Below are 92,978 nucleotides of genomic sequence, written 5' to 3'. Positions count from 1 at the left end.
TTGAATTGCATTTAGATTGATAGCTGTTACCGCAAGAATTGCCTAGGTTTTGAGATCAAAACAGTTACAAAGCTTTGACGAGTGAGCGTATGGCGCTCTGTTTTTGAAGCCGCTGGCTGCGGCAAGGGTGATGACATGCAGTTGCAAGACATTCTTTATTCCCAAGGTTTCGGTATTCGCCGTGTCTGCTCAGGGCTGGTTCAGCAAGGCTGGGTACAGGTGTACGAAGACGGTGCGGCAGAGCCCGTGCAAGTGACCGATTCGACCCAGGAATACGAGCCTGAAGGCTTGCGTTTTCGCGTACAGGGTGTGGATTGGGAATATCACGAAAAAGGCTATGCATTGTTGTACAAGCCTGCTGGCACAGAGTGCTCGCAAAAGCCGTCGGCCCATCCCAGCATTTATACGTTGTTGCCTGCACCATTGCGCCAGCGTCCTAACAAAGGGGCGGTGCAAGGTCTGCAAGCGGTGGGACGATTGGATCAAGACACCACGGGTTTTTTGCTGCTCAGCGATGACGGCCAGTTCATTCACCGTATGAGCTCACCCAAAAAACATGTGCCCAAGGTGTACCGCGTGACAACCAAGCACCCTGTCACGCAGAGCATGGTGGACAAGTTGCTGGCGGGCGTGGTGTTGGATGATGACCCCAAGCCGGTCAAGGCTGCAGCATGCGAAATCGTGGAGGAATGTGTGCTGGATTTGACGCTGACCGAGGGCAAGTACCACCAAGTCAAGCGCATGCTGGCGGCAGTGAGCAACCGGGTGGAGAGCTTGCATCGCTGGAAAATCGGTAGCTTGGCATTGCCCGAAGACATGAAGCCGGGTGAGTGGCGTTGGCTCAGCGCACAGGATTTGGAGAAGCTACGCTAAGCGCGTCGTAGGTCACCCCAGATGGCATCCAAAGAAAAAGCCAAGTTTGGTTTCCAAGCTTGGCTTTTTCGTGTTGGGGAGTGGGCGGCTGGCTGCTATGCAGCAGGTGCTGCGCCACTTTGGAGGGAGTGTTGTAAATCAAACAGTACGCCGTGGCGTAAGGCCCCTTGGGCAATGCGCATATGCTGCAGTTGGAAGGTGTCAAACACTGCGCACATCACGCTCACACCGCCAGCAATGACTGGACGCAACTCTTCACGCAAACCTTGCAGCGGCAGCCGGTCAATGTGGCCTGCGAGAATGAGTTGCTGCTGCAATTGGAAAAGGGTGGGGCGTGTGATTTCGCCAGCGAGGTAACCGGCTTGGTGCAGGGCCTTGCTGATGGCGCCTGCGGTGCCGGAAGAGCCCCATACCTGTTCCCAAGTGGCGTTGTTCCAATCCGCCATATGTGTTCGCAACAGTGCTTGGGCGTGGGTGTGCGCTGCAGCAAAACGGTTAGCATGCAAAACGCCATCCCCGAAAAAGCGCTGGGCGCAAGCAACGCTGCCAATGGGGCATGAAATGGCCTTTTCGAGGTGGCTGCCTTGGCCAAGACAAATTTCGGTTGAGCGACCGCCGATGTCTACCACCAACCTGCGCTCTGGCGAGGCAGGAAGCAAGCTGCTGACACCTTGGTAGATTAGTGCGGCTTCACGTTCACCAGAAATTAATTCCACCGAACAGCCCAAAATAGCTTGAGCTTGGTGCAAAAAGGCATCACGGTTGCGTGCTTCGCGCAGGGTCTGTGTGGCAACTACCCGGCGATGCACAGGGGGGATGTGGGCGATGAGTGCGGCATAACGGCGCAAACATTCCAAACCTCGTTCCATGGCCGAGGGCTCCAGATTGCGTTCACTATCCAGTGCGCCGCCTAGTCGGATGGTTTCTTTGCGTTGTAGCTCGGTGTGCAGTTTGCCATTGATGACGCGACCGACAAGCAGTAAAACGCTGTTAGAGCCGATGTCGATACTGGCGAGCAATGGAGCTTTCATGGTGCACAAGGAAATACGCAGCCCGTCAGATTACCATTAGAGTCGCTTCATTCCAGTCGTTTGCAGGTTCTGGGTGCATGAAACAGTCACAGTGCTGTCATCGTTTCGTCACATGGCTTGGGGATACTGGAGAGGCTACGCCAAAGAGTTTTCATGTATCCAAAGACAGAACCATTCATTGCAACGCCTCCTGCATTTAGGGCACTGCCGCAAGATGCGGTGCCAGTGCCGGAGCAGGTTGCTTTGACGGCGGCGCAAACATCCACTGCCCCCCTGACTTTGCTGCCGCGTGACCACTGTATCTTGGCTTTCAACGAGCGCGTGATGGCATGGGCGCGGCGCGAAGATGTTCCCCTGCTGGAGCGCTTGCGCTATCTGTGCATTGTTTCCTCCAACCTCGATGAATTTTTTGAGGTGCGCTCTGCCCCGCACATCGTGGCCGTCAATGCCCAAACGCAGGGCGTCTACAACATGGCCGATGGCCTGTCCTTGCTGCGCAAAGCGCAAGAGCTGGTGGCGCGCCAGTACGCGCTCTACAACGACGCTTTGGTGCCAGCATTTGCCTCGGCGGGCATTCGCATCGTCCATCACCAGGCACGCACAGCGGCGCAGCGCCGCTGGGTGTACCGGCACTTTCAGAAGGCCGTCAAGCCTTTGCTGGTGCCCGTGGCACTGGATCCGGCGCATCCATTCCCGCAGGTGGCCAATAAATCTCTGAATATGGTGGTGCGCCTTAAAGGTGGCGATGCTTTTGGTCGCGCCAATGAGGTGGCGATTGTGAAGCTGTCGCGTGCCTTGCCGCGTTTGATGGAGATGCCGGCCAGTATTTGTGGCAAACAGCGGTTGTTTGTCAGCCTCTCCAGCATGGTGCGTGCCCACATTTCGGAGCTGTTCGATGGCCGCGAAGTGATAGAGACGGTGCAATTTCGTGTCACGCGCAATACCGAGTTGCTGGTGGAAGAAGACGAGGTGGATGATTTGCGCACGGCGCTGCGCGAAGAGTTGGCTTACCGCCAGTTTGGCCAAGCGGTACGTCTGGAGGTGAGTAGCCACTGTTCGGAATTCTTGGCCACCACCTTGCTGCAAGAGTTTGATCTGCCGCGGCAGGCGCTGTTTCGCGTGCATGGGCCGGTGAATTTGGTGCGCTTGGCAGAGTTGATTGATTTGGTCAACGAACCCTCCATGCTATTCAAGCCGTGGCAAGGCAGCTGGCCTAGGCAGCTCAAACCTGCGGTCAAGGTGATGGCGCAAATGCGCAAGCAAGATGTGCTGATTCACCAGCCGTTTGAGCAGTTTGATGCGGTGCTGGAGTTGCTGCGCGAAGCGGTGCACGATCCGGCCGTAGTGGCCATCAAGCAAACCATTTACCGCACCGGGGTGAAGTCGGAGTTGATGGATTTGCTGGCCAAGGCGGTGCGGCTGGGCAAAGAAGTGATGGCCGTGGTGGAGTTGAAGGCGCGCTTTGACGAAGAAGCCAACATCAACTGGGCTGATGCGCTGGAAGCTGTGGGCGCGCAGGTGGTATATGGCGTGGTGGGGTTGAAAACCCACGGCAAGATGCTGCTGGTTACGCGCAGAGAGGGCAGGGGATTGCGCCGCTATGGCCACCTGTCTACCGGCAACTACAACCCCAAAACGGCGCGCATGTACACCGACTTGAGTTATCTGACGTGCGACCCGGTGATGACGGCTGATATGGATGCGGTGTTTCGCCACCTGGCCAGCCCCAACGTCAAACCCAAGCTGGACAAGTTGGTGATGGCGCCGTTTGCGCTGCAGCAGACCATGCTGGCGCACTTGCAGTCCTGCAAGCAAGCCGCGCTAGAGGGCCAATATGCCCGCGTGGTGGTCAAAAGCAATGCCATGACCGATGAGGTGCTGATGCATGCGCTGGTCGAGGCAGGCCAGGCTGGCGTGCGCATTGACTTGATTGTGCGCGGCGCCTGCATGCTGCCACCGCAGGTGCCTGGCCTGACGGACAACATCCGTGTGCGCTCCATCATCGGGCGGTTGCTGGAGCATTCGCGCGTGTTTTACTTTGCCTGGGGCGAGGAACAAGAGCACGTGTACCTGTCCAGTGCCGACTGGATGCGCCGCAATATGACGCGCCGCGTTGAACTGGCCTGGCCTGTGCAAGAGCCCAAGCTGCGCCAGCGTGTGATTGACGAGTGTTTGGTGGCCTATTTGCACGACGACCGCGATGCGTGGACGCAGCAGCCCGATGGCAGCTATCTGCCAGCTGCGCATCCGCATGATGGCCATGGCGCGCAAAACGCGTTGATGCAGCTGTACGGCGCGCCCGCCTAGGTGCGGTGAATGTGCAGTTTCCAAGGATGCTGAGGCATCTTTTTTTGGGTGGAGCGATTTAAAAATAAGAGCTGCTAGCGCTTGACGTTCAACACTTTCAGATAGATAAGTATCTGAAAGTGTTTATTAAAAAGCGCTAGCAGCTATATTTTTTGCTTGTTAATCCATTTGCAGTGCGAGCTGCCAGTCTGTCTTGCTGATGGCTTCGGCCTCTTCACGCAGCAATTGCGCGCTCAGCGGAAAGCGTTGTGCCCAGCCTGCAGGTGTTTGCAGCAGCAGTTGCTGCGGGCCTTGGCGCTGCAGTTGCAGGCCCTGCATATCTGGCGCGCGGCGGCTGTTGCACAGCACCACCGCCAGCCGCAGGCACAGCAGTTGTAAGGCATGGGCGGGCATGTGCATGAATGCCTCCACCTTCTTCAGCTTGCCGCGGTGGCCCAGTACCAGTTGACCCAGATTGGCCAGCTCAGCCGGGGTAAAGCCCGGTGCGTTGCTGTGTTCCAGCACATAGGCGCTGTGGCGGTGGTAGTTGCTGCGCGAGATGCGGCAGCCCACTTCGTGCAGCAAGCCGGCCCATGCCAGCATGGCGGGTGCATGGGGCTCTGCAGGGTGTAATTGCTGCCACAGCTGCTGGGCGGTTTCTGCCACATGGCGGGCGTGCAGGGTGTTGACGCCAAACCGCTGCATCAGGCCCAGCACAGTGGCGGAGTGGATATCGCCCACTTGTTCATCGTCCACCAGACCGTAGAGCACCCCCATGCGCAGTGCGCCCTGGGCAACTTCCATGCGCTCCAGGCCCAGCAGGTCGAACACGGCACGCAGCACGCTCAGGCCGCCCGCAACCACGGGGCGGCGGTCTTCTTTTAAACCGTCCAGCTTGACGCGATCAATGTGCTTGGCTTGCAACAGTTGCTGCTGCAACCAGTCGAGTCCGGCGCGGGTAATCATGCCCTGACCTTGGCCGTTGGCAGCCAGCGTGTCGCCCACGGCATTGGCAGTGCCTGCAGAGGCGTAAGCGATGTCCCAGCTGCCGGGGCTGAAGGTGTCCAGCGCCTCATCCAGCACCGCGCGCGCGGCAATTTCTGCGGTTCTGAAGGCTTCAGGCGTCAGCTCTCCCTGCGGGAAGTAGCGCGCTGTCCATGCCACGCTGCCAATGCGGTAGGAGGCAACGGACTGCGCCACACTGTTTTGGCCGAGCACAAATTCGGTAGAGCGGCCGCCAATATCAATCACCAGACGGTGTTCATCCGATGCGGGCAGCTGGCTGATTACGCCGCGGTAAATCAGCGCGGCCTCTTCTTCGCCCGAGATGACTTCAATCGGAAAGCCCAGCAGCTCGCTGGCGCGGTCAATGAACACGTCGCGGTTGCGCGCTTCGCGCAGTGTTTGGGTGGCCACGGCGCGCACATGCGCTGGGTCAAAGCCGCGCAGCCGTTCACCAAAGCGTGCTAAGCAGGCCCAGCCACGCTCCATGGATTCTTGGGTGAGGTTGCGGCTGCTGTCCAAGCCACTGCCTTGACGCACGGTTTCTTTGAGGTATTCCACGCGGTGGATTTGGTGGTGTTCATAACTACCAATCTCAAGGCGGAAACTGTTGGAGCCGAGGTCTACGGCAGCAAGGGCAATCGCATCATTCATTTGAAATGTCAGCTAGCGGCGCAAAAGGCGCAGCTTATCAGTCCTCACACAGCGCGGCGATGAAAAAACTGGCAAGGCCAAGTGTGGAGCAGGGTTGAGAGGCTAGCGCGCGGGTATGACGCAACGATGACATTTTTTTGAAATGGACTGGCTGTGGTTTTTGCGCCGTAAAACCTTAATTTTTTAATGTCACAGACATGTCACAAACGCTTTTTACATTCACGTCATCGAGTTTTCTTCGACCTTGTTTTTTGACCAAGAGAGGTGCTTCCATGAAGATGTCCATGATGCGTGTTTTGGTAACCGGTGCCTTGATCTCCGGCGGCTTGATGAATGTGGCAGCCGCGCAAGAAGCCACCGGCGCAGGCGCCAGCTTTCCTGCCCCTTTGTATTCCAAGTGGGCCGCTGACTACAACAAGGCGACTGGCGTAAAGATCAATTACCAGTCGGTTGGCTCCAGCGCAGGCCTCAAGCAAATTGAAGCCAAAACCGTAGACTTTGGCGCTTCTGACGAACCTTTGAAGGACGCGGACCTGCAAGCCAAGGGTCTGGTGCAGTTTCCTACCGTGATCGGCGGTATCGTGCCTGTGGTCAACATTCAAGGCATTCAACCTGGCCAGCTCAAGCTCAACGGCCAAGTACTGGGTGACATCTACCTGGGCAAGATTACCCACTGGAACGACCCCGCCATCACCGCGCTCAACCCCGGTGTGAATCTGCCCAACGCCAAGATCACTCCCGTGCGCCGCGCTGATGGCTCGGGCACCACTTTTGGTTTTACCAACTACCTGAGCAAGGTGAATGCCGAGTGGAAGGAAAAAGTGGGTGAAGGTAAGGCAGTGAACTGGCCTACCGGTGCAGGTGGCAAGGGCAACGAAGGCGTGGCTGCATTTGTCGGACGTCTGGCGAACTCCATTGGTTATGTGGAATACGCCTATGTCAAGCAAAACAAGTTGACATTTGCACAGCTGCAAAACAATGAGGGCAAGTTTGTCTCGCCCAACGAAGCCTCGTTCAAGGCCGCAGCAGCTGGTGCAGACTGGAGCAAGAGCTTCTACCAGATCCTGACTGCCCAGCCCGGTGCAGAAGCATGGCCAATCACCAGCGCAACGTTCATCTTGATGCACAAGGCGCAAGACAAGCCTGCACAAGCAGCGACTACGCTGAAGTTCTTTGACTGGGCGTATAAGAGCGGTGACGCTACCGCCAGCAGCTTGGACTACGTGCCTATGCCTGACTCGGTCAAGGCGCAAGTGTTCAAGGCCTGGGCAGATATCAAAGATGGTGCTGGCAAGCCAGTATCTTGGAAGTAATCGGCTGATTTGACAGTCACATCCTGCCCGGCGCGTGTGCGCCTGGCAGGTCTAGTTGTTTGTAAAGAGGTGACACCCGTGTCCTCATCCCTATCTTCAGCGAATGCAACGGCCCCGCAGCAGACAAGCGCCGGCCGTGCACAACCTCCACGACGCACGAGGTGGTTCACCGCCAGCTTGGCGGATCGTTTGTTTGCCTGGTTGGCCAAAGGTGCCGCGTTGGTCACGCTGGGCTTGTTGTTGGCCATCATGGGGTCGCTGTTGGTGGGCGCTTGGCCCGCTATCCATGAATATGGGTTGGGCTTTTTCACCCGTACCGAGTGGGATCCTGTGCAGGACCAATACGGTGGCTTGGTGATGATTTATGGCACTTTGATGACTTCGCTGATTGCCCTGGTCATCGCCGTGCCTGTGAGCTTTGGGATTGCCCTGTTCCTGACGGAGCTGTCGCCCAACTGGCTGCGCCGCCCGCTGGGCACGGCCATTGAATTGCTGGCTGCTGTGCCTTCAATTGTGTACGGCATGTGGGGCCTGATGGTGTTTGGCCCGGTGCTGGCCACCTATGTGCAGCAGCCACTGCAAAGTTTGTTTGATGGCGTGCCCTATTTGGGTGCACTGGTGTCTGGCCCGCCGGTTGGTATCGGTATTTTGTCTGCAGGCATCATCTTGGCCATCATGATCATTCCCTTCATTGCCTCGGTGATGCGGGATGTGTTTGAAGTGACACCGGCCCTGCTTAAAGAGTCGGCCTATGGCCTGGGTGCGACCACCTGGGAAGTGGTCTGGAAGGTGGTGCTGCCGTATACCAAGGCTGGTGTGCTGGGCGGCATCATGCTGGGCCTGGGGCGTGCGCTGGGTGAGACCATGGCCGTGACCTTTGTGATCGGCAATATGAACCAGCTCAATTCGGTGTCGATGTTTGAAGCGGCCAACAGCATTACCTCGGCGCTGGCCAATGAGTTTGCCGAGGCGGGCGAAGGTTTGCACCAGGCATCGTTGATTTATCTGGGCTTGGCACTGTTCTTCATCACCTTTGTGGTGCTGTCGCTGTCCAAGCTGCTGCTCAACCGCCTGCAAAAGAACGAAGGGGCACGCACATGAGCACCTCAAGCCAACAACTGATTGTTGCCGAAAAACTCCAGGCACAGCGCCAGGCGCGCTACGCTGCGCGCAAGCGCTTAAACCAGGTCGCGCTGACGCTGTCGCTGGCCGCCATGGCCTTTGGGGTGTTCTGGCTGATCTGGATCTTGTGGGAAACCATCCGTTTGGGCATTGGTGGGCTGAGCTTTTCACTGTTCAGCGACATGACCCCGCCGCCCAATGAAATGGGTGGTTTGGCGAATGCCATTTTCGGCTCTTTTGTGATGGTGACGCTGGCCACGTGTGTGGGCACGCCGATTGGTGTGATGGCGGGTGTGTACCTGGCCGAATATGACAAAAAAAGCTGGCTGGCGGCCACGACACGTTTTGTTAACGACATTTTGCTGTCCGCCCCCTCCATCGTCATCGGCTTGTTTGTGTATGCGGTGGTGGTGGCCAAGTTCAAGAGTTTTTCTGCCTATGCCGGGATTGTGGCGTTGGCGCTGATCGTGATTCCCGTGGTGATTCGCACCACAGAAAACATGCTCACGCTGGTGCCTGCGGCCTTGCGCGAAGCCGCGTATGCACTGGGAACCCCGAAGTGGAAAGTGATTTTGGCCATCACGCTGCGTGCGGCACGCGCTGGCGTGATCACTGGGGTGTTGTTGGCGGTGGCACGCATTGCGGGCGAAACCGCACCGCTGCTGTTTACGGCGTTGAACAACCAATTCTGGAATGGTGACTTGGCCAAACCCATGGCCAGCTTGCCCGTGACGATTTTTAAGTTCGCCATGAGCCCCTACGAAAACTGGCAACAGCTGGCGTGGGCGGGCGTGTTCCTGATTACGGTGGCCGTGTTGGCCCTGAATATCTTGGCCCGTGTACTCACGCGCCAGAAATAAATTTGCAAGGATTTGACGATGTCTACTGCAACATTGACGGCACCCGCGATTGCACCTATCAGCGGTCGGTCCAAACTCTCGGTGCGGGATTTGAACTTCTACTATGGCAAGTTCCACGCGCTCAAGAACATCAATCTGGAAATCCCGGAAAAGAAAGTCACTGCCTTCATCGGCCCTTCGGGCTGCGGCAAGTCCACGCTGCTGCGCACTTTCAACCGCATGTATGAGCTCTACCCCGAGCAGCGCGCAGAAGGGGAAATCTTGTTGGATGGCGAGAACCTGCTGACCAGCAAGCAGGACGTGGCGCTGATCCGTGCCAAGGTGGGCATGGTGTTCCAAAAGCCCACGCCGTTTCCCATGTCCATCTACGACAACATCGCTTTTGGGGTGAAGCTGTTTGAAAGCCTGGACGGCGCAGACATGGATGAGCGCGTAGAGTGGGCGCTGCGCAAAGCCGCGCTGTGGACCGAGGTGAAAGACAAGTTGCACCAAAGCGGCTCGAGCCTGTCGGGCGGCCAGCAGCAACGCTTGTGCATTGCCCGCGGCATTGCGATCAAGCCCGAAGTGCTGTTGCTGGACGAGCCTTGCTCTGCGCTCGACCCCATCTCTACCGCCAAGGTGGAAGAGTTGATTGCCGAGCTGAAGAACGACTACACCGTGGTGATTGTTACGCACAACATGCAGCAAGCAGCCCGCTGTAGCGACTACACCGCCTACATGTATTTGGGCGATCTGGTGGAGTTTGGAGAAACCGAACAATTGTTCTTCAAGCCCCAGCGCCGCGAGACCGAAGACTACATCACAGGCCGATTTGGCTAATCCAGAAGGAAACAGACATGCCCGATAAGCATTTGTCGACCCAATTTGACAGCGAACTCAATCGTATTTCTTCGCGTGTGATGGAACTGGGCGGTCTGGTAGAACGCCAGATCAGCCAGGCCATCTACGCATTGACCCAGTTCAATCTGGAGGCGGTGCAGCAAGTGGCCGCACTGGAAGAGCGTGTGAATGCCATGGAGGTGGAGATTGATTACGAGCTGACTTCCATCATCGGCCGCCGCCAGCCCACAGCGCGCGATTTGCGCATGCTGATGGCTTTTTCCAAAGTGACTGCCAATCTGGAGCGCATGGGCGATGAAGCGCACAAGATGGCCCGCATGGTCAAGTCCATCATCGAAAGCGGTGCAGCACGCAATCTGCCCTCCAGCGAGTTGCGGGTGGCGGCCGAGATGGCTTCTGCACTGCTACGCAAGGCACTGGATGCCTTGGCGCGCTTGGACACCAAGGCCGCGCTGGGTATCTTGAAAGAAGATGATCTGATTGACGATGAGTTTGATGGCTTTGTGCGCAAACTCATCACGTACATGATGGAAGACCCGCGCACCATCTCGGCCAGCTTGGACCTGCTGTTCCTGGCCAAGGCCATCGAGCGCATTGGCGATCACTCCAAGAACGTGGCGGAGCTGATCATCTACCTGGTCGAAGGCAAAGATATTCGTCACCTGTCGATGGATGTGATTGAGTCCACCGTGCGTTAAACGAGCTTAGGTAAGAAGCATGAAGAAATTGCCGCAAGTACTGATCGTGGAAGACGAGCCAGCGATTGCAGAGCTGATCGCTGTGAATCTGCGCCACAACGGCTTTGCTCCTTTGTGGGCCGAAGATGGCGTGAGTGCGCAGCGTGAACTGGATGCTGCCTTGCCCGATGTGATCTTGCTGGACTGGATGTTGCCTGGGGGCTCCAGCGGTTTGAATCTGGCGCGCAAATGGCGGGCTGACCCACGCACCAAGCAAGTTCCCATTTTGATGCTGACGGCGCGTGGCGATGAGCCCGACAAAATTGCGGGGCTGGACGCGGGTGCGGACGACTACATCACCAAACCCTTCTCCACCCAAGAGCTGCTGGCTCGAATTCGCGCAGTATTGCGCCGGCGCACGCCAGAGCAGGCGGGCGAGCGCGTGCAGGTGGGTGCTTTGGTGCTCGATAGCGACACGCACCGCGTGACCTTTCAGGATCAGTTGCTCAAGCTGGGGCCTACCGAGTTCAAACTGCTCAGTCACCTGATGCACAACCCCGAGCGCGTGCACAGCCGTGCGCAGTTGCTGGACAAGGTGTGGGGCGATCACGTCTATATTGAAGAGCGCACCGTTGACGTGCACATCAAACGCTTGCGCGAAGCGCTGGGTGAGGCCGGCGCTTTGGTGGAAACCGTGCGTGGCGCAGGCTATCGTTTGTCGACCAACGCTTAAGGATGAGTGATGGTGGCTTGGCGCTGGATGGAGTTGTTGCTTTTGCAGGCCGTGCTGGGTGGCGCTGCTGCTTGGCTGTGGGGTGTGTGGGCGGCTTTTGCGGGCATGGCGGTGGCTGCTTGGCTGTGGATGGCATGGGATAACTGGCAGGTGCGCCGCTTGCGGCAGTGGCTGATGCAAGGGGAGCTGACGGCGGCCTCGCCGCTGCAAGGTATCTGGGGGATGCTGGCCACTTATGTGCGACGTGCCGTGCGTTCGCGTGAGCAGGCCGTGGTGGCCGCAGAGCAGCGGGTCCAAGATATTTTGGCGGCGTTGCAGGCCAGCCCCAATGGCCTGGTGCTGCTGGATGCGCAGGGCCACATTGAGTGGTGCAACCGCATGGCGGAGCGCCACTTCGGTTTTGATGCACAGCGCGATATCCAGCAAACCATTGGCAATTTGGTGCGCGACCCGGCTTTTAGCAGCTATTGGTCCAGCCAAGACTTTACGCACCCGGTGCTGATGGTGGGGCGCGACAGCACACCATCACGGCCGGTGATGTTGTCGGTGCATATCTATCCGTACGGCGATGGCCGCCACTTGCTCTTGGCGCGCGACATTACGGCACTGGAGCAGGCAGAAGCCATGCGCCGTGACTTTGTGGCCAACGTCTCGCATGAAATTCGCACACCGCTGACCGTGTTGGTGGGGTTTGTTGAGACGCTGCAAACCTTGGAGTTGTCGCCCCAAGAGCACAAACACTATCTGGCATTGATGGCCCAGCAAGCAAGCCGCATGCAGAACTTGGTGCAGGATCTGCTCACGCTGTCACGCTTGGAAGGCAGCCCGCTGCCCGGTTTGAGTGACTGGTTTCCCGTGTCGGCCATGCTGCGCCAGTGTGCGATAGAGGCACAGGCGCTGTCCAAGTTGCTGACCAAGGGCGCTGGTGCGGTGCACGCCATCACATTTCCGGCGGCCGATGCACCGGGCATGGATTGGGAAATTGCAGGCACGCAGGCCGAGTTGATCAGTGCTTTTTCCAACCTGATCAGCAATGCACTGCGCTACACGCCAGCAGGCGGGAGTGTGCAGGTGCGCTGGGAGGTGCAGCCCGATGGCAGCGCATGTTTCTCGGTCAAAGACTCGGGGCCAGGCATTGACCCCGCGCACATTGGCCGGTTGACGGAGCGTTTTTACCGGGTGGACCGCAGCCGCTCCAGAGATACGGGCGGAACTGGGCTGGGACTGGCGATTGTGAAGCACTCCTTGCAGCGTCACGATGCCAAGCTGGAAATTCACAGCCAGCTGGGCGCGGGTGCCACGTTCAGTGCACTGTTTCCAGCCAATCGCCTGCGCAGTGCGCGCCATGCGCAACCAGTGGTTGATGTGGAGCCCAAGTAGGCAGTCTGATCGCAGCAGCGAGGCTGCTACAGACCCAAGAAAAAAGGTGGCCTCCAGCCTAATGCCGGTCAGTTAAGAACTGACTGGCATTTTTTGTTGCGAATTTGCTGGGGTTTCGCTGGACCGCTCTGGGGTATGAACGCGCCAAGCGCCGCTCGGGAATCACGAACCAATGGGCTGGATCAAAGAGCAGCGCTAAATGCCTGGGCAGCGTAGCGGCTGACGCCAGGGGCAAAGCGCAGCACATTGATGATGGCCATGGCGCCCGCATCAAAGCCCATGCGCGAAGGTGCGGGCCAGCGTTGGCGATAGCGCGGTGTGCAACCCAACGCATGCAAGTAAAAAGGGGACGGTTGAATACGTCCCCTTTTTACTTGCATGCTTGCGACTGGCTGAACTGACTGGCATTAGGCCTCCAGCCACCTTTTTTATTTGTGTGCCAGCAGCACTTTGCGTAGCAAGAAAACAAAAAGAATAGCTACTAGCGCAAGTGCAATAGCACTTCCAATCCAAAAAGGTGTTGGATTCGTTGACCAGTAAGCGCTGGTAGCTTCATTTTTATAAGCAAGCCAATAGCCGCCGCCCAAGCCGCCGCCCCATAGCAAGCTGCAATACACCACCAGCGGCGCGACCGTGACGCGCCAGCAGCGCAGCAAGAAAATGCATACGCACTGGATGCTGTCCGCAGCGTGGTACAGCGCCACCCACAGCAGCAATGCAGAGGTGAGGGCGATCACGCCGGGGTCGGCGGTGTAGACATGGGGTATGGCATGGCGCGCAACCAGCAAGCTGCCGCTGAGCACTAAGCCGCTGACGAGCGCAATTTTGACGCCCAACCATGCCAGCGCTTGCGCCTGTGCCTCGTTGCCTGCACCGCGCCACCAACTCACGCGCGCGCTGATGGCAATCCCCAGTGACAGCGGCACCATGTAGCACACGGCAGCCAAATTGGCCGCAATTTGATGGCTGGCTGCAGCCAGTGCCCCTTGGCGGGCAACAAACAAAGCCACCAGGGTGAAGGAAGTGACTTCAACCAAGATAGACAGCCCCGCAGGCACGCCCAAGCGTAAAAAAGCACCCAAACGGCGCCAATCAGGGGCTTCCATGCGTTGCCAAAGCTGCAGCGGAGCGTAGAGCTTTTGGCAGCGCATCAAAATCACCGCCAAGATGGCAATCGCGTAATCCACCAGCAAAGTGGCCCAGGCACAGCCGGCAGCGCCTTGGGCTTCAATGCCCCAGCCACCAAAAGTGAACCAGATCGACAGCGGCACTTTCAGCACTAGGGCGCCGACTTGCAACCACGTCACCAGTTGGGGGTGCCCCAGTGCCTGGTTGAGTGTGGTGTATAGAGGCGGAAAAACATGGCCGATGGCAACGCCCAGCCCACAATCATCAAGTAGGCGCGCACATCGGCTTGCATGCTTTCAGGCACTTCGGTCCAGGCCAGCAGGGTGTCAGGAAAGACCAGCACCAGCATGCCCAAGGCCGTAAAACCGAAGGCGAGGTAGAGCGACTGGCGGAAAGAGGCGCCAATCGCTGTGGTCTCCCCCTTGCCGTGCTGCTCTGCCCAGATGGGCAGCAGGGCCTGCAAAACGCCCATGAGTGAAACGTAGACGCTCACAAACACCGCCGATGCGACGGACAAGGCAGCCAGCGCATCGGAGGAAAAGCGCCCTGCGACAATGGTGTCCGTCACGCCAAAGGCCATGACAGCCAATTGCCCGGCAAGCACGGTGCCTGCATGCCGCGCGATGGTGGCAAGTTCACGCATCCATCACTCCCGCTTTAAGGCGCGCGGCGCAGCACCAGCAAGTGATCGCGGCGGTCGGTAGGGCGTGCCACTTGCTCCACCAACTGCCATTGCGCAGCGATGGCGCTGTCCATGGCAGACCAAGCGGCGGGGGTGGCAATCAGCCAGTTGCAAGTGGTGCCTGTGCCGGTGTTCAAGCCGCTTTCTAGCTTCCATGGCGTGTGAAAGCGAAATGCGGTGGTGAGCGCGGCGTTAAAGCCCAGGGTGTGTACGCACTGCACATGCTTGGGCATGACTTGGGCAACCGCATTCACATGGGGCGCATAGCTGCGGCCATAGTCCAGCATGGGCAGCCACAGCGTCATCAACAGCACCCAGCCCAGCACGGTGCCGCCAGCGGGCACGGCCAAGCTCTTCCAGATGGCTGCGCGATGGCGGCGCGTACGCCACGCCACCAGCAGTAGCCAAGCAACGGTGGCTGCCAGCGCCACCAAGAAGGGAAAGAGGGCAAATGAAGGCTCAAAACCAATCGCCAGGCGTTGTACGTTCTCTGCGGGCTTGGCTGGAAAGCCAGTTTGCACGGAAATCCATACCACCCAGATCGTGATGGCCGAGATGGAAAAGAAGAACAGCGTCAGCCAATCGATTAACGCCGCCAAGCTGCGTTTGAAGGTGGGCAGTGCAAATGCAGCCAAGGCGGCAATGGCAGGCAGTGCCAGAATCAAGGCGCGGTCACCGTCCTGGGTGAAGATGGTGCAAAACAGTGCCGTGGCCCATAGCCACAACGGCCATGCCACATGGGGGTTGTGCGCAGGGCGTTGCAGCTGCCAGCGCCAGCGCCACATGGCCCACAGCGACAAAGGCCAGGCGGGCCAGCTGAACCACATCAGCAAACGAGTAAGGCTTTGCCAGTCTTTGCCCTTTACCCAGGGGTTAATCAGGCGGTACTCCCACAGGCCCAAGGCCGAGGCGGTAGCCGCGGCGACGCCGATTGACAGCAACCACCATGCCGCCCAGCTATAGCGCTGGGGCAGTTTAGGAGTTTGAATGCACAGCGCCATGGCAGTGGCACCTGCGCCCAGAACGGCCGCCATAGATGGTGCGCCTGCCAATGTGAGCGCCAGCGTGCCGAGTAACGCAGCCACTGCTGATAACTTGGGTTGCCACCACATGGAGGCCGCCGCAAAAAAGATGGCGCTGACGGCGCTCAATTGCACAAGCGTATGGCTGGTTTCGTGAGAGAGTTGGGTCAGGCCCAGGCAAGCCAACAATGCCAACAAGCCACCATCGGCTAGTGCACGTGCATAGTCGGTGGGAGAGGCTTCTCCGCCAAAAGCAAAAGCCACGGGCTGTGCACCCGGGCTGCGTGCCAAGTTAAACACCGCACGCCAAGTGCACAGCAGTGTGACAGCAAGTAGAAGTATGAAGGGCAGGCGCACTACCAAGTCTGCGGGCATGGCGGCTGGCAGCCACTGCAGCGCCCAAGCACCCAGCCAGTATTGCAGCAAGCCTGGTGCGCTGGGCACCATGCCATCCAGCTGTGGCTGCAGCCACGAACTCTCTCCCTGTGCCATGGCTTGCATATAGCCAAATGCCGTCATGTCTACTTCACGCCAAGGCTCTCTGCCTACAAAACCTGCGAGGATGTAGATGGTGCACAACAGCAACATGATCCAGCGAGGCAAGCTGCGGGCTGCATTGTGGGCAACGATGGCGGGTGAGGGCGGATTCATGAAAGCGTTCTCAGCAGGCCTGATACAAGCCGGGCGATGGATCAAAAATGAGATTGGGGCTAAGCATGCCACGACTGCAGTGAATGTGCTGCGATGTTGGCGTTGCAGGATGGCTGCCGCTTGCAAATGAAAAAAGGCAGCCTGGTCGCCCAGACTGCCTTTTGGCGAAGAGGTAAAAAATTACTTCTTGCCGAAGCGGTTGCGGAACTTTTCCACACGGCCGCCCATGTTGTCCACCGACTTTTGTGTGCCAGTGTAGAAGGGGTGCGATTCAGAAGAAGTATCCAGCTTGAACAGAGGATATTCCTTGCCTTCGAAAGTTTCTGTTTCTTTGGTGTTGACGCAAGAACGTGTTACGAACTTGAAGTCGTTGGACATGTCAACGAACAGAACTTCACGGTAATCGGGGTGGATGCCTTCTTTCATGATCTTCCTTTAGTCAAGTGCGGCAGCCGTGTCGAACCCGAAGCAACCTTTGCTCCGAAAATGCATTCCACATACTTACCGCAATAAAAGCCCTGCATTATAGCTTGAGGGGCCAAATTTCTGCCAAGCGCTTGGGCTATTTAGCCACCGCGACGCATCATGTCGAAGAACTCGACGTTGGTCTTGGTTTGCTTCATGTTTTTAAGCATGAGCTCCATCGATTCGATTTCGTCCATGTTGTACATGAACTGACGCAAGATGCGCGTCTTTTGCAGAATCTCAGGAGGCAATAGCAGCTCTTCGCGGCGGGTGCCCGATTTGGATAGATCGATTGCTGGGAACACGCGCTTTTCGTACAAGCGACGGCTCAGGTGGATTTCGCAGTTGCCGGTGCCCTTGAATTCTTCAAAGATCACTTCGTCCATACGCGAGCCGGTGTCCACCAGTGCGGTGGCAATGATGGTCAGCGAGCCGCCTTCTTCCACATTGCGTGCCGCGCCAAAGAAGCGCTTGGGGCGATGCAGTGCATTGGAGTCCACACCACCGGAGAGCACCTTGCCCGACGAAGGAACGACGTTGTTGTAAGCACGGGCCAAACGTGTGATCGAGTCCAGCAGGATCACCACATCTTTCTTGAGCTCAACCAAGCGCTTGGCGCGTTCAATCACCATCTCGGCCACGTGCACGTGGCGAGTGCCAGGCTCGTCAAAGGTCGAGGCGATGATTTCGCCCTTGACCGAGCGCTGCATTTCCGTCACTTCTTCTGGGCGCTCATCCACCAGCAGCACCATCAGGTGCACATCGGGATTGTTGGCCGTGATGGCGTGGGCAATGTGCTGCATCATCATGGTCTTGCCGCTCTTGGGAGGGGCAACGATCAGTGCGCGCTGGCCGCGGCCGATCGGGGCAATGATGTCAATGATGCGGCCGGTGATGTTCTCTTCGCTCTTGATGTCGCGCTCAAGCTTCATCTGTTCCTTGGGGAACAGGGGCGTCAAGTTCTCGAACATCACCTTGTGCTTGTTCGATTCGGGCGAATTGCCGTTGACCTTGTCCAGCTTGGTCAGTGCAAAGTAGCGTTCGCCATCCTTGGGCGTGCGCACTTCGCCTTCAATCATGTCGCCAGTGTGCAGGTTAAAACGGCGTACCTGGCTGGGCGAGATGTAGATGTCGTCGGTGCTGGCGGTGAAGTTGGTGTCGGGGCTGCGCAGAAAGCCAAAGCCATCGGGCAGAATTTCCAGCACGCCGTCAGCGAACACTTGCTCGCCGGCTTTGGCCCGCTTTTTGATGATGGCGAACATCAGCTCTTGCTTGCGCATGCGGCCAACGTTTTCAATATCAAGCGCTTCGGCCTGCTTCAACACTTCAGACACGTGCAGTGCCTTGAGTTCGTTAAGGTGCATCTGGAGTTACTCCTTGCAAGGAGTTCAAAGAAATCTGGGGATGTGGCGAATGCCAGAGTAATCGGCGAGGAGCGCAGTACGTCGATGGCTTGCCAAGATGATCAGAAGCGGCCGCCAATGCTTTGGGCCGTGATCAGGAATTGATTATGACAGGAAAAGAAAGCAAATTGCACACTAGTTTGTGTCTGGCAATTTGCAAAGATGTGGTGCGAGGCTGACACAGGCCTGCGTATGACTGCCAGAGCACGCTGCGCGCCTGCTCTGGCTTGGGGATTTAAGCGATCTGTTGATCGATGAATGCCGTCAACTGGGGCTTGGCCATGGCGCCTACCTTGGTCGCTACCAGTTCACCGTTCTTGAAGACCATCAGTGTGGGGATGCCGCGAATGCCGAACTTGGCGGGGATTTCGCGGTTTTCGTCCACGTTCATCTTGGCAATCGTGATCTTGCCTTCGTAGGTCTTGGCGACGTCGTCCAAAATGGGTGCAATCATCTTGCAAGGGCCGCACCATTCGGCCCAGTAGTCCACCAGCACGGTGCTGCCGGGTTGCAGCACGTCGGCCTCAAAGCTGGCATCGGTGACATGCTTGATGAGTTCGCTTGCCATGAAGTTATTTCCTTGTTGTGTAGTTGGGGCGGGTGCGCTCGCGCGCGCACGTTGGAAGTCCCAATAATTGTGACAGAAACGAATGTCCGGGCGTGCAGCATGGCTGCGCAAAATAGCTATGCCGCGTATAGCTGTGTGCAATGCTGCTAAGGGCGTGGGCAGGGCTGGGTCTTGGGCGAGGCGTTATGCTGCCTGCCCTTTGGTGTTGGGTCACCGTGTCATTGTGAAAGATTGGGTTGTCTATGTCTGCTGCCGCGCTACTGCCAGCTTTGAAATGTGATGTTGCGATTGTGGGGGCTGGCCCTGCAGGGTTGATGGCGGCAGAAGTGCTGTCGGCCCAAGGCGTGCAGGTGCATGTGTTTGATGGCAAGGCCTCGGTGGGGCGCAAGTTTTTGCTGGCTGGTAAAGGGGGCTTGAACCTCACCCACTCGGAAGCTTTTGAGCGGTTTGTGGAGCGCTACGGTGATGCGCAGCCCATGCTGCGGCCGCTGCTGAAAGAGTTTGGTGCAGACACGCTGCGTGCTTGGGCGCAGAGCCTGGGCGTTGGCACGTTTGTGGGCACCTCGGGCCGTGTGTTTCCCAGCGATATGAAGGCGGCGCCCTTGCTGCGCGCGTGGCTGGCGCGCTTGCGTGCACAAGGTGTGGTGTTTCATATGCGGCACTTATGGAAAGGCTGGAATGCCGATCAAGCCTTGCTGATGGATACCCAGGAAGGGGTGCTGCCTGTGCAGGCCAAGGCGACCTTGCTGGCGCTGGGCGGCGGAAGCTGGGCGCGCTTGGGCTCCGATGGCGCCTGGGTGCCGCTGCTGCAAGCCAAGGGGGTGGATGTGGCCAGCCTGCAATCGGCCAATTGCGGTTTTGATGTGGGCGAGCCTGCAGCGGTGACGCCAGATACAACAACCCACCGTGACTTCTTCAAAGAGCTGGTAGGGGCCAAGCCGCAGATTGCCAAGGGCTGGAGCGCGGTGTTTAGCGAGCGCTTTGCAGGCGCGCCGCTGAAGTCGGTGGCGATTCACTTTACTGACAGCCTGGGGCGTAGCTTTGAGCGCCGCGGAGAGTTTGTGGTCACTGCCACTGGCGTGGAGGGCAGTTTGATTTATGCCGTCTCCAACTTGCTGCGCGATGAAATCACGCGCACTGGCAGCGCCACTTTTGCGTTGAATTTGTTGCCCGCTTTCTCGCCAGAAAAGGTGTTGCAAGAAGTGCGTCACCCGCGTGGCGCGCGCAGTTTGTCGAGCCACCTCAAAGGGCGCTTGGGGTTGGACGGGGTGAAGGCTGGCTTGCTGTACGAAGTGCTCAGCAAAGAGACCATGCAAAACCCGGTCAAGCTGGCGCAGGCCATCCAATGTCTGCCGATCACCGTGGTGGCTGCGCGCCCGATGGATGAGGCCATCAGCACTGCGGGTGGGGTGACGTGGGCAGCGCTGGATGAGCAACTGATGTGCAAGGCGCTGCCTGGCGTGTTCTGTGCAGGCGAGATGGTGGACTGGGAGGCGCCTACGGGCGGCTATCTGCTCACCGCTTGCTTTGCCACGGGCGCACGCGCTGCACGTGGCATACAGTCGTATTTGCAGTCATAAATCAATAGCTGCTAGCGCTTGTGAATAAACGATTTCAGTTGGTTTATTTATTGAAATCTTTGATTGATAAGCGCAGCAAGCTATGGTTATTGAATATTTATTCTGTCGGTGATCTCTCATTTGCACATGTCTTTGCGTGATGTTTTAGAGCGCTGGCAGGCGCCTATCTATTTGGTAACTGTGGTGCTTGCGGCTGTTTCTGCCTGGCGGTTTGGTGGCATGCAGGTGCTGAAAGTGGCCATCAACCCGGCGCTGGCAATCATGCTGTACGTCACTTTTTTGCAAGTGCCGTGGACGGCATTGCGTGCGGTGTGGGTGCAAGGCCGTTTTTTGCTGGCGCTGCTGGTGACCAATTTTGTAGCGATTCCCTTGCTGGTGGGTGTGCTGAGCCTGATGCTGCCCAGCGACGAGCTGCTGCGCTTTGGCGTGTTGCTGGTGTTGCTGGCGCCTTGCATTGACTACGTGGTCACCTTCGCGCACATGGGCAAGGCGGATGCGCGGTTGCTTCTGGCTTGCACCCCTGTGTTGCTGGTGGTGCAAATGTTGCTGTTACCCTTTTATATAGAGGTCATGCTGGGTTCGCAGGCTGCAGACTGGGTGCAACTAGGGGCGTTTGCTGATGCCTTCATATGGCTGATTGTGGCGCCGCTGGCGCTAGCAGTGGCCACGCAACGGTGGGCGCAGCGCTCCAGTACAGGTCAGCGTTGGAGTGCTGTACTGGCTTTGCTGCCCGTGCCGGCCACGGCAGCGGTTTTGTTCGTGGTGATGGCTGCCGTGGTGCCGCAGCTGGGGGCTGCACCTGATGCAGTCAGGCAGGTGCTGCCGGTTTATGTGGCGTTTGCGGTGCTGGCACCTGCGGTAGCTTGGTGTGTGGCCCAGCTTTTCAAGCTGCCTGCACCTGCCGCGCGGGCAGTCGCTTTCAGCGGCAGTACGCGCAATTCATTGGTGGTGTTGCCACTGGCATTGGCAGTGCCTGGCGCTATGCCTGTGCTACCTGCCGTGATTGTGGCGCAGACCCTGGTGGAGCTGCTCAGTGAACTGGTGTACATCCAGCTCATGCCCAAGCTGCGTTAGATCAGCAGGTGAGCGTGCGCGAGCCTATGCACGATTGCGGCAGGGCAGCGCACAGCGCAATCAGCATGTTGAGATGGGATGGAGGGGCGAGTATTTCTTTGATTGCCAAAGATGCCCTGGAGAACAGTTGACAACCCTTACCTCGGCACTGGTTCCACAGTTAGGGCTGCTTGGTTCCCCACCTGACCCGGTTGGCCGCTTCCCCATGCGAGGGGGGCTGTCAGAATTGATTATAGGTGGGTTTGCGTCACGCAGAAGTGACGCACGCAGATAAACATGCCTACGCCAAGGATGTAAAGCCCGTAGCCCGTAGAATTCGCCCCTATGTCTTATCTCGTGCTCGCTCGTAAATACCGTCCTCGCAACTTCGCCGAAATGGTGGGGCAGGAGCACGTTGTGCAAGCTTTGGGCAATGCGCTCACGCAGCAGCGTTTGCACCATGCCTATTTGTTCACGGGAACACGTGGCGTGGGCAAGACCACGGTGTCGCGTATTTTTGCCAAGTCGGTGAACTGCACGGGCGCTGATGGTCAAGGTGGTATCACTGCCACGCCCTGTGGCGTATGCCCTGCATGTACTGAAATTGATAGCGGGCGCTTTCCAGACTATATCGAGCTGGATGCGGCTTCCAACCGTGGTGTGGATGAGGTGCAAAGCCTGCTGGAGCAGGCGGTGTACAAGCCGGTGCAAGGGCGCTTTAAGGTCTTCATGATCGACGAGGTGCACATGTTGACCAACACGGCCTTCAACGCGATGTTGAAGACGCTGGAGGAACCACCGGAGTATCTCAAATTTGTGCTGGCCACCACCGACCCACAGAAAGTGCCGGTGACGGTGCTTTCGCGTTGTTTGCAGTTCAATCTGCGCCCAATGGCGCCAGAGACAGTCTTTGAGCACCTGACCAAGGTGCTTGCCAAAGAGGCCATTCCGGCAGAACCGCAAGCACTCAAATTGTTGGCGCGTGGGGCGCGTGGCTCCATGCGCGATGCGTTGTCACTGACCGATCAGGCCATCGCTTTTGGCTGTGGGCAGTTGCAAGAAGACGCTGTGCGCCAGATGCTGGGAAGTGTGGATCGCAGCTATGTGTTTCGTCTGATTGCGGCCTTGGCCCAAGGCGATGGACGCACCGTGGTCGAAACCGTGGATGCATTGCGCTACAACGGGGTGTCTGCCGCTTCCACGCTGGAAGAAATGTCTTCTGTACTCCAGCGTATGGCGGTAATGCAGGTGGTGCCTGATATGACGGCAGCAGTGGATCTGGCTGACCCTGATGCCGCAGCTATGGCTGATTTGGCGCAAGTTATGCCTGCTGATGAGACACAGCTGCTCTACAGCATTTGCTTGCACGGGCGCCAAGAACTCGGTTTGGCGCCTGATGAGTATGCTGCGCTCACTATGGCGCTGTTGCGTCTGCTGGCGTTCAAGCCGCAAGCGGCCTCGCAAAAAGGTGCAACGGCATCTGCGGCAGAAAAAAAAACACTGAATCTGCCTGATTTGCCGGCTGCCAAGACTCAAGCTGAGCCACAGCAGCCACAGCAGCCACAGCAGCCACAGCAGCCACAGCAGCCACAGCAGCCACAGCAGCCACAGCAGCCACAGCAGCCACAGCAGCCACAGCAGCCACAGCAGCCACAGCAGCCACAGTCTGTGAAAGTGGTGCCAGCGCAAATTCCGATTGCTGTGCAAGAGCACGAGGCTTTAAACACCGCGGTGTTGGAGCAAGAGCGATCAGCGCAGGAGATGCCTCCGCCATGGGAGGAACTGCCCCTAGAGGCGATGGATACCGCGCCCGGCTATCTCGATGAGCAGCCCCCGGTATGGGACGATGTGCCGCTAGAAGCTTCGCTGCCGGCAGAAAGCGAAGCCGTGCAAGTGCCAGTAAAGGGCGTAGCGCAGGATGCAATTCAAGCGCTGGAGCCAACTCCCCTGGGAGATACATGGCATGCCATCGTGACGCAACTGGATGAGGCGCAGGCGATTGTTGCGCTGGTGCGTGAGCTGGCGATGCAGTCTCAGCTGATCGCGCAAGAAGGCCATGTGTGGACATTGCGCGTGCAGCGCACTTCGCTCAACCAGGCGATGCCACGTGAACGTTTGCTCAAGGCTTTGGCGCACATCACAGATTGCACCAGCTTGCATGTGGAAAATGGCAAGGTCTCCGATACGCCTGCGTTGCGCAACAAGGCGCGCGCTGAAGCACGGCAAAAACAAGCGGAAGCGATTGTGATGAACGACCCCAGCGTGCAGCACCTGCAGCAAAGTTTGGGCGCCACCATCGTGCCCGGTAGCATTCGCCCGGTATAAGTGAAACAACGTTCGGGGTGTGCCAAGTCGTGGCACTATTGGCACCATCTGATTTTTAAGTGACAAACAAAGGAAACCAACCATGTTCAACAAAGGACAACTCGCCGGTTTGATGAAGCAAGCGCAAGCCATGCAGGACAACCTGAAGAAGGCGCAAGACGAGCTGGGCAACGTCGAAGTAGAAGGCGAGTCGGGCGCAGGCTTGGTGAAGGTGGTGATGACTTGCAAGCACGACGTCAAGCGCGTCACTATTGACCCGAGTCTGCTGGGCGAGGACAAGGACATGCTGGAAGACTTGGTCGCTGCTGCTTTCAACGCTGCTGTGCGCAAGGCAGAAGAAACTTCCAACGAAAAAATGTCCAAGCTGACTGCTGGCATGCCTGGTCTGCCAGGTGGGATGAAGTTCCCCTTCTAAATTACAGGGGACCAGTTGATGCAAGGGAAAGCGTCTGCGCTTTCCCTTTTTTCTTGGTGTTTAGGTGTTAGTCATGTCAGATCTGCAGCCACTCGATCCACTCATTCAGGCATTGCGTCGCTTACCCGGAGTTGGGGTGAAGTCTGCGCAGCGCATGGCCTTTCACTTGATGCAGCGTGACCAAGAGGGTGCGCGCGTGCTCTCGCGTGCCTTGATGGAAGCGGTGGACTCTGTGCAGCACTGCACGCGCTGCAACACTTTTACGCACGATGTGGTGTGTCCTATTTGCCAGGATGCAGGGCGTGATGCTGCACGTTTGTGTGTGGTGGAGACGCCTGCCGATCTAGCAGCGATGGAGCGCACAGGCGCCTACAGTGGTTACTACTTTGTGCTGATGGGACGCATATCGCCCATGGATGGTGTGGGTGCCAAGGACATTGGCTTGCCACAGCTGCTGCAGCGGGTCGTGGATGGTGCTGTACAGGAGGTCATTTTGGCTACGAGCTTTACCACAGAGGGCGAAGCGACGGCGCATGCCGTGACGGAGTTGATGCAGGGGCGCAATATTCATGTGACGCGTTTGGCGCGCGGTGTCCCCGTGGGCAGTGAACTGGAGTACGTGGATCTGGGCACGATTGCGCATGCCTTGGTGGAGCGGCGCTAAAGAGCGGCTTTCATGCACACCAAAAAGCCCTGCAGTGCAGGGCTTTTTGGATGGTGACGCGCTACTAAGCGGCTGTGCAGTGCTTAGCGTTTTTTCTTGGTAGGCGTGCCGCCTTTGCTTTTTTGTGCCACTTTGGTGTCAGCTGCTTTCTTGGTGACAACTGTGGAGCGCACCTGTTTGCTTGGGGCTGACTTTTTGTTGTTAACGCCCGCAGCCTGAATTTTCACGGTTTTGTAGATGTCGAGTGACTGGCCTGCTGAGAGCTTGGCGGTGGTTTTGATGTCATTCCAGCGCGCCAAGTTGGCCACAGTCACGCCGTTGCGGCTGGCCACTTTGGCCATGGTGTCGCCCTTGCGAACCTTGACGGGAGTGCGGCGCGTGACTTCGGTGATTTCTGGAGCAAAGGCCAGCGTGCCGTGGTCTGCAATGTGCGAGGAGACATCGCTCAGGTGCTGTGATGTGCGCGGCACCATCAGCGCAGAGCCTGACTTGATCATCATGCGCGGGGGAATGCGGTTGACGCTGCGTAAGTCTGCTTCGCTCATGCCTACGCGTTGCGCGGCGTTGGCTACGGTCATGGTGCTGGGGGCAACCCATACGGTCCAGCTGGCATATTGGCCGTCGTTGTAGGCAGCAAAGTTGCGCTGAAAGACTTTGGCGTTGTCCCAGGGCAGCAGGATTTGCGTGGTGCCACCGGCAAAAATGGTGGGGCGGTGAAAAGAGGGGTTCAGTGCCTTGAAGTCTTCCAAGCGCACGTCAGCCAGGCGCGCAACCAACTCTACGTCCATATCGCGCTTGATGTCGACCGCTTGGAAGTAGGGGTGGTTTTCAATATTAGGCAGCTCAATATTGAACTTCTCGGGGTCAGCAATGATGTTTTTGACCGCCTGCAGTTTGGGTACGTAATTGCGGGTTTCGTTGGGCATGCTCAGCTCGACATAGCTGGTGCCTTGCCCCTGTTTCTCATTGCGCTTGATGGCACGGCCCACGCTGCCTTCGCCCCAGTTATATGCGGCCAGTGCCAAATGCCAGTCACCAAACATGCGGTGCAGTTTTTCAAGGTAGTCCAGCGCGGCCCTGGTGGATGCAAGCACATCACGGCGGTCGTCGCGAAAGGCATTTTGGGTCAGGTCAAAGTAAGAACCTGTAGCGGGCATGAATTGCCACATGCCTGCAGCCTTGGCGCTGGAGACGGCTTGAGGGTTGAACGCGCTTTCAATGTAGGGCAGCAATGCAAGCTCGGTGGGCATGTTGCGCTGCTCCAGCTCTTCTACGATGTGGTAGAGGTATTTGCTCGAACGCGTGGTCATGCGGTCGATGTAATCGGGGCGGCTGCCATACCACTGCTCTTGGGCGTCGACCAGATCGTGCTCCAGATCTGGAATTGCAAAGCCCTTGCGAATACGCTCCCACAGGTCATTGTTCGACTCCAGTGATGCAACTTTGGAAGTGCCGGTATGCGCGCGCGTGATGGGCTTGAGCGGTGCGTCGTAAGAGGCGGGTGATGTCGCGCAGCCAGCAAGCCATACGACGCTGAAGGCAATAAAAAGATGGCGCAGGTTCATCAGAATGCGTTTTTCCATTCACGCAGCGTGGCCAGCACGCTTGCGGGTTGTTCGGTTTGGGTGTTGGGGCGAAAGCGCAGTGCACTTTGCACTACCTGCTTAACGTCGCAACGCAAAAAAGGGTTGATCGCAAGCTCTTGCGCCAGCGTGGAAGGCAGCGTGGGGCGCTGCTGCTGGCGCAGTGCTTCACAATGCGCGCGGTATTGGAGCAACGCGGTGTTGCTTGGTTCCACCTCGCACGCAAATTTCAGATTGCTGACAGTGTATTCATGCGCACAAGCCACACGGGTGTTCTGCGGCAACTGGGCCAGTTGCTGTAGCGATGCATGCATTTGCTCGGCAGTGCCTTCAAACAGGCGACCACAGCCGCCAGAAAACAGGGTGTCGCCACAGAACAAAATCGGCGCTTGATCAGCAGGCTCGCAATACCACGCAATATGACCAGCGGTATGCCCGGGAACCTCCAGCACACGCCACGGCATGCCCAAGAGATGCAACTGGGTGGCTGCATCCACGCGCACCACGGGCTCAGGCAGCACTTCAAACGCGGGGCCGTATACCAAGGCGCCTGTGGCGTCGCGCAAGGCGTCAACGCCACCCACGTGGTCAGCATGGTGGTGGGTCACTAGAATGGCTTGGAGTTGCAGCTGGAGTGCTTGCAGCGCAGCTTGAACGGGCGCGGCGTCGCCGGGGTCGACCACCAGGGCTTGCTTGCCGTTGTGCAGCAGCCAGATGTAATTGTCAGAAAACGCGGGCAACGGCAAAAGGTTCATGAACGAGGCAAGTGAAAAAAGTCATCCGTGGATGGCAAAAGCTTTTGGGCGCTACTTGCTCGACTGGGAGCAGCAGCGCTGCGATGAGGCGGTGGCTGATATTTTCGGCTATCACAGCCTGCAACTGGGCTTGCCCATGTTGCACGCTCTGCGTCATAACCGCATGCCCCACCGATGGGTGGCATCGCCGACTCTCGATTTAAACCTTGATCGACCAGCTTGCCAAGACCCTGAGCAAGTTCAGCTGTTTTGTGCCCCTGAGGCCTTGCCTTTTGCCGAAGCCAGCATTGATCTGCTGGTGCTGCCGCACACCCTGGAGCTGTGCCAGGACCCGCATGCAGCCTTGCGCGAGGCGGTGCGGGTGCTGGTGCCAGAGGGGCGTCTTTTGCTGTTCGGACTCAACCCCTTTAGCTTGTGGGGACTTCAGCACGGCCTGGAGCGCACACAGGCGCCCAGCTTGAATGCCTGCAAAGGACTGCCTTATTGGCGCGTGCGTGACTGGCTGCAAGTGCTGGCGATGGATGTGGTGGCTGCGGATTTTGGCTGTCACGCCCCGGCTGTGGACAGTGAGGCTTGGCTGCAGCGCTGGCGTTGGATGGACAAGCTGGGCAACAAGGCGTGGCCCGTGCTGGGCGGTGCATACTGCGTGCTGGCTGTGAAAAAGGTGCACGGCATGCGGCTGATGGAGCCTGCATGGCGCTCTCGCAAAGCGACAGCGTCAGCTGCCACGGCGGCAGCGTGCCAGCAAGTGCCGCAAAGGAAAGAAATTTGAACCAGGTTGTGATTTATACGGACGGTGCCTGCAAAGGCAACCCCGGCCCCGGTGGCTGGGGGGTGTTGCTACAGGCGGGCCCCCACACCAAAGAACTGTTTGGTGGTGAGTTGGGCACCACCAATAACCGCATGGAGTTGCAGGCCGTGATTGAGGCGCTGCGTGCGCTTAAGCGCCCTTGTGATGTCCAGCTGTTTCTGGACAGTGAGTACGTGCGTAAAGGCATTACGGAGTGGATTCATGGCTGGAAAGCCAAAGGCTGGAAGACTGCATCCAAACAACCGGTAAAAAATGTCGAGCTGTGGCAGGAGCTGGATGCGTTGGTGGCCACCGCAGGGCACCGTATTGAGTGGCGCTGGGTCAAGGGCCATGCAGGTGACCCGGGCAATGAAAAGGCCGATGAGCTGGCCAACAAGGGCGTGGAGAAAGCTTTGGGAAGAATCTAAAGCTGAAGCTTTAAAAATAGTAGCCGCTAGCGCTCATATGGAAAGGACTTCAGATGGTTTTGTATCTGAAGTCCTTTGTTTTTAAGCGCTGCAAGCTCTGATTTATGCAGCGTTCTGCCCCGGTGCAGATGCACGTGGCAACTGCAACGTAGTGGCCAGCCCTGGGCTGACAAGCCGCCAAGTGATGCTGCCTTGGTGCAAGCGCGCAATAGCGCGCACGCTGGCAAGGCCGATGCCGTGACCAGCAAGCTGCTGGTGCGTGCTGGCGCGAAAAAAGTGCTGTCCCATGCGGACTAGTGCGTCTGCGGGAACGCCCCGGCCATGATCGCGCAGCTGCAAGGTTACGTGGTGTGCGCTGACTTGCAGCGCTATCTCCAGCGCAAAGCATGCTCCGTCGCCACCGTATTTGAGAAAGTTGTCCAGCAAGTTGGACAGTGCATTCGCTAGCAGGTGGGAGTCGCCCAGCACCCATGCATCGTCTTGCGCCTGGATCTGCAGTTGCACTTGGCGATCCACAAAAATGGGGTCATAAAACTCCAGCACCTCCTGCAGCACGCAGCGCAGGTTGAGCGGCGCAAAGCGTTGCTGGCCCAGGCCTGATTCCACTTCCGCCAGCAGCAGCATCTTGGCAAACAGGCGGTTGAGCTGTTGCAGCTCTTCTTGCACCAGCTCCAGCTGCGACTGGCGCTGGGCCTCGGGTGCATCCATGGCTAGCTGTACATGGTGCAAAGTGCGGCTCAGCGGTGTGCGCAGGTTGTGCGCGACCATATTCGATACATGGCGTATGCCGTGCACCAGCTGCTCCAACTGTTCCAACATGGTGTTGATGTCTTGCTCCAGCAGGCTGAATTCATCGCTGCGGCGGCTTTGGGGCAGTCGGAAATGCAAATTGCCTTGCCCCGCCTGGCGCATGGCGCGGCGCAGTGCTGCGGCGCGCTGGTCCATCAAATAGCGAAATGCCACGGCAGCCGCCAGCGACAGGCCCATGACCAAGGCCAGCGCGATGCCCGTGGCCTTGAAATAGCGGTCGCGAATGTCGCTCAGGGGTTGCAGATCACTGCCTGCCAGCAAGAAGCGGTCTTGGCCCAGGTCATGTACCTGCACGCGGCCCAGGAAGTGGCGGGCCTCTTGCTCCAGCATCACGTCTTGCAAACCGGGGCTGGCACGCACCTGTGCCATATCGGCCACGGCATTGCCTGCCCAGACCTGGCCTTGGCGGTTCTGAAAAATCAGCACCTCGCTTTGGCTGTCAATGCCGTCCCCGAGCAGCTGGGTGATTTCTGCCTGCAAGCCCGCATCGCCTTGCTGGCTGTGCGTGTGCAGCAGGCGTTTGCTGGTGCGCAGTGCGTAGTCATCGAGTTGCTGGCTGGCGGTGCCCACCATCTCCACGTAGTACACGGTAAAGGTGCCCGCCAAAATGGCCAGCACCAGCAGGCCAAAACACAACGCCAGCCGAAAGGAGCTGGACTGCCACGCTTGCCAGGCACGGGGCAGGGGGTTAAGGCGCGGGGGCATCGATGCTGTAACCCACGCCGCGGATGGTGCGAATCAAAGAGGGCGCCCCTTTTTCATCGATTTTCTGGCGCAAATGGCTGATGTGTACATCAATGATGTTGGTTTCTGGTTGAAAGTCATAATCCCAGACATTCTCCAGCACCATGGCACGTGTCACAGTTTGGCCTGCATTTTTAATAAGGTAAGCCAGTAGTTTGAATTCGCGAGGGTTGAGCAGAATTTTCTCTTTTTCGCGATATACCGTGTGCGTAATTAAATCCACATGCAGATTGCCTATTTGCATGGCATGGGATAAAGGTGCTTGTGAAAGGTTGCTGCGCCGCATCACTGCCTCCAAACGCGCTTCCAATTCATTGATGAAAAATGGTTTGGGCAAATAATCATCAGCGCCTGCTTTTAAGCACAGAATGCGCTCATCAATTTTTTCTAAGGCACTGACAATAATGACAGGTGTGCTATTGCCAAGCGCACGCAAGGCTTTGAGAATGTCTAGACCATCCACCTCAACAGGCAGCATGCGGTCTAACAAAATGCAGCTCCATGGTTGAGAGAGTGCAGTTTTTAAACCGTTGCTCGCTTCAGCTACGTGGGTAATATGGTAGTTGGATTTTTCTAGATTGCTGCAAATGTATTGGGCAATACCAGTATCATCTTCAATTAATAAAATATTTTTCATTGAGCAAATAATCCCTGGGCACAGAAGGTACCACAGGGATGATTTTAAAGAGCTGGCTTATCTATGCCGGAATGTGTCTTCTGCGCAGTGAGCGTTGCACAAACTTGAAGATTGTCCAGCCCAGCATGGCTACAGTGACTGCCAGCAAGGTGGCACTGATGGGACGATCGATAAAGATGATGGGGTCACCGCGCGAAAGCAGCAAAGCACGGCGCATGTTTTCTTCCACCATGGGGCCCAAAATGTAGCCCAGCAGCAGGGGGGCGGCCTCAAAGCGCAGCAGCATGAACAGGTAGCCCAGCACCCCGAGGATGGCCACCATATAGATATCAAAGCTGTTGTTGTTGACGCTGTACACCCCCAAGGCCACAAAGACCAAGATGGCAGGGTAAAGCCAGCTGAACGGAATGCGCAGCAGCGACACCCAAATGCCGATGGTGGGAATGTTCAGCAGCACCAGCATGATGTTGCCAATCGCAAAGCTCACAACCAAGCCCCAGAACATTTCAGGTTGCTCATTGATCAGCATTGGGCCCGGCTGAATGCCGTGGATGATGAGTGCCCCCAGCATGATGGCCATGACGGCATCGCCGGGAATTCCCAAGGATAAAGAGGGCACAAATGCGGTTTGCGCCGCTGCGTTGTTGGCGGATTCAGGGGCGGAAATGCCCTGAACGGCACCATGCCCAAATTCCTCTGGGTTTTTGGCAGTCTTTTTTTCCACGGCATACGCCATGAAGGCTGCAATCGAAGGGCCCACCCCCGGTAGCGCACCAAGCGCCGAGCCCAGCACCGAACCGCGAAACATGGCGGGGTAAGAACGCTTCATCTCCTGCTTGGAGGGCAGCATGGAGCGCAAGGTGATTTTTTCGACCTTTTGCGTATCGTCCTGACCGTGAATGCCGCGCACCACCTCTGAGACACCAAACAATCCCATGGCCAAGGCCACCAGGTTGATGCCGTCCATCAGCTCTGGAATGTCCAGGGTAAAGCGGGCTGCGCCAGAGTTGACGTCGGTGCCTACCATGCCCAGCAGCACACCCATGACCACCATCGCCAGCCCCTTGATGGGCGAGCCGCTGCCCATGGAAGAGGCGGCCACTAAACCCATCACCATCATGGCAAACAGCTCCGCGGGGCCAAATTTCAGGCCTACTTCTGCAATCGCAGGGGAAAAAAGCACCAGCAGCACCAAACCAAACATGGCGCCAAACAAGGAGGCGATGGTGGTGATGAACAAGGCAATACCAGCTTTACCGTTTTTGGCCATGGGATAGCCATCCAGACAGGTGACTGCTGCAGAGGGCCCTCCGGGCAAGTTCATCAAAATGGAGGCCGTGGAGCCACCATACTGTGCGCCGTAATAGACGCCCGCCAGCATCACAATCGCAGCAGTGGGCGACATGTGATAGGTCATTGGCAGCAGCAAAGAAATGGCTGCCAATGCGCCAATACCGGGGAGTACGCCCACTGCCGTGCCTAGAAATACGCCAAAAAAGCAATACCAAAGAATGGTGGGGTCAGAGGCTACTTGCAGACCCAGTAAAAGGTTATTCAGTAATTCCATGATTTACAGCGCTGGAAACAGGGAAACAGTCATATCCAATCCTGCAATAAAGATCAGGGAAGTGATAACCGCAATCGATATGGCCAATACACCACGCACGCCAAAATGCATACGTTTTGGCAAACTGGCAAGCAAAACAGCAATCACGCTGCTGAGAAAAACACCCAGTACATCTAGCGTAAATGCAAAAGTGATGAGTGCTGCCGTGGATGCGGCCAAGCTGTCCCAGTGCACTTCAATCTTCTCACCTTGGCGAAATAAGGCTGGCACCAAAATCAGCAAGCCAAGGATGCATAAAACCCATCCTAAAACGACTGGCATATAGCCCGGGCCCATGCGTGCTGCAGTGCCAAACGTGTAGTTGGTGCCGGCAATCGCAAAAAATAGGCCGACCATGCTGACAAAGCTGCCAGCGAGTATGTCTCTTAAATCTCTTTTGAGCATTGAACCTCCGATGGTTAGAGGTGTTGATTTTTATGGTTTAAATAGCATTCAGAGCTTGTGCATACTACGTATGAGATCTATTATTAAAAATATTTAATGTAAATGTTAAAAATATTTAATAAAAACTAATATTTGAGATGTTTTGATTTATAAGAATTAAATGTAGTTAACTTGGCATGCCCTATGTTTGGCTAGCGTGAAGAAAAAATAATTACAAAAAAGGCCCTGAATAGGGCCTTGGGGTGTGGTGGTGCAGTGTGCTCAGAGTGGATGCCGCAAGCCTTGGTGCGACGCTGTTTTGCCGTGTCGCTCATCTGTGCTGCCTATGGTTTCAGGCCTCGTCGCAGTCGCACATTGTTGATGGGCTGACGCGTTTGACCGGCGCTTAGATCGCAACGGGCAATTGCTCTTCGACGTCCTGCGTGGACAGGGGGCGCGTGGTGCGGCCAATTTCTTGGCCATTGCGCAGCACCACCAGCGTGGGCCAGAGCTTGACTTTGAAGTGGCGGCCAAGCTTGCGGCCGGGGCCGTCTTCGATTTTGATGTGCGTGATGTCGCGGCGCTCTTGCAGGGCTTCGCGCAAGAAGGGCTGGGCGCCTTGGCAGTGGGGGCACCAGTCCACGCCGAACTCCACAGCCACGGTGCCGGGCAGATCGGCCAAGTCTTCGGGTGATGGGGCTGGGTCGGTAAAAGCAGTTGCAAAAGCCATGGAGTCTCCTTGTGGGTTGTAGTGGGTAGCCGGGCGGTGCATGGTCTGCGGATGGGGCAATAGCGTCAATCCGCAGTGTTAGGCATTTTGTAGCGCTATCAACTCTTGCAGGGTATTGGCATTGGCAAAGGCTTGCACGTTGTCGCCGGGGGCATCAAAGGTGCACAGCGCTTGGGGGTGTTGGGCCGTCCACGCATCAATCTTGCGCCCACCTGCGGCTACAAAGGCTTGCAGGCTGGGTAGCACGCTACGGTGCAGCAAGGCAAACACGGGCTGGGGGCGGACCTGCAGCGTGCCATCGCGGCCAACTTCAGGCCCTGCTGCCAGCACGATGGTGGCGCTGGCTTGCTGGGCTGCAGCGGTCATGCGCTGGGCCAGATCCAGCGGAAAACAGGGGCTGTCGCACGGCACGGTCAGCAGCCATTCAGTGGTGCAGTGGCTCAGCCCGGTGAGAAAGCCTGCCAGTGGGCCGGCATAGTCTGGCAGCACATCAGGGTGCACTGGCGCACCAAAGCCTTGGTAGGTGTCTAAGCTGCGGTTGGCGTTGAGCATGCATTCGCCCACTTGCGGTTGCAAGCGCTGTAGCGCGTGCAAAGCCAGAGGCTGGCCTTTGAAAGGTTGCAGGCCTTTGTCGACACCGCCCATGCGGCTGCCGCGTCCACCGGCCAGGATGAGGCCGGTGATGTCTTGCGAAGAAATCATGCTTTTGTGTGCCACGTTGCTTGTAAAAAAGCCAAAGTATGGTGCCAGTAGCCAAGACTTAGCCGCCGATGTAGCTCATTTCTACACGTTTGCGGCCTTGGGCGGCTTCCGGTGGTAGATGGGCGCGCAGCTCGGAGTAGCGGTCATTGCGCTGCCCCCAGATATGGCCCAGCGCATTGCTGATGGTGGCGTCGTCGCTGCCGCCGCGCAGCAGCTCGCGCAAATCCCAGCCTTTATCGGCAAACAGGCACAGGTACATGCGGCCTTCGGTGGACAGGCGGGCGCGGTTGCAGTCTCCGCAAAAAGCCTGGGTCACGCTGCTGATGACGCCAATTTCGCCCAGTTGGGGATCGTGCTGGCCGTGGGCATCTGCATAGCCCCAGCGCTTGGCGGTTTCGCCGGGTGCAGTGGGGTCGAGCTGTACCAAGGGCATGTCGGCGTTGATAAGATTTACAACGTCTGCGGAAGGTAGTACCTCGTCCATGCACCAGCCGTTGGTAGCGCCCACGTCCATGTATTCAATAAAACGCAGCGTTACGCCGGTGCCGCGAAAGTGGCGCGCCATCGGCAAAATCTGCGACACGTTGGTGCTGCGCTTGACCACCATGTTGACCTTGATGTCTTGCAGGCCGGCTTCGCGGGCGGCTTCAATCCCATCCAGCACATCGGCGACGGGGAAGTCCACGTCGTTCATGCTGCGGAAGGTGGCGTCATCCAAGCCATCCAGGCTCACGGTCACGCGTTTGAGGCCTGCATCTTTGAGCAACTGGGCCTTGCGGCGCAGCAAAGAGCCGTTGGTGGTCAACGTGATATCCAGCGCATCGCCTTCGGGGGTGCGCAGCGCGGACAGCTGGGCAATCAACTGCTCCAGCCCTTTACGCAGCAGCGGCTCGCCGCCGGTGAGGCGGAATTTGCGCACGCCATGTGCGGTGAAGATGCGTGCCAGGCGCGTGATTTCTTCAAAGGTCAGCAGCGCCTTGTGCGGCAGGTAGGGATAGTCTTTGTCGAAGACGTCCTTGGGCATGCAGTAGGCACAGCGGAAATTGCAGCGGTCGGTCACGCTGATGCGCAGATCACGCAGCGGGCGCGCGCGCTGATCCAGCAATTGCCCGGAGGGGGCAATGTGCGGGGCATTCAAAGGGGCTTGGAGAAGTCCATACCTTTGCTCAACCAAAGGAATCACGCGATCAACCATATGCTGCAGATTGTGCCGCAAGGCTGTCAGTCGTGTTGGCCACAGGGTTTGCGCAGACTAGACTTTTTCTGCCTGCACGGGCGGCTGTGCAGCGCTTTTGCCTTCGGGAAAAATCCAGCCTACAAATTGCGGGTGATATTGGGCGACCGCAGGGCCGTTGAAGCTCCAGCCTGTACAGCGCCCCAGGTAGGCTGGAGGCTGGTCGGGTGCAGTATTAAAGGCCGACACAATGCTTTGAAAGGCGGCGGTGGCCATGTTTTGCAGCAACTCCCGCATATGGGTGCACCCGGCCACGCCTGCCAGGTTGGCATCGATGGATTTGCGCCAGCCACGCGCCATGCTGCAACCCACCATGCGCTGCATGGCGTCCAGGGCGGCGGGGCAGCCTTGTACCGGGTGGGCTTCCATCGACGCCTCGATGGCTTGCACCACCAGCTGGGTGTTGACAGTGACGCGGATGTGCATGTGGTGGATGGGGTCGCCCGCCTTGCGAATGCCTTCGCCGTTGGGGCGGGGCAGGTCAATGGCTTTGGTGTCCAGCAATTCGCCCTCGATGTCCCACAAGCCATCTGCACGTTCATAGCTGCGGAAATTGACCTGTCGGATGTGCTGGGGGGTGCGTGCCACCGTGGGGGTAGAAAGAGGCATTTTCTGTAATTTATATAGCTGCTAGCGCTTATCTATCAAGCGTTAGATGGCAATTTGACTGTGCATACAAGCCCAAGGCTTGAAATAACGGCATTCTGATGGCGGTCAAGCGCCATGTCAGTCACCCAAGCTACGTAAATTTGCATGAAATACGTGTTTTATTTAGGACTGATAAGCGCTGGTAGCTATCAAATATGGATGGTATTTGCCCTATGGACAGGGGCTGGTGCGGCGTTGACCATGGCAGGGTTTGGATCGTGGTTCGGAGACCGTCATGAAAACCTTGGTGGATCAACTCTCGCAATACGCGGACTATCACCGCGATGGACGCAACATCCTCACCCACTTTGTGGGCGTGCCCATGATTTTGTGGGCCGTGGTGATTTTGCTGTCGCGCCCGGCGTGGGTGCTGGAGGGCAGTGGTTTGGTGCTCAGCCCCGCAGTGCTGGCCGCGTTGGCGGCCTCGGTGTACTACGTGCTGCTGGATACGCGCTATGGCATCAGCTTGGCCATGGTGCTGGCGCTGATGCTGGCAGCCGGAGCCTGGCTGGCACAGCAGACGCTGTCGCTCTGGCTGGGCACAGGCGTAGGCCTGTTTGTGGTGGGCTGGATCATTCAGTTTGTTGGCCATTACTGGGAAGGGCGCAAACCCGCGTTCATGGATGACATTGTGGGCTTGCTGATTGGCCCGTTGTTTGTGCTGGCGGAAATGGGGTTTGCGCTGGGTTGGCGCAAAGAGGTGCAGCATGCGATTGAATTGCGCTCGGGGCCTGTGCGCCACACCCAGCAGGCCTTGCTGTAGTTGTCTGCTGCGCGGATATTCGAGGGTTTTGAAAGAAGCAAGCAAGGGCATGCATCTAAAATCAGCAAGTTTTCCCCGACTTGGGGAAGTTTTGTTTCATAACCTGACCAAGCATCATGTCCTTCGAAAAACTGACTCCCGGCAAGAATGCCCCTGAAACTTTCAATGTAGTGATCGAAATTGCTGCCAATTCCGATCCTGTCAAGTACGAAGTGGATAAGGAAACAGGCTGTGTGTTTGTGGACCGTTTCATGGGTACCGCCATGCACTATCCCGTGAACTACGGCTATGTGCCCCAAACGCTGGCAGGCGACGGCGACCCTGTGGACGTGCTGGTCATGACCCCCTTCCCGCTGCCTAGCGGTGTGGTGGTGCCTTGCCGCGCGATTGGCATTTTGCTGATGGAAGACGACGGTGGCGTGGACGGCAAGGTGCTGGCAGTACCCACCAAGAAGATCTTGCCTGCTTACGACAAGATCGAAACCTTGGCCGATGTGCACGAGCTGACGCTGAACCAGATCCAGCACTTCTTCGAGCACTACAAGGATCTGGAAAAGGGCAAGTGGGTGAAGATCCAAGGCTGGAAGGGCGTGGACGAAGCCAAAAAGGAAATCACGGACGGCATCGCCAACTACAACAAAGCCTAAGAGGCGTGCAGGCAAGCCTGCATTTCTTGAGACTTTTACCTCAAATACTGTAAATTTTTGTTAATGTGCGGACTCCAGTGCGGGGTCTGCACATTTTTTTTGCCCGGCCCCGCCAGACTTTCTTGGAGACGAAATGGTTTTGGCGAATATGCGCATGGCTGCAAAGTTGGGCTTGGGATTTGCGCTGGTTAGCTTTCTTACGTTGGCCTTGGGCAGTATTTCTTTGTGGCAAATGCGTCAGATGAACGCAAGCACACAGGCGGTGACACAACACGCGATGCCCAGTGTGGTGGATGTGGGTAGCATGCGCTCGCTATGGAATAGCCTGCGCCGCGCAGAAGCCGGTGTCTTGAATGTGAACAGCGTGGCAGAGGTGGAAGGCTACACCACACAAATCACCAAAGTCTTGGAGCAAATTCAAGCGCATGAACGCAGCTTTGAATCGCGCGAGCGCACAGCAGCCGAAAAAGAGCTGATGGCGCGCTATGTGGAGTTGCGCAAGCAATTTCTGCAAGGGCAGCAAAACTTCCTCCAGCTGGCCCGTGAAAAAGACTATGCCGAGCCAGAAGGCGATTTGCTGCTGGGCGATGCGGTGACGAACTTCTATGTGGGCTCCGCAGAGCCGGTGTTTGTGCAACTGGTGGATGTCTTGGTGCGTTTGGATACCTTGATCCGCGAATACGCCGAGGCCGCTGAAAAAGATGCTGCGCACAGTTTCCAGTTTGCGACGATCTGGGTGCTGGCTGGCATGGCGCTGAGTGCACTCAGCGCCGCAGTTTTGGGCTGGTTAATTACCCGGTCTGTGACCGTGCCCGTGGGGCAGGCCGTGCGTGCAGCACGCAGTATTTCGCAAGGTGATCTGACGCAGCACATTCCCGCCAGCGGAGGCGACGAAATGGGCAAGCTGTTGCAAGAGCTCGCCGCCATGCGCAACAACCTGGAGGGGGTGGTCAGCCATGTGCGTAGCAATGCCGATGGTGTGTCCACGTCGAGTGAACAAATTGCCATGGGCAACGCAGACCTGTCGAGCCGCACGGAAGAGCAAGCCAGCGCGCTGCAGCAAACGGCAGCTTCCATGGAGCAGATGGCTGCTACGGTGCGCCACAACGCAGACAGCGCGGCGCAAGCGAATCAGCTGGCAATCAACGCCTCGCAGGTGGCGGTGCGCGGGGGCGAGGTGGTGGGGCAGGTGGTGACCACCATGAAAGACATCGACACCAGCAGCCAAAAAATTGCCGACATCATTGGGGTTATTGATGGGATCGCGTTTCAGACCAACATCTTGGCGCTGAATGCTGCGGTGGAAGCGGCACGTGCTGGCGAGCAAGGCCGGGGTTTTGCGGTGGTGGCCAGCGAGGTGAGGGCCTTGGCCGGCCGCAGTGCGGAGGCTGCGAAAGAAATCAAGCAACTGATTGGCGAAAGCGTGGAGCGCGTGGAGCAGGGAAGCCACTTGGTCGCACAGGCGGGGACTACGATGGAAGAGGTCGTTACGGCCATTCGCCATGTGTCTGACTTGGTGGGAGAGATCAGCGCCGCCAGCAAAGAGCAAAGCCAAGGCGTCGGCCAAGTCAGCGAAGCGATTGCGCAAATGGATCAGGCCACCCAGCAAAATGCCGCTTTGGTCGAGCAAAGCGCAGCCGCTGCGGAAGGCCTGCAACGCCAAGCCAAGGATTTGGTGCAGGCCGTATCGAGCTTTAAGGTCAAGCTTTCCTTGACCGCGGCGACTGCCGTGCGCCAGAAGACCGTGGCAGCAGCTTCTTTATCTGTTGCGCATGCTCCTGGCATGGTCACCAAGGATGGGGGCTACCCCGCACCGGCCTTGCGCACAACGCAAGTGTCTGCAGCCACGCATGAAGGCGCCGCTGCAAAGGAAGAGTGGGAGCGTTTTAACGGCCAGTGAGCGTGTGGGCGCTGTTTGCGCCGTATTGCTCAGCAATACGGCTTTTTTCATTCAAACCCATACGGGTGGCGGGAAGCAGAGGGAGCGATAATTGCTCCTTTGCGCTTGCTGTGTGGACGGACTCATACAGGAGCGGCTGTCAGCGTTTAGGCCTGTTGCCTCCTTTTTCATGACCACTTCTATCTGCATCGCTCAGCTCAACTTTGTCGTTGGTGATTTCAGCGGTAATGCCCAAAAGATCATTGAAGCTGCTAAGCAAGCGCATACACAAGGTGCATCGCTGCTGGTGACGCCGGAGCTGGCCCTGTGTGGTTATGCCGCAGAGGACTTGCTGCTGCGCCCTTCGTTTCAGCAAGCCAGTGATGAGGCGTTGCAGAGCATTATTGCTGCAACGGCGGATTTGCCAGGCTTGGCACTGCTGCTGGGGCATACGCAGGCGGTGCCGGGTACTTTGCACCGTCACAACACAGCAAGCTTGATTGCCAATGGCCGCATCGTGTCCAGGTATGTCAAACAGGCGCTGCCGAACTATGGGGTGTTTGATGAATTACGTTATTTCACGCCCCAGTCCCAGCCTTGCTTGGTGGATGTGAATGGCATTCGGGCGGGGGTATTGATTTGCGAAGATGCATGGCTGCCAGCACCTGCTTGGGCGGCAAAGCAGGCCGGCGCACAGATGCTGATTGTGTTGAATGCATCGCCGTACCACCTGGGCAAGCAGACCGAGCGTGAAGCGGTTTTGGCGCAGCGCGCTCTGGAGACCGGGTTGCCTGTGGTCTATGCGCACATGGTGGGCGGGCAAGATGAGTTGGTGTTTGATGGCAGCAGCTTTGCCTTGCATGCAGATGGCTCTGTAGTTGCACGCGCGCCATCCTTTGAGACGGCACTGGTCACTGTGGCAGCGCAGCAGGCGTCGGGCCAAGTGCAACTGTCTGGCTTGGTAGAGCCTGTGCAAGAGGACAACGCCTATCTCTGGCGTGCTTTGGTGCTAGCAGTGCGTGATTACGTCAGCAAGAATGGTTTTCCGGGTGCTTTGCTGGGTTTGTCCGGTGGGATTGATTCCGCATTGGTACTGGCAATCGCCGTAGATGCCTTGGGCCAAGACAAGGTGCGCACCGTGATGATGCCTTCACCCTACACGGCAGACATCAGCTGGAAAGACGCTGAAGAGATGGCGAGCCGCGTAGGGGTGCGCCATGATGTGATTGACATTGCTCCACAATTTGAAGCGTTTAAGGCAGCGCTGGCAAGCCATTTCCACGGTTTGAAAGAAGATACCACCGAGGAAAATTTGCAGGCGCGTATTCGCGGAACCTTGCTCATGGCCATGTCCAACAAGTTTGGCGCGATTGTGCTGACCACCGGCAACAAGAGCGAATTGGCGACGGGCTACTGCACTTTGTATGGTGATATGGCGGGTGGGTTTGCAGTGATCAAAGACGTGCTGAAAACACGGGTGTTTGATTTGGCACGCTGGCGCAATGCCAATGACCCGTTTGGTACGGGCTTGAATCCCATTCCTGAGCGCATCATCACGCGGCCACCCAGTGCGGAATTGCGTCCCGATCAAAAAGACGAGGACAGTTTGCCGCCTTACTCCGTACTGGACGACATGATTCGCCGATATGTGGAAAATGATGAACCTATTGAAACCATCGTGGCCGCAGGTCATGACCGCGACAATGTAGAGCGCGTGGTTCGCCTGATCCGAATCAATGAATACAAGCGCAGACAAGCCCCTGTGGGGCCCCGCCTCTCCACGCGTAGCTTTGGCAAGGATTGGCGTAGCCCCATCACAAACGGCTTTAGACGCTAAGCCCTGACTCAGTCGCAATTGACCAAGTTTTAAATTCCATTGGAGCCCTCACCATGAAAATGATCACTGCCATCATCAAGCCCTTCAAATTAGAGGAGGTGCGTGAAGCCTTGGCGGAATGTGGCGTAACGGGCTTAACAGTGACGGAGGTAAAGGGGTTTGGCCGGCAAAAAGGACATACGGAGCTGTACCGGGGGGCAGAGTATGTGGTGGACTTTTTGCCCAAAGTAAAGATCGAAGTGGTGGTGGCCACCGAAGATGCAGACCGTTGCGTCGACGCGATCGTGACTGCCGCTCGCACTGGCAAGATTGGTGACGGCAAGATTTTTGTCACGCCTGTCGAAAAAGTTGTGCGTATTCGCACAGGTGACTTGGACAATGCGGCCGTGTGAGGCTGCAGACCCTAAAAAAAGCGATTTTGAAGATCGCTTTTTTTATGGGTGAAGCATAGGGGTCAGAGTACTTCGCGCAAATTCTTGCTTTGGGGCGAAGTGCCAGCAGCTTCTACCAAGAACTCCAACAAGTCGGGAATGTGGTCGCTGGAGCGAATTAAATCCATCTGCCAAGCACCCATAAAACCGTTGGATACCGTGGACTCTAAAAAGCCAAGCAGCTGACTGTAGTAGTGCTCAATATTCAGCAAGCCAATCGGTTTGTCGTGATAGCCCAGCTGGCGCCAGGTCCATACCTCAAAGAGTTCCTCAAAGGTACCAATCCCGCCAGGCAGCGCCAAGAAGGCGTTGCTACGCTCTGCCATCATGGCTTTGCGCTCATGCATATTGCCCACAATATGCAGCTCGTCACAGGCTTGGTTGGCAACCTCTTTATCGACCAGGGCTTGGGGAATCACGCCTACAACGCGCCCGCCTGCAGCTTTGGTGGCTTCGGCAACGATGCCCATTAAGCCCGTACGTCCGCCGCCATACACCAACTGACCTCCTCGTTGGCCGATCCATGCGCCTACTGCACGAGCTGCCTGTGCATAGACTGGGAGTTCACCTGGGCGCGAGCCACAGTACACGCAGATGGAAAAGCTAGGTGTGGAAGACATAAGGTTGTTTTCGAGGTGGAGGAGGCTGCAGGCGCGTTAAGCGCCCTGATTTCCCTGGGCAGTATCGATAAGGCGTGTGCCTGCTAAGACATCATGAAAAAACTGGCGCTGCGGATGGAAGCGACTCAGCAATGCCCACACCGCCACCCACCCGAAAGTCAGTACGGCGACTTCGGCAATGGGCAGGTGGAAAGGTGCCGCCATAGCCAGCGGTGGTAGCAGCCACAGCCAAGCCAAGGCATAGCGGGCAAGTGCGCGAATGCGAGTTAAGGGGCGCCCGTGTGTGTCGACCACTTGAATGTGCCAAGTTTTCATCGCAAGGGTTTGCCCCTTGCTCCAAAACCACGCGAAATACATGCCAAGTACCACAAAAAGCATGGCTTGAAGGGTTCGAGGAGAGAGGGGGGTGCCAAACAATGCGCCTGCAGCGCCTAAGACAATCCCGCCCACAAACACCACGCCAAATAACAGCAGACTTTCATAAAGCCAGCAGGCCATGCGGCGGCGCAGGCTTGGGGCAGGCAAAGATGGGGAGAGGAGAGTAGACGGTTGCATGCCAACGAGTGAAGTAAGCGAGGTGCCAGAGCGCGGGAGGAGGTGGTTGATTGTGCCTGTGTGCGCACAGGGTGCCGCGAACGTGGGTGCTTTTCGCGGGCAGTTTAGTGCTGTGGCGCTGCAGGAAGTGGAGGTAGATCAACACGCGGCATGGACTGCGGAACGGAAATGGGCTGGCTGGATGCGGCAGGCGGAGGCTGCATCGGAGGCAGATGCACTGTTGGTGCTGCTTGGGGTGTTTCCACAGGAAGTGTTTCAACCACTGCTGGAGCGGGAGGCGTGGGCGCGTTCTCCTTTTTCGGAGCTTCGACTTTGGGTGCCGGTACGGCGAGCCTGCGCTTTGCTTTTTTTGCTGCTTTGGCTTTGCGCGCTTGTTCCGCAAGGCGCTTTCGCTCCGCCTCACTCAAGGCCTGATATTCGTCCCATTTTTCTTGTAGTTCTTTGGCTGACAAGCGCTTTGTGCTCTCAAAATTGATGCGTGCTTGGTTGCGCTGTTGGGCGCTCAGGCTGGCCCAGGTGTTCATGCGGCTGACGAGCTTGTTGCGCTCGGATTCATCCATTTTGGGGTAGCGGTCTGCCAGCACCAGCCAGCGGCGCTTGGTGAGGGCCCCCATGCTGTCCCACCGGTCGCGCAGCGGCATCAAAACCTGGCGTTGTGCTTCGGTAATCTCGCGCCAGATGGGGCTAGAAGAGCTGATACGCAGTTGGGGTGCGTGTGTGCTGCTGCTCAGCGATGCATGTTCGCTGCCACCTTCAACCGCCATATAGGCAGGAACCGCACTTGGAACCATGGCGACTTGGTTCATGCTCCAGAGGCCACCAGCAGCAAGACACAGCAACAAAACGCTCGCCACGCTCGGGGCGAAGATAGGCGAATGCGGTTTTGTTGGTGTATCGGCTGTCAAGGGCATGTATTGCCAAGTGTAAATCTGCACGCAACCTTGAAAAGGAAAACGTGCGCAGGAGTTTAGGGGGTATCGGAAACAGTGGTCTGAAGGTACTGTTGAAAGCCGGGGTCTGTATAGGCCGCGGGTGGCAGTTCGCTGGTCAGCAGGGCTGCATCCACCTCCGCAACGTCCAGGGTGGCGCGGCTGTCTTGCTCCACCCCAATGAATGCCAGGCCTGCGGCCAGTGCAACCAGAGGGAGTGCTGTGAGCAGGCGGCGCACCCACAGCGGCGTGGTGTCTTCATGGCCAGGGCCGCCCAGAGATAGTGTGCCTTCGGCATTGTTGCCACCAAACAAAGAGCTGGCTGTTTCGGCTTGGTGCGCGCGCAAAGGGGTGCTGCTGCGCTTGCGGGCGGACAAGGCTTGCATGCGTGCGGCGCGCAGGCGCTCGGTGACCACGTACGGCAACTCCGCACTCGTCATGGACAAGCGCGCAGTCAGCTTTCGGGCAAATTGCTCGGCCGCAAGTTCATTGTGGTGTGAAGGTGTGGTCATAACTCAATTCCTTTGGCTTTGAGCGCTTTGCTCAGCGATTGGATGGCTCTGAAGCAGTGTGTTTTGACACTGCCTTCGGAGCAACCCATGGCAGCAGCGGTCTCTGCAACATCCATGTCTTCCCAGTAACGCAGCAAGAAAGCTTCGCGTTGACGCGCTGGCAAAGATTGAATTTCTTTTTCAATACTTTGCAGCAGTTGAGAGCGTTGAGTTAGGGTTTCCGCGCTCTGCGCAGTCTCATGGGTGTCATCGGCTGCGTAAGTTTGCATCCAATCAAAATCGCCGTCTTCGTTGTCATCTCCATGTGCGATGTCGCTCATGGTGGTAAAGACGGCGTTGCGCGTTTTTTGGCGCCGAAACCAGTCCAGAGTGCAGTTGGACAAGATGCGGTGAAACAGCATGGGCAGCTCTGCTGCGGGCTTATCACCGTAGTGCTGGGCCAGTTTAAGCATGCTGTCTTGAACAATATCTAGCGCGGCCTCTTCGTCGCGGACGTGGTAAACCGAGCGCTTAAACGCACGTTTTTCCACGCCTTTGAGGAAGTCGGATAGCTCTTGTTCGGTGGCCAAGACAGGGGTGCTCAGTAAGTCGGAATCTAACGAATCTGCTTACCGTAATTAGTAAAAGCAGTGCGCAGCAAAGACATCCATTATCGCATCGCGTTGGCAAGCCGCCTAAAAAGCGTTAGCCAAACCGTATGTTGCAGTGCCATAATCATCGCTTGCAATTAAACAAGGCAAACGGGTCAAGGTCCGGCGTACACCATTTCGCTCATGTCCTTTGGCCTTAAGTCCTGAACCGGTCCCACAAGGACTTGAGCGAGGGGCACCCAAGGTTTTTCGTTAGAGAAATTCACAAAGGTTGATCATGGAAATCTCCAAAGCAGAGCAAGCCAGTGCAGCGGCTGCTTCTACGCAAACAGCACCTCAAGATTTGATGGGTGCTGAAATTCTCGTCAAGGCGCTTCAAGCAGAAGGTGTGAAACACCTGTGGGGCTATCCTGGCGGTGCAGTGCTCTATATTTACGACGCACTCTACAAACAAGACAGTATCGAACATGTGTTGGTGCGCCATGAGCAGGCGGCCGTGCATGCAGCCGATGGCTTTGCCCGTGCAACGGGTGAAGTAGGCGTGGCGCTGGTGACATCCGGCCCCGGCCTGACCAATGCAGTAACAGGTATCGCTACTGCTTACACAGACTCCATTCCTTTGGTGGTGATCAGCGGCCAGACTTCGGTGGCGGCGATTGGCACCGATGCCTTCCAAGAGTGCGACACCGTGGGTATTACCCGCCCCATCGTCAAGCACAATTTCTTGGTCAAAGATGTGCGTGATCTGGCTGCCACCATGAAAAAAGCGTTTCATGTGGCCCGCACAGGTCGCCCCGGCCCGGTGGTGGTCGACATTCCTAAGGATGTGTCTTTTAAAAAGGCGACGTACAGCGGCTATCCACAGACCGTGGAAATGCGCTCGTACAACCCTGTGAAAAAGGGGCACTCAGGCCAAATCCGCAAAGCCCTGCAGCTGTTGCTGAGCGCCAAGCGCCCTTATATCTACACCGGTGGTGGTGTACTGCTGGCCAATGCCTGCCAAGAGCTGCGCACCTTGGTGGATATGCTGGGCTACCCCGTTACCCATACCTTGATGGGTCTGGGAGCTTACCCTGCCAGCGATAAGAAATACTTGGGCATGCTGGGCATGCACGGCACGATTGAAGCCAACAACGCCATGCAAAACTGCGATGTGTTGCTGGCCGTGGGTGCGCGTTTTGATGACCGGGTGGTTGGCAACCCCAAGCACTTTATGTCGGTGGAACGCAAGATCATCCATATTGACATTGACCCGTCTTCCATCTCCAAGCGTGTGAAGGTGGATGTGCCTATCGTGGGCGATGTCAAAGACGTGCTGACCGAGTTGATCGCCATGATCAAGGAGACCACCGCCCAGCCTGATGAAGGGGCACTGGCGCAGTGGTGGACGCAGATTGAAGCGTGGCGCAGTCGTGACTGCCTGCAGTTCAATCGCCACAACAAGGAAGTGATCAAGCCCCAGTATGTGGTCGATACCTTGTTCAACATGACCAAGGGCGAAGACGTGTACATCACGTCGGACGTGGGCCAGCACCAGATGTGGGCCGCGCAGTACTACCGCTTTGACGAGCCACGCCGCTGGATCAACTCCGGCGGGCTGGGCACCATGGGTGTGGGTTTGCCTTATGCCATGGGCATCAAGCTTGCCAAGCCGCAGGCGGAGGTCTTCTGCATCACGGGCGAAGGCTCGATTCAGATGAACATCCAGGAGCTGGCCACCTGCCGCCAGTACAACACCCCTGTCATCATCTGTGCGCTCAATAACCGCTACCTCGGTATGGTGCGTCAGTGGCAGCAGATTGAGTACTCGGGCCGTTACTCCAGCAGCTATATGGATTCGCTGCCCGACTTTGTGAAGTTGGCCGAGGCCTATGGCCACGCTGGCATCCTGATCGAAGACCCTTCGCAGGTTGAAGCCGCGTTGAAGGAAGCGCGCCGTATTGCTCGCGAAGAGAACAAGTGCGTGTTCCTGGACTTCCGCACCGACCCCACCGAGAACGTGTTCCCCATGGTGCAGGCGGGCAAAGGCATTACTGAAATGCTGCTGGGGCCTGACGACTTGTAAAAAAAGAAGCTGCCAGCGCTTGCTGGTGGCTGATTTCAAAGCCTTTTCGTGCGCAAATGCAGAATTAATCTGCGCTAAGCGCTCTCATTTTGACGAATCTATTGTCTGCCAAGCTGGTCACTTACCGGTGACCGGGGAGGGCAGCGAAAAGAGGAATCTGGACATGAAACACATCATTGCCGTACTGCTCGAAAACGAGCCCGGAGCCCTGTCACGCGTGGTGGGCCTGTTTTCGGCCCGTGGCTATAACATCGAGTCGCTGACCGTTGCCCCCACGGAAGATCCGTCCCTGTCGCGCATGACCATCCAAACCACGGGTTCGGACGATGTGATTGAGCAAATCACCAAGCACCTGAATCGCCTGATTGAAGTGGTGAAGGTGGTGGATTTGACCGAAGGTGCTTACACCGAGCGTGAGCTCATGATGGTCAAGGTGCGTGCGGTGGGCAAAGAGCGCGAAGAGATGAAGCGCATGGCGGACATCTTCCGTGGCCGCATCATTGACGTGACCGAGAAAAGCTACACCGTGGAGCTGACCGGCGACCAATCCAAGAACGATGCCTTCCTGCAAGCGCTGGATCGCACGGCTATTTTGGAAACCGTGCGCACTGGCGCCTCGGGCATTGGTCGCGGCGAGCGCATTTTGCGTGTGTGAAGGCGGCGCAGCCCCATTGCCACGTACACTGATTTTTGAACCAACTTTTACACACCCCATAAAAACACTGGGAACAACTGGAGCCAAGCATGAAAGTTTTCTACGACAAAGACTGTGACCTGAGCCTGATCAAGGGCAAAACCGTAGCCATCATCGGCTACGGCAGCCAAGGCCACGCCCATGCGCAAAACCTGAACGACAGCGGCGTGAAGGTCGTTGTTGGTCTGCGCAAGGGTGGCGCTTCGTGGGACAAGGTTGGCAAAGCTGGCCTGACCGTGATGGAAGTGGACGAAGCCGTGAAGGCCGCCGACGTCGTCATGATGCTGTTGCCTGATGAAAACATCCCTGATGTTTACAACAAGAACGTGGCCCCCAACATCAAGGCTGGTGCGGTGCTGGCATTTGCCCACGGCTTCAATGTGCACTACAACCAAGTGGTGCCCCGCGCTGACGTGGACGTGATCATGGTTGCCCCCAAGGGCCCTGGCCACACCGTGCGCTCCGAATACCTGAAGGGCGGTGGCGTGCCTTCCTTGATCGCCGTGTACCAAGACAAGTCCGGCAAGGCACGTGACATCGCTTTGTCCTATGCATCCGCCAACGGCGGCGGCAAGGGCGGCATCATTGAGACCAACTTCAAGGAAGAGACCGAGACCGACCTGTTCGGTGAGCAGGCTGTGCTGTGCGGCGGCGCCGTAGAGCTGGTGAAGATGGGCTTCGAGACACTGACCGAAGCTGGTTACGCCCCCGAAATGGCTTACTTCGAGTGCCTGCACGAGTTGAAGCTGATCGTGGACCTGATGTACGAAGGCGGTATCGCCAACATGAACTACTCCATCTCCAACAACGCGGAGTATGGTGAGTACGTGACCGGCCCTGAAGTCATCAATGAAGAATCCCGCAAGGCCATGCGCAATGCGCTCAAGCGTATCCAGAGCGGCGAATACGCCAAGATGTTCATCAGCGAAGGTCGCTTGAACTACCCCTCGATGACTGCACGCCGTCGCCAGAACGCCGAGCACGCCATTGAGCAAGTGGGTGGTCAGCTGCGTTCCATGATGCCTTGGATCGCCAAGAACAAGCTGGTGGACCAGACTCGCAACTAATGCGTTGATTGACAGGAGATTGTTCTCCTTAGACCAAGGCCACTGCTCGTGCAGTGGCCTTTTTCTTTGGCGGCTGCTGTGATGACGGCGATACACTGTTGTCAGGCCAGGCGCGAAAGCAGTCTGCGTAAAATACTATGGTTTTAATAGCTGCCTCCGCTTTGGAGAGGCAGTGCACTGGAGGTGCTTCATGCATGACAGCAACGACGCCCAAGTTGGCGATAACGGCGTAGTGATTCGGAAACGCCGCAAAGGGATTTACATCCTGCCGAACTTGTTCACGCTGGCAGCATTGTTTGGGGGCTTTTATGCCATCGTGATGGCCATGAATGGTCGCTTTGACCTGGCTGCTATCGGCGTTTTCTGTGCCATGGTGCTGGATGCTTTGGATGGCCGCGTGGCCCGCATGACCAATACCCAGAGCGCGTTTGGCGAACAGATGGATTCGCTGTGCGACATGGTGTCTTTTGGCGTGGCGCCTGCACTGGTGGCCTATGAGTGGGCGCTTAAAGGTCTGGGCCGCTGGGGCTGGATTGCGGCATTTGTGTATTGCTCGTGTGCAGCGCTGCGCTTGGCACGTTTTAACGTGAACACCGGCGTGGTGGATAAACGTTGGTTCCAGGGCTTGCCTTCTCCAGCGGCTGCGGCACTGGTGGTGGGCTTTATGTGGGTGCTGAACGACTACGGCGTGGTGCGCGGTGAAGATGGCGTGCTGACTTGGGGGCAGATGATGTGGATCATGTTCTTCCTGACGCTGTACTCAGGCCTGACGATGGTGACCAACGTGCCTTTCTACAGCTTCAAAGATTTGAACATGAAGCGCAGCGTGCCGTTCGCCGCCATCATCTTGATTGTTTTGGCCATTGCCATCATCAATATTCATACCCCTACCGTGCTGTTTGCTGTTTTTGCCATCTATGGCTTTAGCGGTTACGCCGTGTATGTGGTGCGCAAGACCAAGGGTCAGCAAACCAGTGTGATCAGCACGTCCAAGGACGAGCCTGAAGAACGCGGCTTGCACCACTAAGCAAAAATGCGGAAACACTCGTTCAAAAAAGTGTGCTAGAGTTGTCCGCATGCAAAACCTGTCGCTAGCCCTACTACTAACCATCATGTCCAACGGGCAGATTTAGTAGCGCGCGCGTACAACACCCTACTTCCACGGCCCGTAGCTTCCAGCGACGGGCCGTTTTGTTTTTTGGGGTTGCTGGAACCAGGTCGAATTTTCTTGAATCACGAAAGAGAGCTCCTATGTCGATGTTGCAGAACCCCGCTAGCAAATACCAGCCTTTTGTTCCTGTGCGCTTGAAGGATCGCACATGGCCCGACGCTGTGGTGTCCAAGCCTCCTGTCTGGTGCAGCGTTGACTTGCGCGACGGTAACCAGGCGCTGATTGAGCCGATGGACATCGAACGCAAAATTCGCATGTTTGAGCAGCTCGTCAAAATCGGCTTCAAGGAAATTGAAGTGGGTTTCCCCTCAGCTTCACAGATCGAATTCGACTTCCTGCGCAAGCTCATCGAGGAAAAACGCATTCCTGATGATGTGACGGTGCAGGTGCTGACGCAGGCGCGCGAACACCTCATTCGTCGTACGTTCGAGGCTTTGGAAGGTGTACCCCGCGCCATTGTTCACTTGTACAACGCGACTGCGCCAGTGATGCGCCGCGTCGTGCTGGGTATGAGCGAGGATGAAATAGTGGAGTTGGCACGCACGAATGCCCAACTGTTCAAGGAGATTGCGTCGGAGCACCCCAATACCGACTGGACGTTTGAATACTCTCCCGAGATGTACTCGGACACCGAGGTGGAGTTCTCCAAGCGCGTGATCGATGCCGTGACCGATGTCTGGCAGCCCACCCCCCAGAAGAAGTGCATCATCAACTTACCCACTACCGTGGAGCACTCCAGTCCCAACATCTTTGCTGACATGGTGGAGTGGACACACCGCAACTTGCAGCGCCGTGATTGCATCGTGCTGTCGGTACACCCGCACAATGACCGTGGCACCGGCACTGCGACGGCCGAAATGGCCTTGCTGGCGGGTGCTGACCGCCTGGAAGGCTGCTTGTTTGGCAATGGCGAGCGCACCGGCAATTTGGACATCGTCAACGTGGCGTTGAACATGTATATCAACGGTGTGAGCCCTGGTCTGGACTTCTCGGACATTGATGGCATTCGTGCCACGGTCGAATACTGCAATCAGTTGCCTGTGCACCCGCGTCATCCATATGTGGGCGAGTTGGTGTACACCTCGTTCTCGGGTTCGCACCAAGACGCCATCAAAAAAGCGTTCGCTGCACGCAAGGACGGCGATATCTGGGACATGCCTTACCTGCCGATTGACCCCAAGGATTTGGGGCGCAGCTATGAAGCGGTGATTCGCGTCAATAGCCAGTCGGGCAAGGGCGGTATTTCGTACCTGCTCGAGGCCGAGTACGGCCTGCAATTGCCTCGTCGTTTGCAAATTGAGTTTTCGCAAGTGGTGCAGCACGAAATGGATACGCTGGGCACTGAGTTTACGGCGGCAGACTTGTGGAGAATTTTCCGCAAGGAGTTCAGCATGGACATCTCTCAAGTGCCGCAGTACCGTATGGCCGAAGAAAATGGCGTGGTCACGATGAATGCCAAGCTCAACTGGGATGGCCAAGAGCGTGTGTTGGAAGGGCAGGGCAATGGTGCAATTGATGCGTTTGTTCAAGCCTTGTCCCAGTCGCTGGGACGATCTGTGCGCGTGATGAACTACGCTGAACACGCTGTGGGCGAAGGCGCGAACGCCCAGGCTGTGGCTTACGTGGAAGTGCGTGTGGACGATGGCCAAACCATGTTTGGCGTGGGCATGGATGCCAACATTGTGTCGGCCTCCATTCGCGCCATCATGTCTGGTTTGCGTCGGGCGGCGGCGCTGCAAACGGTGGCCGCTTAAGTCGTATTTCAGACGGCATTTGCAACGGTGGTGCAAGTGCTGTCTGGCGACGGTCTTGCCGTATTGTGAAATCTGCAAATGCGGCTCCAAAGGAGTTTCGGTTTGAGGTTGGTGCCGCTTATGTTGCGTGCTCTCAAATAATTGGAAATGTGTGCTAGTTACGTGCTACAACCGGTAGGTGCAGGCCTATAATTCGGCCAATTGCCCCAAAAAAACGTGTATTTACGTAAATTGCACGACTTTTTGCGTGGTAACCGGCACTCCCTTGTTGTTTTGCTCGGAGCACTTGCATGCACCACCGTTCCCCGTTTGCGTCTCATCGAATCGCCAAGGCCCTAGCTTTTTTGACTTTGAGTTGTGCGCTAGCTACACCTGCCGCTTACGCCGCCAAACAGGCACCGACCAAAAAGCAAGCAACTGCCTCTGCTTCTGCCAAGAAGAAGCAGCCTGCTCAGGCAGTTACCACCAAAAAAGTGGCGGCGCAAAAAAAGATCAAATCCTTGGCGGTGGCTCCTAGCCGCAAAGTACAAGCCAGCCGCACTACCCAAGCCAGTACCAAAGTTGCACGCAAAGCCACTGCGACACGTGCGGTTGCCGCTGCGGCAGCGGGTGCCGCAGCCGTAGCGGTTGCGCGACCTTCATTCGGCCAGATGGCTGGCTTGCACCAGGTGGCAGATCCGCTGGATTTGAAGTCCAGTGTGGCACTGGTGCTGGATCAAGACACCAAAGAAGTGCTGCTGAGCAAGAACGACCATGCTGTGCTGCCGATTGCCTCCATCACCAAGCTGATGACGGGGTTGCTGATTGCTGAGGCGCATTTGCCGATGGATGAGGTGCTCACCATCACGCAAGATGACGTGGACACGGAAAAACACAGCAGCTCGCGCTTGCGCGTAGGTACACAGCTGACGCGTGGCGAGATGCTGCATCTGGCACTGATGTCCAGCGAAAACCGCGCCGCCCATGCGCTGGGTCGCACCTATCCCGGTGGTTTGCAGCACTTTGTGCAGTTGATGAACAACAAGGCCAAGCTGCTGGGTATGACCGAAACCCAGTATGTAGAGCCTACGGGGCTGTCCAGCCGCAACCAATCCAGCGCGCACGATCTGGCTACGCTGGTGAATGTGGCGCATGGCAATACCTTGCTGCGCCAGCTGTCGACGTCGCCGAGCCATGAAGTGGCAGTCGGCAATCGCATGCTGCAGTTCAACAATACCAACAGCTTGGTCAAGAGTGACCGCTGGGATATTGGCTTGCAAAAGACGGGCTATATCTCTGAAGCTGGCCGCTGCTTGGTCATGCAAGCGGAAGTGGCGGGGCGCAAGCTGATCATGGTGTTCTTGGATTCCATGGGTAAATACAGCCGCCAAGGCGATGCAGAGCGTGTGCGCCACTGGGTAGAGAACTTGGGTGACAAGCACATGGTGGCTGCGAATAAGTAAGCTTTCACCGCCGGTCTTTCTTTAAAAAGAGAGCGGCTAGCGCAGGATTTTCAAGGTTTTTAGATAGAAAAGTATCTGAAACGATTGAAATAAAAGCGCTAGCCGCTCTCTTTTTTCATTAAAAGCAAGGATGCCAGACTGCATGCGCTATCTGCAGTAGGCAAGAAAAAAGCCGCATCCATCGCTGGTAGCGGCTTTTAAAGTATCTTGTGTGGCGCGGCGTACTGGAATCGAACCAGTGACCCACAGCTTAGAAGGCTGTTGCTCTATCCAACTGAGCTAACGCCACCACGTTGATTTGCAAGGGTTTCTTGCTTCATTAAGAGTAGCAGAATCTGGCGTATTTGCGGAGCGCTCCGCAAATTCAAAAAGCGCTTCCTAATGAGTGCCGGTTATTATGCAGCAAAACGGCCTGTCATTTGGTGGCCTGTACCTTGGCGCCACGGCGCAGGTAGTGGCGCTTGGTCGTGCTTACTGATGTGTGGCCGAGTTGGGTGGCTGCTGCTTGCTCGCCGCGTTCTTCGGCTACATCGTCGGCGGCTTTTGCGCGCAGGTCGTAGAACCAGAAGGCGCGTATTTCTGCGGCCAGTTGCGGGGTGCTTGCAGCTTCGGCGGCTTTTGCGCGGGCCTTTTCAAAGTGTCTGCGCAGTGTGATGGACGTGGCTGCGGTGCCTTGGGGGTTGGTCAGCAGGTTGAAGCTGTGCAGTTTTCTCCCGGCTTTGCGCTGTGCCAGTCGATCCAGCAGCGCGGCAAGCTCCCCCTCTATGACAAAGCGCAGCGGGGCGCCGGTCTTGCTTTGCTTGATGACCAGGCAGCCGTCTTGGATGTGGTGCTCGGTCAGCTCGCGCACGTCGCCTGGGCGCTGGCCGGTGAGGTAGGCCAGATCCATGGCGTCTTTGAGTAAGTCGCTGCCTTGCTCGTACACGGCGCGGTACACCGTGTCGGTGATGTACACCTCACGCTTGCCCAGCGCGTGGCCCTCGATGCCGGTGCAGGGGTTTTCTGCTTCTGTCCAGCCCCATGCGCGGGCGGTGTTGAACATGTGGCTAAAGGTGCGCTTCAAACGGTTGGCCGTGGTCGGTGTGCTTTTGGCCCATTGCAGCAGCTGGTAGATGTGCTTGGGCTTGATTTCATCCAGTGGTGCGGGCGTCGGGTTGCAGAAAAACTCACGCAGCTTTTTGATGTCGCCACGCTGGGTTTGCTGGGTGGATTTGGCTTTTGCGCTCACCACCTCGGCTTCGTACTTGTCGGCCAGATCTGCAAATGTCTCCATGGGCGCGGCCAGTGGCATGTTGGACAGCTCCAGCCACTTTTTGACGGCCTCGCGGTAGTCGCTGCCCAGGGGGATTTCTCGGCGCGGCTTGGCGCCGGTGTCGAAGTAGTAGTACACCTTGCCCGACTTTTGAGGACGGGCGCGAAAGCCTGGCATTGCATTAACCATTGGCGCGTGCTGGCTCCCACTTGGGGCGCGCAGCCTCCGTGTTGTGCTGCGTGCCGCCTTCGATCACTGCGCGCGATACGATGGGGCGGCCTGCTGCGTTGACATAGAAGGGGATTTTCATTGTGCGCAGGGCGGCGGCCTGTAGTTCCTCGCGCCGCTTTCCACGCTTGCCGGTGTTGATGCCGGTCAGCTCACGCACTTCATCGCATGTGAGAAATAGTGGGGTCATAGCTTTAGGCGTTAAAAAGCCCCGACTTAGCGGGGCTGGTTGTCTTGTTGGTCTTGCTGGTCTTTCCAGCGGTCGCGCTTGTCGCCGCGCTGGCGGGCTCGGCGGCTCATGTGCTTTGCTCCTTAGCTGCTATCCAAAACTGAGCGCACACCGCAGACTGCGCAGTGCCCCACACACCAAGCGCGCGGGCCAACGCTTCAAACGCTGGGTTGTCGTAGGGCTCGCCTTCTCGGAGGTTTTCTGGCAGTTGCACTGGTGCTTCAACCTGTTGATTAGTTTGAGATATGGGAATTCCCATATCGGCCTCTGGTGGCTGGGGCGCGGCGGCGGGTGAAGTCATTGGCGCGTTTTGCACCATCCGCTCATAGCTTTCCTTGCGCGCCCATTCTTCGTGCAGGCGGATTTCACCGGCCCCGCTCCAATATCCAGCGCGCAATTGCTCTTGTGTCGGACTGATTGGCACCAGCTTCCACCCCTGCGGCACTGGCACTGCTGGAGCGCGGCGCGCTGCTTGCCAATAGCGCCAGCAATCTGCCGTAGATGGGCTAAAGAACACCCAGCCCTTGGCTTCATACCACTGGTGCGCAGTGTCAAATCCTTCACGCTCTGCCATTTCAATGAAAGCGCGTAAGCTGGCGCGCTCTTGCTCTGTTGTGTGTGTCATCCCTGCTTCCCTGTGTGATGCCGTGCATGCGCTCTGCGAATTTCACGCCTTCTCTGAACGCCCATGGCTCGGGTCTGTCGTCTGGGTCGTCATTCACAGCGTTTCGGCCTTCTTTGATCTGAGCATCCGTCAACGGCTTGCTGGGCGCTGCTGCTAACGCGCACTGGATTGCAAGGCCCATGTCGCCAAAAGGCATGTAGGCTTCCTCTGCGGCTTCGATCATCTCGGGGGTGATGCTTGTGTGTGTCATGGCTTGCCTTCTCCGGCCATGGCGGCCACAAGATCATTCAATGGGTTGTGCGCTTCGTGACCAGCATCACCCAGCTTCTTTTGCCCGCACTTGCAGCGGTAGACACCGCGCACAGCAAACCCAATGCCGCGCCCGCCTGCCTGTGCATTGGTGGTGTTTTTGACAAACTGCCACTTGTGGCGAGCGCCAACAGTGCATTGCTTGGTTTTGCTGCTCATGGCTTGGGCTCTCCATGTGTTTTTGATGCCGCGCGCGCTGCCTGGGCTTCTTGAATCATCCCAGCGGCGGCTGTGGCTTCGTTGATAGATCGCGCCAGATCACCCGGCACCTTGCACGCTGCGCGCACAGATTTCAGCAGCGCTGCTTGCTTCAGTGCCAGCGCTTCTAAATACTCGATGCGCTTGCGCTGCTTGCGGCCTGTTGAATCAGCCATGCGCATCCTCCTTGGCTGCTTGGGTGGCGCGCTTGGACGATTCAATGCGCAGGCAATCCGATGCGGCGACTAAAAATGTGATCGTTGCATTTGCAAAATCTTTGTTTAGCAAGGCTCCAATAGACAGGCCAAGAACAAGGGCGGCGGAAAAGCCGGGGAGCTTTGGATATACGGTGATCATGGCTGCTCTCCCTGCTTGGCTGCTTGGGTGGCGCGCTTGGCTTTGATTTCTGCTTGTGCTTTCTTCCGTTTGGATGGCGGCAGCTCTAGCGTTGCCAGAATTTCGCGGTCAACAGTGATGCCAGGAATCATCTCCAAACCTTCGGCCATGTATTCGCGCCAGCCGGTGATCTTTCCAGTGTTCAAGTCCAGCATCCCGCCGCCATTGCTTTTTAAGTTTGTGACTGCGAAGTCCACGCGACGGGCTAATTCCATTGCAATGGCCTTCCAGTCTGTTGCTTCTGTAGTTGATTGCGGTTTCTCAGCCATTTGCTTGCTCTCCCTGCTTGGCTTGGGCTGCAAGGTTGCGTTGCCAAAAATCAAAAGCTGGGTGACTTGCGTTGTCCGCTTCTATCGCGCACATCAGCGCAATCAAAGCCATTCGTGTGCGGCTAGACCGGCCACCACCACCGCCGGGAGTACAGAATTCAATGTCCGCCACGCTTGTGCCATCGCAGATCGACACGTAAACGTCGTTGTCGGCATCAAGACCAACGCGGATAGAGCCATCGGGGCTCATATCGCCAAAACGCCCAACGTCGCGCGCCTTGGGCCATTTGATTGGCTGCTCCATCCCCTGCTGGGTGGGGTGGGTGGCCGCAATGGCGGCGCGGGCCTTCCATGCCAATGCAGCCACATGCTTGTGAAACCAAAGATCAGCAGCTTGAATGATTGAGTAGCTTTTAGGGTATGTTCCGTGCAACCAATTTACAAACGCTTCTCTCTCGTCGGTTATTGACTGCGGCACTCCATCTGCGGGGTGCGCTGGGGCGGCGTAAAGTGGCGTCAGGTTATGCAGCCCCCCATCGTCAACGGACCTGTTGAAGTCTGCTTGACGCTGTTCTGCGGATTCCTTGGTGTCGTGGTACTCAAAACGCGGTTTGCGGAATGCGGTGTTTGTGAGTCGCCACGCCACCGGCACGGCGGCCTGCACTGCCTGCGGTGCTGCCGGCTTGCGCATCGGCTCCACGCCACCGGCGCCGATGGCTTCCAGCTGGGATTCCAGCTCTGCAATGCGCGCGGCCTGCGCAGCCAGCAGGTCATCTTTGCTTGCGAACTGGCTCAAAGTTAAATCTGTCATGGTGGTTTTCTCCGTGGTCAATGCCCGCAAGGCAGGCCTTCGCCCTCGGCGGGCTCTTGGTGGACGGGTGCTCCGCAGCTTGCGCAGCGCTTTTGTGGCTCTTGCCGATTGGCCTTGTCGCGTTCAGTGGCGCGCCTGGCGGCCTGCAGGGCTTCTTTGGCTCTGCGCTCTTGCAGTTGGGTGGTGCTCATGTCGGGCTCCAAATAAAAAGCCCACGCGGTATGCTCCGGGTGGGCTGGATAGGGCGAGGCGTGAACTGCTTTGTTACCCTTGCATAAGCTTTGTTGCAGGCGCCGCTTTTACACTTGGTCATCTTTTAACTCCCACAAAGAAAATGAAAAAACTCATCGGTTTGGCTTTACTTGCCGCAGTGCTGACAGGTTGCGCGGTGTACACACCCAGCGGCTCGGTGGTGGTTGACCCCGGGCATGGCGGTGGTCATGGTGGTTTCTGCCCACCCGGTCAGGCCAAAAAAGGCAACTGCTGATTGGTACTGCGGTTTTTCTGCCCATCAACAAAAAGCCCGCATCAAGCGGGCTGGTGTGAGTAGTAGCCACCCATGGGCAGCGGTGGTGGGGCAGGCCTTGGATCGTTCCCCCACGGCTTTGATAGTTCTTCTTGCCGGATAACGGCTAGGAGTTCCAGCCTTGGAACGTCCTGGGCAAGCAATTGGTCAACCCGCTCACAGCGCCAGCGTATGTAGGCGGGGCTCATGTACGCAGCTTGAAAGTAAAAGGGCGGTTTGGCTTCGGCATGGATGGGTCTGCACCTTTGACGCCATGGGATACCCATAGCCGGTTCAGTGTCCTTGCTGCCTCAACGATGGCTTTCATGCTGTAGCTGGGCAGGATGCGCATTGCCAGCTCTGCAGCTGCTTGCAGCCCATTCACGTGGGCCAAGCCTACGGGCATGCCTTCGTGCAGACGCTGGATAACCACCATGGCGTGGATCAAAATGTGGCGGCGTGTGCGGTCAAGAGGGGCGTCCACTTCTTCGGCCTTTAAGGCAAGAATGAAGTCATTGGTCATTGCTTGCAGCATTTCAGTCTCCGCAGGCTTGCCCAGCGCATAAGCCATACGAAAGCGGTTGAGATCCATCTGCTCGACTGTGTGATCTACAAGTGCTTTTACTTTTTGCAGCTCGTCAATTGCGCGCTGGGCTCTTGCTTGTTCTTCTGCTTTGGCTTGTGCATCGCGCTGCAGCCCTTGTGTGTAGAGGGCTCCAGCAAGGCGAATAGGGTCAAGTTCTGTCTTAACGGGTGCGGGTGCGAATGCGAATGGCATAAGGCTTCCAATGTGGTTATTGACCTCGATAGCTCAGTGCGCCATTGGTGCGGTAGGTTCCCTTGGTGGTGGTGGCGCAGATGGGGGCGTAATCGGGAATCTCCTGCTTGTGGATAGTGATCTTGGTCTTGCTGGTGATGACGGGCTCAGCATTTTTCACGCTACAGCGCGCAGGGATGGGATCGGGGCGTACCTTGTTGTTGTCGGCAGAAACGATGTTCCAGGCGGCACCTGGAGAGATACCGACTATTTCAGCGATCGCGCGGCAGGTTTTGCCCTCACGGTGCAATGCGCGCGCTTGGGTCTTTTGTGCTGCAGTGATGGTTTGACCACCCATGGTGTGCTCCAGAAATAAAAAAGCCCGCGTGATGGCGGGCAGATTGATTAAATTAATAGCTGCTAGCGCTTGCTAGTAAATGATTTGCGCATTATTCAATGCTTATTTAATTGATGGGTAAGCGCTGATAGCTATCAAATTAGATGGAATCGGCGGCCAAAGACTTGGCAATAGCCGCGCGAATGGCGGGCACATCGGTGCGCTTATACAGGCGCGCATTGCGGTACTTGCGCCACTGGGCATCGGTGCAGCTGTCTTTGTCAATGTCCGCAGCAGTCATGGCAGTAAAGCCATGGTTTTGGAGCTGGGCTGCGTTGACGCTGCATGTGTCTTTGAGCGTTTCATTCAGCTCTGTGAGAGTGATCAGTTCTTCGTGCATGGTTCACCCTTGATTGATTTGTGGCGATGGGTAGGAGCGGCGTTGGCTTGCGACTGGTGGTGCTGGCTTGATGACTTTGGGTATGCAACTGATGTTGTCGCGGTGCACATAGCAGGTGGCATCCCCATCGCTTACTTTGGAGATACCGTTGTCCAGCGCGATATGGATGGACAACGATAAGTAGGCGGCCAAAAACGTGAGGTTGGCTATAGCCAAAGCAATGATGAATACCTGTAGCCAAGTTGTTTTGTTGGCAGTTTTTTCTGTAGTCATGGTGTTGTGCGGTTGATAGAAGGCAATCCAACAAGCGCACGCCCAGGGCATGCGCTTGGAGCATGGCTCTAGGGGTTAGCTGGGTGTGCCTCGGTGGATTGAGCGTCCTTGCCGTGGCCGATCATCTCCACCAGATCGGTGATGATTGACGACACAGCATCAACCTCCAGCGTGGCCTGTGAGTAGAAACTGACTTCTTCTTCGTCCTCGGAGTCAGTGTGCGAGCACTCGATGCCTTTGAGCTTGAAGTCGTGAGTCAGGCGGAATTCTGTTTCGCCGTCGTGGGTGAAGCCCATGGACATGACTTCAAACGACGCGGCCAGCGCTTCCTTGATGCCGGTTTCGGCGCCACGCAGTGAGCCCATCTTGATGTTGATCTTGCGTTCGCCTTGCTTCAGTGCCGCCTCTGCGCAGGGCTGGAACACGCCGAAGGCATCATCGTTGCCATTGGCCCACGCCTGCAGGCGCGTGGTCAGACCGTGCTTGACGTCGCTTACGTGGATGGTTTCGGTCTTCACGCTACCGGCGGCGTGCACCAAGGACGTCACGATGATGTCTGCCAGCTTCTTGCTGGTGGTGGGAACGATCAGATAGCCCGTGGTCTGCTGGTAGAAGCAGGTGATGATGGCGGTGCGTGGGAACGCCTGCTTGGCAAGCTCCATCAGCACCTCGTCTTTGATTTCCGCGCGTTCCTTCTTGCCGGGCGTGCGGTTGTCCAGCTCTTTGATGCGCTCTGCGGCTTCGTTAACCTTTTGGTTGATGACGCTGGCCGGTATCTGCTTTTCGTCAATGCGCACGCGGAATGCAAAGCCGTTTTTGAACGGCAGCACCAAGTGATCGCCATCAGCCACTGGAACAAAGCCCCAGCTTCGCATACGTGTTGGCGGGCACTCTTGGAAAACGCTGGCCTGCAGCTTATCGGCCAGTGCCTCTTGCTTGATGCCAAAGTCAGCTTTGTAAACGGTGGCGGATTTAATGATTTGCTTCATTGTGATGATTGGGCTGGTTAAAGAATCAAGCCGCATCGAGCGCGGCCTGCAGGGACAAAATTGCGAGGGCGACGGCAGCGGTGCCTACCCACCAAAGCGCTGTGGTTGCGATGGTTTTGAGCATTCAGGAACCTCCAGAAACAAAAAAACCGCCTCGGTGGGCGGTGGTTGGTTGGTGCAGGGCGCTTAGATCGCTTCGTACTGGTGCTCAGTCTCAGGCGGAGGCAGCTCGCGCACTACTTCCGGTTGCGCTGGTTCCGGGTAGGTGGGCGCTGGGGTGTGGCTGAATTCGGTTTCGGCTGGGCCTGGGTATAGATCGCACATGATGGAAATCATACTTTCACGGCCAGGACGCTACATGCAGGGCGGTGTGGGAAGCAGGCATCAGCCCAAGCGCGCGCTTCGCGGTTGTTGGGGAAGTCGATGTTAGGGACAACTTGCTTGCCAAACTTGACGATGAATCGCATGGTTGGTGTCTCCAGAAAAAGAAAAGCCCACGCGGTGGTGGGCACGGGAATAGTTGGCGGATCTGCTGCAACGCTTGCTAAGGCGCTCCAACACCATAGGTTTAAGAAGTAGCAGCCGCCACGACTGCCCCCTGTGGCCAAGGGGCAGGCATTGCGGTTACTTGAAGCCGACAAGAACTCCAGGTGGCATTGGTATTGCCATGCAGCCATGAATGGGGCGCCAAAGATGCAGGCAGTATGGGTGATTGCTTATCCATTCACTTTTTGGAGGGTGGAGCTGCATTACGCAATCCTCGTCATCCCAAAATAAAGCCTTCACTTTGCACATTTCTTCCCATGTTGGGCACCTGTGTGGAAGGCTTGCACTCACATGCTCCCATCCCATTTGATCGCTGGCTATCACAGTGAATGGGGTGTGGCCTGGGCGCGATGGAATTCTGAATGCGCCGTTGTTGCCGCAATCCGACGTTGATCCAAATGGCCCAGTCTTTAAACGTAGGCTCTCAGGGACGTGAAATGCCATATTTATTTCCAAGAAAAATCCCGCTGCACATTGCTGTACAGCGGGCAAAAAGTCCACGGAACGTGAACCCCACAGAAAAAGAAAGCCGGTGCCCGAAGGCGCGCAATGGGAAGTAAGAGAGGGAGGGAGGAGGCACACCCACTACCCGGCTGGAAAATGGTTGATGGCTGCTGTGTAAGCCCCAGCTTTATGCAGTCATGGAGGGACGGTCAACTTTCATGCCTTGCTGGGAGGCAAGCCCCAGTCACGATTTGCCATCAGGTCGCGCTTCTGTTCATGCTCAGGGCACTCTTGCGAATGCGTCGGAGGAACTAGGAGCACCGCCAGAAGCGCGGCTTGATGGCCCTGCTTAACGCCTGCAGGGGTTTGGCGGCGCGATGTGCTCGCGCGGGCCGCTTCAACGCATTTCAAAATCTCCGTCTATTGGGCTGCCAGCCAAGCCTCAGCATCTGCTTTGGCCTGCTGAACGGTGGTGCGCACTGTTTCGTGCGGTGCCAGTCCACACCCTTTAAACCAGCGGATCAATTTCACGTGAGATCCACAGTCGCGCACGGTGGCCCAGGTTTCGTTATTGAGGTGGCAATGCTCGGTCTTGTGCTTCGTTGTGAACCACTGCAGGGGTTGGGCTGGATTCTTCTTTGACATGGCTTTCTTGCTGTTGCTGTAGCTGGCTATTTTTGGCAGCCAGCCACTCTTTGTATTCCTCGGCGCGCTCTTGGTCTTTGATAAGCCGCCGTCTGGCTGCTGTCGGGCGCAATCTCCAGTTCATGGATGCCACTCATTGCCACCGGGCATAGCGAAGTCGATGTACTGAGGTGTGCCGCTTTCATCGACTTCATCCAGGCAACGCCCAAACTTGCTGTTGAACCACTCGCGTTTTGTCATGAGGCGGAACCCTTCTGGCATGTGGTCTTTCTCAAACTCTGCAAACTGGGCGCGCTGACTGGCTTCGTCGTGGTACCGGCCGGCCGGCATAGAGAAGGTGGCCACACCCATTTGTCCGGTGCTTTCGTTGATGACTGAGATTGCAAGCTGAACTTCGATGGGGGCTTGCAAGATCACTTCTTTGCTCATGACTTTCTCCTGTTCAAACAAAAACAGCCTCCTGGTGGAAGCTGCTTGTGTTTCCCCTCTGATACGCACAGAGGGCGGCGACTGGTGGTGCGTGCACACCAGTGGTTGGGCTTTTCTTTTCTTGGCATCCCCGAATGCCTCACCCCCGTACTTTTGACCCAGGGGCTGGTTCGCAGTGCGGTGGTCAATACGCCTGCTGACGGTTCAAGCCCGTCACGCATGCGCTGACCTATCTCGTTCGCGTTGCCTTACCCATCCGGGGACAGAGCGCTACTAGCCTTTGCACCGGCTGATTCACTTTGTCGCGTCAACCCGCGACGGCACTGATTTACCCAGACGTGCCCACTGCAAGAGTTGGTGTGCTGACCTCGATCGATTTGCACCCATCGCTTGGGTAGCACCTCCTGCTGCGCTCTCTGTGGAGCTAACCCCGCCTTTGCTTCCTGTCGGCTTCGGCCCCGGATCGCTGGGCCTTGGGTGTTTCGCGGTTTGGTGCTGCGATTGGTGTAATGTAAGTGCTCTAACAATATATTGTCAAGCATGCTTACATAATATTTTTAGAGTGCTAACATTTGATGTATGACCACACACCACACAGACGAAAAAAAGCCCGCTGGTGCGGGCGATGACAAGGTGACGCTGCTGGACTTCGATGCGTTGATCTTCAGGAAGGGAGGCGATGGCAGCATCTCCATCTCAACACTGGGTGCTGTTTACTCAGAGCTACCCAGGTGCTGCGATGTGGCTAAGGCTGCTGTAGATTGGGTTGCAGCTTTTCCAGAAAAGGATCTGGTGATTGACATTGCCCTCGAAAGAGGTAGAGAAAGCGAAGGCATTGAGCAGATATTTGCCTTCATAGACGCAATGGCATCTAGCTACTGGCGGCATTACAAGCCTGCCACGGTGATTGAAATCCCTGGGAAAGGGCGCTGGGTATTTCAGGCAGATACCGATGTGACAGAAAGCTGAGGGAGGTTATTGGCCCACTTTTGGATAACCTGCTCTAGGTCATCGCGATCACGACCCTTGCGCATCAAAAGGGAGCGTATAGCCTCAAACGCTCTGGCATTCTCCGGTGTGTTGAATGCTAGTGCATCCACAATAAAACGCTCCGCCTTGGCAACTTGCTCACGCGCAGCTTGTGCCTGCTTAAGCAACGCTTGGATCTGCCTAGTTTCTTGGCTCTGGACTTGGGCGATCTCCAGTGATTGGAGCCATGGAATGTGAGTGTAAGAGAGTGAATTCCGCAGTGCCGAATAGTCGGTCACCAGAGCCCCGGCGCCTCTGATACTTGCAACCAACATGCGTACCGCTGGGCGATTGTTCTGAATGTCAAACTCTGTGCGTGGCTTATCCGCCATAACACCGCCTCCTTGTTTGAGGCATATATCCAGCTGATGCCTAAAACTTAAGTGGCGACCAAAGCACTCATTAAAGAATGAAATTCCTTTGGCTGCAGTATCAAGCTGCAGAACCGCACTTTGGGCTTGCGAAAGTAATGCATCACGCTCTTGAAGCAATTGATCAGCCATTTTTCTGGCTAATGCCGCGTCTTCCGCTTTCTCAAATCTGGCGTGCAGCTCATCCCAATCAACATCAAATTCACGCTTACCGCATTGATGGCCGCAGTTGGTTTCTAGGCCAGATTTGGTGCGAATTATGAAGCCTCTTTTGTGTGGTCTGGTACAGCCGTTAAGACTGCAGGCAATCTCAAAAGGGAAAATGTATTTGCCTGATATCTTCTCCAGCTCCTCTGAGGCAATGCGCAAAGGACTGACATATGAGGGGCGAGATGTGAATTCTTCGACTGACTGGAAGTGAATTGGATCTTCATCAACGCTCACTGCAAACCCCTCTCTTTTGTTAGTAGAAGCCGTATAACGGTTTAAAACGTTCTTTCATTTCAGACACGCGCCATTTGCGGCGTTCTGCTTATGACTTCCAGTGGTACTCCATCAGAGTGCTGTTAACCATTCCCAAGCCGCCCACACCAAACCCACCACTACCCAGAAGGCGAATGCATAGGGAAGGGCGCGGCGTAGGGGGTGCATCAGCGTCTCCGAAACTTGCGACGGTGCTCAATCATGGTGCCGATTACTACGAGGTGGCGCTCATCGCTGCGCAGCACCGGGTAGTCGTTATTAAGTGGTACGAGCTCGAACACCTCATGGCCTGATTCATCAATGCCGCGCACGCGGTACTTCTTGAAAGTGGCTTCTTGCTTGGTATTTCGGGCAGCTACATAGTCCCCGGGGCGTGGCACTACATCAGGGTCAATCAGGACGCGATCACCAGGGCGAAAGTCTGGGAGCATGGAGTCGCCTTCTATTTCCAAGAAGAACGACCACTGTGATGCGTCGTCGTCGCCGTACTCCACATCAAATCCTTCACCTGGGCCATAAGGCACAGCAATCTCTTTTAGTGCGCCTGCCTGTACATGCGAAATCACAGGATATGGGCGCATGCCAAGGGGAGCTGGTTTGGCGTTTGCGTCAAACGGTGTTGCTCCGCTTTTTTCGGGGCCTACGCCTGTTGCAATCCACATCGCACTGAATCCAGTGGCAGCCGCGAGCTTCACTGCAGGCGCGGTCTTTAGGCTTTTGGTGGGGCCATCTTTCCACTGCGTCACAGCTGACGAAGAAACGCCCGCGATCTCAGCCAAGTCGCCAACTGTTTTTCCGGTCTCTGCCATTAGCTTGGCAATGCGTTCTTGAAGCGTCGTCATGTTAGAGAGCTTACTTGTAATGAATGTTAGAGTGCTTGCAATAATCTTGTAAGAGCGCTAACATTAAAGAATGACTAAAGACGAAGCCATCAATTTGCTCGGAGGCTCTGTGGCGAAGGCTGCGGAGGCCATCGGGATCAACTCCCAAGCTATTTCGCAGTGGCCGCGAGAGCTTCCTGCCAGGTTGGTAGATCGCGTCCAAGCTGCCCTCTATCGCAAGCAGCAAGCGGAAGCGACTGCGCCAGCCACCCCCACCACCCAAGAGGCCTGACTTATGTACGCAGACCCCGCCCACATTCGCAAGCACCGCGTGAATCTGTCGCTCAACGACGCGGAAGACCGCTTGGCAGAAGCCATGGCTGAGTTCAACGGCATGCAGAAGTCTGTGTTTCTGCGTGAGTTGGTGTTGGAAGGCTTGTCTCGTTTTCATGCCTCCGATTCTGCGCAGGCAGCTACGGAATTGCGAGCAGCAAATCAGTGACACATCAGTGCCGCTTCTGAAACTTTTGCGTAACGCAGAAATGAGCACCCGTGTCCATTCCACCTCAAAAAGACAGCGATGCCCTCGATCTGACGGATCAACAGGCGGCGCAACTCGACGCTTATGCGGCAGCGCATGGGCTTACCAGACAACAGGCGGTCACACAGCTGGCCCGGCAGACCTTGGACATGCGCTATCGGTTCAAACCGAAGCAAGGACAGGTTTTGCCATTACGGAGGAAGTGATGGCTTCTCAAGAACTTTTGCGTAACGCAAAACTGCGTTCTGCATGGGAAATATGGAAGAGAGCAAGCAGCTCTTTACAGATGAGTGAGGTAGGTGATGAGTAAGCAACTCCCATGGTTTCGTGCGTACACGCGCATGGTTGATGACGACAAGCTCAAGCTGCTGGCTTTTGAAGACCGCTGGCACTTTGTGGCGCTGCTTTGCTTGAAGGGCGAAGGTCTGCTGGACAAGGGTGATGTCCCGGGTCTGTTGATGCGCAAGGTGGCGGTCAAGCTGGGCTTGGACGTTCGCTCGCTGGAGGAGGTGGCGCGCCGCTTGGCGGAAGTTGGCCTTATCGACCAAGCAACCATGCAGCCTTTGAAGTGGGAAGGCCTGCAGATGCGCAGCGATACGGACACCACAGCAGCAGAACGCAAGAAGCGTCAGCGTGCACGTGAAAAAGCCTCCAAAGCCGCGCCCAGCAACGATGTCACGCAAGATCACGAACAGGTCACGGATGCGTCACGCGTGACTGGTACGGATGTCACGCGTACAGATATAGATACAGATATAGATACAGATACCAAAGTAGATAAGACAGAGGTAGAACTAGAAACTGTTGGTGGCCCTGCCGTGCCACCGAGCAACACACCAGCCCCGCAAGCGACACCCAAAGCCAAGCGCCTGACAGCCGACTGGGTTTTGCCGAAGAAATGGGGCGATTGGGCTTTGGCTGAGCGGCCAGAGCTCACAGCCAATGAGGTGCGCAAGCAGGCGGACATGTTCCGTGACCATTGGGTTGCCAAGTCTGGCAAGGACGCCTCCAAGCTCGACTGGGAGGCCACCTGGCGCAATTGGATTCGTCGCGCCAATATCGGCAAGCCAGCCGGAGTGGCAGCAGGTGTGCTGAACAAGCAAGAAGCTCTTGAGCAGCGCAACCGAGGTGTTGGCGCGGCCTGGGCATCGCAGGGAGGCAGCAATGCAGCAGCATGAGCGCCCCGCCTTTGCAGACTTGCTAACCGATGTGATGGCGTACTACGGCAAGGATGTGTCGGAGTTTCTGCTCAGCGTTTGGTGGGGGGCCTGCGAATCCTTTGACATGGAGCAGATCGCCAAGGCACTGCAAAAGCACGCTTGTGACCCCGAGCGCGGGCAGTTCGCTCCCAAGGTGGCCGATTTAGTCCGAGTACTCCAAGGCACCAGCACAGACCGTGCTGCATTGGCGTGGGGCAAGGTTCTGGAGGCTATGAGCGCGGTAGGGGCCTACACGGATGTGGTGTTTGATGACCCGGCCATCCATGCCGTGGTGGAAGACCTGGGCGGCTGGCCCAAGGTGTGCCGCACCGACCAGGCCGAGCTTTCCTACGTGCAGCACCGCTTTCAGGTGGCGCACAAGGCGTACACCGAGCGCGGCCAGTTCGAATATCAACGGCGCCTTGCAGGTGATCGCTCCCCAGATCACGAATACAGCAGTCGTGGCATTCCTTTGCCCCGTCCAGCACTGGTGGGAAATCGTGAGGCGGCTATCGCGGTGCTGAAAAACGGTGCAGTGGCAGGCAAGACGCTAATCACCACCTTGCCCAAGCAGGCCATGCAACTGCTGGCCAACAGCACAACACTTCAGGAGCAACGCGCATGAGTGCACTGATGAAAACCACAGCAGCGCTGACCATGAGCAGCCAGGAGATCGCTGACTTGGTGGAATCTCGCCATGACAGTGTGAAGCGAACCATTGAGCGGTTGGCAGAGCGTGGCGTGATTCAACTTCCACCATTGGTGGATGTTCCAAACCATCAGGGTCAGATTGTGAGCGTTTACCAACTTGGCAAGCGCGAAACGTATGTGGTGGTGGCGCAGCTCTCCCCCGAATTCACGGCCCGGCTGGTGGATCGCTGGCAGGAGCTGGAGAGCCAGCAAGCACCTGCTGTGCCGCAGACCATGGCGCAGGCACTGCGTCTGGCAGCAGAGCAGGCCGAGCACATCGAAGTGCAGGAAGCCCAGCTGCGCGAGGCTGCGCCCAAGGTGGCCTACGTGGATCGCTATGTGGCTGCTCAGGGAGCGATGGGGTTTCGCCAAGTCGCCAAGCTGCTCAATGCCAAGGAGCCTGAGTTCCGCGCCTTTTTGGAGGACAGCAAGATCCTCTATCGCCTGGGCGGTGTGTTGACGCCGTACCAGAACCACATCGATGCCGGCCGCTTTGTCATCAAGACAGGTGTTAGCGAGAGCGAGCACGCCTATGCACAGGCCAAATTCTCTCCCAAGGGAGTGAACTGGATTGCCGCCGAATGGGCCAAGCACCGCGTGGCGCTGGCTGTAGTGGGAAAGCAGGTGGTCGCGTGAACCCAATGACGATCACATTGCCATGGCCACCCAAGGAGCTGAGCCCCAATGCGCGCCTGCACTGGAGCAAGCTTGCCAAGGCCAAGAAGGCATACCGCTGGGTATGTGCGCTACAGGCGCGCGAGCAGGGTGCACGGGCCATCAAAGCTCAAAAGCTGCACCTGTCGCTGACGTTTTACCCACCCACGCGCCGTGCGTTTGATCTGGACAACTCGCTGGCGCGCATGAAGTCTGGACTGGATGGCCTGGCTGATGTGCTGGGGGTGGACGACAAGCACTGGAGCTTGAGCATTGCCCGTGCCGAAGAAATCGGCGGCATGGTGAAAGTGGTGGTGACACATGAGTGAGCAGCGAATCCCTCAGGGTGGTTTACCCAGGCCACGTCCCAAGCATCACCCGGTGACGGCAGCAACCCATATGCAAGAGAGCATCACCCGCCAAAGAGACGGCACATACCGGCTTAACTATTGGAAAGAAGACCGCTACTGCCGCCCCATGCAGATAGGAGCCACACAAATCTGTGTGATGGACGACTTCGGTTTCTTGGTGACCCTGTGGTCAGAGGGGCACCCATGGCATTGAGCACACTTTTCAAGCCAAAGAAATGCAAGGAGTGTTGCTGCGCTTTCACGCCAAGCTACCCGCTGCAATCGGTGTGTTCGCGCAAGTGTGCTGCTGCCAGAAGCAAGGCCAGGCCCAAGCCAAGTAAAGGCTTTAGTCGCAAGCCAGAGCCAGAGGGCGCTCACATCATCGACGGCGATGAGCGCTTTGTCGTGCAAACCGAAGATCGCCATGCCGCCCGTGCTGCGCGAATGTTGGTCAGTGGGCGCGAGACCCAATCGCTGGTGGCGCTGGTAGGGCGTGCTGCGCTGGTGAGCGTGGATACGCCAACTTCCCACCCCATTGAGAAAGAGCGCCCACTTCGTCACGAAGGCTACCGCCGACTGGTGGCTAGCTTGCCTTGCATGTGGTGTGGCCGCCAGGGGCGCAGCAACCACGCTCACGAAAACGCAGGTAAGGGCAAAGGCATGAAGGTGGATGACCGGCGCGCCATGCCCCTGTGCGTGGATGACATGGGCAAACATGGGTGTCACACGGCCTTCGACAGATATGCCCTGATTGATGGCGGGCGTGAAGCGCACGTTGAGCTGGGAAAGCAGATGGCCAACCAAACGCGCCAGCTCATCAGGGCTGCGGGCAAGTGGCCCAAGGGATTGCCGATGTGGCAGGAAACAGAAACTGAGTAAGGGAGCACCAAATGATCGAACAACGCTACATCACAGCCACGGCAGCAGCTAGCCTGCACGAGGACGCAAATTCAATCACCCAGCTTGATGTGATCAAGGCCAGCGGCATGAGTGAGCGCAATCTGGCTTCTCATTACTTGCGTTTGATTTCCAAACCGTCACGTGGCGACATGGAGCGCGTTTTCTCGGCGCTGCTTTGGGTGGCGCAAAACCGCAATCTGGCGCAGCCGCAGGAATCGGTTTCGCAAGCGTTGCGCTGGCTTGTTGATCCGCGTTGCAAGGTTTGTTGTGGCGCTGGCGTATTGCTCAAGGGTGGCAAAGAGCATGTGTGCCCCAAGTGCAAGGGGGAGAAGCTGCGCAAAGAGCCGTCAGACAAGGATGTGCAACTGCTTATCGATTACGTTCAAATCTGCCGTAATGCACATGCAAGCCGCGTGTTCAAGAAGCTGCATTAAGAGCTGTACGACTTCAAAGAAATGTGATAACGTTCGACCCGCGTTAGATCATTAAGACGGAGAAAGCGGGCACTGCTCAGGCGTCCCGCCTCCCGAGGAAATCTCCCCGGACTGTGAGCCGGGCAGTCCATTGATGGTCTAGCTCGCCCAAAAATTACAAAGCCTCAGCCGAAACGCTGGGGCTTTTTCGTTTCCGCTCTCCTGCAGAGCTTCGCCTTGTATTGAGGCGCGGCATTGAAGCGGGCAGGGCGCCAAACGCAACCCACGAGCCAGCCGTGGTCGCGCCCGAGAGGCTTGAAGGCGCGAGTATCTCCCCCTTGAGCTGTCGAGGGCCGCTGGCACACAGACAACAGGCCGCACCCTGCGCTAAGGCGTAAGTCCCAAAGGGTGCCCACATTCATTTCCGCCAGCCACACCGAGCAACGCCCCGCAACTCTCGCGCCCAAGGGTTCACGCTTGGCTGTGGCTGGCACCAATACCCATGGCCAAACTCCAAACCCTCAAGCCTAAGCTGCAGATGCTGGACACCCGAAGGGTGCCGACGATGCAGGCTGGAAGCTGGCGCACCGATGGCATGACCAGCGCCCAGCGCGGCTATGGCTACAAGTGGCAGAAGGCGCGAGAGCAGTTCCTTCGAGAGAACCCGCTGTGCGTGATGTGCGAGGCAGAGGGGCTGGTGGTGGTAGCCACGGTGGTGGACCACAAGGTGCCACATCGTGGGGACCAGAAGTTGTTTTGGCGCAGAAGCAACTGGCAGAGCTTGTGTGCAACGCATCACAGTAGGGACAAGCAGAGGGAGGAAGCGAGGCGGTAATGCTGCGCTGCAGCGACGGCTGTGACAGAGACCGCCGTGGCATTCCCGTATTGTTCCAAAACCGAAAAGCACGGCGAGGCCTTAAATGCACCGAGGTGGTGCATCCGTGTCGTGTCCGATGGACGGCAACGATGATCGGCTCAGGCGGGGGGGGGTGGTCGAAAGTCTGAGGGGCTCGCCGCTCTAGACCGCCCTGTACCGCACGCGCAAAAAAATCCCCCCGTTTTTGGGAAATGTTAAAGCTTTAACATCTGCTAAATCGGCTGCAAAGCCGCGCCGAATATGGATTCAGATGCTTTTTTGACTTTGTGAGATGTTAAAGCGATGTTAAAGGTCTGAAGGAATTGTTATGGCGCTGACAAGCAAAAAGCGGCTGTTCGCTGATGCGCTGTTAGCGGGCAAAAACAATAAGCAAGCTGCACTTGCAGCTGGTTACAGCGCCGCTTCAGCATCTGCGGCCGGGTCACGCCTTGCCAAAGACAAGGATGTGCTGGCCCACATGGCCAGGGTTTCCGAGGCCCAAGAGGAAAAGACAAAGCCACCGGCTGATTCTTTCGGTGGTGCTGAAAATCCTGCTCCCGCCTTCGATCTGAAAAAGGCGTTGTCGCATAGCGATCCGCGGGCATTCTTGCTGGCAGCAATGAATGACGGGCTGCTGGAGCCCAAGCTACGCATCGATGCTGCCAAGGCACTCATGCCGTTTGAGTTCGCCAAAAAAGGTGAAAGCAGTGGCAAGAAAGAAGACGCTGCAGCCAAGGCTAAGGCCGCAGCCCAAGGTAAGTTTGGCCGTCGAGAGCCGCCAAAGCTGGTTGCAGCTGGGGGGAAGCCTGTTTAAGGAATAAATATGGAATGGTCTACCGCGTGCACAGACTGGGAAAAGCGGATCGTGCAGCGGGAGAGCCTCATTGCTTGTCCGCCACTGTTTCCCCAAATGGCAGAGGATGCGTGGTCCATGTGCAGTGAGTTCATCCTGATGGACGTTGGTTGTCAGCGTCTTGGTGATTTGTCACTTCCTTGGCTGCGCGATTTCGTGATGGCAGTGTTCGGGGCGGAAGATCCAGAGACTGGTCGCAGGCACATCAATGAGTTCTTCCTCATGGTGTCAAAAAAGAATGCCAAGTCCACCATCGCGGCCGGCATCATGTTGTGCGCGCTGCTGATGAACTGGCGCCAGTCGGCCGAGTTGCTGATCCTCTCGCCCACCAAGGAAATTGCGGACAACAGCTACAAGCCGATTCGAGATTTCATTAAGGCCGACGAAGAGCTGTCGGCCATGCTCAAGGTGCAGGACTACTTTCGCACCATCACCCACATGGAGACTGGTGCGACCCTGAAGGTGGTCGCGGCTGACTCGGACACAGTCTCTGGCAAGAAGGCCAGCTTCGTGTTTGTGGACGAGTTGCACGAATTTGGCAAACAGGCCAAGGCCAGCAACATGCTGCTGGAGGCAACTGGTGGTCTTGCATCGCGCCCTGAGGGGTTTGTGATCTATGCCACCACGCAGTCGGCCGAGCCTCCAGCGGGCGTGTTCTTGACCAAGCTACGTTACGCCCGCGATGTGCGCGACGGCATTGTCAAGGACCGCAAGTTCCTGCCGGTGATCTATGAGTTCCCCAAGGCCATGCTGGAAAGCAAAGCGTATGAGAACTTGGAAAACGCCTATGTAACCAACCCAAACTGGGGCGCTTCCGTAGATATTGAGCGCATCACCCAGCTGCACAGCCAGGCGAAAGCCAGTGGCGAAAACGAGTTCAAAGAGTTCTTGGCCAAGCACCTGAACGTCGAAATCGGCCTGAACCTGCGTTCGGACCGGTGGGCGGGTGCTGACTTTTGGGAACAGGCCGTCGAGCGCGTCACATGGGAAGAGTTCATTCAGCGCTCAGAAGTCGTGGATGTGGGCGTCGACGGCGGCGGTTTAGATGACCTTTTGGGCTTCTGTGCCGTGGGGCGCTGCGCTGAAACGGGCAAGTGGTTGTCCTATGCCAAGGCGTGGGCACACCCATCGGTGCTTGAGCGTCGCAAAGAGATTGCGCCGCGGTTGCATGACTTTGCCCGCGATGGCGACCTGGTGTTGGTCAAGCAGATCGGTGACGACATGGAGCAGTTGAGCGCGATGGTTGCTGAGCTTGAGGATTACGACATCTTGGACAAGGTCGGTATCGACCCGGGTGGCATGGGTGGCGTCTTGGATGCCTTGGTGGCTGCTGGCGTACCTCAAGAAAAGATGGTCGGTATTAGCCAAGGCTGGCGTTTGGGCGGGGCAATCAAGACTGCAGAGCGCAAGTTGGCCGAGGGCGTCTTAAAGCACCAAGGTTCCGCAATGATGGCTTGGTGCACCGGTAATGCCAAGGTCGAGCCCAAAGGCAACGCCATATTGATAACCAAGCAAGCCAGCGGTACGGCCAAGATCGACCCGCTCATGGCTTTGTTTAACGCGGTCTCGCTCATGAGTCTCAACCCTGAGGCGCAGGGTGGGCCGGGGATTTACACACTATGACGCATACCCTTGATTTAGGGCGCACGGAGCACCGCTCGCGTGTGCTGGATGGCTGGATTGCGTCTCGGGACGGTGCTAGCATGCGCACCGGCCAGGCGCTGGCCATGGCTGAGAACAGCAATATGGACGACATGTCCATGGGCGAGCTGGTCAACCTGCTGGTGGCTGGCAACCAAACGGCTTCGGGCGAAGCTGTCACCCGGGAATCAGCCAAGCGGGTGTCGGCTGTGTATTCGTGTACATCCTTGATTGCCGGCGCAATTGCCAGCCTACCCCTGGGCTTTTATGAGCGAAACAATGGGGAGCGCGGCAAAGCTGATCACCCGTACTGGTGGTTTTTCAATGAGTCGGCCTGCGATGGATGGACCAGCTTTGATGCCATCCAGTACCTGTTCGAGAGCAAGTTCTTTGAGGGTGACGGCTTCGGCCAGATCCTGCGGGCGCGCAATAGCAATCGCGTGACGGGCTGGAAGCCTCTGCACCCGCGCACGGTGGACCCTTTCAAGAAAGATGGGCGGGTGCTGTACCGAGTGCAGCCAACGGAGGGCGCAGCCTACGTGCTACAGCCGGAAGACGTGATTCACTTGCCAAGCCTGGGTTTTGACGGTTTGCGCAGCCCCAGCTTGATCACCTTTGCGGCGCGCGAGGCAATCGGCACCGCATTGGCCAGCCAGAAGTACACGGGAAAGTTCTTTGCCGGTGGCGCTGGTTTTGATTACGCGCTGAAAACCAGCTCCAAACTGAAAAAAGACCAGCTTGAATTGCTCAAGGCCAGCTTACTGGCGCGATTGGGTAATGGCGGCCGAGGCCCTTTGATCTTGGATGGCGGTCTGGAGCCGGCGCAGCTGAGCGTCAATAGCAAGGATGCCGAGATCTTGGGAACGCGCTTGTTTACCGTGGAAGACATTTGCCGCTTCTTTGGTGTCCCGCCTCACATGGTCGGGCACACGGACAAAACGACGAGCTGGGGTAGCGGCATTGAGTCACAGGGCATTGGCTTTGTGCGCTACACGCTGCAGCGGCACCTGACGCCAATGTCGCAGGAGCTCAACCGCAAGCTCTGGCCGGTGCGTGAGCGCTACTTTGTGGAGCACATCACTGCAGCACTGGAGCGCGGCGACCTCAAAGGGCGCTACGAGGCTTACCGCATCGCCATGGGCCGTGCAGGTGAGATGCCGTTTATGGATGCAGATGAAGTTCGCCGCCTGGAGAACATGCCCCCAAACCCAAACCTGCGCATGAACACGGGCGAAAGCTCGGGTAAGGATGACGATGAAAAACCGACTGAATAAGCTGTATGCGGACAACCGCAAAGCAGCGGCTCGCAAGTTTGAGGTGGTGGCAAAGGCTGACACCAATGAAGTCGAGATCTTCCTGTACGACCACATTGTCTCCAGTGAAGAGGAGGCGGAGTGGTTCGGCGGCGTAGCGCCCGAGTCATTCGTCAAGGCCATTAAAGGCTTGGACGTAGACACCATCCATTTGCGCATCAACAGTCCTGGTGGCTCGGTGTTTGCTGCCCGCGCCATGGAGCAGGCCCTGCGCGATCACAAGAGCAAAGTGATCGTGCACATCGACGGCCTGGCTGCTTCGGCGGCCACCTTTATCGCGATGGCGGGCGATGAAGTCATCCCCGCAAAAGGCGCCATGTTCATGATCCACAAGGCGTGGACTGGAATGTGGGGCAACGCTGACGACCTGCGCAAAGAGGCTGATCTGCTGGACAAGATAGACGGCACTTTGGCTGAAACCTATGCAAGCAAGACGGGCAAGAGCGTGGATCAAATCTCTGCCTGGATGGCGGAAGAAACTTGGTTTACAGCCGATGAGATGCTGGAGCACGGCTTTGCCACATCCATTGCAGAGACAGAAGCCAAGGCCAGCGCCTGGAACCTGTCTGCCTATGCCAAGGCGCCAGCACCTGCACATCCAGAACCTGAGCCAGCACCTGCCCCAGTTGCTACCGAGCCAGAAGAAACCATTACCGAAGAGCACCGGGCGCGACTTACTCAGCGCCTGAACTTCATTTCCCGAATCTGAGCGCGAGCGCGCACCAGAGAACTGACCGCCCTTGAGGCGGTTTTTTTACGCCCCTAGAAAGGAAACCCCATGAGCAAACTCGCTCAACTCCGCGCGCATCGCGATGCTAAGGCTAAAGAAGCGCACGCACTCAACAACAAGTACGCCGCTGATGTGCGTATGTCCCCAGAGGACGCCAACACGCTGGACACGGTGCTGAACGAAATCACCGCCATCGACGCCCAGATCGAGCGTGAAAACCGTTTGGCACAGGTGGCTGGCGACGAGCATGCCGAGCACGAAGCGGCAATGAACGCGGCCACCCGCAACGGCGGCCAGTCCGGTGAAGCTGAAGCACTGCGCGCCATGCTGACTGGCGGCCTGTCTGCCTTGTCGCAAGAGCAGCGCCAAGCCATGAATGCCCGCGTCAATCCAGACATTCGAGCCGCAATGTCCACCACTACCGGCGCAGAGGGCGGCTTTACGGTGGCGACGGAGTACAACCGTCAGCTGATTGAAGCCATGAAGGCTTTGGGCGGCGTGCGTCCTGTGGCTCACACGTTCCAGACTGGCACTGGTGCGACCATGAACTTCCCCACAACTGACGCTACAGCGGAAGAGGGCGAAATCGTTGGTCAGAATGCTGCGGCATCGCTGGGTGAAACCACTTTCGGCAATGCAACCTTGGACGTGTACAAGTACAGCTCCAAGAAAATTGCACTGCCATTCGAGTTGTTGCAGGACTCCATGTTCAACTTGGAGGTCTACATCCAGACGCTGTTGGCACTGCGCATTGGCCGCATCACCAATCGCCACTTCACTGTGGGCACTGGCACCAGCCAGCCGCGCGGCATCGTGACAGCCTCTACGCTGGGCAAGGCGGGTGCAACCGGCCAAACCACCACCGTCACCTATGACGACCTGGTGGACTTGGAGCACAGTGTTGACCCAGCCTACCGCGCAAACGCATCTTGGATGCTGCACGACGACACCCTCAAGGTGCTGCGTAAGATTAAGGACACCCAAGGCCGTCCAATCTTTGTGCCTGGCTACGAGCAAGGCAACCCCGGCGGTGCGCCTGATCGCTTGCTTGGCAAGACCATCAGCATCAACCAGCACATGGCCACCATGGCGGCCAGCGCTAAGTCGATCCTGTTCGGTGACATGAAGAAGTACTTCATCCGCGATGTGATGGACCTGACCGTGTTCCGCATGACCGACTCAGCCTTCACACTGAACGGCCAAGTCGGCTTTGTGGCGTTCACACGCACCGGCGGTAACCTGATCGACGCAGGCGCAGGCATCAAGCACTACGCAAATTCTTCTACATAAGAAGGGGCTGCATCATGGCTAAAAACAAACCTGATGCGGCCCAAGTGGCCGCTTTTGTGTTGTGCGACGGCTCTTTTGATGGGCTGCGCAAGATTGCCGCTGGTTCTGTTGTGACGGATGTGCCTGCGGATGTGATTGAGCAGAACGGCAACTGGCTTGATGCGAATGATGCCGCTGTGGCTCATGCATTGGGTGAAGGCGCTCCAACTGTGCCGTTTTCCGCTCCTGAGCAAGCGCCAGAGATCAAGGACTAAGCCATGCTGCTGACCCAGACCATTACAGCCCTGGGCAATGAGCCTGTGACCGTGGCCGAGGTCAAGGTCAGCGCCCGCATCGATGACGACATCACCGAGCTGGACGGGCAGATTCAGACGCTGATCTCCTCGACACGCCTGGCGGCCGAGCACGAGTGTGAGCGGCAATTCCTGCCGCACACACTGCAGCTGGGATTCTCTGGCTGGCCGTCCGGGGCTCTCCCTGCGGCGCCTGTCACTGAGTTGGTGGGCGTGGAGGCTCTGGACGGCACAGGCTGGGTGCCTGTGAATGGGTTTGCACTGCTGCAGACCATCTGCGGCACGGCATCGGTGGTGTACACAGGCAACCCATCTGAGTTGCCAGCGTTGCCAGTTGTCGAAGGTGAGCGGGTGCGCGTCAAGGTGAAGGTGGGGTGCTCTGAAAACATCCGGGCCTACATCATCGCCATGGTGGTGCACCAGATCACCACTGCCAGTGCTGCGCAGCCAACGAACCCGCCGTCCTATCTGGCTGGGCTGCTGGACCGGGAAAGGAGCTGGGTATGACGATTGCTGCCGGAGATTTTTCGCATCAGATCCACATCCAGCGCAGAACTGGTGGCCACGACGAGTGGAATTCGCCCAACCCGCAAGGCTGGGAGAACATCACAGCCAAGCCGATTTGGGCCAATGTGCGGCACCAGTCCGGCAGCGAATCCATCCGTGCCGGAGCTGATGTGTCCATCGTGCGCGCCTCGGTGCGTATCCGCTGGCGCACAGGCGTCGATGCTGGCATGCGCGTGCTGCATGGCGGCCAGGTCTTTGATGTTGAGGCTGTGCTTCCTAGCGCTGACCGCACGCACATCGACCTTGTTTGCCGACTGCTGCCCATTGCTGACGCGCCTGCGCCTGAGCCCGATCCGGGCGGCGGATGGGGGTGACATGCTGAGTCTGAACCTTGACTTGAAGAAAGTCACGCAAAAGCTGGATGGCATCACCAAAGCTTCCAAGGAGGCGGTAAGGCCAGCGGCCCAAGCGGGCGCGCAAGTGCTCTATGAGCGTGCGCGGCAGGAGGCCCCAGTGTCTGAGCGGTCGCACATGTTCCACATTGAGGGGCGCGTCTATGGCCCCTACAAGCCCGGGACGCTGCGCGATTCGATCTATCAGGTGTACGCCAAAAGCCAAAGCACTGACGGCAAAGCGCGGTACGAGATCAGCTTCAACCACTCAGAGGCGCCTTACGGCTTCATGGTGCTGCGTGGCACCAGCAAGAACGGCGCCGATGACTTTATCGGGCGGGCGTATGACATAGGCGCAACCGCTGCAACTGCTGTTGTCAAGACAAGGCTGGAAAACAGCATCAAGAAAGCACTGTGATGGAAGCAATCCTTGAAGCCACGCTCAAAACGCTGTGTCCACGTGTGTTTGTCACTGTCGCGCCATCCGGTACTCAGACCCCTTTTGTTGTCTGGCAGCAGACCGGTGGGCTGGATTTGTCCTACATCGAAAACTCCAGCGCCAAGCGCCATGCCCGCGTGCAGATCAGCGTATGGGCGGCCACGCCGCAGCAAGCAGCAGCGCTGCGAGGCCAGATCGAGGCCGCACTCAGGCCTCTGGAAAGCCTGACCTGCACACCATCTGCAGCCCATCACATGACCTACGAACCCGACACCAAGCTACACGGCGTGCAGCAAGTCTGGGAAATCTGGGTCTGAATCAACAAGAGCTGCCCAGCAGCCGTCACACCAAACCGCCCATCGAGGCGGTTTTTTCGTTTCTACTCATGAAAGGACATGACGTGCACACACCTATCGTTTCCATCATCAACGGCGAGCCTCTGGCGTCTTCGGAAGTCATTGCCAAAGGCGTGGGCCTGCAGCACAAGAACGTGCTGGCCCTAGCGCGCAACCACGCGGCCACTCTGATGGAGTTCGGAAAACTCGCGTTTGAAACGCGAGTAAACCGGCGCGGCCAGCCCACCGAGGTAGCAATGCTCAACGAGCGCCAGGCCAGCCTGTTGTTGACCATGATGCGTAACACCAAGGCTGCAGTGGCTTTCAAGGTGAGCCTGGTCCGCGAGTTTTACCGCATGCGCGATGCGCTTGACCAGCGCGATCAAAACCTTTGGCAGCAACTGCAAACAGCCATCGCTCAAGAGGTTGAGTCCAAAGTGCGCGCCTCCTTTGGCTCGCACCTCATGCTTGAGCGCAAGAAAGAAAAGCCGCACCTGACTCAAGCCATTGAGCGCTTGGAAGCTGAGATCCAGCCAGCCTTGCCACTTCACTGATTACCACTGTCCTTTCGTGGTTGACCGCCTTCGGGCGGTTTTTTTATTCCCGCATCGCGCCTGAGAGGGCGCTTTTTTGTGCCCGAGAGGGCGTAACCACCCCGCTATGCGTAGTCGCTGGCGGGTTTTTTCGTTTCTGAAAGGGCCAAACCATGGCTTCAGTTCCAACCGGAACGACCTTCGCGGTCGCAACCTCCTTTGCAGCCGCAAAGACCATTTCCGCAATCTCTAACGCCGCTGAAGCGGTGGTTTCCTGCACCGCCCACGGTTACACCGCTGGTGACGTGGTGCTGATCGAATCGGGCTGGGGTCGCTTAAACCGCCGCGCGCTGGAGGTGAAGTCGGCAACGACTGACGCCTTCGTCATCGCGGTGGACACCACCAATCTGGGCTTCTACCCTGCTGGCTCTAGCGCTGGCTCCGTCAAGAAGGTGGCCACCTTCACGCAGATCAGCCAAGTGACCGGCGCATCCAGCTCCGGCGGCGAGCCTGTGACCGTGGACTACAAGTACATCGAATCTGATGTGTCTTACTCCATCAACGACGGTTTCGGCTCTACGCAGTACACCCTGACGATTGACGCGGACGCCATCGGTAGCGCAGGCTACACAGCGCTGCAAAACCTGACCGATGTGCAAACCGACACCGTGCTCAAGATGCTGTCGCGCTCGGGTGCGCGTCTGTACATGCCTTGCACCGTGGCGCTGAACGATGTGCCTTCGCTGAACGACGGCCAGATCAACACCGTGTCGGCGCAATTTGCAGGCTCAAACCGCCCCATCCGCTACAAGGCTTAATGCTTTGTAGCTATCAATTCTGAACCGCCATCGGGCGGTTTGGTCGTTTCTGGCTTCGGCCAACCCCCTGCACCGACCTGCCGCTTCGTCTCCTTCAGCAGAGGCGGGCGGCAGGCACGGGCACTTATCTCCCTTCTGCTGAAAGACAAACACCATGGCAAAGCTCTCTCTGACCCAAAAGCCCACCTTCACCGCTACTGTGCGAATCCCCGTTTTGGGCGGCGGCACTGAGCCAGTGCAGTTCACCTTCAAGGCCAAGCGCCGAGCTGAATTTGCGGAATGGCTGGAAGTCTTGACCACCAAGGCTGACGAAGCGCGCAAAGATGAAGATGTTGTGCTGGACATTGCCTCTGGCTGGGAGCTGGAAGAACCCTTCAACAAAAAGAACATCATCGAGCTGTGCGAGGTTCACCCAGGCAGTGGCCGCGCCATCGTGGCTGCGTACATCAACGAATACGCAGGCGCCAAAGCGGGAAACTGATTGCCATCGGCCACGCTCTCTACGCACCAGAGCCAGAGATCGCGGCCGGGTTTGCGCCGGAAGACTACGAAGAAGACCCGATAGAGGTCTGGCCAGAGCACGCCAGAGCCTGGGTCTTCTTTGTGGAAAGTTGCTCAACGCAGTGGCGCGTGGGTGGCATGGGTGGGCCGACTGGAATGGATTACACGGCTGTGCTGCATGTGATCCAGTTTGAGGAGCCCGACAAAGTGCAAGCCAAAGAACTGTTCGAGCAGGTCAAGCTGATTGAGCGCGGGGCGCTGAAGGCGATGGCTGAGGCGCGTAAAGATCAAAAGTAGAGGTTTAAATGAGCCAGACTGAAAAAAACCTAGAAGTGCAATTGGCTGCAGCTATTGAAGAAATCAAAGGCTGGAGTGCTGCCGCCTTCAAAAGCGCAGCCAAACAACCAAAAGATGATGAGTTTGGCCGCCGCTTTATAGAGCATGGGGCGGTTTGCTATGCAAACTGCGCTCTTATGTTGCAGAAAGTCCTAGGCGACGCTTCGCCTCATCCTTCAAAAGCTCCGTCAGAATCGCAATTGAGACACCGCCAGTAGACGAAATAACTTTGTTCTTTACGCTTGACCAGATCGTTTTGCTTCTGGACGCATCAATGAAGTCATGTCCTTTGGATGTGATGGATAGGGGGTGAGCTTGAGGAACAGGGTCTTCCATGTGCGAGCTGTTTGCAGCTTCGATTAACCCTGCGTCAGCTAGTAAATGGCAGTGATAACCAATTTCTAGCTTATCTCTATCTTGAAAGACGGGAACTCCAGAATGATTATCTTCCAGCCAAAGAAGAATATCTCGCATCAAATCCATGTCACGCTTCATAACTACCTCCCTTAATTAGGTAGTCATCCTATGACGCGCTCTTGACCGCTGGCAATCTGTGCAAACGTACAGCGAGGCGGGTTTGCTACCATCGCGCCAAACTATTTAGGAGGTGTGATGCGTATTTTTGTTTTTGTGGGCGCGATCATTGGCGCCATGTGCTTGCTGGCATCGTTCTTTATGCCCGGTGCGCCGCAACAGGCAGCTATGGCGGCTACTGCATGCGCCTTTGCCATCATCCCTTATGTCCTGTTTCGCGTTCAAGCCACTGCAGACGCCGAAGATCAGCGGCAAGAGCTGATCGAGCTGCTTAAGCAAAAGTAGTAATCACGCTGAGATTCACAAAGCCACCTTCGGGTGGTTTTTGTGTTGGCACGGCAGAGATATCAGGCCCGCTTCGGCAGGTTTGGTAGCATCGCGTTACTTTAAGGAGGGCGTGATGGAAGTATTGCTACTGTGGGTTGGATTTGCGGTTGCCGTTGGTTTTCTGGCTGCCAAGTGGCAGAGGTCAGGCTTTGGTTGGTTTTTTCTCGCCTGCCTTATTTCGCCACTCCTTGCTGGAATTTTCTTGTTGATTGGCGGCGATGTCAGCGATAAATCTCCTCGCGACGAGACGGGCAACCGGATAACGCCAGACACTCATGTCCACTGCCCTGATTGCCGTGAGCTTGTGCGCAAAGACGCTCGCAAGTGTAAGCACTGCCAAGCAGCTCTAGTGCCGCAGAACTAGAGCGCTAAATTTCAGATAGCCACCTTAGGGTGGCTTTTTTATTGCCCGCTTGGTCTAGGCCTTGCGGGCATTTTCATTGGGGCCACCATGGACAAGATGGATGTAACGATCGGCATAAGCGCCGATGCAACAGGTGTAGAAGCCGGTGTCCGCCGCTCGAAACGCAGCCTTGCCGACTTGGGCAAGACAGCAAAAGAAGCGTCGCAAGGGATTGGTGCGCTTGGCGATGGTGGCGACAAATCTGCCAAGAAAATTGAGCGCGATACGCGAACCATGCAACAAAGCTTGCAGCGCTACATCGCCACCCTGAAGGCAGGATCCAAGGAAAGTCGCGTCTATTGGGAGCAAATGGCCGACTTCAAAGGGATTAATAAAAATGCTCTGCGTCCGTTACTGGATCAATTAGACGAGCTCAAGAGAAAGCAACAAGAAGCTTCGGGAGCATCTGGCGGATTGATTTCCTCACTTGGGGGCCTGCGCGCGGCTGCCTCGGTGGCAATTGGCGGGTTTGCCGTTCAAGGGTTGTTGCAAGCCACTGCAGCAATGTACAGCGCGAGCGCGGCGGCGGAGCGTTTACGTATTGGGTTGGACTTTGCGTCGGCACGTGGTTCAGCTGATGAAATCAACTATCTGCGCAGGACAACTTACGACTTAGGGCTGCAGTTTCAAAGCACCGCACAGTCTTACATGCAGTTCCAGGCAGCCGCTAAGGGAACAACGCTAGAGGGCGATAAGGCCCGGGCTGTCTTTGAATCCGTGGCAAAGGCGTCAGCTGTCATGGGCTTGTCTGCAGAGCAAAACAGCGGCGTGCTGCTGGCCTTACAACAGATGGTTTCTAAGGGGACGGTGCAAGCTGAAGAGCTGCGCGGTCAGTTAGGTGAGCGCCTGCCCGGCGCTTTCCAAATCGCCGCCCGCTCCATGGGTGTTACTACCGCCGAGTTGGGCAAGATGCTGGAAATGGGAGAAGTCATTTCTGAAGACTTCTTGCCTAAATTTGCAGCAGAGCTAGAAAAGACGTTAGGTGATGCTCCTGAAAAAGCAGCAAACCGCCTTGATGCTTCGATCAACCGCTACAACAATGCTTGGGAGCAGTTCAAGCAAAGCTTGGGCGATTCGGGTGTGAGCCAGTTCTGGTCTGGACAGATGGACATTCTGTCTGATGGCCTGATGAACTTTAATCAAAGCATTGAGTCCGCAAGAGCTGCTGGCGCAGGTTTTGGAGGGCAATTGGCAGCTGCAGCGGGTGCGGCGTTAGAGTTTTTAAACCCTGTGAACGCGATTGGTTACAGCGCACTAGAGACAGGGCAAAAACTCAAAGAAGCTGAAAAACGTCTGCAAGAGCTTAAAGACGCTGGCGCGCAAAGCAGTTCCAACCTAATGCTGCGTGAGTCCTACAACCATGCCCAGCGCTTAGTAGATAAGCTGCGCGAAGCTAAACGGGCGCAGGATTCTTTGGCAGCCGTTAATGCGCCTGTAGCCGGCGGAGATCCATACAACGATGGCTCGCAATACGCATCGTATCTGGATCGTCAGAAAAAGCTTGATGCGGCGCAGCAAGGATTGCTGGCAATAAGTGCGCGCGACAACGGCATTAGCAAGGCTTTTACAGGCGATTTGCGGGCGTATGAAGCCGCGCTAGAGACTGGGGCAATGTCAGTTCAAGACTATGCAAAGGCAGTCACTGAGCTGAACAAAAAGCGCTACGAAAGCACCGAAGCGGGCAAGGCTGAGGCCAAGGCTGCGAAGGATGGCGCCAAGGGCAACAAGGAGGGCGAAAGCGCCATCCTGTCCTATATCAAGAGCTTGGAGGCTCGCACTGCAGCCCAGCGCCTGGAGATAGCCCAGGGCGACAAACTGACCGAAAGCCAGCGCGCCCGCATCCAGCTGGAAGCCTTGCTTGCCGACAGCAAGAACAAGGCCAGCAAAAGCCAGGTTGCGAATGCGCAGGCATTGTTGGCAGAGTCTGAAGCCAATGAGGCATGGCTGAAAAATGCCAGCGATGTCGAAAAAGCCATTGCTGACATGCAAAAGGCGCGTGAGCAGTCACTGCAGTCGGTGCAGGATTCGGTCAAAAAGCTGGTTGAAGAAGCCGAGGCCGCAGCCTACGCAGAGACACACAACATCAGCTTGGCTGAGGCTGTAGAGCGGTTGGCACTGGCACGCGCTGAGAATGCGTATCAGCAGGCGGTGGAGCGCCAAGAATCCCAGCAGACGCTGGATTTCCTGCGTCAAGAGATTGATGCGCGCAAGCAGCTTGTCACGGCGACGGCGCAAAAAGAAGTCAAGGAGGCAAACAAGAAGGCAGCGGAGCAAGCAGCCAAGGATTGGGAAAAGGTCTCGCAGACCATTGGCGACACCCTGGCCGACTACATCATGGCGGGCGGCAAGGATGCGGCGACGTATCTGAAGCGCTTGTTCTCCACGCTGGTGCTGCAGCCCGTGGTGCAAACCGTGGTCGGCAGCCTGATGGGCACAGGCACCGCTGCGATGGCTGGCTCTGGTGCCGGGTTGATAGATCGCCTTGCAAACAGTGGAGGTAGTCTTACTAACTGGACGAACCTTGGAGGAAACGTAGGCAACTGGCTGTCTGATGCAGGCTTTAGATCCATCAACAACGGTTTTACTGGCGTCGGCGAATCACTGCACAACCTTGGTCAAACCATTCAAGGCGTTGACGCTTGGTTTAAGGATGCCGTTGGACTTGAAGGAGGCATAGGTTCAGCGCTTGGTTATGCAAATGCCTTGCACAGCTTGAGCCAAGGGCAGTATGGATCGGCCATTGGCTCTGCGGTTGGCACCTACATCCTTCCAGGCATTGGAACCATGATCGGAGGCACATTGGGAGGGTTTGTTGACAGCCTCTTTGGTGACGACGACATCCCGCGCTATGCAGCGACATCCGAGTACCGTGGTGGAGTTACGTCCAAGGGGTGGACTCCGGGCGATCAGTGGAACGACGCTCTCTATCCGATGGTTAGCGGACTGGCAGGAGCCATCGGATCATCTCTGGATGCTGCAGCAAAAACCTTTGGTAAGACGGCTGGTTATGAGCTGTTTGTTTCGTTTTCCAAAGATGCAGATAACAGCGGTGTCTTCGGTGCGATGAACATCAAAGGACCGGACGGTCAAACCTTGGTTGACTGGTCGCAGTACGACAAGGGCTGGGGTGGGCGCTGGTTCAGCGATGGAGATGCTGGAGCGCAGGAGTTCATGGCTGCCATCGCTGCCGATGTGAAGACGGCATTGACGTCTATGGATCTGCCAGGCTGGTCGGATCAGTTGATCAATGCCGCACAGGGGTTGGAGGGGCTCAACACCGCACTGCAACAGATCGGCGCAATCAAAACCGTGTTTGACTCGCTGGGTCAGACCATGGACATGTTCGCTGGCATCAGCGGCAGCGTCCAGACGACCTTGCTCAATGTGTCCGGCGGCATCGATGCGCTGACCAGCAATGCACAGTCGTTCTATGCGAACTATTTCAGCGAGCAAGAACGCTTGGATGCCACGGTAGCCAGCCTGACGGAGACTTTTTCCAAGTATGGCGCTGCACTTCCGGCCACGACCGAGCAGTACCGAGCTTTGGTCGAGCAGCAAATGGCTGCAGGTGAGGCAGGTGCAGAGCTGGCAGCGGTGCTGCTTGGCATGAGCGGCACTTTCGCCAGCGTGGCGGATGCATGGAGCAAAGAGCTTGACGGCATGGCGGCGTCTGTGACGGACTTCTTTGCAGACCTTAATGCATCGATCGGCTCGCTGTTGGCTGATGTGGAAAGCTTGCGCAAGGACATATTGCGCAGCAATGAGCCAATGACAGCGGAAGAGATTCGCGCAGCCATCGGTTCTACGGCTCTTGTCGGTCCAAGCAGTGCTCTCGTGGCGCAAACGCAGGCCAGCACGGCATCTGCTGCCGGGAAGGTCGCTCAGCGTCAGACGGAGCTTGCTGCGCAGAAGGCTGCAGCAGATGCCAAGCAGCAGGCAATCCTTGATGGGTTGAACAAAGCTGTTGCACCTCGAGCCACCGCGCCAGGCCAGTCAACCGATGCGCTATGGGAAAGCATCATCAGCGCTCGATGGGATGCACACACCGCTCGTTTTGGGAAAGGCTGGAACACAAGAACCACGACCGACGCAGAGCGTGCAGCAAACATGGAGCGGTTGGTCGCTGAGTACAACAGCGCGCGCAATGCGCAGGTTTATGCTGCGGCTGATCAGCAGCGCGCGCAGGATGCTCCAGGGCTTGCTTCGTCTCAGGCAGCGTTGGATGCCGCGAAGGCGGCATTGGATGCGGCTCAAAAGGCTGAAATGCAATCCAAGGTTGAGTATGCGGAGCAGATGAAGAAGTTTGTGGCGGATGCTGGAGCAAGTGTTTCCAAGCTCTCCGACCTGCGTGGCGAGGTCATGAGCTTCTACGAGGCCCAAGCCCAGGCAGTGCAGGCCATGCTGCAAAGCGCGGGCAACCTGCGCTCTGTTGTGGATGCAGTCCGCTTGGGGCAGCTCAGCACGGCACAGACAGCCCAGGAGTTGGGCCAGCGCTACGCAGTGGACTACGCCATGGCTTTGTCTACAACTGGCTCCACAAGGGCTGGTTATGTGGATGCTATGGCGGGAAATCTGCAAGGCTTATCGGAGGCCATGAAAGCAGAAGCCTTATCAGGGGCGGAATGGCGTGTGCAAACGGCCAAGCTGCTGGCCCAGGCCACGAACGCGGCTGGACTGCTGGAGGGTGATGCAGAGAGTGACGACTATCAAGACGTTGCCTTGGGGTTGCTGGACAGCATCGATCAAGCATTGGCAGGGCTGAGTGGGGCAACAAAAACCGCCGAGCAGGTGATTGCTGATGCCGTGAACAACGGCACGCAGGCGCAGCTTGAAGGGCTGCGCGCCATCGTGGCCGCGTTGACGGGGAAATCCATTCCAGCGTTTGCAGCGGGCGGCCTGCACGCCGGTGGTATGCGCCTGGTGGGCGAGCGTGGCCCAGAGCTGGAAGTGACTGGACCGGCGCGCTACTGGAACGCCAACCAGACCCAAGCAATGCTTGGTGGCGGTGGTGGCAATTCGGAACGAACAGAAAAGCTGCTTGCTCAGCTGATCGAAGAAAACCGTGTTCAGGCTGCTCGAATTGTTGACCTGCAATTGCAGCAAAACAAACTCTTGCAGCGTTGGGACGCCATGGGCATGCCAGAAGAAAGAGAGGTGACCGCATGAGTGGACTGATTGTGCTCAATCCGGTGGAAGTCACGCCAGCCATACTCGCATCGAGCGTACCCGAAGACGACTACCCGGTCTACAACCCCGCAACGACCTATGCAGCAGATGCCCGTGTGATCCACGGGCATTCTGTTTTTCAGAGCCTGCAAGCGGCGAATGCTGGCCATCAGCCGGATATATCGTCTACTTGGTGGGTCAGAGTCGGTCCGACGAATCTATGGCGAGCATTTGACCGCTCCCATACCACGCAGACGGAAGCAAACCAGTCGATGTGGTTTGAGATTTCTGGGAGCGAGGTGCGCTCAGCTTTGGCGCTTTTGAATCTCTCAGGCGTCTCTGAAGTCCGGGTGATCGTGACCGACCTGCAGTACGGCCAGCTTTATGAGCGAACGGTCGTAATGCTCTCGGCGCAGGCTCAATCGAACTGGTACAGCTGGTTCTTCGGCAAGCGCCAGACGCGCCAAGAGCTGAGGTTGCTGGATTTGCCTAGCTACCCCAACGCCACGATTCGGATTGAGCTTACAGGCCTTGCCCTGATTGGCGTCGGCGTGATCTTGGTGGGCGACCAGATCACTATTGGAGAAGGCGTTCAACAGGGCATGCGGATGGGTATCCGCGATTACTCGCGCAAGGAAACCGACCAATGGGGGGAGGTGACGCTGCAGCAGCGGGCATATAGCAAGACCCGTTCCTTGAGCCTACTGCTGAAAAACGATCAGCTCGATGAAGTAGAGCGGCAGCTCACGGATTTGCGCGCAACGCCTGTGCTGTGGATCGCCACGGATCGCTTCGACTCACCCAACGTGTACGGCTGGTATTCCAGCTTCGATATTTTGCTGCAGTACACCCGTTACTCCGAGTGCACTATTGATATAGAAGGGCTCTCATGACCACGGTAATTCAAAATTTACCCACACCCCCGACCCCCGCAGATACGCCAACCGAGTTCAACTCCAAGGCGTTTTCTCTTTTGGGGGCCTTGCCCGGCTTCGCGACCCAGGCGAATCAGCTGGGCGGCGAAATGACCAACCTTGGCCTGGAAGCAGGTCAAGATGCTGAAGCAGCGCGCCTGCATAAAGAAGCTGCGGCCGGTAGTGCAGGTGCAGCAGCTGGCAGTGCCGCCGCCGCAAGCACAAGTGCAGGGCAGGCTGCTGGCGCCGCATCAGCGGCAGATACAGCCAAAATGGCGGCAGAATCTGCGCGCGACGCTGCTGCGGGATATGCTGCTTCCATCGACCCTGCTTACCTGCGGGATCGAGCGAATCACACTGGCACCCAGCCCATCAGCACTGTGACAGACTTGCAGACTGCGCTGGACGCCAAAGCAGATAATTCGGCAGTGGCGCAAGCCATCGCTATGGCAGCGACATTCACAACTGTTCCCGCCACGTTTCAAGCATGGATCATCGTCGTCACGCAGCCGCACCTTCGGCAGATGGTCTGGAGCGTTGCCAAGAACCGGTACGTTCGCGCTCCGTGGCACCCGGTTGGTAAAGCTGGCTACTTCTTGCGTGAAGTCGGTGAAGGCTTCCTGCAAGTGCGTGGCGACGTGGTGCTTCAGGCGGCAGACTTTCCAGACCTTGCAGAGTATCTAGGTGTGACTGGATCAACCTTCGTGCTTGATGAGGCGCGTGGTGAGTTCATTCGTAACGCGGATAGCGGACGGGGCAAGGATGCCGGGCGTGTTATCGGCAGTCATCAGGGTGATGCGGGGCGAAATTTGACCGGGACTTTCGGCTATGTGCCTAATCCTGGCGCGAATAATGTGGCGGGTGCTTTTGCGGCGGATGTCGAGGCATCTCAGCAAGTGCTCGGGACGATCAGTGGAGTTACCCGTGTGTATAGCTTGAATGCGTCGCGGCAATGGCCTGTGGCTGGAGAATTCCGCCCAACCAACCGCGCCTACATCTTCGCCGTCACATACTAAGGATTCACCATGCAAGTTCATTACTTCGACACGGACGGCTTCTACACGCACAGTGTGGAGCTGCCTACAAACCCTGTAACCGGCAAGCCGTTTGACCACAACCCAGATGTGTGTACGCCTGACCCTCTGCCTCAGTATGACCCCGAGACTGAGCGGGTACGGTGCGTGGATGACGCGTGGATGGTCGAGGCTATCCCGCTGCCAGAGCCTGAACCTGAGCCAGAACCCCCAGAACCTCAGTGCCCGCGCTTCGTCGGAAATCAGAAGCTAGACCTGTTCACTCAGGCCGAGCAGTTAGCGGTCGTCACGGCCACCATGAGCGACCCGCTTGTGAAGCTGATGTACGACCGCATGATTGGGTCTGCGTATATGAGCTATGAAGACCCGGAAACCGAGGCTGGGCTGTCCTTGCTGTGTGACAAAGGATTACTCACACCAGAGCGCAAGGTCGAGATCGTCTCGCTCATGCAAGCGTCCTGAATCAACCCCGGCTAGGGTTATGCACTTGATGCACTCCCAAAGACACTTGCCTGCAAGAAGGCAGACACAACAACAAACCGCCGCCTTCGGGCGGTTTTTTTATGGGCGCGCATCGGGCGAGTGCACGCTGAATGGGCGGAGGAATATGAATCAACTTGATCCTGTGAATGTGGCTATTGCTTTGGCTTCTGTGATCTTTGGCCCTGCGCTGGCTGGAGTGATCGGGCCTTATTCAGTGATCCTCATCGCATCAACCGTGGGGGCTGCTTGGGCCCTTGGCCGGCGCGATCCTTCGGTGCGACTTGGGGCAGCCTGGTATTTCCTGCGGCTCAATGCTACGGCGGTGCTGGTGACGGTGGGTTTGGCCAATCTGGCTGGCAGATGGTCAGGACACGACGACGTCACTTGGATGCTTGCACCCATTGCTCTGCTTGTTGGCGGGGTGGGGGATGACTGGCCGCGCCTTGCGCGCTGGGTTTTTGCTCGCGCTGGTCGAGTGATTGAGCGCCGCGCTGGCGGTGACGGGGGTGCGTCATGAATTGGCAAGCACATCAACTCTTGGCGGTGGCCAACCTGCTGATCTGCATCGGCATTGGCTGGGCGTGCATCTGCAGGCTCAACAGCCCAATCTGCAAGCGCCATTTGCTGGCGCGCTCCCGCTACACGCTTTTACTCGCTGGCTGTGCTGCTTCTGGGCTGCAGCCACTGCTGTGGGGAACGTGGCCATCCATGGCGGACACATTGTTTGCTGGCTGCGTGTTGGCAGGCCTGGCTATCAACGTGGCGCGCTGGCACCAGGCTGGGGTTCCGAAACGACGTTTGGGGGATGTATGACTCTTGGACAAAAACAGCGCATTTTCGCCAAGCTGGCAGCGCAGCTTATCCAGTACGCCTACGCGCAGGGCTACGAGGTGACGCTGGGCGATGCCTACCGTGATCCGCGTGTGCATGGCGACATGGGGGTGAAGAAGTCGTACAGCTCGGCCAGCAGCTCGCACAAAGAGCGCCTAGCCATTGACCTGAACCTTTTTAAAGATGGGCAGTACCTCACGACCAGCGAAGCGCACAAGCCGCTGGGTGAGTATTGGAAGTCGCTGCACGCGGACTGCCGCTGGGGAGGTGATTTCAGAACGCCCGACGGCAACCACTACTCCATGACGCACCAGGGGCGCGCATGAAGGCGCGAATCATCGGCGCAGCCATCGCGGCAGCCCTGCTGTTTGCCGCTGGCTGGATGACCCAAGGCTGGCGCGCTGAAGCCAAGCTGTTTGACGTGAAGCGCCAGTTTGCCGAATCCGCAGCCACTGCCCACGCCCAGGCGCTGGAGCGCTATCAAACCCTTGAAAGGACAAAAGATGAAGCCATTGCAGCCCACGCGGCCCTTGTCGCACAAAACGCGGATGCCGCTGCTGCTGCTCGCCGCACTGCTGACAGCCTGCGGCGCGACCTCGCCAGTGTGCCCGCCCGTATCGCAGCAGCTACCGACAGCGCCGCGCGTGAGTACGCCGCTGCCGCCAGTGTCGTACTCGATCAGTGCACAGCAGAAGTTGCAGACCTGGCACGAGTCGCTGACGGGCACGCGGCTGATGTCCGACTGATGCTGCAAGCCTGGCCCAAATAAGAAACCCCCTCTGGCTTGCGCTGGAGGGGGCTTTTTTGCGTTTTGGCGGTCTGTTTTTGCTCCGCAATTGGCTGTGCAAAAACGAAATAATGCGGGCTAGATCACTGTATAAACGTACATGGATGCGGAGCGAAAACCACCGCGCAACCCGCATAAATCCTAGACTTCTTGGCGAGCTTAGAAGGCTGTTGCTCTATCCAACTGAGCTAACGCCACCACCTTGCGCTTTGCAAAAAGCGCAAGTCTTCAATCATACCGTGCATTGGAGTGGCTTGGCGGCTTGTTGGTTCTTACTCTTCTTCAAACACGATCTGGGGCAGGGCGACAACGCGCGCGGTTTCGTTCAACTGACTCAGGATGCCGTGGCTGTAGAAGCTGTAGGGGGTGTCGGGCTCGAGTGCAGCCGCTGCCAAAAATGCCAGGGGTTGGTTCATGCTGACGTAGTAACTGCCGGGTGCAGCTTCCATGTGACCGCGTGCCAAGCTGATGCTGGTGGTGCCATTGCCTGTCGCGGCTGCGCTGCTTTGGTAAGTTTCCACGTCCAGCGAAGACAGTTCCGCCACACGCTGCACATAGACGCCCATCATGCCCAGGCGCTCGGTTGCTTGCACGGCATTGGCGGACAGCCAGTAGCCGCATGCATGGCTGCGAGTGCGTGGTGCGCCCAGTGCCAAACCACTGGTCCAAGCCGCAGGCTTTTGCACGATGTGGGCGCTGGCGGCATCAATCAAGGTGACGTCGCGCTGCTCCATGCGGGGCTGTGCCTGTACCGTCAAACTGCTGCGGCAGGCTTGAGAAGCCACATCGCGGGTCACAAACGAGTTGACTTGGCGTAGTTCTGCTGCGCGCTGTGCTGCACTCTCCAGCACCGTGGTCATGGCTTTGACGTGGCTGTGTACGCGCCGCTGCAGGTGGGTGCGTCCCAAATCGCTGCCACGGCTGCTAGCTTCCATGCTCACCACGTTCTTCAGGCTGGAGACGTTGCGCAAGGTGGTGGGTTCCGTCGTGCCCATGGCAAAGCCGGTTGCGGCGCTGGGGCCTGTGGCTTCAAACGACCAATCCACGCGCATGCCTGCTTGGCTCAGTGTCTGGCTGACGGGTTGGTGCAGCCATTCGCGGGCGGCTTTGGTGACAAACTCGTGGCCGTTGGGGGTAACCGCGTATTGCAGACCCATGTCGTTGGCACGCACGGCGTTAAAGCGTTGCAGCGTAGGCTGGACTGCGTTGAACTCGCCAGCATCAAGCAACACGCTGGGGCGGTAGTCGCGGGCCAGTTTGGCCAAAAAGCGTGCTTCAGGGGTCTGGAGGAGCAGGTGGTCTTGCCGCAAATCTGTGCCGTCGGCGGTGGTTGCAGTGCCTTGTGCAAACCCGTCGGGATTGGCGCGAGGCACAAAAATAATGTTGATTTTGTCGAGCAAGGGAGCGAGCAAGCCGCCAGCGCCCAGTTCCTTGGATAGCACCAGCACGGCTTCGGTGGCTGCAGTGTCTGTGCCTTGCTGGCCGGCCACGATCATGACGGTGGGGCGGCCGCTTTCATCCAAAGCCAGAGGAGAGATAGCTGGTGCCTTGGTGGCGACCAATGCATAAATTGGGGTGCCGCTTTGCGCGCTGCCGCTGTTGAGCAGGCCAATGCGGGGTGACTGGTTCAGACTTTGCTGGCTGATCTCGCGCAGCAGCTCGGCCAGTTCGCTGTTGGTGGTGGCACTGTGGCGGCCTTCGGATAAGCCGGGTGTGCTGTAGCGTTCGCTAGGGTCTGGAAAAAGCGCGGCGATAGCGGCGCTGTAAGGCAACACTTCCAACCGGGTGTTGGGGGCCACGGGTGTCACACTGGCTGCACTCGGTGCAGATGCGGT

At 57.2% G+C, this 92,978-nt stretch carries 107 protein-coding genes, 1 tRNA gene, 1 other RNA gene and 1 pseudogene (1 of these 110 cut by a window edge); 62 read left to right on the top strand and 48 right to left on the bottom strand.

What is annotated here, in order from left to right; genetic code table 11:
• The first annotated feature begins 135 nt into the window (after positions 1 to 135).
• Complete coding sequence (locus QEP12_RS08100; protein WP_284213933.1) at positions 136 to 873, top strand: 16S rRNA pseudouridine(516) synthase; 738 nt, start codon at positions 136 to 138, stop codon at positions 871 to 873.
• Positions 874 to 968: 95 nt separating this feature from the next.
• Here QEP12_RS08100 and QEP12_RS08095 read toward each other — a convergent pair whose 3' ends face one another.
• Positions 969 to 1,904, bottom strand: a complete 936-nt coding sequence (locus tag QEP12_RS08095; protein WP_284213927.1) for a Ppx/GppA family phosphatase — start codon at positions 1,902 to 1,904, stop codon at positions 969 to 971.
• A gap of 153 nt (positions 1,905 to 2,057) precedes the next feature.
• Between QEP12_RS08095 and ppk1 the strand changes: the two genes are divergently transcribed.
• Positions 2,058 to 4,211, top strand: a complete 2,154-nt coding sequence (gene ppk1, locus QEP12_RS08090; RefSeq protein ID WP_284213926.1) for a polyphosphate kinase 1 — start codon at positions 2,058 to 2,060, stop codon at positions 4,209 to 4,211.
• A 159-nt stretch (positions 4,212 to 4,370) separates the two neighbouring features.
• Here ppk1 and QEP12_RS08085 read toward each other — a convergent pair whose 3' ends face one another.
• Positions 4,371 to 5,846 (bottom strand): Ppx/GppA phosphatase family protein, encoded by a 1,476-nt coding sequence (locus QEP12_RS08085; RefSeq protein ID WP_284213925.1) that lies wholly within the window; start codon positions 5,844 to 5,846, stop codon positions 4,371 to 4,373.
• Positions 5,847 to 6,118: 272 nt separating this feature from the next.
• On the opposite strand from QEP12_RS08085, the gene pstS reads away from it, so the two are divergent.
• The 7 genes from pstS (at position 6,119) to phoR (ending at position 12,771) form a co-directional block, all read left to right on the top strand.
• Positions 6,119 to 7,159, top strand: coding sequence for a phosphate ABC transporter substrate-binding protein PstS (pstS, locus tag QEP12_RS08080; protein ID WP_174863330.1), 1,041 nt, complete (start codon positions 6,119 to 6,121; stop codon positions 7,157 to 7,159).
• Positions 7,160 to 7,336: 177 nt separating this feature from the next.
• On the top strand, positions 7,337 to 8,260 hold the full coding sequence (gene pstC / locus QEP12_RS08075; RefSeq protein WP_246254305.1) for a phosphate ABC transporter permease subunit PstC: 924 nt from the start codon (positions 7,337 to 7,339) through the stop codon (positions 8,258 to 8,260).
• The gene (gene pstA, locus QEP12_RS08070) at positions 8,257 to 9,141 is read left to right on the top strand and encodes a phosphate ABC transporter permease PstA (protein WP_284213924.1); all 885 of its coding nucleotides are present in this window, start codon (positions 8,257 to 8,259) and stop codon (positions 9,139 to 9,141) included. Before pstC ends, pstA begins: the two co-directional genes overlap by 4 nt.
• 18 nt (positions 9,142 to 9,159) lie before the next feature.
• A complete protein-coding gene (gene pstB / locus QEP12_RS08065; RefSeq protein ID WP_174863333.1) occupies positions 9,160 to 9,960 on the top strand; it encodes a phosphate ABC transporter ATP-binding protein PstB in 801 nt (266 codons plus the stop codon).
• 17 nt (positions 9,961 to 9,977) lie between these two features.
• Positions 9,978 to 10,679 (top strand): phosphate signaling complex protein PhoU, encoded by a 702-nt coding sequence (phoU, locus tag QEP12_RS08060; protein ID WP_284213923.1) that lies wholly within the window; start codon positions 9,978 to 9,980, stop codon positions 10,677 to 10,679.
• A 19-nt stretch (positions 10,680 to 10,698) separates the two neighbouring features.
• Complete coding sequence (gene phoB, locus QEP12_RS08055) at positions 10,699 to 11,391, top strand: phosphate regulon transcriptional regulator PhoB (RefSeq protein ID WP_219164198.1); 693 nt, start codon at positions 10,699 to 10,701, stop codon at positions 11,389 to 11,391.
• Between the two features lie 9 nt (positions 11,392 to 11,400).
• The gene (gene phoR, locus QEP12_RS08050) at positions 11,401 to 12,771 is read left to right on the top strand and encodes a phosphate regulon sensor histidine kinase PhoR (RefSeq protein WP_284213922.1); all 1,371 of its coding nucleotides are present in this window, start codon (positions 11,401 to 11,403) and stop codon (positions 12,769 to 12,771) included.
• Between the two features lie 182 nt (positions 12,772 to 12,953).
• On the opposite strand, the gene QEP12_RS08045 is transcribed toward phoR, so the two are convergent.
• The 6 genes and pseudogenes from QEP12_RS08045 to trxA all read right to left on the bottom strand — a co-directional run bounded on the left by QEP12_RS08045 (position 12,954) and on the right by trxA (position 18,690).
• On the bottom strand, positions 12,954 to 13,109 hold the full coding sequence (locus QEP12_RS08045; protein WP_174864211.1) for a hypothetical protein: 156 nt from the start codon (positions 13,107 to 13,109) through the stop codon (positions 12,954 to 12,956).
• Positions 13,110 to 13,199: 90 nt separating this feature from the next.
• Positions 13,200 to 14,542: pseudogene (locus tag QEP12_RS08040) on the bottom strand (MATE family efflux transporter).
• Positions 14,543 to 14,556: 14 nt separating this feature from the next.
• A complete protein-coding gene (locus tag QEP12_RS08035; RefSeq protein ID WP_284213921.1) occupies positions 14,557 to 16,254 on the bottom strand; it encodes a hypothetical protein in 1,698 nt (565 codons plus the stop codon).
• 180 nt (positions 16,255 to 16,434) lie between these two features.
• Positions 16,435 to 16,680, bottom strand: a complete 246-nt coding sequence (locus tag QEP12_RS08030; RefSeq protein ID WP_219164201.1) for a type B 50S ribosomal protein L31 — start codon at positions 16,678 to 16,680, stop codon at positions 16,435 to 16,437.
• Positions 16,681 to 16,820: 140 nt separating this feature from the next.
• Positions 16,821 to 18,083 carry a transcription termination factor Rho gene (gene rho, locus QEP12_RS08025; protein WP_219164202.1) on the bottom strand — a complete coding sequence of 421 codons (1,263 nt, stop codon included), beginning with the start codon at positions 18,081 to 18,083 and terminating at the stop codon, positions 16,821 to 16,823.
• Positions 18,084 to 18,357: 274 nt separating this feature from the next.
• Positions 18,358 to 18,690: a thioredoxin TrxA gene (trxA, locus tag QEP12_RS08020; protein ID WP_174863335.1), complete on the bottom strand. Its 333-nt coding sequence runs from the start codon at positions 18,688 to 18,690 to the stop codon at positions 18,358 to 18,360.
• Positions 18,691 to 18,932: 242 nt separating this feature from the next.
• Here trxA and QEP12_RS08015 point away from each other — a divergent pair, with 242 nt between their 5' ends.
• Both QEP12_RS08015 and QEP12_RS08010 read left to right on the top strand, forming a co-directional pair.
• Entirely contained in the window at positions 18,933 to 20,270 is a 1,338-nt protein-coding gene (locus tag QEP12_RS08015; RefSeq protein ID WP_174863336.1) for a TIGR03862 family flavoprotein, read from the top strand.
• Between the two features lie 126 nt (positions 20,271 to 20,396).
• Positions 20,397 to 21,344 carry an arsenic resistance protein gene (locus QEP12_RS08010; protein WP_284213920.1) on the top strand — a complete coding sequence of 316 codons (948 nt, stop codon included), beginning with the start codon at positions 20,397 to 20,399 and terminating at the stop codon, positions 21,342 to 21,344.
• 126 nt (positions 21,345 to 21,470) lie between these two features.
• On the opposite strand, the gene ffs is transcribed toward QEP12_RS08010, so the two are convergent.
• Positions 21,471 to 21,566, bottom strand: an RNA gene (gene ffs, locus QEP12_RS08005) — signal recognition particle sRNA small type.
• 102 nt (positions 21,567 to 21,668) lie between these two features.
• On the opposite strand from ffs, the gene dnaX reads away from it, so the two are divergent.
• From dnaX to recR, 3 genes are all read left to right on the top strand, one after another.
• The gene (gene dnaX / locus QEP12_RS08000) at positions 21,669 to 23,648 is read left to right on the top strand and encodes a DNA polymerase III subunit gamma/tau (RefSeq protein ID WP_284213919.1); all 1,980 of its coding nucleotides are present in this window, start codon (positions 21,669 to 21,671) and stop codon (positions 23,646 to 23,648) included.
• Positions 23,649 to 23,730: 82 nt separating this feature from the next.
• The gene (locus QEP12_RS07995; protein ID WP_174863337.1) at positions 23,731 to 24,063 is read left to right on the top strand and encodes a YbaB/EbfC family nucleoid-associated protein; all 333 of its coding nucleotides are present in this window, start codon (positions 23,731 to 23,733) and stop codon (positions 24,061 to 24,063) included.
• A 73-nt stretch (positions 24,064 to 24,136) separates the two neighbouring features.
• Positions 24,137 to 24,727 (top strand): recombination mediator RecR, encoded by a 591-nt coding sequence (gene recR / locus QEP12_RS07990; protein ID WP_174863338.1) that lies wholly within the window; start codon positions 24,137 to 24,139, stop codon positions 24,725 to 24,727.
• 83 nt (positions 24,728 to 24,810) lie between these two features.
• Here recR and QEP12_RS07985 read toward each other — a convergent pair whose 3' ends face one another.
• Together QEP12_RS07985 and gloB are read right to left on the bottom strand one after the other, a co-directional pair.
• A complete protein-coding gene (locus QEP12_RS07985) occupies positions 24,811 to 26,292 on the bottom strand; it encodes a transglycosylase SLT domain-containing protein (RefSeq protein WP_284213931.1) in 1,482 nt (493 codons plus the stop codon).
• A complete protein-coding gene (gene gloB, locus QEP12_RS07980; protein WP_284213917.1) occupies positions 26,292 to 27,065 on the bottom strand; it encodes a hydroxyacylglutathione hydrolase in 774 nt (257 codons plus the stop codon). Before gloB ends, QEP12_RS07985 begins: the two co-directional genes overlap by 1 nt.
• A gap of 31 nt (positions 27,066 to 27,096) precedes the next feature.
• Between gloB and QEP12_RS07975 the strand changes: the two genes are divergently transcribed.
• Both QEP12_RS07975 and rnhA read left to right on the top strand, forming a co-directional pair.
• Positions 27,097 to 27,837, top strand: a complete 741-nt coding sequence (locus tag QEP12_RS07975; protein WP_284213916.1) for a methyltransferase domain-containing protein — start codon at positions 27,097 to 27,099, stop codon at positions 27,835 to 27,837.
• The gene (gene rnhA, locus QEP12_RS07970) at positions 27,834 to 28,283 is read left to right on the top strand and encodes a ribonuclease HI (protein WP_174863340.1); all 450 of its coding nucleotides are present in this window, start codon (positions 27,834 to 27,836) and stop codon (positions 28,281 to 28,283) included. Before QEP12_RS07975 ends, rnhA begins: the two co-directional genes overlap by 4 nt.
• Before the next feature lie 102 nt (positions 28,284 to 28,385).
• On the opposite strand, the gene QEP12_RS07965 is transcribed toward rnhA, so the two are convergent.
• From QEP12_RS07965 to QEP12_RS07930, 8 genes are all read right to left on the bottom strand, one after another.
• Complete coding sequence (locus QEP12_RS07965; RefSeq protein WP_284213915.1) at positions 28,386 to 29,798, bottom strand: sensor histidine kinase; 1,413 nt, start codon at positions 29,796 to 29,798, stop codon at positions 28,386 to 28,388.
• Positions 29,782 to 30,474 carry a response regulator transcription factor gene (locus QEP12_RS07960; protein WP_284213914.1) on the bottom strand — a complete coding sequence of 231 codons (693 nt, stop codon included), beginning with the start codon at positions 30,472 to 30,474 and terminating at the stop codon, positions 29,782 to 29,784. Before QEP12_RS07960 ends, QEP12_RS07965 begins: the two co-directional genes overlap by 17 nt.
• Positions 30,475 to 30,535: 61 nt before the next feature.
• On the bottom strand, positions 30,536 to 32,041 hold the full coding sequence (locus tag QEP12_RS07955; protein ID WP_219164216.1) for a tripartite tricarboxylate transporter permease: 1,506 nt from the start codon (positions 32,039 to 32,041) through the stop codon (positions 30,536 to 30,538).
• Positions 32,042 to 32,044: 3 nt separating this feature from the next.
• On the bottom strand, positions 32,045 to 32,485 hold the full coding sequence (locus tag QEP12_RS07950; RefSeq protein WP_174863343.1) for a tripartite tricarboxylate transporter TctB family protein: 441 nt from the start codon (positions 32,483 to 32,485) through the stop codon (positions 32,045 to 32,047).
• 385 nt (positions 32,486 to 32,870) lie between these two features.
• Positions 32,871 to 33,194 (bottom strand): thioredoxin family protein, encoded by a 324-nt coding sequence (locus QEP12_RS07945; RefSeq protein ID WP_174863344.1) that lies wholly within the window; start codon positions 33,192 to 33,194, stop codon positions 32,871 to 32,873.
• Between the two features lie 78 nt (positions 33,195 to 33,272).
• A complete protein-coding gene (gene mobA / locus QEP12_RS07940) occupies positions 33,273 to 33,896 on the bottom strand; it encodes a molybdenum cofactor guanylyltransferase MobA (RefSeq protein WP_174863345.1) in 624 nt (207 codons plus the stop codon).
• Positions 33,897 to 33,954: 58 nt separating this feature from the next.
• Positions 33,955 to 35,091 (bottom strand): GTP 3',8-cyclase MoaA, encoded by a 1,137-nt coding sequence (gene moaA / locus QEP12_RS07935; protein WP_284213913.1) that lies wholly within the window; start codon positions 35,089 to 35,091, stop codon positions 33,955 to 33,957.
• Between the two features lie 57 nt (positions 35,092 to 35,148).
• Entirely contained in the window at positions 35,149 to 35,739 is a 591-nt protein-coding gene (locus tag QEP12_RS07930) for a DUF2889 domain-containing protein (protein WP_174863346.1), read from the bottom strand.
• 274 nt (positions 35,740 to 36,013) lie between these two features.
• On the opposite strand from QEP12_RS07930, the gene QEP12_RS07925 reads away from it, so the two are divergent.
• From QEP12_RS07925 to QEP12_RS07905, 5 genes are all read left to right on the top strand, one after another.
• Positions 36,014 to 36,541, top strand: coding sequence for an Mpo1 family 2-hydroxy fatty acid dioxygenase (locus QEP12_RS07925; protein ID WP_284213912.1), 528 nt, complete (start codon positions 36,014 to 36,016; stop codon positions 36,539 to 36,541).
• Between the two features lie 116 nt (positions 36,542 to 36,657).
• Positions 36,658 to 37,188: an inorganic diphosphatase gene (gene ppa, locus QEP12_RS07920; RefSeq protein WP_219164221.1), complete on the top strand. Its 531-nt coding sequence runs from the start codon at positions 36,658 to 36,660 to the stop codon at positions 37,186 to 37,188.
• A gap of 133 nt (positions 37,189 to 37,321) precedes the next feature.
• Positions 37,322 to 39,088, top strand: a complete 1,767-nt coding sequence (locus tag QEP12_RS07915) for a methyl-accepting chemotaxis protein (RefSeq protein WP_284213910.1) — start codon at positions 37,322 to 37,324, stop codon at positions 39,086 to 39,088.
• Between the two features lie 169 nt (positions 39,089 to 39,257).
• Positions 39,258 to 40,904 carry an NAD+ synthase gene (locus QEP12_RS07910; protein WP_174863350.1) on the top strand — a complete coding sequence of 549 codons (1,647 nt, stop codon included), beginning with the start codon at positions 39,258 to 39,260 and terminating at the stop codon, positions 40,902 to 40,904.
• 53 nt (positions 40,905 to 40,957) lie between these two features.
• Positions 40,958 to 41,296 carry a P-II family nitrogen regulator gene (locus QEP12_RS07905; RefSeq protein ID WP_219164224.1) on the top strand — a complete coding sequence of 113 codons (339 nt, stop codon included), beginning with the start codon at positions 40,958 to 40,960 and terminating at the stop codon, positions 41,294 to 41,296.
• 62 nt (positions 41,297 to 41,358) lie between these two features.
• On the opposite strand, the gene QEP12_RS07900 is transcribed toward QEP12_RS07905, so the two are convergent.
• The 5 genes from QEP12_RS07900 to QEP12_RS07880 all read right to left on the bottom strand — a co-directional run bounded on the left by QEP12_RS07900 (position 41,359) and on the right by QEP12_RS07880 (position 44,520).
• The gene (locus tag QEP12_RS07900; RefSeq protein WP_174863351.1) at positions 41,359 to 41,955 is read right to left on the bottom strand and encodes an LOG family protein; all 597 of its coding nucleotides are present in this window, start codon (positions 41,953 to 41,955) and stop codon (positions 41,359 to 41,361) included.
• Between the two features lie 36 nt (positions 41,956 to 41,991).
• A complete protein-coding gene (locus QEP12_RS07895) occupies positions 41,992 to 42,510 on the bottom strand; it encodes an RDD family protein (protein ID WP_284213909.1) in 519 nt (172 codons plus the stop codon).
• A gap of 104 nt (positions 42,511 to 42,614) precedes the next feature.
• Positions 42,615 to 43,316 carry a DUF3106 domain-containing protein gene (locus QEP12_RS07890; RefSeq protein ID WP_284213908.1) on the bottom strand — a complete coding sequence of 234 codons (702 nt, stop codon included), beginning with the start codon at positions 43,314 to 43,316 and terminating at the stop codon, positions 42,615 to 42,617.
• 161 nt (positions 43,317 to 43,477) lie between these two features.
• Positions 43,478 to 43,951, bottom strand: a complete 474-nt coding sequence (locus tag QEP12_RS07885; RefSeq protein WP_174863353.1) for a DUF3619 family protein — start codon at positions 43,949 to 43,951, stop codon at positions 43,478 to 43,480.
• The gene (locus tag QEP12_RS07880; RefSeq protein ID WP_174863354.1) at positions 43,948 to 44,520 is read right to left on the bottom strand and encodes an RNA polymerase sigma factor; all 573 of its coding nucleotides are present in this window, start codon (positions 44,518 to 44,520) and stop codon (positions 43,948 to 43,950) included. The genes QEP12_RS07885 and QEP12_RS07880 overlap by 4 nt, the downstream gene beginning before the upstream one ends.
• A gap of 298 nt (positions 44,521 to 44,818) precedes the next feature.
• Between QEP12_RS07880 and QEP12_RS07875 the strand changes: the two genes are divergently transcribed.
• The 6 genes from QEP12_RS07875 to QEP12_RS07850 all read left to right on the top strand — a co-directional run bounded on the left by QEP12_RS07875 (position 44,819) and on the right by QEP12_RS07850 (position 52,734).
• Entirely contained in the window at positions 44,819 to 46,606 is a 1,788-nt protein-coding gene (locus QEP12_RS07875; RefSeq protein ID WP_284213907.1) for an acetolactate synthase 3 catalytic subunit, read from the top strand.
• 163 nt (positions 46,607 to 46,769) lie between these two features.
• The gene (gene ilvN, locus QEP12_RS07870) at positions 46,770 to 47,261 is read left to right on the top strand and encodes an acetolactate synthase small subunit (RefSeq protein WP_169167787.1); all 492 of its coding nucleotides are present in this window, start codon (positions 46,770 to 46,772) and stop codon (positions 47,259 to 47,261) included.
• Positions 47,262 to 47,350: 89 nt separating this feature from the next.
• On the top strand, positions 47,351 to 48,367 hold the full coding sequence (gene ilvC, locus QEP12_RS07865) for a ketol-acid reductoisomerase (RefSeq protein WP_174863355.1): 1,017 nt from the start codon (positions 47,351 to 47,353) through the stop codon (positions 48,365 to 48,367).
• Positions 48,368 to 48,557: 190 nt separating this feature from the next.
• Positions 48,558 to 49,394, top strand: coding sequence for a CDP-diacylglycerol--serine O-phosphatidyltransferase (gene pssA / locus QEP12_RS07860; RefSeq protein ID WP_174863356.1), 837 nt, complete (start codon positions 48,558 to 48,560; stop codon positions 49,392 to 49,394).
• 230 nt (positions 49,395 to 49,624) lie between these two features.
• Positions 49,625 to 51,292 carry a 2-isopropylmalate synthase gene (leuA, locus tag QEP12_RS07855; RefSeq protein WP_219164724.1) on the top strand — a complete coding sequence of 556 codons (1,668 nt, stop codon included), beginning with the start codon at positions 49,625 to 49,627 and terminating at the stop codon, positions 51,290 to 51,292.
• A 290-nt stretch (positions 51,293 to 51,582) separates the two neighbouring features.
• Positions 51,583 to 52,734: a serine hydrolase gene (locus QEP12_RS07850; protein ID WP_219164229.1), complete on the top strand. Its 1,152-nt coding sequence runs from the start codon at positions 51,583 to 51,585 to the stop codon at positions 52,732 to 52,734.
• Between the two features lie 212 nt (positions 52,735 to 52,946).
• On the opposite strand, the gene QEP12_RS07845 is transcribed toward QEP12_RS07850, so the two are convergent.
• The 10 genes from QEP12_RS07845 to QEP12_RS07800 all read right to left on the bottom strand — a co-directional run bounded on the left by QEP12_RS07845 (position 52,947) and on the right by QEP12_RS07800 (position 57,242).
• Positions 52,947 to 53,023: transfer RNA gene (locus QEP12_RS07845), tRNA-Arg, on the bottom strand.
• A gap of 126 nt (positions 53,024 to 53,149) precedes the next feature.
• Positions 53,150 to 54,163 carry a tyrosine-type recombinase/integrase gene (locus QEP12_RS07840; protein ID WP_284213906.1) on the bottom strand — a complete coding sequence of 338 codons (1,014 nt, stop codon included), beginning with the start codon at positions 54,161 to 54,163 and terminating at the stop codon, positions 53,150 to 53,152.
• A gap of 4 nt (positions 54,164 to 54,167) precedes the next feature.
• The gene (locus QEP12_RS07835) at positions 54,168 to 54,404 is read right to left on the bottom strand and encodes a DUF4224 domain-containing protein (RefSeq protein WP_284213905.1); all 237 of its coding nucleotides are present in this window, start codon (positions 54,402 to 54,404) and stop codon (positions 54,168 to 54,170) included.
• A gap of 106 nt (positions 54,405 to 54,510) precedes the next feature.
• On the bottom strand, positions 54,511 to 55,068 hold the full coding sequence (locus tag QEP12_RS07830; RefSeq protein ID WP_284213904.1) for a hypothetical protein: 558 nt from the start codon (positions 55,066 to 55,068) through the stop codon (positions 54,511 to 54,513).
• A gap of 246 nt (positions 55,069 to 55,314) precedes the next feature.
• Positions 55,315 to 55,536 (bottom strand): hypothetical protein, encoded by a 222-nt coding sequence (locus QEP12_RS07825; protein ID WP_284213903.1) that lies wholly within the window; start codon positions 55,534 to 55,536, stop codon positions 55,315 to 55,317.
• Positions 55,533 to 55,751: a hypothetical protein gene (locus QEP12_RS07820; protein ID WP_284213902.1), complete on the bottom strand. Its 219-nt coding sequence runs from the start codon at positions 55,749 to 55,751 to the stop codon at positions 55,533 to 55,535. Before QEP12_RS07820 ends, QEP12_RS07825 begins: the two co-directional genes overlap by 4 nt.
• A complete protein-coding gene (locus QEP12_RS07815; protein ID WP_284213901.1) occupies positions 55,744 to 55,932 on the bottom strand; it encodes a hypothetical protein in 189 nt (62 codons plus the stop codon). Before QEP12_RS07815 ends, QEP12_RS07820 begins: the two co-directional genes overlap by 8 nt.
• Complete coding sequence (locus QEP12_RS07810; RefSeq protein ID WP_284213900.1) at positions 55,929 to 56,240, bottom strand: hypothetical protein; 312 nt, start codon at positions 56,238 to 56,240, stop codon at positions 55,929 to 55,931. The genes QEP12_RS07815 and QEP12_RS07810 overlap by 4 nt, the downstream gene beginning before the upstream one ends.
• Positions 56,233 to 57,051: a hypothetical protein gene (locus QEP12_RS07805; protein WP_284213899.1), complete on the bottom strand. Its 819-nt coding sequence runs from the start codon at positions 57,049 to 57,051 to the stop codon at positions 56,233 to 56,235. Before QEP12_RS07805 ends, QEP12_RS07810 begins: the two co-directional genes overlap by 8 nt.
• Before the next feature lie 17 nt (positions 57,052 to 57,068).
• Positions 57,069 to 57,242 carry a hypothetical protein gene (locus QEP12_RS07800; RefSeq protein ID WP_284213898.1) on the bottom strand — a complete coding sequence of 58 codons (174 nt, stop codon included), beginning with the start codon at positions 57,240 to 57,242 and terminating at the stop codon, positions 57,069 to 57,071.
• Between the two features lie 143 nt (positions 57,243 to 57,385).
• On the opposite strand from QEP12_RS07800, the gene QEP12_RS07795 reads away from it, so the two are divergent.
• Positions 57,386 to 57,538 carry a lipoprotein gene (locus QEP12_RS07795; RefSeq protein ID WP_174864122.1) on the top strand — a complete coding sequence of 51 codons (153 nt, stop codon included), beginning with the start codon at positions 57,386 to 57,388 and terminating at the stop codon, positions 57,536 to 57,538.
• A gap of 223 nt (positions 57,539 to 57,761) precedes the next feature.
• Here QEP12_RS07795 and QEP12_RS07790 read toward each other — a convergent pair whose 3' ends face one another.
• The 10 genes from QEP12_RS07790 to QEP12_RS07750 form a co-directional block, all read right to left on the bottom strand.
• Complete coding sequence (locus QEP12_RS07790; RefSeq protein ID WP_174864124.1) at positions 57,762 to 58,334, bottom strand: hypothetical protein; 573 nt, start codon at positions 58,332 to 58,334, stop codon at positions 57,762 to 57,764.
• Positions 58,335 to 58,350: 16 nt separating this feature from the next.
• A complete protein-coding gene (locus tag QEP12_RS07785) occupies positions 58,351 to 58,671 on the bottom strand; it encodes a helix-turn-helix domain-containing protein (protein WP_174864125.1) in 321 nt (106 codons plus the stop codon).
• A 139-nt stretch (positions 58,672 to 58,810) separates the two neighbouring features.
• The gene (locus QEP12_RS07780) at positions 58,811 to 59,050 is read right to left on the bottom strand and encodes a hypothetical protein (protein ID WP_174864127.1); all 240 of its coding nucleotides are present in this window, start codon (positions 59,048 to 59,050) and stop codon (positions 58,811 to 58,813) included.
• Positions 59,051 to 59,053: 3 nt separating this feature from the next.
• Positions 59,054 to 59,323: a hypothetical protein gene (locus QEP12_RS07775; protein WP_174864129.1), complete on the bottom strand. Its 270-nt coding sequence runs from the start codon at positions 59,321 to 59,323 to the stop codon at positions 59,054 to 59,056.
• 68 nt (positions 59,324 to 59,391) lie between these two features.
• Positions 59,392 to 60,312, bottom strand: coding sequence for a recombination-associated protein RdgC (rdgC, locus tag QEP12_RS07770; protein ID WP_174864131.1), 921 nt, complete (start codon positions 60,310 to 60,312; stop codon positions 59,392 to 59,394).
• 186 nt (positions 60,313 to 60,498) lie between these two features.
• The gene (locus tag QEP12_RS07765) at positions 60,499 to 60,636 is read right to left on the bottom strand and encodes a hypothetical protein (RefSeq protein ID WP_284213897.1); all 138 of its coding nucleotides are present in this window, start codon (positions 60,634 to 60,636) and stop codon (positions 60,499 to 60,501) included.
• An 8-nt stretch (positions 60,637 to 60,644) separates the two neighbouring features.
• Positions 60,645 to 60,779: a hypothetical protein gene (locus tag QEP12_RS07760; RefSeq protein WP_257469070.1), complete on the bottom strand. Its 135-nt coding sequence runs from the start codon at positions 60,777 to 60,779 to the stop codon at positions 60,645 to 60,647.
• 157 nt (positions 60,780 to 60,936) lie between these two features.
• On the bottom strand, positions 60,937 to 61,302 hold the full coding sequence (locus QEP12_RS17055) for a DUF7694 domain-containing protein (protein WP_431308074.1): 366 nt from the start codon (positions 61,300 to 61,302) through the stop codon (positions 60,937 to 60,939).
• Between the two features lie 568 nt (positions 61,303 to 61,870).
• On the bottom strand, positions 61,871 to 62,071 hold the full coding sequence (locus tag QEP12_RS07755; RefSeq protein WP_174864133.1) for a hypothetical protein: 201 nt from the start codon (positions 62,069 to 62,071) through the stop codon (positions 61,871 to 61,873).
• Positions 62,068 to 62,376: a hypothetical protein gene (locus tag QEP12_RS07750; RefSeq protein WP_174864134.1), complete on the bottom strand. Its 309-nt coding sequence runs from the start codon at positions 62,374 to 62,376 to the stop codon at positions 62,068 to 62,070. Before QEP12_RS07750 ends, QEP12_RS07755 begins: the two co-directional genes overlap by 4 nt.
• 579 nt (positions 62,377 to 62,955) lie before the next feature.
• On the opposite strand from QEP12_RS07750, the gene QEP12_RS07745 reads away from it, so the two are divergent.
• On the top strand, positions 62,956 to 63,345 hold the full coding sequence (locus QEP12_RS07745) for a hypothetical protein (protein ID WP_284213896.1): 390 nt from the start codon (positions 62,956 to 62,958) through the stop codon (positions 63,343 to 63,345).
• Here QEP12_RS07745 and QEP12_RS07740 read toward each other — a convergent pair.
• Both QEP12_RS07740 and QEP12_RS07735 read right to left on the bottom strand, forming a co-directional pair.
• The gene (locus QEP12_RS07740; protein WP_284213895.1) at positions 63,315 to 64,220 is read right to left on the bottom strand and encodes a hypothetical protein; all 906 of its coding nucleotides are present in this window, start codon (positions 64,218 to 64,220) and stop codon (positions 63,315 to 63,317) included. The two genes, QEP12_RS07745 and QEP12_RS07740, sit on opposite strands and share 31 nt — an antisense overlap.
• 206 nt (positions 64,221 to 64,426) lie before the next feature.
• Positions 64,427 to 65,101, bottom strand: a complete 675-nt coding sequence (locus QEP12_RS07735) for a LexA family protein (protein WP_284213894.1) — start codon at positions 65,099 to 65,101, stop codon at positions 64,427 to 64,429.
• Between the two features lie 70 nt (positions 65,102 to 65,171).
• Here QEP12_RS07735 and QEP12_RS07730 point away from each other — a divergent pair, with 70 nt between their 5' ends.
• The 24 genes from QEP12_RS07730 to QEP12_RS07615 all read left to right on the top strand — a co-directional run bounded on the left by QEP12_RS07730 (position 65,172) and on the right by QEP12_RS07615 (position 80,625).
• The gene (locus tag QEP12_RS07730) at positions 65,172 to 65,372 is read left to right on the top strand and encodes a helix-turn-helix domain-containing protein (RefSeq protein WP_284213893.1); all 201 of its coding nucleotides are present in this window, start codon (positions 65,172 to 65,174) and stop codon (positions 65,370 to 65,372) included.
• Between the two features lie 3 nt (positions 65,373 to 65,375).
• Positions 65,376 to 65,582, top strand: a complete 207-nt coding sequence (locus QEP12_RS07725; protein ID WP_284213892.1) for a hypothetical protein — start codon at positions 65,376 to 65,378, stop codon at positions 65,580 to 65,582.
• Between the two features lie 50 nt (positions 65,583 to 65,632).
• Positions 65,633 to 65,827: a hypothetical protein gene (locus QEP12_RS07720; protein WP_284213891.1), complete on the top strand. Its 195-nt coding sequence runs from the start codon at positions 65,633 to 65,635 to the stop codon at positions 65,825 to 65,827.
• A 96-nt stretch (positions 65,828 to 65,923) separates the two neighbouring features.
• Entirely contained in the window at positions 65,924 to 66,799 is an 876-nt protein-coding gene (locus QEP12_RS07715) for a hypothetical protein (RefSeq protein WP_284213890.1), read from the top strand.
• Positions 66,786 to 67,445, top strand: a complete 660-nt coding sequence (locus QEP12_RS07710) for a DUF6475 domain-containing protein (RefSeq protein ID WP_284213889.1) — start codon at positions 66,786 to 66,788, stop codon at positions 67,443 to 67,445. Before QEP12_RS07715 ends, QEP12_RS07710 begins: the two co-directional genes overlap by 14 nt.
• Entirely contained in the window at positions 67,442 to 68,146 is a 705-nt protein-coding gene (locus QEP12_RS07705; RefSeq protein WP_284213888.1) for a phage antirepressor KilAC domain-containing protein, read from the top strand. The genes QEP12_RS07710 and QEP12_RS07705 overlap by 4 nt, the downstream gene beginning before the upstream one ends.
• A gap of 5 nt (positions 68,147 to 68,151) precedes the next feature.
• Positions 68,152 to 68,493 carry a RusA family crossover junction endodeoxyribonuclease gene (locus QEP12_RS07700; RefSeq protein WP_284213887.1) on the top strand — a complete coding sequence of 114 codons (342 nt, stop codon included), beginning with the start codon at positions 68,152 to 68,154 and terminating at the stop codon, positions 68,491 to 68,493.
• A 426-nt stretch (positions 68,494 to 68,919) separates the two neighbouring features.
• Positions 68,920 to 69,393, top strand: coding sequence for a hypothetical protein (locus tag QEP12_RS07695; RefSeq protein ID WP_284213886.1), 474 nt, complete (start codon positions 68,920 to 68,922; stop codon positions 69,391 to 69,393).
• An 11-nt stretch (positions 69,394 to 69,404) separates the two neighbouring features.
• Positions 69,405 to 69,848, top strand: a complete 444-nt coding sequence (locus tag QEP12_RS07690) for a helix-turn-helix domain-containing protein (RefSeq protein ID WP_284213885.1) — start codon at positions 69,405 to 69,407, stop codon at positions 69,846 to 69,848.
• Between the two features lie 481 nt (positions 69,849 to 70,329).
• Entirely contained in the window at positions 70,330 to 70,662 is a 333-nt protein-coding gene (locus tag QEP12_RS07685) for an HNH endonuclease signature motif containing protein (protein ID WP_284213884.1), read from the top strand.
• A 349-nt stretch (positions 70,663 to 71,011) separates the two neighbouring features.
• On the top strand, positions 71,012 to 71,497 hold the full coding sequence (locus QEP12_RS07680; RefSeq protein ID WP_284213883.1) for a terminase small subunit: 486 nt from the start codon (positions 71,012 to 71,014) through the stop codon (positions 71,495 to 71,497).
• A 9-nt stretch (positions 71,498 to 71,506) separates the two neighbouring features.
• Positions 71,507 to 73,159, top strand: a complete 1,653-nt coding sequence (locus tag QEP12_RS07675) for a terminase large subunit (RefSeq protein WP_284213882.1) — start codon at positions 71,507 to 71,509, stop codon at positions 73,157 to 73,159.
• The gene (locus QEP12_RS07670; protein ID WP_284213880.1) at positions 73,156 to 74,451 is read left to right on the top strand and encodes a phage portal protein; all 1,296 of its coding nucleotides are present in this window, start codon (positions 73,156 to 73,158) and stop codon (positions 74,449 to 74,451) included. The genes QEP12_RS07675 and QEP12_RS07670 overlap by 4 nt, the downstream gene beginning before the upstream one ends.
• On the top strand, positions 74,432 to 75,199 hold the full coding sequence (locus QEP12_RS07665; protein ID WP_284213879.1) for a head maturation protease, ClpP-related: 768 nt from the start codon (positions 74,432 to 74,434) through the stop codon (positions 75,197 to 75,199). Before QEP12_RS07670 ends, QEP12_RS07665 begins: the two co-directional genes overlap by 20 nt.
• A gap of 69 nt (positions 75,200 to 75,268) precedes the next feature.
• The gene (locus QEP12_RS07660; RefSeq protein WP_284213878.1) at positions 75,269 to 76,510 is read left to right on the top strand and encodes a phage major capsid protein; all 1,242 of its coding nucleotides are present in this window, start codon (positions 75,269 to 75,271) and stop codon (positions 76,508 to 76,510) included.
• Positions 76,511 to 76,524: 14 nt separating this feature from the next.
• A complete protein-coding gene (locus tag QEP12_RS07655; RefSeq protein WP_284213877.1) occupies positions 76,525 to 76,764 on the top strand; it encodes a hypothetical protein in 240 nt (79 codons plus the stop codon).
• Positions 76,765 to 76,767: 3 nt separating this feature from the next.
• The gene (locus tag QEP12_RS07650) at positions 76,768 to 77,310 is read left to right on the top strand and encodes a head-tail connector protein (protein ID WP_284213876.1); all 543 of its coding nucleotides are present in this window, start codon (positions 76,768 to 76,770) and stop codon (positions 77,308 to 77,310) included.
• Entirely contained in the window at positions 77,307 to 77,684 is a 378-nt protein-coding gene (locus QEP12_RS07645; RefSeq protein WP_284213875.1) for a phage head closure protein, read from the top strand. Before QEP12_RS07650 ends, QEP12_RS07645 begins: the two co-directional genes overlap by 4 nt.
• 1 nt (position 77,685) lies before the next feature.
• A complete protein-coding gene (locus QEP12_RS07640; RefSeq protein WP_284213874.1) occupies positions 77,686 to 78,120 on the top strand; it encodes an HK97-gp10 family putative phage morphogenesis protein in 435 nt (144 codons plus the stop codon).
• Complete coding sequence (locus QEP12_RS07635) at positions 78,120 to 78,458, top strand: DUF3168 domain-containing protein (RefSeq protein ID WP_284213873.1); 339 nt, start codon at positions 78,120 to 78,122, stop codon at positions 78,456 to 78,458. Before QEP12_RS07640 ends, QEP12_RS07635 begins: the two co-directional genes overlap by 1 nt.
• Positions 78,459 to 78,541: 83 nt before the next feature.
• Positions 78,542 to 79,030, top strand: coding sequence for a Rha family transcriptional regulator (locus QEP12_RS07630; RefSeq protein ID WP_284213872.1), 489 nt, complete (start codon positions 78,542 to 78,544; stop codon positions 79,028 to 79,030).
• 152 nt (positions 79,031 to 79,182) lie between these two features.
• The gene (locus QEP12_RS07625; RefSeq protein WP_284213871.1) at positions 79,183 to 79,827 is read left to right on the top strand and encodes a phage tail tube protein; all 645 of its coding nucleotides are present in this window, start codon (positions 79,183 to 79,185) and stop codon (positions 79,825 to 79,827) included.
• A gap of 154 nt (positions 79,828 to 79,981) precedes the next feature.
• Positions 79,982 to 80,308, top strand: coding sequence for a phage tail assembly chaperone (locus QEP12_RS07620; protein WP_284213870.1), 327 nt, complete (start codon positions 79,982 to 79,984; stop codon positions 80,306 to 80,308).
• The gene (locus tag QEP12_RS07615) at positions 80,227 to 80,625 is read left to right on the top strand and encodes a DUF1799 domain-containing protein (protein ID WP_284213869.1); all 399 of its coding nucleotides are present in this window, start codon (positions 80,227 to 80,229) and stop codon (positions 80,623 to 80,625) included. Before QEP12_RS07620 ends, QEP12_RS07615 begins: the two co-directional genes overlap by 82 nt.
• Positions 80,626 to 80,799: 174 nt before the next feature.
• On the opposite strand, the gene QEP12_RS07610 is transcribed toward QEP12_RS07615, so the two are convergent.
• Complete coding sequence (locus QEP12_RS07610; RefSeq protein WP_284213868.1) at positions 80,800 to 81,159, bottom strand: DUF2513 domain-containing protein; 360 nt, start codon at positions 81,157 to 81,159, stop codon at positions 80,800 to 80,802.
• Between the two features lie 117 nt (positions 81,160 to 81,276).
• Between QEP12_RS07610 and QEP12_RS07605 the strand changes: the two genes are divergently transcribed.
• The 9 genes from QEP12_RS07605 to QEP12_RS07565 all read left to right on the top strand — a co-directional run bounded on the left by QEP12_RS07605 (position 81,277) and on the right by QEP12_RS07565 (position 91,125).
• Positions 81,277 to 81,483 carry a hypothetical protein gene (locus QEP12_RS07605; protein WP_284213867.1) on the top strand — a complete coding sequence of 69 codons (207 nt, stop codon included), beginning with the start codon at positions 81,277 to 81,279 and terminating at the stop codon, positions 81,481 to 81,483.
• A 115-nt stretch (positions 81,484 to 81,598) separates the two neighbouring features.
• Entirely contained in the window at positions 81,599 to 81,889 is a 291-nt protein-coding gene (locus QEP12_RS07600) for a hypothetical protein (RefSeq protein ID WP_284213866.1), read from the top strand.
• A gap of 87 nt (positions 81,890 to 81,976) precedes the next feature.
• On the top strand, positions 81,977 to 87,094 hold the full coding sequence (locus QEP12_RS07595; RefSeq protein WP_284213865.1) for a tape measure protein: 5,118 nt from the start codon (positions 81,977 to 81,979) through the stop codon (positions 87,092 to 87,094).
• Positions 87,091 to 87,987 carry a carbohydrate-binding protein gene (locus QEP12_RS07590; protein WP_174864287.1) on the top strand — a complete coding sequence of 299 codons (897 nt, stop codon included), beginning with the start codon at positions 87,091 to 87,093 and terminating at the stop codon, positions 87,985 to 87,987. Before QEP12_RS07595 ends, QEP12_RS07590 begins: the two co-directional genes overlap by 4 nt.
• A complete protein-coding gene (locus QEP12_RS07585) occupies positions 87,984 to 89,024 on the top strand; it encodes a hypothetical protein (protein ID WP_174864288.1) in 1,041 nt (346 codons plus the stop codon). The genes QEP12_RS07590 and QEP12_RS07585 overlap by 4 nt, the downstream gene beginning before the upstream one ends.
• Positions 89,025 to 89,033: 9 nt before the next feature.
• On the top strand, positions 89,034 to 89,504 hold the full coding sequence (locus QEP12_RS07580; protein WP_174864289.1) for a hypothetical protein: 471 nt from the start codon (positions 89,034 to 89,036) through the stop codon (positions 89,502 to 89,504).
• A gap of 145 nt (positions 89,505 to 89,649) precedes the next feature.
• The gene (locus QEP12_RS07575; RefSeq protein ID WP_284213864.1) at positions 89,650 to 90,042 is read left to right on the top strand and encodes a hypothetical protein; all 393 of its coding nucleotides are present in this window, start codon (positions 89,650 to 89,652) and stop codon (positions 90,040 to 90,042) included.
• A 292-nt stretch (positions 90,043 to 90,334) separates the two neighbouring features.
• Entirely contained in the window at positions 90,335 to 90,682 is a 348-nt protein-coding gene (locus QEP12_RS07570) for a M15 family metallopeptidase (protein WP_174864290.1), read from the top strand.
• A complete protein-coding gene (locus QEP12_RS07565; protein WP_284213863.1) occupies positions 90,679 to 91,125 on the top strand; it encodes a hypothetical protein in 447 nt (148 codons plus the stop codon). Before QEP12_RS07570 ends, QEP12_RS07565 begins: the two co-directional genes overlap by 4 nt.
• A 290-nt stretch (positions 91,126 to 91,415) precedes the next feature.
• Here the strand turns inward: QEP12_RS07565 and QEP12_RS07560 are convergent, their stop codons facing one another.
• A protein-coding gene (locus tag QEP12_RS07560) for a M14 family zinc carboxypeptidase (RefSeq protein WP_284213862.1) crosses the window boundary here: on the bottom strand, positions 91,416 to 92,978 show its 3' portion. 204 nt of this gene lie beyond the right edge of the window; 1,563 of the gene's 1,767 nt are visible here — the last part of the coding sequence; its start codon lies off the right edge, out of view; its stop codon occupies positions 91,416 to 91,418.

Source organism: Comamonas jiangduensis (assembly GCF_030162955.1).
Classification (GTDB): Bacteria; Pseudomonadota; Gammaproteobacteria; order Burkholderiales; family Burkholderiaceae_C; genus Comamonas; species Comamonas jiangduensis.
This window is presented reverse-complemented; position numbering and strand designations above follow the sequence as displayed.

Excerpts from the sequence above, each read along its gene's own strand:
- QEP12_RS07915 (WP_284213910.1), top strand. The coding sequence starts at position 37,322 with ATGGTTTTGGCGAATATGCGCATGGCTGCAAAGTTGGGCTTGGGATTT.
- QEP12_RS07925 (WP_284213912.1), top strand. The coding sequence starts at position 36,014 with ATGAAAACCTTGGTGGATCAACTCTCGCAATACGCGGACTATCACCGC.
- trxA (WP_174863335.1), bottom strand. The coding sequence starts at position 18,690 with ATGGCAAGCGAACTCATCAAGCATGTCACCGATGCCAGCTTTGAGGCC.
- dnaX (WP_284213919.1), top strand. The coding sequence starts at position 21,669 with ATGTCTTATCTCGTGCTCGCTCGTAAATACCGTCCTCGCAACTTCGCC.
- QEP12_RS07805 (WP_284213899.1), bottom strand. The coding sequence starts at position 57,051 with ATGACAGATTTAACTTTGAGCCAGTTCGCAAGCAAAGATGACCTGCTG.
- QEP12_RS07955 (WP_219164216.1), bottom strand. The coding sequence starts at position 32,041 with ATGGAATTACTGAATAACCTTTTACTGGGTCTGCAAGTAGCCTCTGAC.
- QEP12_RS07635 (WP_284213873.1), top strand. The coding sequence starts at position 78,120 with ATGGAAGCAATCCTTGAAGCCACGCTCAAAACGCTGTGTCCACGTGTG.
- QEP12_RS08010 (WP_284213920.1), top strand. The coding sequence starts at position 20,397 with ATGTCTTTGCGTGATGTTTTAGAGCGCTGGCAGGCGCCTATCTATTTG.
- ppa (WP_219164221.1), top strand. The coding sequence starts at position 36,658 with ATGTCCTTCGAAAAACTGACTCCCGGCAAGAATGCCCCTGAAACTTTC.
- QEP12_RS07725 (WP_284213892.1), top strand. The coding sequence starts at position 65,376 with ATGTACGCAGACCCCGCCCACATTCGCAAGCACCGCGTGAATCTGTCG.
- QEP12_RS07750 (WP_174864134.1), bottom strand. The coding sequence starts at position 62,376 with ATGAGCAAAGAAGTGATCTTGCAAGCCCCCATCGAAGTTCAGCTTGCA.
- QEP12_RS07785 (WP_174864125.1), bottom strand. The coding sequence starts at position 58,671 with ATGGGTGGTCAAACCATCACTGCAGCACAAAAGACCCAAGCGCGCGCA.
- QEP12_RS07895 (WP_284213909.1), bottom strand. The coding sequence starts at position 42,510 with ATGCAACCGTCTACTCTCCTCTCCCCATCTTTGCCTGCCCCAAGCCTG.
- QEP12_RS07645 (WP_284213875.1), top strand. The coding sequence starts at position 77,307 with ATGACGATTGCTGCCGGAGATTTTTCGCATCAGATCCACATCCAGCGC.
- QEP12_RS07800 (WP_284213898.1), bottom strand. The coding sequence starts at position 57,242 with ATGAGCACCACCCAACTGCAAGAGCGCAGAGCCAAAGAAGCCCTGCAG.
- QEP12_RS08095 (WP_284213927.1), bottom strand. The coding sequence starts at position 1,904 with ATGAAAGCTCCATTGCTCGCCAGTATCGACATCGGCTCTAACAGCGTT.
- QEP12_RS07600 (WP_284213866.1), top strand. The coding sequence starts at position 81,599 with ATGGAAGTATTGCTACTGTGGGTTGGATTTGCGGTTGCCGTTGGTTTT.
- QEP12_RS07700 (WP_284213887.1), top strand. The coding sequence starts at position 68,152 with ATGACGATCACATTGCCATGGCCACCCAAGGAGCTGAGCCCCAATGCG.
- pstB (WP_174863333.1), top strand. The coding sequence starts at position 9,160 with ATGTCTACTGCAACATTGACGGCACCCGCGATTGCACCTATCAGCGGT.
- gloB (WP_284213917.1), bottom strand. The coding sequence starts at position 27,065 with ATGAACCTTTTGCCGTTGCCCGCGTTTTCTGACAATTACATCTGGCTG.
- moaA (WP_284213913.1), bottom strand. The coding sequence starts at position 35,091 with ATGGTTGATCGCGTGATTCCTTTGGTTGAGCAAAGGTATGGACTTCTC.
- ilvN (WP_169167787.1), top strand. The coding sequence starts at position 46,770 with ATGAAACACATCATTGCCGTACTGCTCGAAAACGAGCCCGGAGCCCTG.
- QEP12_RS08100 (WP_284213933.1), top strand. The coding sequence starts at position 136 with ATGCAGTTGCAAGACATTCTTTATTCCCAAGGTTTCGGTATTCGCCGT.
- QEP12_RS07795 (WP_174864122.1), top strand. The coding sequence starts at position 57,386 with ATGAAAAAACTCATCGGTTTGGCTTTACTTGCCGCAGTGCTGACAGGT.
- ilvC (WP_174863355.1), top strand. The coding sequence starts at position 47,351 with ATGAAAGTTTTCTACGACAAAGACTGTGACCTGAGCCTGATCAAGGGC.
- QEP12_RS07760 (WP_257469070.1), bottom strand. The coding sequence starts at position 60,779 with ATGCGATTCATCGTCAAGTTTGGCAAGCAAGTTGTCCCTAACATCGAC.
- QEP12_RS07665 (WP_284213879.1), top strand. The coding sequence starts at position 74,432 with ATGAAAAACCGACTGAATAAGCTGTATGCGGACAACCGCAAAGCAGCG.
- QEP12_RS07705 (WP_284213888.1), top strand. The coding sequence starts at position 67,442 with ATGAGTGCACTGATGAAAACCACAGCAGCGCTGACCATGAGCAGCCAG.
- QEP12_RS07840 (WP_284213906.1), bottom strand. The coding sequence starts at position 54,163 with ATGCCAGGCTTTCGCGCCCGTCCTCAAAAGTCGGGCAAGGTGTACTAC.
- QEP12_RS07875 (WP_284213907.1), top strand. The coding sequence starts at position 44,819 with ATGGAAATCTCCAAAGCAGAGCAAGCCAGTGCAGCGGCTGCTTCTACG.
- QEP12_RS07595 (WP_284213865.1), top strand. The coding sequence starts at position 81,977 with ATGGACAAGATGGATGTAACGATCGGCATAAGCGCCGATGCAACAGGT.
- QEP12_RS07710 (WP_284213889.1), top strand. The coding sequence starts at position 66,786 with ATGCAGCAGCATGAGCGCCCCGCCTTTGCAGACTTGCTAACCGATGTG.
- QEP12_RS07930 (WP_174863346.1), bottom strand. The coding sequence starts at position 35,739 with ATGCCTCTTTCTACCCCCACGGTGGCACGCACCCCCCAGCACATCCGA.
- QEP12_RS07810 (WP_284213900.1), bottom strand. The coding sequence starts at position 56,240 with ATGGCTGAGAAACCGCAATCAACTACAGAAGCAACAGACTGGAAGGCC.
- QEP12_RS07625 (WP_284213871.1), top strand. The coding sequence starts at position 79,183 with ATGGCTTCAGTTCCAACCGGAACGACCTTCGCGGTCGCAACCTCCTTT.
- QEP12_RS07755 (WP_174864133.1), bottom strand. The coding sequence starts at position 62,071 with ATGAACTGGAGATTGCGCCCGACAGCAGCCAGACGGCGGCTTATCAAA.
- QEP12_RS07690 (WP_284213885.1), top strand. The coding sequence starts at position 69,405 with ATGATCGAACAACGCTACATCACAGCCACGGCAGCAGCTAGCCTGCAC.
- QEP12_RS07780 (WP_174864127.1), bottom strand. The coding sequence starts at position 59,050 with ATGCACGAAGAACTGATCACTCTCACAGAGCTGAATGAAACGCTCAAA.
- QEP12_RS08085 (WP_284213925.1), bottom strand. The coding sequence starts at position 5,846 with ATGAATGATGCGATTGCCCTTGCTGCCGTAGACCTCGGCTCCAACAGT.
- mobA (WP_174863345.1), bottom strand. The coding sequence starts at position 33,896 with ATGATTTCTTCGCAAGACATCACCGGCCTCATCCTGGCCGGTGGACGC.
- QEP12_RS07745 (WP_284213896.1), top strand. The coding sequence starts at position 62,956 with ATGACCACACACCACACAGACGAAAAAAAGCCCGCTGGTGCGGGCGAT.
- QEP12_RS07945 (WP_174863344.1), bottom strand. The coding sequence starts at position 33,194 with ATGGCTTTTGCAACTGCTTTTACCGACCCAGCCCCATCACCCGAAGAC.
- QEP12_RS07885 (WP_174863353.1), bottom strand. The coding sequence starts at position 43,951 with ATGACCACACCTTCACACCACAATGAACTTGCGGCCGAGCAATTTGCC.
- QEP12_RS07830 (WP_284213904.1), bottom strand. The coding sequence starts at position 55,068 with ATGACACACACAACAGAGCAAGAGCGCGCCAGCTTACGCGCTTTCATT.
- QEP12_RS07890 (WP_284213908.1), bottom strand. The coding sequence starts at position 43,316 with ATGAACCAAGTCGCCATGGTTCCAAGTGCGGTTCCTGCCTATATGGCG.
- QEP12_RS08030 (WP_219164201.1), bottom strand. The coding sequence starts at position 16,680 with ATGAAAGAAGGCATCCACCCCGATTACCGTGAAGTTCTGTTCGTTGAC.
- QEP12_RS07995 (WP_174863337.1), top strand. The coding sequence starts at position 23,731 with ATGTTCAACAAAGGACAACTCGCCGGTTTGATGAAGCAAGCGCAAGCC.
- QEP12_RS07675 (WP_284213882.1), top strand. The coding sequence starts at position 71,507 with ATGGAATGGTCTACCGCGTGCACAGACTGGGAAAAGCGGATCGTGCAG.
- QEP12_RS07620 (WP_284213870.1), top strand. The coding sequence starts at position 79,982 with ATGGCAAAGCTCTCTCTGACCCAAAAGCCCACCTTCACCGCTACTGTG.
- QEP12_RS07605 (WP_284213867.1), top strand. The coding sequence starts at position 81,277 with ATGCGTATTTTTGTTTTTGTGGGCGCGATCATTGGCGCCATGTGCTTG.
- rho (WP_219164202.1), bottom strand. The coding sequence starts at position 18,083 with ATGCACCTTAACGAACTCAAGGCACTGCACGTGTCTGAAGTGTTGAAG.
- QEP12_RS07905 (WP_219164224.1), top strand. The coding sequence starts at position 40,958 with ATGAAAATGATCACTGCCATCATCAAGCCCTTCAAATTAGAGGAGGTG.
- phoR (WP_284213922.1), top strand. The coding sequence starts at position 11,401 with ATGGTGGCTTGGCGCTGGATGGAGTTGTTGCTTTTGCAGGCCGTGCTG.
- QEP12_RS07610 (WP_284213868.1), bottom strand. The coding sequence starts at position 81,159 with ATGAAGCGTGACATGGATTTGATGCGAGATATTCTTCTTTGGCTGGAA.
- QEP12_RS07575 (WP_284213864.1), top strand. The coding sequence starts at position 89,650 with ATGAATCAACTTGATCCTGTGAATGTGGCTATTGCTTTGGCTTCTGTG.
- ppk1 (WP_284213926.1), top strand. The coding sequence starts at position 2,058 with ATGTATCCAAAGACAGAACCATTCATTGCAACGCCTCCTGCATTTAGG.
- QEP12_RS07985 (WP_284213931.1), bottom strand. The coding sequence starts at position 26,292 with ATGAACCTGCGCCATCTTTTTATTGCCTTCAGCGTCGTATGGCTTGCT.
- QEP12_RS07570 (WP_174864290.1), top strand. The coding sequence starts at position 90,335 with ATGACTCTTGGACAAAAACAGCGCATTTTCGCCAAGCTGGCAGCGCAG.
- pssA (WP_174863356.1), top strand. The coding sequence starts at position 48,558 with ATGCATGACAGCAACGACGCCCAAGTTGGCGATAACGGCGTAGTGATT.
- QEP12_RS07850 (WP_219164229.1), top strand. The coding sequence starts at position 51,583 with ATGCACCACCGTTCCCCGTTTGCGTCTCATCGAATCGCCAAGGCCCTA.
- QEP12_RS08015 (WP_174863336.1), top strand. The coding sequence starts at position 18,933 with ATGTCTGCTGCCGCGCTACTGCCAGCTTTGAAATGTGATGTTGCGATT.
- QEP12_RS07765 (WP_284213897.1), bottom strand. The coding sequence starts at position 60,636 with ATGTGCGATCTATACCCAGGCCCAGCCGAAACCGAATTCAGCCACACC.
- QEP12_RS07680 (WP_284213883.1), top strand. The coding sequence starts at position 71,012 with ATGGCGCTGACAAGCAAAAAGCGGCTGTTCGCTGATGCGCTGTTAGCG.
- rdgC (WP_174864131.1), bottom strand. The coding sequence starts at position 60,312 with ATGAAGCAAATCATTAAATCCGCCACCGTTTACAAAGCTGACTTTGGC.
- recR (WP_174863338.1), top strand. The coding sequence starts at position 24,137 with ATGTCAGATCTGCAGCCACTCGATCCACTCATTCAGGCATTGCGTCGC.
- QEP12_RS07910 (WP_174863350.1), top strand. The coding sequence starts at position 39,258 with ATGACCACTTCTATCTGCATCGCTCAGCTCAACTTTGTCGTTGGTGAT.
- QEP12_RS07585 (WP_174864288.1), top strand. The coding sequence starts at position 87,984 with ATGACCACGGTAATTCAAAATTTACCCACACCCCCGACCCCCGCAGAT.
- QEP12_RS07580 (WP_174864289.1), top strand. The coding sequence starts at position 89,034 with ATGCAAGTTCATTACTTCGACACGGACGGCTTCTACACGCACAGTGTG.
- pstS (WP_174863330.1), top strand. The coding sequence starts at position 6,119 with ATGAAGATGTCCATGATGCGTGTTTTGGTAACCGGTGCCTTGATCTCC.
- QEP12_RS07965 (WP_284213915.1), bottom strand. The coding sequence starts at position 29,798 with ATGCCCCCGCGCCTTAACCCCCTGCCCCGTGCCTGGCAAGCGTGGCAG.
- QEP12_RS07775 (WP_174864129.1), bottom strand. The coding sequence starts at position 59,323 with ATGACTACAGAAAAAACTGCCAACAAAACAACTTGGCTACAGGTATTC.
- pstA (WP_284213924.1), top strand. The coding sequence starts at position 8,257 with ATGAGCACCTCAAGCCAACAACTGATTGTTGCCGAAAAACTCCAGGCA.
- QEP12_RS07715 (WP_284213890.1), top strand. The coding sequence starts at position 65,924 with ATGAGTAAGCAACTCCCATGGTTTCGTGCGTACACGCGCATGGTTGAT.
- phoB (WP_219164198.1), top strand. The coding sequence starts at position 10,699 with ATGAAGAAATTGCCGCAAGTACTGATCGTGGAAGACGAGCCAGCGATT.
- QEP12_RS17055 (WP_431308074.1), bottom strand. The coding sequence starts at position 61,302 with ATGGCATTTCACGTCCCTGAGAGCCTACGTTTAAAGACTGGGCCATTT.
- QEP12_RS07815 (WP_284213901.1), bottom strand. The coding sequence starts at position 55,932 with ATGATCACCGTATATCCAAAGCTCCCCGGCTTTTCCGCCGCCCTTGTT.
- QEP12_RS07640 (WP_284213874.1), top strand. The coding sequence starts at position 77,686 with ATGCTGAGTCTGAACCTTGACTTGAAGAAAGTCACGCAAAAGCTGGAT.
- QEP12_RS08035 (WP_284213921.1), bottom strand. The coding sequence starts at position 16,254 with ATGAATCCGCCCTCACCCGCCATCGTTGCCCACAATGCAGCCCGCAGC.
- QEP12_RS07655 (WP_284213877.1), top strand. The coding sequence starts at position 76,525 with ATGGCTAAAAACAAACCTGATGCGGCCCAAGTGGCCGCTTTTGTGTTG.
- QEP12_RS07975 (WP_284213916.1), top strand. The coding sequence starts at position 27,097 with ATGGCAAAAGCTTTTGGGCGCTACTTGCTCGACTGGGAGCAGCAGCGC.
- QEP12_RS07735 (WP_284213894.1), bottom strand. The coding sequence starts at position 65,101 with ATGACGACGCTTCAAGAACGCATTGCCAAGCTAATGGCAGAGACCGGA.
- QEP12_RS07950 (WP_174863343.1), bottom strand. The coding sequence starts at position 32,485 with ATGCTCAAAAGAGATTTAAGAGACATACTCGCTGGCAGCTTTGTCAGC.
- QEP12_RS07730 (WP_284213893.1), top strand. The coding sequence starts at position 65,172 with ATGACTAAAGACGAAGCCATCAATTTGCTCGGAGGCTCTGTGGCGAAG.
- QEP12_RS07825 (WP_284213903.1), bottom strand. The coding sequence starts at position 55,536 with ATGAGCAGCAAAACCAAGCAATGCACTGTTGGCGCTCGCCACAAGTGG.
- phoU (WP_284213923.1), top strand. The coding sequence starts at position 9,978 with ATGCCCGATAAGCATTTGTCGACCCAATTTGACAGCGAACTCAATCGT.
- QEP12_RS07835 (WP_284213905.1), bottom strand. The coding sequence starts at position 54,404 with ATGACCCCACTATTTCTCACATGCGATGAAGTGCGTGAGCTGACCGGC.
- QEP12_RS07960 (WP_284213914.1), bottom strand. The coding sequence starts at position 30,474 with ATGAAAAATATTTTATTAATTGAAGATGATACTGGTATTGCCCAATAC.
- QEP12_RS07660 (WP_284213878.1), top strand. The coding sequence starts at position 75,269 with ATGAGCAAACTCGCTCAACTCCGCGCGCATCGCGATGCTAAGGCTAAA.
- QEP12_RS07685 (WP_284213884.1), top strand. The coding sequence starts at position 70,330 with ATGGCCAAACTCCAAACCCTCAAGCCTAAGCTGCAGATGCTGGACACC.
- QEP12_RS07650 (WP_284213876.1), top strand. The coding sequence starts at position 76,768 with ATGCTGCTGACCCAGACCATTACAGCCCTGGGCAATGAGCCTGTGACC.
- leuA (WP_219164724.1), top strand. The coding sequence starts at position 49,625 with ATGTTGCAGAACCCCGCTAGCAAATACCAGCCTTTTGTTCCTGTGCGC.
- QEP12_RS07590 (WP_174864287.1), top strand. The coding sequence starts at position 87,091 with ATGAGTGGACTGATTGTGCTCAATCCGGTGGAAGTCACGCCAGCCATA.
- QEP12_RS07900 (WP_174863351.1), bottom strand. The coding sequence starts at position 41,955 with ATGTCTTCCACACCTAGCTTTTCCATCTGCGTGTACTGTGGCTCGCGC.
- QEP12_RS07670 (WP_284213880.1), top strand. The coding sequence starts at position 73,156 with ATGACGCATACCCTTGATTTAGGGCGCACGGAGCACCGCTCGCGTGTG.
- QEP12_RS07790 (WP_174864124.1), bottom strand. The coding sequence starts at position 58,334 with ATGCCATTCGCATTCGCACCCGCACCCGTTAAGACAGAACTTGACCCT.
- QEP12_RS07565 (WP_284213863.1), top strand. The coding sequence starts at position 90,679 with ATGAAGGCGCGAATCATCGGCGCAGCCATCGCGGCAGCCCTGCTGTTT.
- QEP12_RS07820 (WP_284213902.1), bottom strand. The coding sequence starts at position 55,751 with ATGGCTGATTCAACAGGCCGCAAGCAGCGCAAGCGCATCGAGTATTTA.